A 115343-nucleotide genomic window follows, 5' to 3' on the forward strand; every position below is an offset into this window, starting at 1 on the left:
GTCCAAAATAATAATGTTGAACAAAATTAAATAAACTTCTCAACTCCCCAACTTTTTTGCTTGATCCGGAATTGGAGCCAGGGGACTACAGGCTTATGAAGTTTGAAAATGAGGAAAAGATTAAAAACCTTGAAAATGATCTGATGGAACTGGCTGGCGACCGCACAAATATACCCGAACTGATTAAAGAAATGGTCGATACATCGGTAAAGGTTGTTTCTAAATACCCCAAACAAAGCGTTACTTTTCAAAGGAAGTTTGTAAACGCTATTTATCCGCAAAAATTGGTCTTCGATGACGAGACTTATCGAACACCTAAAACAAATCCGGGAGCGGCTCTTATTAGTTTGGTTAACAAGAGGTTAGCTGAAAACAAAAATGGGAAAGAACTAGATTTTTCTAGTCTTTCCCATCAAGTGATCCCGCTGGGATTCGAACCCAGGACCACTACATTAAAAGTGTAATGCTCTACCAGCTGAGCTACGGAATCAACTTAATTGAAACGTTTAACCGTTTCCTTTAAAGTGGTGCAAATATAGGGTTCAGGAGTATTTCCTGCAAATAAAAAATTACAAAATGCGCTACTATATTGATTTATAGGCGAATTAATTTATTGGCTTCGTTTTTAGTGAGTAAAATCATAATTTTAAAAACCAAATATCATCCTTTATGCCAAAATTGTATCTGTTAATCGTGCTTTTTGTTTTTTCACTTTCCAGGTTATCTGCTCAAAAAGCCGCTATTCAGGTTAAATTCAATAAACCAGCCACTTCCTTCGAAGAAGCCTTGCCCTTAGGAAATGGTCGTTTAGGTGCTTTAGTTTATGGCCAAACGACTAAAGAAAGGATTGCATTGAACGAGATTACTTTATGGTCTGGAGGCATACAAGATGCGAATCGCGATAGCGCATATTTATATCTTAAGCCCATCCAACAGTTGTTACTGGATGGAAAAAATAAGGAAGCACAATCGCTATTGCAGAAAAACTTTGTTTCGAAAGATGATGGTTCACATTATGGGAATGCCGCCAATACCCAATATGGTTGTTACCAAACGGTAGGAGATCTATTTATTCAGTGGAAGGACACCTTAAATAAAGTTTCGGGTTATAGCCGAGCACTTGATATAGAAAAAGCAGTTGCAGAGACCAGGTTTATCAGAAATGGTGTTTTGTTTACAGAAAAGGTTTACACCGATTTTATGAGCGATGTAACGCATGTTAAGTTTTCGGCTGGTAAAGCAGGTGGTTTAAATTTCAAAATTTCCCTTTTTAGAAAAGAGCATGCCGCCATAAACTCAATAAACCATACTATTATAATGAGCGGACAGCTTCCCGCTGGAAAAGATTTGGGTATGAAATTTATTACTATGGTTAAACCCAAAATAAAAGGCGGCTCTATTAGGGTAGAGGGTAATGAACTCGTGATAGAAAATGCCACCGAATGCGATTTAATTTTAAATACGGAAACCAATTATAATCCTGTAAATGCCAGCTTAAGTTCGGTTGATCTTGTTTCGCTTTGCAAGAATAAAATTAACAAGGCTTTTGCTGAAGCAGAATATGTTTCTTTTCTAGCCCATGTCCGTAAATATCAGTCATTTTATAACAAGTGTAAACTGAGTTTTAGTAGCAAAGATTCTAACGAATCGCTAACGACAAACGAACGATTAGCCTTATATCAGGCAGGAAAAAGTGATGCGAGTTTACCTGCGCTTTACTTCAACTTTGGGAGGTATCTACTTATATCTTCTTCCAGAGCAGGTTTAATGCCTGCAAATTTACAGGGGCTTTGGGCAACTGAATACCAAACGCCCTGGAATGGAGATTATCATTTAAACATTAACCTGCAAATGAATTATTGGCCTGCAGAGGTTACCAATGTATCTGCACTTACACAGCCTTTATTTCAGTTTACTAAAAATTTAGTGCCCAGTGGAACAAAAACAGCTAAAGCTTATTATAATGCTGATGGTTGGGTGGCACATGTAATTGCGAATCCGTGGTTGTACACCTCACCAGGCGAAGGTGCAGAATGGGGTTCTACTTTAACGGGTGGCGCCTGGTTGAGTACGCATATTTGGGAGCATTATCTGTACACAAAGGATGTTAATTTCCTAAAATCGTATTATCCTGTTCTGAAAGGTGCCGCTCTTTTTTTAAAATCAGTTTTGGTTAAAGAGACGAAAAACAATTGGCTAGTGGTGTCGCCATCTAACTCTCCAGAAAACACCTATATAACAGCTGATGGTTTTAAAGGACAAACGGCAATGGGGCCAACTATGGATATGCAAATCTGTCGTTCTATATTTAATGCAACCATTAAGGCAGCGCAGATTTTAAAAACCGATGCCAGTTTAAGTCGGGAATTAGAGGCGATTGTGCCCCAGCTGGCACCAAATCAAATTGGCGCTCGGGGCGATATTAATGAATGGCTGGAAGACTGGGCAGATGCAGAACCGAAACATCGTCATGTTTCTCATTTATTTGGGTTATATCCTTATGATGAGATTACGCCCTGGGATAATCAAAAACTTTCGGAAGCAGCGAAACAAACTTTAAACCAAAGAGGAGATGATGGCACGGGTTGGAGTAAGGCCTGGAAGATTAATTTTTGGGCCAGACTTGGTGATGGAGATCATTCACTGCTGCTGTTGAAAGAGCTTTTGAGGCCTGTAACAGGTAGTAAAATGAATATGCAAAAGGGTGGTGGCACTTATCCAAATCTTTTTTGTGCGCATCCGCCTTTTCAAATTGATGGTAATTTCGGGGGAACAGCAGGTATTGCAGAAATGCTGATTCAAAGCCATGGTAAAAATAATGTAATTCGTTTTCTGCCTGCTTTGCCTGCTGATCGGGATTGGCAAAGCGGAAGTCTCAAAGGTTTTCGCGCTCGGGGAGGTTTTGAAATCGATGCAGTTTGGCAAAATGGGATTTTACAGAAATCTACAATTGTAAATAAGAAAGTTAGTGGTATTTGTATGGTATTAGTGCCTAAACATTTAAACCTGTACAATTCCAAAGGTAAAGCAGTTAAAATTGAGCGGGATGTAGATGGAACGGTTAAGTTTATGGCTCAAAAAAATGAAATTTATAGTTTAAGAAATTAATGCGCTTAATAGGTGATTCTTTTAAGCATGAAATTCGCTGTGAATTTGGTTTTTACCTTGATGAATTTCATGTATTTGTGATGAAATTGTTTTTTATGTCGGGTTTGGCTTGATAAAATGAGTAAAATTTAAATTGCGCAAACGTTTGTTTAAGGAAAACTTAAAATATTTGTTTAGTTTGGCCTTATCAACTTAAACCAAACTAATTTTTATGTCGAATACTACAGATTTGGGTCAATCCAAAGGCCCGAAGCCACTTGTTATTATCTGCGCACTCTTTTTTATCTTTGGATTTGTAACCTGGGCTAACGGAACATTAATTCCTTTTTTTAAACTTTCTTTTGGTTTATCAGACATTCAGGCTTTTCTGGTTACGTTTGCTTCTTACATGGCTTACTTTTTTCTTTCGCTTCCTTCATCCTGGATCTTAAAGAAAATTGGTTTTAAAAATGGTATTATTTTAGGTTTAATTGTACTTGGAATAGGATCATTACTTTTTATACCAGCGGCTCAAACCAGAACATTCGGCTTGTTTTTGACGGGTATTTTTGTTCAGGGAGCGGCATTAGCATTATTGCAAACCGCTTCTAATCCATATTTAACAATTATTGGCCCGATTGAAAGTGCTGCAAAACGAATTAGCATTGCAGGTATTTGTAATAAGTTTGCGGGCATAATTGTACCATTTATTATGGGTACACTTTTCCTGAAGAATGCTTCAGAAATTGAGAAAAAAATCGAAGTGGCTACAGGCCTTGCTAAAGAACAATTATTAAATGATGTTTTGGGTCGCGTGAATATGCCATACGTCGTTTTAGCTATTGTTTTTTGCTTATTTGCAATTGTTATCAAGTTTACACATTTACCCGAAGTTAATGTTGAGGAAGATGTAATTGATGAAGAAAAAGGAGTGGTGGTTAAGCATAAAAGCATTTTCCAGTTTCCACATTTGTTTTTGGGTGCTTTATGTATTTTTGTTTATGTGGCTGCAGAAGTAATGGCTGGCGATATTATTGGTGTTTACGGAAAAGCATTAGGCATAAGTGCCGATATCAGTAAATACTTCACTTCGCTAACTTTAGGCAGTATGCTGGTTGGTTATATTATCGGAATAATTACCATACCCAAATACATTTCGCAGCAGTTTGCTTTAAGAATTTGTGCCATTTTAGGTTTAATTTTTACGATTGCCGCCTACCTGACGTCAGGTTATACTTCCGTAATTTTTATTGCTTTATTGGGTTTGGCTAACTCTTTAATGTGGCCTGCAATATTTCCTTTAGGCATTAGTCATTTGGGCAAATTCACTAAAACGGGTTCGGCTATAATGGTTATGGGGATTGCGGGTGGTGCAGTTTGGCCTTTGCTGTATGCTTTTATTAAAGATCATTTGCATCTGGATTTTCAATTGGCATATTTTATTACCGTTATGCCTTGCTATCTCTTCATTCTTTATTTTGCGATTAAGGGCTACAAAGTTGGATTAAATTTAAAATAGTAAAGCCTAATATATTTATGATTAAGCCTAATCCTAATCAGATTAGGCTTTCTTATGCCATTATTTTTTTCCTACTTTTGAGCCAATTCGGATGTAATATTAAATCATCCTCTTACACATCTTACATTTTATAACGTTTATGAATAAAGCTATTTTTCTGGATCGTGATGGCGTACTTAATCACGAAATATACGATTACATTACCCGTGTTGAAGATTTCAAAATTTTAGATTATCAGATACCTGTTTTAAAGAGATTTTTTGATGAAGGTTATTTGCTAATTGTGATTACAAACCAGGGCGGAATTGCGCTAAAAAGATATACCGAACAGGAATTAGCAATTATGCATCAAATGTTAAGAAATGCTTTTGTTGCTAAAGGCGCCGATATTGCAGGTTTTTATTATTGCCCGCATCACCCAACTGTTGGTGGCGAATGTAAATGTCGTAAACCAAAATCGGGAATGTTGTTAGATGCGATTGATATGTACGAAATTGATCCTGCGTTATCTGTAATGATTGGCGATAAACCAAGAGATGTTGAGGCCGCAAATGGGGCAGGAGTGAAAGGTATTTTAATTGAACCTGATGAACAGATTAATTACGAGCAGGTTAAGGAAGTGCTTCGCAGGGAATCTTTAGTCTAGCCTTTGTGTTCTTTTGGTTCCAGTAGTTTTGATGGTGCTTCAACAAGCTCAGCATAACAGTTTACTCGTTTATTACCAGGAGAACGTTTTAATTATAAAAATAAAAAAAGTCCTAAGTTTAAAATCGATTTGATTCTTTACTTAGGACTTTTTTATGTTGAAGACAGGCTTTAGCTTTTGTCTTGAAGCTTTAAAATTATTTACCAGCAGCTTTAGCGTGATCAGCTAAGAATGTTGCTAAACCGCTATCTGTTAAAGGATGTTTTAATAAACCAACAATTGCAGCTAAAGGAGCCGTAATTACATCAGCGCCCAATTTTGCACAGTTTACAATATGCAACGGACCGCGGATAGATGCTGCTAAAATTTGAGTTTCGTAACCGTAGTTATCAAAAATTGTTCTGATATCTTCGATTAAAACTAAACCATCGCTAGAAATATCATCTAAACGACCTAAAAATGGAGAAACATAAGTAGCACCAGCTTTAGCAGCTAATAATGCTTGTCCTGCAGAGAAAATTAGGGTACAGTTGGTTTTAATTCCTTTTGATGAAAAATATTTGATTGCTTTAACGCCATCTTTAATCATCGGAACTTTAACAACAATTTTAGGATTTAATGCAGCTAATGCTTCACCTTCTTTAATGATTTCATCGAAAGTAGTAGCGATAACTTCTGCACTTACGTTATCTTCAACGATATCGCAAATCGCTTTATAATGGTTAATTACATTTTGCTCGCCAGTAATACCTTCTTTAGCCATTAAGCTAGGATTAGTGGTTACGCCATCTAAAATGCCAAGATCATGCGCTTCTTTGATTTGATCAAGATTTGCTGTGTCGATAAAAAATTTCATGGTTATAAATTCTAATATTTGAGTTTCAATAATTGAACCCTGAAGAATTTAATTCCCCCTTCAGGGGATTAAGGGAAAAGAAAAAAAAGGGCAAGCACCTTCTATCGCACCGCTACAACCTTCTACCCTTGCTATGTTCCCATCCTGGGGGAGTTCAAAGGGAGCTGGTCGTAAAAGACTTGCCCGCCACAAAGGTAGAAAAAGAAGTTGTTTTGCAAAATGCATTTTTCTCTTTTTTTAGTCATTATGGCTATATGGCTGATTAGTAATTTAATAAAATTTTAAACGGTAAAATTAGATGGTGATATAATAAGACTTAAAACAAACTGTAGTTACTTTATAAATGAATATAATATTTATATATAAATTATTTATTTTACGATTTTAATTATAAAAATAGTTTAAAATTGATATTTATTGTACAATCTTACCATTATAAATTTGATAATTATTTTATTGATAAATTACTATATTATTAATTTAAATGTTAAAGTTTACATATAAACTAAAATAATTCCAAAAATCATGTTAAGTCTGTAATTTAATAATCGTTTTTTGTATCTTAGTGTTTCCTATACACTAACAACTAACGAGCAAAGAATGGAACCAAACAGTGGATTGTACGATGCGCAATTTGAACACGATGCCTGCGGTATTGGGTTCGTTGCACATGTGAAAGGGCGAAAATCGCATCAAATCATCTCCGATGCACTTACTATTTTAGAGAATCTAGATCATAGAGGGGCATGTGGAGCAGAACCAAATACAGGCGACGGCGCTGGTATAATGATTCAGATTCCCCATGAATTTTTTTACGATGAATGCCTAAAAACTGGCTTCAGTTTACCAGAAACGAATAATTATGGCGTAGGCATGTTGTTTATGCCTAAAGATATTCGTTCGAGAGAGGAATGCAGAGAACTTATTTACCGTGCGGCCGAAAAGCTTGGATTAGAAATTTTAGGTTTCAGAAAAGTAGATGTTGATATTACAGACATCGGCAATATGGCACTCTCTGTAGAACCAGAAATTGAGCAGGTTTTTATTGCTCGTCCTTACACTGTTAATCCAGGCGCTGATTTTGAGCGTAAACTATATATTTTCAAGAATTACCTGATTAAGCTCATCGTAAATACGGTTCATGGTGGCAAAGATTTTTATATTGTTTCTCTTTCTGCACAAACCATTATATATAAAGGACAGTTAACTTCATTACAGGTTCGCACTTACTTTAACGATTTAAGAGATAAAAGGGTGGTTTCTGCCCTGGGCCTGGTTCACTCTCGTTTCGCAACCAATACATTTCCGTCATGGAGATTGGCTCAACCTTTCCGTTTTATAGCACATAATGGTGAGATTAATACTTTACAAGGAAATTTAAACTGGTTTAGAGCTGGGGTTAAGTCATTTGCCTCCGCTTATTTTACTCCAGAAGAATTGGATATGTTATTGCCTGTTATCGATGAGACCAACTCAGATTCTGGCTGTTTAGATAATGTTATCGAATTATTACTGCATGCAGGAAGAACCTTGCCTCATGTTTTAATGATGCTGGTACCAGAGGCTTGGGATGGAAATGAAGATATGGACCCAGTTAAAAGGGCTTTCTACGAATTTCATGCTACATTAATGGAGCCTTGGGATGGTCCAGCTGCAATTGCTTTTACCGATGGAAAATTAATCGGCGCTACTTTAGATCGTAATGGTCTTCGTCCGTCGCGTTATGCCATTACTTCTGATGATCGCGTAATTATGGCTTCAGAAGCTGGTGCCTTAGCTATTGACCAAAGCACAATTATTGAGAAAGGGCGTTTAACACCTGGCAAAATGTTCGTTGTAGATATGGAACAGGGGCGAATTATTAGCGACGACGAAATTAAAACTCAGGTTTGCAGCAAAAGTCCTTACGCAGATTGGATTAACCAATATCAAATTCGCTTAGAAGAATTGCCTGAGCCACGTGTAATGTTTACTGGTCTTTCAGAAGAATCTATTTTCAAGTATCAGCAAGTTTTCGGTTATAGCAGAGAGGATATTGATTTATTGCTTAAACCAATGGCAATTGAGGCTAAGGAGCCGATTGGTTCTATGGGAACTGATACACCTTTGGCTATTTTATCAAAGCGCCCACAACACCTATCTAACTATTTCAAACAGTTATTTGCTCAGGTAACCAATCCGCCTATCGATCCAATAAGGGAGAAGGTGGTAATGAGTTTAGCTAGTTTTATGGGTAGCAATGGTAACCTATTGGATGAAGACCCGAAAGAAGCACACTGTGTAGCCATTAAACACCCAATTCTTACTAATCAAGAACTGGAAAAATTAAGAAGTATTGATACTGGTGTTTTCCAGGCCAAAACTTTACAAACTTATTTCAGGGCTGATGGTAAGCCTGGCGCTATGGCAAAGGCATTGGATCGCTTATGTCGTTATGCGGTTGATGCGGTTGAAGATGGTTTTCAGGTTATCGTATTAACGGATCGAGCAATCGATTCAGAACACGCTGCAATGCCATCTCTGCTGGCAGTTTCGGCCGTTCATCATCACTTAATCCGTAAAGGCTACCGTGGTGCTGTTGGTATCGTAATCGAGGCTGGTGATATATGGGAAGTACATCACTTCGCTACTTTACTAGGGTTCGGTGTTACCGCGATTAATCCATATTTAGCTTTAGAAACTGTAAATGGTTTCCAGGAAGAATCTGGTTTATCGGCTGAGCAATTAACTAAAAACTATATTTATGCTGTAAATAGTGGTTTATTAAAAATATTCTCTAAAATGGGAATTTCAACCTTGCAATCTTATCAAGGTGCACAGATTTTCGAAATTTTAGGTTTGAACAAGCAAGTTGTAAATAACTATTTTACAGGAGCGGTTTCGCGGATTGGTGGTTTAGGTTTAGATGAAATTGCAAAAGAAACTTTAATTAAACACCATCGCAGTTTCGGACCAGCAACGCAAACTGAAAACTTATTACCAGCTGGTGGTACTTACAAGTTCCGTCGCAAGGGCGAGGCGCATTTATTTAACCCTCAAACTATACATTTATTACAAAACGCTACCCGCAAAAACGATTACAATATTTTCAAACAATATTCAAAGCTGGTTAATGAGCAAACACAACAAGCTTACACCATTCGTGGATTGTTTGAATTTAACTACAGCCGTCCGTCGGTTCCGTTGAATGAGGTAGAATCGACCGAAGCAATTTTAAAAAGATTTGCAACAGGAGCAATGTCGTTCGGGTCAATTTCTCACGAAGCACATTCAACCTTAGCTATCGCGATGAACCGTATTGGAGGAAAAAGCAATACTGGCGAGGGCGGTGAAGATGAGATGCGATATACTAAGATGGAAAACGGCGATAGTATGCGTTCGGCAATTAAGCAAGTTGCATCTGCCCGTTTCGGTGTTACCAGTTACTATTTAACCAATGCTGATGAGTTACAGATTAAAATGGCTCAAGGTGCAAAACCTGGCGAAGGTGGACAATTACCTGGGCATAAAGTGGATGACTGGATTGCAAAAGTTCGTCACTCTACACCTGGAGTTGGTTTAATTTCGCCTCCACCACACCACGATATTTATTCGATCGAAGATTTAGCACAGCTGATCTACGATTTAAAAAATGCCAATCGCGCAGCAAGAATTAACGTTAAGCTGGTTTCTAAAGCGGGTGTTGGTACAATTGCAGCTGGTGTTGCGAAAGCGCACGCCGATGTAATTTTAGTTTCGGGTTTTGATGGTGGTACAGGTGCATCGCCACTAACTTCTATTCAACATGCGGGTTTACCATGGGAACTTGGTTTAGCAGAAGCACACCAAACTTTGGTGAAAAATAAATTGCGTAACCGTATTGTTTTACAAACCGACGGTCAGTTAAAGACTGGAAGGGATATCGCAATTGCTGCATTGTTAGGTGCTGAGGAGTGGGGGGTTGCAACTGCTGCGCTAGTAACAGCAGGTTGTATTATGATGCGTAAATGTCATTTGAATACTTGTCCTGTTGGCGTTGCTACTCAAGATCCTGAATTAAGAAAATTATTTAGCGGTGATGCAGATCACGTTGTTAATTTATTCCACTTCCTGGCAGAAGAATTACGTGAAATTATGGCTGAACTTGGTTTTAGAACCATTCACGAAATGATTGGTCAGGCAGATATTTTAAAAGTGCGTGAATTACCTTTAGAAGATTGGAAATTAAAGCACCTCGATTTATCGGCAATTTTGTTTAAGGCAGAAGATAATGGCTTACCGTTATTTAACACAGAAGAACAAGATCATGGCTTAGCCAATGTTTTAGATCATCAGTTGATTGCTGCTGCGCAACCAGCCATAAATAGTAATGAACCTGTTTTCGCAAGCTTTAACGTTAAAAATACAGATCGCTCATTAGGTACTATGTTATCAAATGAGATCTCGAAAGTACATTTAGGTCCAGGTTTACCTCCCGATACCATTAACTTTAAATTTGTAGGTTCTGCAGGACAAAGTTTTGGTGCCTTCAATACCAGGGGCGTAACCTTATCTTTAGAAGGCGAAGCAAATGATTACGTTGGTAAAGGATTATCAGGTGCCCGCTTAGCCATTTACCCTTTTGCAAATTCTACGTTTATTCCCGAACAAAATATAATTATTGGTAACGTAGCGCTCTACGGCGCAACATCTGGCGAATTATTTGCCCGTGGAAAAGCTGGTGAGCGTTTCGCTGTGCGGAACTCTGGTGCTACTGCGGTAGTAGAAGGCGTTGGCGATCATGGTTGTGAATACATGACAGGTGGAGAAGTTTTAATACTTGGAGATACCGGAAGTAATTTTGCAGCTGGTATGAGCGGTGGTGTAGCCTGGATTTACGATCCTAACGCAACATTTGCCCGTAAATGCAATAAAGAAATGGTTGATTTAGATCCACTTTTAGCTCATGATGAAGAACGAATTTTAGCTTTATTAAAAAGCCATATTCGTTTAACAGACAGTAAAGTTGCAGAATTTATATTAAGTGATTGGAAAACTCAATCGAATCATTTTGTAAAAGTATTCCCTAAAGAATACAAAGCAGTTTTAGCAAAACGTAGTCAACAAGTAAAAACACACTAAGCCATGGGAAAAGTAACAGGATTTCAAGAATACGACAGAGTTGCGCCCACAAGAGAAGAGGCTAATACTCGTGTAAAACACTACGGAGAATTTTTAAACGAATTACCCGCTAAAGAATTAAACAATCAGGCAGCCCGCTGTATGGATTGCGGTGTTCCATTTTGCCAATCAGGTTGCCCATTGGGTAACGTAATTCCGGAATTTAACGATGCCGTTTATCAAGGCCAATGGGAACTTGCCGCAAATATTTTGTTAAGCACCAATAATTTCCCAGAATTTACTGGAAGAATTTGTCCTGCACCTTGCGAATCGGCTTGTGTGCTGGGAATTAATCGTCCGCCAGTTTCTATTGAGGAAATTGAAAAGCATATCATAGAAATTGCCTTTGATAAAGGTTTTATTAAAGCGAAAGCACCATTAATCAGAACTGGTAAAAAAGTAGCGGTTATTGGTTCAGGTCCAGCAGGTTTAGCGGCTGCAGCTCAGCTAAATAAAGTTGGGCATGAAGTTACTATTTTCGAACGTGATGATGCTCCAGGCGGCTTATTAAGATACGGTATTCCTGATTTTAAACTACAAAAGAATGTGATCGATCGCCGTATCGATTTAATGAAAGAAGAAGGTATTTTATTTAAGTGTAATGCAAACGTTGGAGAGAATGTAGAGATTAGTACTTTGCTACGTGATTTTAATGCAGTGGTTTTGGCTGGTGGTTCTACCATTCCACGCGATTTACCAATTTCTGGTAGAGAAGCTAAAGGCGTACATTTTGCCATGGATTTCTTAAAGCAGCAAAATAAACGAGTTGCCAATAAATATGTACTTGCAGAAAATATTATGGCAACTGGTAAAAACGTAATTGTTATTGGTGGTGGCGATACAGGTTCTGATTGTATTGGAACTTCTAACCGTCATGGCGCAAAATCGGTTACTCAATTTGAGATTATGCCGATGCCGCCTCAATTACGAAACGAAAACATGCCTTGGCCAACATATCCTATGCTTTTAAAAAATACTTCTTCGCATGAGGAAGGTGCACAAAGAGCATGGTCGGTTAATACCAAAAACTTTATAGCCGATGAGGATGGTAATTTAAAAGCGCTTAAAGTTGTTGATGTAGAATGGGAAATCGATGCCAATGGCCGACCTGTAAAATTTACAGAGGTTGCTGGAACGGAAAGAGATTTACCATGTGAATTGGTTCTTTTGGCGATGGGCTTTTTACATCCACAAAAAGAAGGTTTGATCGATAAATTAGGTGTTGAATTGGATAACCGAGGTAATGTAAAAGCATCGGAACATACTTATCAAACCAATATTGCAAAAATCTTTGCCGCAGGCGATGTTCGCCGAGGACAATCTTTAGTGGTTTGGGCTATCTCTGAAGGTAGAGAAGCTGCACGCAAGGTTGATGAATATTTGATGGGAACAACCAAATTGCCATCAAAAGATGCGATTGCTTATGTATAAGTAAAATTTATAGTTAAATAATTCAGGAAAAGGCTACAGCTCAGTGTTGTGGCCTTTTTTGGTTTTGCAGTGTTTGTTGTATATAAACCTGGTTGTAGTGGCAGCTCCCGATTTGCAAAATCGGGACTAAAACGAAAAACAGGACTGAAGATGCGATGAAAAACGGAGTGTTCCTTTTCAAATAATTGAATTAAAATAATGTTTTCTTTTTTGTTAAGTTTGATATAAATCAGGCCATATTATGAGGAAATTTTTGCAGAAACTATTAAGTGCCTGGGTTATTCGGATGTCGAACAGGTTTGGCTCCAGACCAGATAGCAAACGAATATTTGATGCATTAACCAAGCTTTATCAGAATTTGATTACATCGCCAGGTAAAAGAGGCGAGGTTTTAGAAATTAATTCGGAAAGTAAATTTATTATTTTTTCCGATCAGCATAAAGGCGCCAGGGATTTTGCCGATGACTTTTCTTTGGCAGAAAAGAACTATCTGCAAGCATTGGATAATTATAATAAATTAGGTTTTAGCTATATTAATTTAGGCGATAGTGAGGAGCTTTGGGAAAATCTTTTGGAATCGGTAATTAAACATAACAAGAAAACATTTGCGGCCGAGCAACTATTCTTAGATCGTAATGCGTTTATTAAAATATTTGGCAACCACGATTTGTATTGGGATAACGATCCTTTGTCTCAATTTAATTTGAACCGTATTTATGGCAAAGTAATCAGAATTTACGAGGGTGCTATTTTACGGTTTAAGGCAAACGAAAAGGTATTGGATATTTTTCTAACTCATGGGCACCAGGGCGATTTACAAAGCGATGGAAATTGGTTTAGTAAATGGTTTGTAAGTACGATTTGGGCACCTTTACAATCTTACTTAAAGATTAATCCAAATACACCAGCTTATGATAATCAACTTAAATCTGTTCATAATGTACTGATGTACAGTTGGGTTGCCGAACAGAAGAATATAGCCTTAATTACTGGCCATACACATCAACCTGTTTTTGCATCGCTTACACATTTGGAAAGATTATATGCGAAACTGGCTAAAGCAAATGTAGATAACAACAAGGCTGAGATAGATTTTTTAACTGCGGAACTAAGTAAACGCGTTGCCAAAGGCGATGAACAGCCTAAGTTAAACAAATACAAATCAGCTTATTTTAACTCGGGTTGTTGCTGTTATAACGATGGCGACATTACTGGAATTGAAATAGAAAATGGGTTAATCAGGTTAATCAAATGGTCGTACAAAACAAGTAACGAACCTGAAAGATATATTTTAGAAGAAATGAAATTAGAAGAATTGATGGATATTTAACCGTCTTCATTACCGAAAGACTAAGTGCCATTTGCAGACTAAGAAACTATCATAGCCTCAAACTCTTTCCTCATACCAAGTATAAAGCTTTAAAATTTAATTCGTTATCAACCCAATCAGGGTTTAATACGCTATCCGATTTTTTAGAAATTTTTCGTGAATAAAACATCTTTTGCAATTCTACTGTTTATATAGAATAAATTGAAGAATATGTTAATAGAAATAACAGGTTTACCAGATAACATTTTTGGCGTTAGGGCAACAGGCGAAGTAGATGCTAATGATTTAAAAGATGTTTTGTTACCAGGATTAAAAAGGACTGCAGATCGGTTTGGTGAAATTAGGTATTTGCTGGTTTTAGAAACTGATGTAAAAAATTTTACAGCTGGTGCCTGGGTTCAGGATGCTAAAGCAGGCTTGCAAAACTTTACTAAATGGGAAAAAATTGCAGTTGTAAGCGCTGAAAAAGGAGTAGAGTGGTTTACAGATGTTTTTACTATTGCAACTCCTGGAAGTTCGAAGGGCTTTAAACCCGAAGAAATTGAAGAGGCCAAAGCATGGTTGGCTAAAGATTAAAATTAAGCTATGAAAAATTCTAAAACTTCGGCTGAAGATAGCAAGGCTACCGCACCGAAAAGTTCGAAAGCTAAAGGTGCTGATGAAAAAGTAACATCGGCAAAAGATGCTAAAAAAGTAAATGTAGAAAAAGATAATCCCTCAAAACATAAGAAACCTTAAATGCAAATAATTGATTTTTATGAAGTTAGATGCTGATAAATTACACCTTTTCTATAATAAAATTTACGAATGGATTATTACAAAGGGTCCTTCAGTAATTTTAGGATTAATCGTTCTTTTTGTAGGTTGGTGGTTGATAAAATTGCTTGGCAGGTGGTTACAAAACGGAATGCAAAGAAAAGATGTTAATCCATCTTTGCGGCCTTTTTTAACGAGTTTGGTATTAATTACGTTGCGCATTTTGTTGGTGCTAACCGTAATGCAAATCATTGGTGTTCAGCTAACTTTTTTAACAGTACTAATTGGCGGTATTGGTGTTGCAGCTGGTTTGGCATTATCTGGTACACTACAGAACTTTGCAAGTGGCGTGCTGATCTTATTATTAAAACCATTTGTTGTTGGCGATAATATCATTGCTCAAAATCAAGAAGGAACAGTAAAATCTATTCAGATATTTTATACAATAGTTACCACATTCGATAATAGAACCGTCGTTATTCCAAACAGTAAATTATCTAACGAGGTAATTATTAACATAAGTAAGCAGGGAAGTAGAAGGTTGGATATCGAAATAAAATTTAGTTACGGAATTGATTTTGATGCAGTAGCTGAAATTTTTAACCGAACAATAGATGATTTTAAAAATTGCTTAAAATCACCTGAAAGAAGGATTGGAGTTTCTAGTTTAGAAGATAATGGTTTTAAAGTTGTTTTAAATGTTTGGCTAAAAGCGCACGGTTTTATCGACACGAAGCTTGCCTTTCAAAAAAAGCTGTTACAAAACTTAAAAGATGGTGGAATTAAATTACCAGGAATGCCCGATTAAATTAACGCTTTTTTAGGAGCGCATAAATTTTATCCATCAATTCATCAATGTTAAATGGTTTAGCCATAAAATCATCCGCTTCAACATTATCAAGCATATAATTAGTAGCGTTGTACCTTGCAGAAATCATTAAGACTGGAATGTGTTTGGTAAGGTTATTTTCTTTTAATTCTTTAAGTAATACCCTGCCATCAATATCTGGAAGCATGATATCCATTATAATTACGTCGGGTTGGAATTCGAGTACATGGTTAAGGAAATTGGAGCCTTGATTTAATCCAGAAACATTAAAAGCTTCACTTTCTAAAATAAGGGTAATAACATCTAAAATTGCATGGTTATCTTCTATAACCAAAATGTTTTTCTTTGCCAAGGTTTGGGAAGGATTTTTAAATTCGATCAAATATAAGATAAAAAATAAATCTCAAAACCATATATAGCTAATTAGAGTTATTCTAAAGAGTAGTTTTATTTGTAAAACGGAAAATTCTGATATTTTTGTAAGCCTTAATCTTTTTATGAATAAATTTTCTGTCGATTTAACCAACTGTGATAAAGAACCCATCCATATTCCTGGTAAAGTTCAATCGCATGGATTTTTAATCGCTATCGATAAAATCGATCTTACGATTACCTATATAAGTGAAAACACTTCGCTTTTTTTAAATGAAGCTGCAAAGGATTTGCTAAACAAACCAGTTTCGATACTTTCTAGTCATATCAAACAAGACCCTGCTTTAAACGTTGCAGACCTTTTAAATATTGGTATCATCAGGAAAAGTTTTGATGCAATTAGTCCGCATCCAGTAGAAATAAATGGAAATCCATTCTATTTAATCATTAACGCATCTACAAACGATTGGTTGCTGGAGTTTGAACCTGTAACCCTACAGTATGATATTCAAAGTTTAATCGGTCGCTCGGCTTCGGTAATGCTGCAAGGTAAATCCGTATCGGCGTTGCTTAAAGGTGCAGCTGTAGAAGTAAAAAAGCTTATCAATTATGATCGTATCATGATTTATAAGTTTTTGGATGACGGACACGGTGAAGTTGTAGCTGAAGAGAAAGAAGATGATCTTGAACCATTCTTTGGTTTACATTACCCTGCTTCTGATATTCCAAAGCAAGCAAGAGAACTGTATAAATTAAACCTTACCAGACTAATAGCCGATGTAAATACGGCCGATTCTCCAATTATAACCTTTAAAGAAAATGCTCCGCTTGATTTGACAAATGGTAGTTTGCGAGCTGTTTCTCCAATTCATATTCAATATTTAAAGAATATGGGTGTATATTCCAGCTTTAGTATTTCACTAATAGTTAATGGAGAATTGTGGGGTTTAATTGCCTGCCATAATTATAGTCCGAAATTTATTGATTACAAGGGAAGGGAAGGCTCTAAGTTGATTGGCGAAATTCTGTCGTCAGCATTAGAATATAGAGAGGCCGAAGAAGATTCGGAAGTGGTAGAGCAGTTTAAAGATACGGCTTCAGTACTTCAGGAACATTTGAACAGAGATAAATATTTGGTTGATGCTTTAACGAAACATGATCGAAATCTTTTAGATGTAACCAAAGGAACTGGTGTGGCCATTATTTTCGAAAATGCTTTAAAAACTATCGGAAATGTGCCTGATGAACAATCAATTTGGGAACTTGCTCATTGGTTAAAGGATCATAGCGATGAATCTATTTACCATACGCATCGTTTGTCTGAGATATTTCATCCTGCAAAAAAATACAAAGATATTGCATCTGGTATTTTGGCGTGTTCTATTAGTAAAAATCCTGAGGAAGTAATTATTTGGTTCAAACCAGAACAAATTAATACGGTAAATTGGGCTGGTAATCCTGATAAGCCTGTTGAGCCATCAGAAACTGGAATGGCAAATTTATCACCCCGCAAATCTTTCGAAATCTGGTCGCAGGTTGTAAACAATACTTCAGAAAAGTGGCTGGCTGAAGAAGTTAGTTCAGTTTTACGAATTCGCGAAATTATTATTACTTATATTAATAAAAAGGCGAATGAAATTCGATTGCTTAATGAAAAACTTCATGCTGCCTATGAAGAGTTAGATACTTTTAGTTATACGATATCGCACGATTTAAGAACACCTTTAACATCGATAAAAACCTATGCAGAGTTAATGCAGAGAAATAAAAGCATTGATGAAAATGGCAAAAACATGCTCGATAGAATTTTAAATAGCGCAGATAAAATGAATTTTCTTATCAAAGAAATTTTGAATCTGGCGAGGGTTGGGCGGTTAGAAATAATTTTTGAAACAGTTGATATGCAATTGTTGTTAAAAGATATTATTATTGAAGTTAGAGCGGCTTTTAAAGCAGACAATGCCGAACTTATTATAGGGCAATTGGTTGATATAAAAGGCGACAAAACTATGATTGCACAAGTATTTACAAATTTGATTAGTAACGCCGTTAAATACTCATCAATGGTTGAAAAACCAAAGATTGAGATAAGTTCGTATATAGATGGAGGAGAGACGATCTATGCGGTTAAAGATAACGGTATGGGAATTGATAACCGTTATTACGACAGGGTTTTTGAGCTTTTTAAGCGCATGGATAATGTTAAAGAGATTGAAGGAACAGGAGTAGGGCTTGCTATTGTAAAACGCATTGTGGAGAGACATAACGGAAGAGTTTGGTTTGAGAGTAAACTAAATTCAGGATCTACATTTTTTGTAGCTTTTAAAAACAGATAAAATGATTACACCAGATATATTTTACGTGGAAGATGATATGGATTATGCATTTTTTATGCAAAGCGCCATACAAGAGGTAAAAGACTCATTAAATTTAAGTATTGTTGAAGATGGTACAGAAGCGTTAGCAAAATTGCAGGCTTTTGCCGATAGCAAAACAAAACCTAAATTAATTTTATTGGATTTAAATCTACCTGGCTTATCTGGCTTGGATTTATTAAAGTTTATAAGAGATATTCCGTATCTTAAATCAGTTCCAGTGATCTTATTTTCAACTTCTGATAATCCTGAAGATGTAAAAGCTTCTATCGAGTTTGGTGCAAATGCCTATATGACTAAACCTAGTGGTTACGATAATCTGGTAAAATGTGTCCACTCGGTACATGATTTTTGGTTTAACCAGCACTTACGGTTAAATTAATTTTGATACTAATAAAAAGATTCGGGTTTTATAATTCGAATCTTTTCTTTTTTAATAACCTTTTAAAATTTAGATAAAACCTATTATGATTGCCAATTTATTGAGAACACAAACTGCTGGAGCACATGAGGCGCTAGAATCGTTGATGTTTGTTAACGAGATTATGAACAATTCGTTAAGCGTAGAAAACTACAAAAAGCTTTTAACTATTAATTATATCATCCACCAAAAATTAGAGAACAAATTAGCAAACATGCTTGATGCTGATTTAGCAAACAAACTAGATATGAATAGCAGATTAAAATTATCTGCTCTAGAACAAGATTTGGAATACTGGAATATTGATAGCCTGACTTTACCAGAATTAAACTTCGACTTATTTGTGCCTGATCAAAACAATGCTGAGGTTTTAGGCGCTTTATATGTACTAGAAGGGGCTACACTGGGCGGAAACGTAATTAAGAAGCATATTTTAGCTAATTCAAATTTCACTGATCATGAAGGTGGTTTAAATTATTATGGCGTATATGGCGAAGAATTAGGTTCTAAATGGAAAACTTTTGTCTCAATCCTTAATGAAAGTGTTGCTGAGGCCGATTATGAGCGTTGTGTGAATAGTGCAAATGAAACCTTCAATAATTTGATTCAATTATCAAAACAGTTGAGTTAAGTGCGCTAATTTTAAGCAATATATTTCAAAAAATACATCTATAATACAGTCAGGGCATTTTTTCGATTGTTAGAATGTGCAAAACTTCTTCTAAATTAATATTTGCTTTCTGTTGTTAATTCAAGGTAAATATGTATTATTGAAAAAATAAATTTTTTAAACCTTAAAAACATCAATTAGCGATGGAAAAATTCTCAAAAGTTAAAGCTGCTGTTGCTGCGATTGAAGCAGATGTAGAAAAATTTTATAATGCTGGCAATGCAGCTGCTGGTACACGTGTGCGTAAAGCAATGCAAGATCTTAAAGTTTTAGCACAAGAAATCCGTGCAGAAGTAACTGACAAGAAAAATACTGGCAAATAATATTTCGCGAGTAAGAAACAAAAAGGCCACGATACTTCGTGGCCTTTTTGCGTTTAAAGCTTTTTAAATCTAATAAACAGGCTTAATCTGCGGGTTTAAAAAGAAATGCTTATAAAAAGATAAGGCCCACCCTCGCGGTAGGCCACTATCCAACTAACAAAACATATTTTTAAGGATGCTATTATCCCTTTTTAACTAATTTATATTCGAATACTGGCTTACCACGCTCACCACCGTCGCTTCCAACACCCATACTTACAAATCTTAGTTTGTAATAATTACCAGCACTATCTTTAACTATATAAAAACGATCGGTTTTAATACCCGTACCTGTTGTTACTCTCCATTTACTTCCAATTGCATCTTTAGTTGTTAAGAAAGTTAAGCCAGTTAAATTAGTTTCTGCAAAAGTTGCATAGGTTAAAGTACTTGTAACTACCACTTCAGCAGCAGAAACACCAGCTAAATTGTTTACAGATATGAAATCCTGGAACCAGTATGGAGATCCTAATCCAGAATTATAAGTGCTGTAACTCCAAGAAAAATCCCATGCGGTTTTTACTGGTTCTGCTTGTACAATTTTGTTGCTTTCTAAAGAAACAAATACAAGATTATAATCTGCATTTTTAGGAACATCTAAAGTTTTAATTGTTGTTTCTCCTAATCTTGCGTATTGTAATTTATAACCTGATCCACTGCGTGTAACTTTAATTTTAAACCATTTATCTTTGTCTTTATTTCCCTCAAAGCTAATTAGGTAAACTTTATTGTCAGCATCAGTAGCTGCTACTTCAGCAAATGCAGTTTTAGTAATGTCACCATCCCAATAATCTGTTAATGCAACTGTAAGGGGATCAGTTAGATCATGGTTTAAATTTACTGCCGTACCTGGGTCAGCTAACGTAACCGTAGCAATATCTGTTTTAGAGGTGGCAACGGCTGTAGTTTGATAAGATGCATTAAGTACAACTCTAAATTTACTATCGGATGTTAAACCTATATTGAAACTTTTTCTATCTACAGATGATTGTTTGTCTGTACTTAGATCAGCATAAACAATATTTGCATAGTTAGATTCAGCTGTTTTACCACTTAAGGTTATTGTACTACCATCAGAAGGTGGCACAACAATAATGGGTTCTTCATTATCTTTTTTACAGGCTGTAAAAGTTACCGCTAAAAAAGCGATTGCAAGGATTGAGTTTAATTTATTCATGTTTTTAAATTTTTAATTTGATTGCTTATTTACTCCAGTTAAATGTTAATCCTAAAACATAAGATCTGCCATAACTATAGGGCACGCTACCACCTCCAGTACTATGTGCACCGCCGCTTGATGTTGAAGTGTTACTGAGTTGAGTAACGTTAAATAGATTTTTTATGCCAGCATTTATTGTGATGTACTTGTACAAGCTTTTGTTTAACATAAAATCGGCTAAGTTAAATGCGCCTATTTCTGCCAGTTTATACCCTGATGCTTCTGTTGTACTGGTTACATAACTTGGAACTTTACCGCTGTACTTGTAGAATAGACTAACATTTGCCCCAATTTTTGGGAGGTTATAAATTATTGTGGTTGTTAATTCAGGCGACCAAGAAAACTCTGGAATTGATAAATTCGGATTACTTTCTAACTGATCATTATATCTACCGATGTAAGATACTCCCAGTACTACATTTAAATTCTGATATATAAGCGTATTATCGAGCGTAAAGCCTGTAGTTTTAAATTTTGCAATATTGAATAAGGTCGTAACTGAGGCATCGTTGGTTGATTGTAAAAAACTTATTCTGTTTTTAAAAAGATTATAAAAACCTGCTAAAGTTGAACGAAATTGAAAATTATCGTTTTTTAAACCAGCCCAGGTTAACGAACCGTTAAAGCTGTTAGATTCTTCTGCCTTTAAATTTGGATTACCTATAATATTATGACTGGCATCTACAAAATCATAATAAAGTTCTCTTAAAGCTGGCGATCTAAAACCTCTTGCATAAGCTAGTCTAAGATCAAAACTTTCGCTCAAACTAAATTTAGTGTTTAATGATGGTATAACTGGTGGCGCATCATAAACCGAATTTTTGATAAACCTAAAACCTGGTCTGATATTTATGCCATTAGCTGGTTTAATTTCGGATGAAACAAAAAAAGCATAATCATTGATAATAGGAGAGCCGTTAATTCTTTGTCCAGCTGCAGCGTCCCTGTTAAATTCGAAACCAGGTTGTAAAGAAATTTTATCGCTGATAATGTATTGCAGTGTACTTCTAAAAATGGTAGAGTTAAATTTAGCGGTATCCTGTTTGCCTTGTTCGGTACTTAAAGCATCAACTCCTGTACTAAAGTTATGATTAACAGTTCTTGTTAAACGTTTTAAATCTGAATATCCAGCGATAGTGGTTAACTGAAGTGAAGGACTTAATTTCCACTCCGATTGTAATTGGTTAGTATATCTCTTCGTTTTAAATTGTTGCCACTCTGCGATATAGTTAAGGGTATTCATGCCACCGCGACTCTCGATTTCTTCCTGCAAAGCATCAAGTCGGTACCATATATTAAAGTTCTTATTTCTGTACCCAATTTTGGTATTTCCTAACCATTGTTCTTTAGGTTTCCATCGGTTCCCACTTTGAATATCCAAATCAACAATTTCTCTCGGTGTTGTACTCGGTTTAATGTTCCAACCTGCAAAATCGTTATGGGTAGCACCAACTAATAAACTCCAGCCGTTATTTTGCCAACTCAAATTTAAATTTTGGACATGATTTCCTTTGTTAGAAAAAGCACTATACTCTTTACCTACAGTTTCTTCTTGCACTCTTGCCGAAATATTAAGTAAAGATTTGCCAGCATTTTTAGTAATGATATTTATTACACCAGCTAAAGCATCCGAACCGTAAACAACAGACATAGGCCCTTCAACTATTTCGATCCTATCAATGGTATTAATATCAATCTGATTTAAACTTTCCCTGGTATCTGAACGATCGATCATAGGTACGCCATCTAGCAATACTTTTACGTTTCTACCTGTCATCCCCATAATCTGAACATCAGTTGTGCCCAAGGTTAAATCATTGCTAAATCTAAAACCAAGCTCTGTATTTAAAACTTGTTGCACATTAACTGCCCCTCTAAGTCTAATTCTTTCCGCACTGATCGTTCTAACATTATAAACTGAATTTTTTAGGGTTTGTGGGCTAAATTGCCCTGTAACTACAACTTCTTTTAAATCTTTCGACTTAGCGGTATCAATTCTAACTTGTTGACTGAAAGCTGTAAAGCTAGATAACGATAACAGCAATGATAAATATATCTTCATTTATTTAGACTAATTATAAATAATTGTGCAAATTTGTGCATTATCAAAGAATTTGAATAACGCGAAACGGACAATTAATAACGCTAAACGGATTATTAAGAAGTATTCTAAATAATCACTATAGCTATAATAGCATTAAAATAATTATATCTAAAAAAACTAATATAAATGGAGGTTAAACTGTCTGATTATGCATCGGGAAAACTTATTTGCCATAATGTTTATCCTAATAATTTTGATGTAGGAAATAGTTTAGAAGAGCGAAACCATCAATTAAAAAGTCCAAGTTATAGCCTTCAAATTCTGGAAAATTGGTATGAAGGCACACACATTAGTATTGTAAACATTAATGCTTCAAAACCTGGGGAAATCCTATTAGAAAATCCTAACCAGTTCGTGGCGTTCTTATTTTGTTTAGAAGGTAAGATTACTTGTAGAAACACAAATAATAATGACATAGTTAAATTATGCAAAAATGAGCAGAGCATAATTTTAAGAGGGGAGAACAATCTAGTAATCAATTTTATAGATAATACGCATTACATTTATATACAATTGACAAAAGCGCATTACAAAAAATTAACGGGTAATAATTTTGTTGATGATATTGATGCCTTTAAAACCTTGGAAATCGATGCCGAGATTAAGTTAATTTTATATGATTTAATAAATCAAAGAAACCAAAGTAGAGTAAAGAAAATATTTTTTGAGGCTCAAATATATCGGCTATTAGTGTTCTACATTAATAAAGCCGAGCAAAAAACAGCTGTATCTTTAAAAAAGGATGATATTATTAAAATTTTATATGCAAAAGAGCTGGTCGAAAAAAATATTCAATTTCCAAATTCATTGATTGAGTTATCTCGTAAATCAGGTATAAACGATAATAAGTTAAAAAAGGGCTTTAAAGAATTAACTGGAGAAACTGTTTTTGGCTATCTTAATAAAATAAGGATGGAAAAAGCTTTTTATTACTTATCAAAAGAAAAGAAAAGCGTAAACGAAGTTGCCTTTTTAGTCGGCTACAAAAACCCACAACATTTTACAATGGCATTTAAAAAACGATACAATATTTTACCTGGAAGTATTAATAAAACAAAGTTTTTTAGCGCAAACGTTTGATTTTAATTATTTTGTTTTTTATTAATAATTAAATCTGATTCTACTAATGTGTTATAAAACGCCTGATTTTCAGTATTTTGACTATTTATTAGATCGAGTAATATATTAGTAGCCTTTTGACCTTGCAGGTAAGGATATTGTTCTACAGATGCAATTGGAGTATAATCAAGATATTTCATCATTGGTAAATTAGCATAACTTACCACATCAATTTCTTCAGCAATTTTTAATTTCTTTAAATGTTTAATTAAAAAGAGCGATACATAATCATTAAAAGCTACAATTGCTGTTGGTTTTCTTTTATGATTAATTAAAAGTTCGGCAGCTTCAATTGTGCCTTCTTCAGTTAAATCACAGTTTAGAACCAGCGATGGATCGAATTTTAGCCTGTTAAAATTAATTGCCTGCATATAACCTTCTTTTCTTTCGCCACTGGCGAATAGAGTAGTAGGGCCGTTTATCATACCAATAGTTCTATGCCCTTTTTTCAGCAAAAAGTTTACTGCTTTTATTGTTGCATTTTCTAACGAACAAGCTACATAATGGGCATTTTTAAATGGTGGAATTCTATCAAAAAATACAACAGGAATATTAAAGGCTTTAAGCTTCTCGAAATGATCGAAATTAGAAGTATCCTTGCAAATAGATACCAATAAGCCATCAACACGTTGGTTTTTCATTTTATCAACCAATTGAACTTCTTTATCAAAGCTGTCATGTGATTGAGCAAAAATTACGGTATAATTTTTCTTTAAAGCCTCATCCTCAATTGCAGAAATTGCAGTAGAAAAAAAATGCTCAGATAATTCGGGAAGGATAACACCTAAAGTATAGGTTTTCCCTTTCTGAAAAAGAATGGCGGCATTGTTTGGCTCGTAATTTAAAGACTTAGCAAGTTGTTTAATCTTTTCGCGTGTAACCGCACCGATACTAGGGTGATCATGTAAACCCCTTGATACGCTTGAAGGCGAAAGGTTTAGAATTTTGGCTATTTCTTTTATGGTTGTAGGCTTCGATTGCATTTGGATTGCTAAGCTATACAAAATTTGTTTTCATTGTAATATTACAAAATAAATCAAACGTTTGCGTGATTTTTTTTAGTTCATTTTCTTTAATTAACTTTTAAATATCTATACATTCGATCGACACAACTACGTGAAACTAAATATTTCTAACCCTATTACCTTATTAATTTATGAACAGAAGACAATTTGTAAGAAATGCAGGATTAACTACAGCTGCTATTGCTGCCATTCCAGATAAAACTTTATTTGCATCGCAAGCCGATGAAAAAATTAAAGTTGTTATGATTGGTGTAGGCTTACGCGGTCAAAACCATTTGAATTTACTTTTGAAAAGAGCAGACGTAGATTTAGTTGCAATTTGTGATGTAGATGATCGCATGATACAAATGAGCAAGGCAATTATTGCAAAAAGCGGTAAGCCAATGCCAAAAATTTTTACTGGTAGTAAAGATGCCTGGAAAAAACTACTTGAATTAAAAGGAATAAAAGCGGTTGTAATTGCAACTCCATGGGAACTTCACAAGCCCATGATATTAGGTGCAATTGATGCGGGTATTAAATACGTGGCAACTGAAGTGGTTTTGGGAATAAATCTGGAAGATCATTGGGATGTTGTACATGCAGCCGAAAAAAATAATGCCCATGTTATGATGCTTGAAAATGTTTGTTATCGCAGAGATGTAATGGCTGCATTAAATATGGTTCGTCAAGGTATTTTTGGTGAAATGATTCACTTTCAAGGCGGTTATCAGCACGATTTAAGAGAAGTTAAATTTAATGATGGTGTTAATCCTTACGGACATGGAGTGGAATTTGGTGAGAAAGGATTTTCTGAAGCAAAATGGAGAACAAATCATTCTGTTTATCGTAACGGCGATTTATATCCTACACACGGAATCGGGCCAGTTGCTCAGTGTATTAATATAAATCGCGGAAACCGTTTTGTTAAATTAAATTCATTCTCTACAAAAGCTTTAGGCTTACATAAACATATCGTTGAAGAGGGTGGAGCAACACATCCTAACGCAAAGGTTAACTTTAAACTTGGAGATATTGTAACGACAACTATTGGCTGCGCAAACGGCGAAACCATTATTTTACAACACGATACAAATTCGCCACGCCCTTATTCGTTAGGGTTTAGGTTTCAGGGCACTAAAGGATTGTGGATGGATGTAAATAACGGTATTTATGTAGAAGGTGTAAGTAAACCTCATACTTGGGATAAAGCAAAAGAATGGTTAGATAAATATGATCATCCGCTTTGGAAAAAATACGGAAGTGACGCCCAAGGTGCTGGACACGGTGGAATGGACTTTTTTGTAATACATGCATTTATTGAAGCTGCAAAACGAAATGAACCAACGCCTTTAGATGTTTATGATGCTGCCGCCTGGAGTGCCATTACACCTTTGAGTGAGCAATCTATAGAAATGGGTAACGAAACTATTGATTTTCCAGATTTTACTGGCGGACAATGGATGAGCAGAAAACCTATTTTTGCATTAAACGATGATTATTAGAAATTCACAAACAAATAAATCGGTTTTATAGAATGATAAAATGAGCCTATTCAAAGTGAATAGGCTCATTTTTTTTATTTCAAAAGCTTAGTCTGATATAAATCGGTTCTTCTATCTTTCAAAACTTTAACGGTTCCATAATGGTGTAATTCATCTAAAAGATGTAAATCTACATCAACTACTAAAACCATTTCTGTATTTGGGGTTGCTTCGGCTTTTACCGCATTAGTTGGAAATGCAAAATCAGAGGGTGTAAATACAGCCGATTGAGCAAACTGAATATCCATATTATTAACCTTTGGTAAATTACCTACGCAACCAGCAATTGCTACATAACATTCGTTTTCTATAGCCCTTGCCTGAGCACAATGTCTTACTCGTGTATATCCGTTTTGTGTATCGGTTAAAAACGGAACAAACAAAATCTGCATACCTTGGTCTGCATAGATTCTACTCAATTCTGGAAATTCAACATCGTAACAAATCAAAATACCAATTTTGCCACAATCAGTATCAAATACCTGAACTTTATCGCCGCCAATCATTCCGTAATATTTTTGCTCATTCGGTGTAATGTGAATCTTTCTATACTCATCTATTTTACCCGTTCTATGGCATAAATAAGTCGCATTGTATAATTTTCCATCATCTAACAATGGCATGCTTCCAGTAATAATATTTACGTTATAACTCAAGGCATATTCATGCATCCGATCAACAATTTCCTGAGTTTTTTCAGCCAGTTTACGCATAGCTTCAATTTCTGGCAAGTGGTTATACGGCTGCAATAACGGTGTATTAAACAGCTCTGGAAACATGATAAAATCTGATTTGTAGCCACTTAATGCATCTACAAAAAATTCTACCTGTTCATAAAAAACATCCATATCAGGAAATAAACGCATTTCCCATTGTACCAGGCCCAAACGGATCGTCATTGCAGAACGAGCAGAAGCATCTACGCCCTGATAATAAATATTATTCCATTCGATGAGCGTTGCATATTCTTTCGATTCTTTGTCGCCAGGCAAATAATTTTTTAAAACTTTTCTTACGTGAAAATCATTAGAAATCTGGAAAGTCAGGGTAGGGTCGTAAATTTCCTTTGCTTTAACTTTATCAATGTATTGCCTCGGCGTTAAAGTTTCTGCAAAAGTATGGTAGCCAGGAATTCTTCCTCCAGCAATAATACTTTTTAAGTTTAAACTTTCGCAAAGCTCTTTACGGGCTTCGTATAATCTGCGACCTAAACGTAAACCGCGAAAATCGGGGTGAACAAAAATTTCAATCCCATACAGTGTATCTCCGTTAGCATCATGGGTAGTAAAAGAATAATCGCCTGTAATTAGTTTATATGTATGTCTGTCGCCGTATTCATCATATTCTACAATAATTGATAAAGAACAAGCAACAACTTTATCATCGACAGCTATACAAAGCTGACCTTCAGGAAAAATATTTAGAAGTTTAGCAATACTTGATTTTGGCCAAATCGATCCGCCCATACTGTCGTAGGCCTGCAACATCGATTCCTTTAAATCAGCATAATCTTCGAGCGTTAACTTACGTAATTCAATATTCATATTTGTTGGTTTTACATTTAATGAACAGAGAAATGAGGTTAATGTTTTTGAATCTTCAGATGATTTAGATTTTTACAATTCTTTTTGATGATTCAGCATCACTCTTTTTAGGAATGTTTTGTTTAAGTTTTAGGATGAATGAAAATGAAACCTCATACATTATTCGAGGAGGTATATTAAGGATTACAATACTTTATTAGCAATTGCAGACTTATTTGTTTCCCGCAGATTTTCTTAGATGAGGGAGCGCAGATTTAAAATGATTGTGTTTTTATCAACTAAAGAAATCCGTGAAGATCTGCGGATTTTATCATTTTAAATCTGCGTGAAAATATTAAAACAATTTACCCGTTTGACCTGGATAATTCTTTTTTAAATGTTTATAAGCAGCCTCTGTAACCTCACGTCCGCGAGAAGTACGCATAATGTAACCTTCCTGAATTAAAAATGGTTCGTAAACCTCTTCAATCGTACCTTCATCTTCACCAACGGCAGTTGCAATTGTTTTTAAACCAACTGGCCCACCTTTAAACTTATCGATAATGGTAACCAGAATTTTATTATCCATCTCATCCAAGCCATGTTCATCAACGTTTAGGGCATTTAAGGCATAACGGGCAATTTCAGTATCTATGTTTCCATCGCCTTTTATCTGAGCGAAATCTCTCGTTCTACGTAAAAGCGCATTGGCAATACGCGGTGTACCACGGCTACGTCTGGCAATTTCATAAGCACCTTCATCGCTAATTGGCGTTTTTAAAATTTCAGATGAACGAAGTACAATCGTTGTTAGAAGCTTTGCATCATAATAAGCTAAACGAGCATTAATACCAAAACGAGCACGCAAAGGCGCCGTTAAAAGGCCTGAGCGAGTTGTGGCACCAACCAAAGTAAAAGGATTTAAGGATATTTGTACCGAACGAGCATTTGGGCCAGTTTCGAGCATAATATCGATCTTAAAATCTTCCATTGCCGAGTATAAATATTCCTCTACTAAAGGTGATAAACGATGTATTTCATCAATAAATAAAATATCACCTTCATCTAAACCTGTTAATAGTCCAGCTAAATCACCAGGTTTATCTAAAACAGGACCAGAAGTTACCTTAATACCCGTAGCCATTTCATTGGCTATAATGTGCGACAAAGTTGTTTTGCCTAATCCTGGAGGGCCATGTAACAAAACATGATCTAAAGCTTCACCGCGAAGTTTTGCTGCCTGAACGAAGATTTTCAGGTTTTCCATCACTTTTTCCTGCCCAGTAAAATCTTCAAAAGCCTGCGGACGCAAAACCCTTTCAATATCTCTATCGGTAGGTGTTAAATTGCTTGCTTCTGGATCCAGATTTTCATTCATAGAGCAAATATAAAATTAAATGCTAAAAAAATTAGGATTTTTTAAATTTGTTAGCAACAACCAATTCTTTCGAACCTGGAGTATATTGATAGAAACCTTCGCCGGTTTTGATACCTTTCTTACCTGCAGCAACCATATTAACAAGCAATGGGCATGGTGCATATTTTGGGTTTCCAAAACCATCATGAAGGACTTTTAGTATCGCTAAACAAATATCCAAACCAATAAAATCAGCTAGTTGTAACGGCCCCATTGGATGAGCCATTCCTAATTTCATTACGGTATCAATTTCGTATACGCCTGCAACACCTTCAAACAAAGTATAAATTGCTTCATTTATCATTGGCATTAAAATTCGGTTGGCAACAAAACCAGGATAATCATTTACTTCAACCGGTGTTTTTTGTAGGCTTTCTGAAAGTTGCATTATGATTTTTGTTGTTGCATCGCTAGTTTGGTAACCGCGGATAACTTCAACAAGTTTCATTACAGGAACAGGATTCATAAAATGCATTCCAATTACTTTATCGCCCCGATTGGTTACCGCAGCAATTTGAGTAATCGAAATTGATGATGTATTTGATGCTAAAATAGCATCAGCTGGAGCATGGGCATCTAAATCCTTAAAAATTTTAAGTTTTAAATCAACATTTTCTGTCGCTGCCTCAACAATTAAATCAGCATTTTTTACACCTTCTTCAATTGATGTATAGGTTTTGATGTTGTTTAATGTTTCCGTTTTTTGAGTTTCGGTTAATGTGGCTTTGCTCACTTGTCTATCCAAATTTTTGGTAATCGTTTGCAAAGCCTGATCTAATGCTACCTGATTAATATCAATTAGATTTACCTCATATCCAAACTGGGCAAAAGTGTGTGCAATACCATTTCCCATTGTTCCCGAACCTATAACTGAAATTTTTTTTATCATTTTGGTTAGTTTTATTAAAAGTATTCGCTAACTATTGCTAATACTTTGTTTCAATACTGATTTAATATCAAAATTATCTTTATTTTCTTTACGAAAGGGCTTCATAATAGAAAAAAATGTTCTTTTTAAATAAAAACAGTGATTTAACATTAATTTAATTATTTATCGACACAAATATTCAGTTCATCGTTACTTAACACTTTATATTTTTCGAATCAACTTTATTAGTTCTCGAATTATTAATCATCGCATTTGTTCGTAAAGAACAGGAAATCCTCTCAAGCTTTCCAATATGATGAAAAATACTGACTAATCATTTTAGTGGTACAGTTAAGCAGGACTTTCTCCAGTTCTTCAACGGCTATGCTATGATTAGTTCTTCAAATGTATTATTAACTATTTAAACTAAAATTAAATGTAAATGAAAAGAAAACTACTAAAGTGTTTGTTGTTCTTTATGGTATTGCTGGTAACAAAAGTTTCGGCGCAGGAGAGAACTATTACTGGTGTGGTAACCTCAAAAGATGATGGTTTACCAATTCCAGGTGTGAGTGTGAAAGTTATTAATAGCAAAATTGGCGTTTCTACAGGAGCTGACGGAACTTATTCGATTAAGGTTGGCGGATCATCGGTTCTACAATTTTCATCAATTGGTTATTCAACCCAGAATATTTCTACTGGAAAATCTATTAAACTTAATGTATCGCTAGTATCAGATACAAAAGCTTTAACTGATGTTGTCGTAATTGGTTATGGTACAGCTAAACGTAAAGATGTTACAGGTTCGGTCGCGAGTATTAAAGGCGAAGACTTAGCTGGAAAACCAGTTGCCAGTTTCGATCAGGCGCTTGCTGGTAAAATTACCGGCGTACAGGTAACAAATTCGAGTGGCATACTGGGTGCGGCACCACGTATTCGTATTCGTGGTACTAACAGTATATCTTCAGGAGCTGATCCATTATATGTTGTTGATGGAATGGTTATTATTTCTGGCGGTTCTAGTAGCGTTGCATCTGTAAACCCGTTAGGAGATATTAACCCGAATGATATTCAAAGTGTTGATGTATTAAAAGACGGTGCAGCTACGGCTATTTATGGTTCAAGAGGCGCTAATGGTGTAATCATTATTACTACAAAAAGAGGTACAAAAGGAAAAACCCAGGTTAATTACAACTCCTGGTTTGCCTGGGCAAATGTTGCTAAACGTTTTGATTTGTTAGATGCACAAGAATTTGTAACCATTGCAAACGAAAAACTTTATAATTCTGGTACAACTACACCACAAGCGGTTTTAGGTTACGATGCATCAGGTAATGTAATTAATACCAACTGGCAAGATTTGGTTTTTAATAAAGATGCTTTCCAACAAAACCATAACATTTCATTTAGCGGAGCAACGGATTTATCTAACTATTATTTCTCTTTAGGATACGCCGATTTAAAAGGCACAACTGTAGGAAACAATCAAACTAAGTATCAATTTTCGGGCAAATTTGAGCAAAAAGCTTTAGATAATTATTTAACTTTTGGAGCAAGTATAACTGGCTCTTACGTTAAAAATACAGGTTTAAATTCAGGCACAAGTTCGTTATCTGGCAATATTGGTAATGCAATTAGGGCCTTACCGAATGTTGGTGCTTTTAATGCTGATGGTTCTTACAATTTAAGTTCGGATAATGCTCGTTTGGGTAGAGGCGCCAACTTAAAGGAAATTGATGATAACTATACAAATATCAAATACGTATTGGATCATAATATTTTCAGTAATCAAACATTTAGTTTGCTGGGAAATGCTTTTGTAGATGTTAAAATTATTGATGGTTTAAATCTTCGTTCGCAAGTTTCTACTCAAAATATGTTTGGAGAGGACTATAGATATTTAGATCCTTTACATGGAGATGGAGGTAGCGCAACCAAAGGGTCGGAGCTTCAACAATATATTCCTGTTTCCAGATATAGTTGGACAAATACGGCTACTTATAACAAAACGATTGGCGATCATTCATTTGGTGCAACGGTTGGTTTAGAATATCAAAAATCTAGCAGCAGGTATTTTTATGCAAGTGGTTCTCAATTGTCGAGTACATTTTTTAGCGGAGAAAATATAATTAGTAACTCGCTAACTCAATCTACTTTCGATATTGGTGGTGGAGTATCAGAAAATGCTTATAAATCGTATTTCGCGAGAGCAAATTATGCGTACAAAGATCGTTACTTAGTATCTGGAACCTATCGAATTGATGCAATTTCTTCACTTCCATTAGGGAATCAAAGTGCAAAACTTCCCGGTGCATCTATCGGATGGAGAATTTCTCAGGAGGATTTCATGAAAGGAAATTTAAAATTCATTAACGATTTAAAAATTCGTGGTGGATATGCTAAAACTGGTAATACAGATATTGGTAATTATCCGTTTGCTGGAACTTTTGGTGCAGCTACTTATGGTGTACAAAGCGGTTTAGCTTATACTCAGGTTGGTAATAGTTCATTAAAATTTGAAACAAGTGGTAAATATGATGTTGGTATTGATGCAACAATGTTTGATAGTCGCATTACGTTAACAGCTGATTACTTTAAAAACAATATCGATAATTTGATTCTTGCTGCGCCAACAGCTCCTTCGTTAGGTGTTCCTGGTAACTCTATTAATCAAAACGTCGGTAAAATGTACAATAAGGGTTATGAATTTGCGGTTAGTGCAGATATTTTTAGAGATAGTCCGTTTAAATGGAATACATCTTTTAACATCACTTTTGTTAAAAATAAAATTACGCAACTTTCTAACAACAATTCTGATATTACATATACCTATAACGTTAATAGAGTTGGCGAATCAATTGGTTCTTTATATGGATATGAATATGCTGGCGTAAATCCTGCGAATGGTAATCCACTGTATGTAAAATCGACTGGACAAATTATTCAAGGTAACATTGCTAATCAAACGTACTATGTTTATGATGCTGCTAATCCGACCGCTTTAACTACCGCTACCACTTTAGCAGCTTCAGATAAGAAGATATTAGGACAATCTAACCCAACTTATTATGGTGGATTAGTAAATACTTTCCGTTATAAAGGTTTCGATTTAAATATCAATATGGTGTTTTCTGGTGGAAACAAAGTGATGAACATTACCCGTCAGGAAAGTCTTTTAAATCAAAAATTCTTAAACAACGGTACGGAAATTTTAGAAAGATGGACCACTCCAGGACAAGTTACCAATGTGCCAAAAGTTTATTATGGAAGAGATGCCTTTACAAACTTAACATCGAGTACTTCATCTCGTTTTGTTGAGGATGGTAAATTTATCAGAGCTCAGGATCTTGTTTTAGGCTATACTTTCCCTAAATTATTTACTGATAAAATCAAGCTTAGCCGATTACGCCTTTACGCACAAGTACAAAATGCTTTTGTGATAACTCCATATTCTGGTTTAGATCCTGAATTAAATTATAGTACATCAACTAATAGCCAGGCTGGTTTGGATTACAATACCAACCCGAAAGCCAGAACATTTTTAATTGGTTTAAATGTTGGATTTTAAGAACATACTGATATGAAGAATTTTAAAATAGAAAATAAATTTATTTACGCAATCTTACTCTTAATTACATTTTCGGTAAGTTCTTGCAAAAAATACACAGAGTTAAACCCAATTAACTCCCTTTCTGAAGCTACCGCTTTCGACACGCCTGCAAACATAGAACTAGTAGCTGCTGGAGTTTATAATACAGCAGCGGTGGGTACATACAGTGGCGGTTCTGGTCGTGGTTATCCTTTTGGGGCAGCCTCAATAGAGCAAGGCGAAATGAGAGGTGAAGATATGGTGAATTTGGCAACATTTTTTCAGATCACTTACGAATCTACTTATACTTCTACAACCGCAAATAACATTAATCTTTGGAGTAATTTATATGCTTTAATAAATCAATGTAATATACTTATTGCTGGGGTAGAAGCTGCTGCAGCAAAAGGAACGATAACAACTGCTGTATCTACTCAATATTCTGCCGAAGCTCGCTTTTTAAGAGCATTAGCTCATCACGAGTTGGTTATCAATTTCTCACGTCCTTATGTTGATGGAAATGGAAGTAATGTTGGCGTGCCTTACCGTACGGTAGCAGTTAATTCAACTGATGCCGTAACGTCGCAGGTTTTAGTTCCAAGAGGAACAGTTGCAGAAGATTATACTAAAATTTTAGCTGATTTAGATTATGCCGAAACAAATCTTCCTGCAACGAGATCTACCTATGCGATTACAAGAGCTACAAAAGGGGCTGCAATTGCATTAAAAACTAGAGTTAAACTTCACATGAATGATTTCGCAGGTGTAATAACCGAAGGTGCTAAACTGGGTACTTCTGCAGCAGCAGGACCATATACAAGTGCTATTGGTAATTATGCTTTAACAACATCACCTGACGGGCCTTTTACGAGCTTTAGTAACAATACAGAATCTATTTTTTCGATAGAAAATAGTGCTGCTGCGAACGGTGGCGTAAATGGCGCATTACCAAATATGTTTGGTCCTGCTAGTTTAGGTGGTCGCGGTTTGGTTGCAACAAGTCCTAATTTGTATAATGCTGCATTTTGGGTAACTGGCGATACCAGAAGAACACTTTTACAAATTCAGCAAACTACCACAGGTGCAAAATATTTCTTCAATTATAAGTTTAGAGATTACACTAATAAAACAGATTACGCACCAATAATTCGCTATGCTGAAGTTTTATTAAATGTTGCAGAGGCTTATTCGAGAACTATTGCGCTAGATACAAGGGCCTTAAGCCTGTTAAATGCAGTAAGAAACAGGGCAGTTCCAACTGCTAGTCAATATACTATTGCTAGTTTTACAACTCAAAATGCACTTACCCAAGCCATATTAAATGAGCGTAGAATAGAATTTGCTGGTGAGGGTAGAAGATGGCCAGATATTACAAGGTTATCTCAGGATGCTAATTTCCAGGTAGCTGGGGGTGGAATTCCTGCTAAAATTTTAGTTACAGCCTTAAGTGGAACTGGTACTAATTGGGATGTTACTTTGAGACCAACAACAGTTGCAGGAAAAGCATCAATAGCTTACAGCGATTACAGGTACATTTGGCCGATTCCGACCGATGAACTTAACGCAAATCCAAACATAGCCAAAAACCCAGGTTATTAATATTGCTTATTTTACCAAATGCAAAAGTCATTCTGTTTACAGAATGACTTTTGTCGTTTAAACAATCATATAGTTTAATTTTTATCAAATTTTCAGCAAAACTAATAAGCTTTAATTAGTTGATTAACAAAATTTTAAAGTTAAATTTTGTTAAAATAACTGATGAAAATATAAGCTTTATTTTTAATCGATACATACCAATTATTCATCGATACTAGCTATAAAAATGCTCGTTTTCTTATGATATTTGATTCATCAAGAAAAACAAATAAGCTTTTCAATTGCTTATTAAATAAAGAAAATAGCCGTTAAGATTTTTAAAAATCGAAACGTTTTTATAAAGATACTTCCTAGTAAATTTAGGTTAGTTAATGATTAGTTAAAAAATAGAGATATGGCTGGATAGCGTATCTCTATTTATTTTTACAGGCTTTTTATGGTGCTAATCTGTTTTTTACCCAACTGCCTTTAACAAATTCAAAATTTATCCTATCATGCAACCTGCTTCTTCTTCCTTGCCAAAATTCGATTCGGGTGGGTTTAACAATATAACCACCCCAATGCGCTGGTTTCGCAATCTCTCTGTTTTCGTTTTTAGATTTTAATTCCTCAAATTTTTCTTCCAAAACTTGTCTATTTGCTATAACCTGACTTTGAGGAGATGCAACTGCACCAATCTGACTTGCAACTGGACGGGTTTTAAAATATTCTTCAGAAGTTTCCTTATCTAACTTTTCAACTACGCCTTCAATACGTACTTGTCTTTCTAAATCAGGCCAAAAGAAAACCAAAGCCGCGTAAGGATTTCTTTTTAGCTCTTTACCTTTTGCACTTAAGTAATTAGTAAAAAATCTAAAACCGTCTTCATCAACGCCTTTTAGCAATACAATTCGGGCATCTGGTTTGCCAGCTTTATCGGCTGTAGCCAAAGTCATAACATTTGGCTCATAAACTTCTGCTTTAACAGCTTCATCAAACCATTTCTTAAATTGAGTAATAGGGTTATTATCTACGTCAGCTTCGTCTAACGTGGCGCTTTTATAATCTTGGCGCAGGTTTTGTAGAATTTCATTTGTAACTTGCATAAACAAAAATAGGCATCTTTTATGGTGCAACAAATGATTATCATCATGCTGAACAATATAAAACCGAAAACAGGCCGTTTACTTATCTCAGAACCGTTTATGACTGATCCAAATTTTAAAAGATCAGTTGTTTTATTAACCGAACACGATGAAGAGGGTTCTGTTGGTTATATCCTAAATCAGGCAGGAAACCTGCTTTTAAAAGATGTGATACAGGATTTATGGGCAGCTGATAATCAAATTTACTTTGGTGGTCCAGTTGCTTCGGATACCCTGCATTTTATACACAGAAGCTACGAAAAGCTACAAAGTGGCGAAGAAATTGGAAATGGAATTTATTGGGGCGGCAATTTTGAAACCCTGAAAATTTTAATCAATACTAATGCTATTGAAGAAAATGAAATCAAATTCTTTATGGGTTATTCTGGATGGGATAATGGACAGCTGAAAAAAGAGATTGAGCAAAACGCATGGATGGTAAGCGATATCTCAAATCCTGATATCATTTTTGGAAATGATGATGAACAATTGTGGCGTGATGTTATTGTAAATTTAGGGCCAAAATATGCTCATGTAAGCAATTTCCCAACAGATCCAAGTTTGAATTAATTAGGTTTCCAATTAATAAATCCTAATCCATCGGGATAATAGAGAAGTAAATTGCGTTTTCAAAATTATTTTCTGCTAAAACGAGATTCGAGCCTCATAATACAAACTCCAATAATCGTCATCAGAATTTGTATCAAAACAATAAGCTTTATTTTGACCAGATTTGTTAAAATAATAATTAGGTTATAAAGTCTAAAAGCCGATGCTATCACAAATAATAATAATCCCATCTCTGAGAGCATTTTTTTAAGAATTATTATTTACTTTCTAACTCAGCTGCGCTGTCTTCAACTTTTTTTCTCAAATCATCTTTATATTCTTGCATTTTAACTGTTAAAGATTCGTCGGCTGTTGCCAAAATCTGAGCAGCCAAAAGACCTGCATTTTTAGCTGCATTTAGTGCAACAGTAGCCACAGGAATACCATTTGGCATTTGTAAGATAGATAATATACTATCCCAGCCATCGATAGAATTTGATGATTTTACTGGAACACCAATAACTGGAAGCGTAGTAATAGAAGCTACCATTCCTGGTAAATGAGCAGCGCCACCTGCACCAGCAATAATTATTTTTAAACCTCTGCTATGCGCTTCTTTAGCATAAGTAAACATACGTTCAGGAGTTCTATGAGCAGAAACTACTGTGATTTCAAAATCGATTCCAAACTCTGTTAATATATCAGCAGCATCTTGCATAACAGGCAAATCAGACTTGCTACCCATAATTATTCCTACTTTCGCATTCATTATATTTATTTTAATTTTTAAATCTTTAGTGCTTATTTAGTTAAGCGATTACTTTTAATGTTTTTTGAACGTATCTGGCTTTTTCAATAGCTTTTTCCCTATCGATATCTACTATGGTTACATGGCCCATTTTGCGAAATGGTTTAGTATATTTCTTACCATATAAATGAACGTAAACGCCATCGATGCTTAAAATCTTTTCCAGGTTTTCATATTTAGCTACACCTTCCGAACCTTTCTCACCCAATAAATTAATCATAATTGCGTTTGTAATGCTCGAAGTATCACCTAAAGGTAAGTTATAAATAGAACGTATATGTTGCTCAAATTGAGAAACATAGTTTCCTTCGATAGTTTGATGACCACTATTATGCGGCCGAGGAGCAACTTCATTAACCAGCAACTCGCCATCTTTACAAACAAACATTTCCACAGCTAAAATCCCTGTAATATTCATTGCCGAAGCAATGTTCTTTGCGATGTTTTCTGCTTTTTGTTGTAAGCTTTCTGCGTAAGTAGACGGTGAAATCAAAAACTCAACCAAATTTGCCTCAGGATTAAACTCCATTTCCACCATTGGGAAAGTTTTCATGTCACCTTTGGAATTACGTGCAACAATTACAGCAATTTCCTTATCAAAATCAACAAGTTTTTCGATAATACAAGGTGCATCAAACGCATGTTTTAAATCTTCAGTACCATTAATTTTCATTACACCTTTACCGTCGTAGCCATCTTTACGCAATTTTAAAATGTATGGAAATTGGAATGGACTATTTTCCATATCCTCTTTGGTGTTTACAATTTGAAAAGGAGATGTAGGGATGTCATTTTCTTTAAAAAACTGCTTCTGTACACCTTTATCTTGAATTAAACGAATTACTCGAGATTGAGGAAAAACCTGTTTACCTTCTTTTTCCAATTGTTCTAAGGCATCAATATTTACTTTTTCAATTTCTATGGTAATAATATCCGCTTTCTTTCCGAAATTATAAACGGTATCAAAATCGGTTATAGAACCATTTTCGAAGTAGTTTGCGATATGTTTACAAGGCGCATCTGGGTCTGGGTCTAAAACTAACGAAGTTACGTTGTAGTTAATTGCTTGTTGAATGAGCATTCTGCCCAATTGTCCTCCACCTAATATACCTAATTTTAATTCGCTGATCTGTTTTGCCATGAGGGGTTGAAAATTATGCTAATTTTGCACAAAAGTAACAATTTTAGGTTTAATGATGGATGCAGAAGCGATAATTATTGGAGCAGGTGCTTGTGGATTGATGTGTGCCGTGCAAGCTGGCTATCTTGGTAAAAAGGTTATCGTGCTCGAAAAAAACGAAAAACCTGGTGCTAAGATTTTAATTTCTGGTGGTGGTCGTTGTAATTACACCAATCAATTTGCATCAGCAGAGCAGTTTATCTCTGCGAATCCTAATTTTATAAAATCTGCTTTCAACCAATGGACCGTTGATGATACAATTAGTTTTTTCGAAACTTACGGCATACGAGGTAAAGAAAAAACTTTGGGACAATTATTTCCTGATGAGAAAAATGCTAAAGATGTAGTTGAGGTTTTTACTTCTATTTGCGAGGATTTTGGACAGGAGATTAGGACTAAAGCAGATGTTAAGGATATTGAAATTTTGCCGGATGGCTATAAAGTAACTTACGATAAGAACGGAAAGCGTATCTCAATAACCGCCGAAAAGTTGGTGATTGCAACAGGCGGTTTGCCTATTCCTAAAATGGGTGCTACCGATTTCGCTTTGCGCTTTGCTAAGAAACACAATTTAAAAATTGTAGAAACTGCTCCAGCTTTAGTTCCTTTAACAATTACTGGTAAAGATGAGGAATGGTTTGCCCAGCTTTCTGGTAATTCTATTTTTTGCGAAGTAAGTAATAACGATATTTCTTTCGAAGAAAATATTTTATTTACACACTGGGGCTTAAGCGGACCTGCAATTCTGCAAATTTCATCATTTTGGCGTAGGGGCGAGGTCATTAACCTCAATCTTTTACCCAACGAAAATGTTGTTTCATTATTAATTGAAGAACGTAAATCGAATGGTAAAACTATTTTATCAACTTTGTTGAACCGCTATTATACCAAAAAATTTACTGATGCATTGGGTAAGTTTTTGCCTTTAACTAAACCTGTAGCTTCTTTAACAAAAGCAGAAATAGATTTAATTGAGCAAACTATTCATCAATTTAAAGTTAAGCCAGCTGGCGATAAAGGTTACGATAAAGCCGAAGTAATGCGTGGTGGAATAGATACTAATGAGATTTCTTCGAAAACTTTAGAATGTAAGAAAATACCAAACTTGTTTTTTGGTGGCGAATGCCTGGATGTAACTGGTTGGCTCGGTGGATACAATTTCCAATGGGCTTGGGCAAGTGGTTTTGTAATTGCACAAAATATTTAATTGCAATCAGTTAAAAAGAATTATTTAATGTCGAAACAATAAATCAATCAAATTAACCACAAAAAATAAATATATCGATTGATCTTTAGGCATAAGCGTTTATCGATTAAACAATAAACAATCTCCCAATTTTTCAACAAAACAGCCATACAAAGTATATTCGTACTATCTTTATGGCTTTTGCAAATTAATTTCAGTTTTGGCTAAAGATACGAATAAGGAAACCCCATTAATGCAACAGTACAACGCTATTAAAGCGAAGTATCCAGGCGCATTGCTACTTTTTAGGGTAGGCGATTTTTACGAAACCTTTGGCGAAGATGCCATAAAAACATCACAAATTTTAGGCATCGTATTAACCAGGAGAGGTACTGGACCGAATGGTGGTGCTTTAGAGCTGGCAGGTTTCCCACATCATTCATTAGATAATTATCTATCCAAGTTGGTAAGGGCAGGGCAACGTGTTGCCATTTGCGACCAACTGGAAGACCCAAAAACAACGAAAACCATTGTTAAACGCGGTGTTACCGAATTAATTACGCCTGGTGTAGCTTATGGTGATAATATTGTAAACCAAAAATCTAATAACTTTTTAGCTTGCGTTTTTTTCGATAAAACACAACTGGGTGTTTCTTTTTTAGATATTTCTACAGGCGAGTTTTTAATCGCTCAGGGAAACAGCGATTATATAGATAAACTTTTACAGGGTTTTCAACCTAGTGAAGTTATTTTTCAGAAATCGAAACGCCAAACTTTTACCGAAAACTTTGGAGATCGCTTTTATACTTTCGGCTTAGATGAATGGCCTTTCACTTCTGATTATGGAAATGAAACCCTGATGAAACATTTTGATGTTACATCGTTAAAAGGTTTCGGTGTAGAGCGTTTACAAAGTGGAATTATTGCCGCTGGGGTTATTTTGCACTATTTGGGCGAAACCGAGCATCGCAATTTGCAACACATAACTTCGATTAGTCGTATTGAGGAAGACCGTTACATGTGGTTAGATAGATTTACAATTCGTAATTTAGAATTGGTGAATTCTGCTAACGATAATGCCGTTACTTTATTCGATGTTCTCGATCATACCTGTACGCCAATGGGCGCTCGTTTGTTGCAAAAGTGGATTATTATGCCACTTAAAGAATTGAAACCCATCCAAGAGCGTTTAGGAATGGTAGAGTATTTTGTTGCTAAAAGTGAATTGCAGGAAGAATTTCTAACTCACATCAAGCAAATTGGCGATTTAGAAAGATTGATTTCTAAGGTTGGCTTGCAAAAAGTTGGCCCGAGAGAATTAGTAGCTTTGAAAAGAGCACTTTATCACATTGAATCCGTTAAAAAATTAGCGGCTGATTCTAAAAACCCTTTCTTGATTAAAATTGCCGACCAGCTAAACCCTTGTTTAACAATTCGTGAGCGCATCGAAAGAGAGTTGCAACCCGAACCGCCTGCTTTGCTGATTAAAGGAAATGTGATAGCTGACGGCATTGATGAAGATTTAGATCGTTTGCGTAAAATCGCTTTTGGTGGAAAAGATTATTTAGTTCAAATTCAAAAACGCGAAGCGGAGGCAACTGGCATTCCATCATTAAAAATTGCCTTTAATAACGTTTTTGGTTACTATTTAGAGGTTACACATACGCATAAGGATAAAGTACCTGAAGGTTGGATTCGTAAGCAAACTTTAGTAAATGCAGAGCGATACATTACACCCGAACTTAAAGAATATGAAGATCAAATTTTAGGTGCTGAAGAAAAAATTCAAGCAATTGAGATTCGTTTATATAATGAATTGATGTACGAAACAGCAAGTTATATCAAACCGATTCAATTGGATTCATTTTTAATTGCACAGTTAGATTGTTTGTTGTGTTTCGCTCAACTGGCTGATAAAAACCATTACAATAAGCCTAAGGTTACCAATGATAAAGTGCTGGATATTAAAGGTGGTCGCCACCCGGTTATCGAAAAGCAGTTACCTGTTGGACAAGAATATATTACCAATGATGTTTATTTGGATACCGACTCGCAGCAAATCATTATGATTACTGGACCCAACATGGCGGGTAAATCGGCAATTTTACGTCAAACAGCTCTAATAGTTTTAATGGCACAAATGGGATCATTTGTACCTGCAAAAGATGCTGAAGTTGGTATTGTAGATAAAATTTTTACGCGTGTTGGCGCATCGGATAATATTTCTTCTGGAGAAAGTACATTCATGGTCGAAATGAATGAAACAGCTAGTATTTTGAATAATATTTCGGATGATAGTTTGATTTTATTAGATGAAATTGGGCGTGGAACAAGTACGTATGATGGTATTTCGATTGCATGGGCAATTGCAGAATTTCTGCATCAACACCCAACTGCAAGACCGAAAACTTTGTTTGCAACACACTATCACGAGTTAAATGAATTGGCGAATACAATGCCTCGAATTAAGAACTTTAATGTTTCGGTTAAGGAAATGACGAATAAGGTTATTTTCCTCAGAAAGTTAGTTCCTGGCGGAAGTGAGCATAGTTTCGGTATTCATGTGGCTAAAATGGCCGGTATGCCACCGAAATTAATCGGTCGTGCAAATGAAATTTTAAAGAAACTTGAAATTGATAGAACCGAAGGACAAAGTATAAAAGACAGTATTAAGAAAGTTCAAAACCAAGCATATCAATTACAAATGTTTGCTATTGATGATCCTGTTTTAGTAAAAATTAGAGATACCCTAAATAACTTGGATGTAAATGCGTTAACTCCTGTAGAAGCATTGCTAAAACTCGATGAAATACAAAGATTAATTAAGGATAATTAATTGATTGCCGTTAAATTTAGTTTTGTTGAGGCAACTAAAAAAAGATAAAAATTTGCCTTTGATTTCTTTGGAAACAAAAATAAAAATATGATTAAAACAAAACAGCTTAGTTCTTTTTGGTTAACGTTAATTTTTGCGCTTGTTTTAACATCTTGCGGAACTCGGAAATATACTGTTAAAAGCGATACAAAAGCTGCAAAAGCAGCTGACGCCATGTCGAATCTTCGAAGTAAACAATTATATCGCTTTATTACGGATTGGACTGGAGTTAAATATAGATTAGGTGGGTTAGACAAAAACGGAATTGATTGCTCGGGATTTGCATTTTTACTGGAGAAAGAAATTTACGGTGTTACTTTGCCAAGAATCTCGCGTGATCAAGCTAAGTTTGCTCGTAAAAAAGATATAGATAATTTAAAAGAAGGTGATTTATTGTTCTTTTCTTTTGGTGGAAATGACGTAGACCATGTCGGTATCTATTTAAACAGTGGTTTTTTTGTACATGCCAGTACAACCAGAGGAGTGATTGTTGATGATTTAAATTTACCAGCTTATCAAAGGGTCCTGGTTAAAACGGGCTCTGTTAATTAGCAATTTTCTCTACCTTGAATCTTTTTTATTTGAAAACCATGCGTACATTTTTTATAATAATCTTGTCCTTAGTTAGTTATTCTTTAAAATCTCAAGTAAAATTACTCACTCTTAACGATTTGGATAGGCGTATTGCTAAAGGAAAAGATACAACATATGTTATTAACTTTTGGGCAACCTGGTGTTCACCTTGTGTTGCAGAATTACCAAATTTTGAAAAACTAAGAGTAGAAAACTTAAATAAGCCCGTTAAAATTATTTTAATAAGCTTAGATTTTAAATCGAAATTGCAAAAAGCTGTCATTCCATTTGTGCAAAATAATAACATTAATGCAGAGGTTTTTCTGCTAAACGAACCCGATAAACAAATTTATACTCAACGAATTGATAAAAAATGGTCGGGAGCCATACCAGCAACATTATTCGTTAATAAAAAAGTAAGGCATTTTTATGAAAAAGAATTTACCGAGGATGAGTTAAGAAAGGCATTTTTGAATTTGTAAGATAAAATCGTTATTGCGAGACACGAAACAATCTCTACTGTAAAATAGATCGCTCCGTGTCTCGCAACATCGAACTATACAAAGGTCAATTGCTTAAAATTTGTAGCCGTTGCTAAAGCTTTCCAATCTTCCATATCTTTTTGTACATCAGCTATTTTAGCACCTGCAACTGCGTAAGCGTCTGGACCTAAAAATAAGTGTAATGGTGCATTTTCACTCTCAGCGGCTGCAATAATTACGTCGCATCCTTTAGCTGGATCACCAGGTTGCTGGTTGTTAATGTCTTGCTGGTGCGCAATTTGTGTGTCACGAACTTCTTTGTAAGCATCAATTGGATTTGATGGTACGGCCAATGAACCTGAAGAAAGAAACTCTGTTCTGAAATAACCTGGCTCTACAACTGTAGCTTTAATACCTAAAGATTTAACTTCTGCTGCTAACGATTCTGTAAAACCCGTTACTGCAAATTTAGTAGCACAATAGATTCCAAAACCAGGGAAATTTCCAGAAAAACCACCAATTGAAGAAATATTAAAAATATGCCCTGATTGTTGCTTTCTCATTTGAGGTAATGTTTTTCTAATCACATTAAGCGAGCCAAAAACATTTACATCAAAGTTTTCACGAGATTCTCGATCACTCAACTCTTCTAATGCGCCAATCATGCCATAGCCAGCGTTATTAACCACAACATCAAGTTGCCCAAATTTACTAATGGTTTGACTTACTGCTGCTTCAACACTATTTTCATCGATCAAATTAACTGAAAGTGGTAAGAAATTTTCATGATTACCAACAGCTTTTTCTAATTCTGAAATATTTCTTGACGTAGCTGCTACGCGATTACCATTGCTTAATAATTTTTTTACTAATGTTAGTCCCAGGCCTTTTGAAGCACCCGTTACGAACCATACTTTTTTATTTTCCATGATTTTTGTTTTTATGATTAAATTCTTTTAACCCGTACTGCACACACACTCAGTTTTTTATAGACACAGTTTATTTGCATCTATCATTCCTTTCCTTTGGAGAGATGGCTGAAAGGCGGGGTGGTTATTTTTTTAATATTTCTTTTTTTACCATCTGAGTCACGTAAGCTCGTAGTGTTTTAGGTGATGATTTCAATTATTTATCAAAGTCTGTTGAAATGGTAATGGCTTTCCAATCTTGATATTCTTTTGTTAGCGCCTGAGTTTTTGTAGTTGCTCTTGTTAAAGCATCGTTACCTAATAATAAATGAATAGGAGGGTTTGGCATACTTACCAAAGAAATCATTGCAGCTGCTGCCTTTTCAGGATCGCCTGCTTGTTCACCATCCATTTTTAAATATTTGGCGTGTACCGCCCGAACATCTTCATAATCATCAATAGGATTTTTTGCTAAAACCAAAGACTCTGGGGTTAAGAAACTGGTTCTGAAAGCACCAGGAGCTACAACCGTAACTTTAATTCCGAATGCCTTAACATCATCGGCCAAAACTTCTGATAAAGCAATTACTGCGGCTTTTGCAGCAGAATAAACCGCCCAGCCTGTTGCGCCAACAATGCCTGCAATTGATGCAATGTTTATGATATGGCCAGAACGTTGCGCTCTTAAATGCGGACTGGCTTTTCTAATTACGTTTAATGTTCCGAAAACATTAACATCAAAACTATTTCTGGTTTCTTCGTCACTTAATTCTTCAATACTACCACCAATGCCATAACCTGCATTATTTATAATAACATCAATTCGTCCAAATTGAAGAATAGTTGCATTAATGGCTTGCTCAACACTTAATTCGTCGCTTAGATTTACAGCTAACGGAAGAAATCTTTCAGAATTTGAATTAACTGCTGCTGCTAAATCATTTACATTTCTGGAAGTCGCTGCTACAGATTGACCTGCTTTTAATAATTGGTTTACTAAACTAAGTCCTAATCCTTTTGATGCACCAGTTACAAACCAAACTTTTTTAATTCCCATAATTTTATCCTTTTTGTTAAGACAAAATTACGCTGAGAATTTAGGTTAACCATTACGCCATTCAAACTGATAATTACGAAATTCAAACAATTCGATAAGCAGTAGGCGTATGGTTGGTTAATTTCTTAAAAAAGTTGTTAAAATGCGTTGGTTCTTCAAAACCTAAACAATAACCAATTTCGGATATATTCCAATCTGTATGTTTTAGCAAAGCCTTTGCCTCGCTTAATAAACGTTCGGTAATATAATGCGTTGTGGTTTTACCAGTGGTTTCTTTTATTGCCCGATTTAAATGATTTACATGGACAGAAAGCTGCGATGCATAATCTTTTGCAGAACGCATGGTAAATCTTTGCGAGGTTGTTTCGATAGGAAATTGACGTTCTAGTAATTCAGTAAACACAGAAGTTATTCTAGAATTCGCATCGGTATGTTTAAATAAAGCTTCTGATGGTTGTGTTTTTAAAGCAAAGTGGGTAATCTCGGTTACATAATTTCTTAATAAATCATATTTATAAATGTAATCGGCGTTAATTTCCTCAAACATTTTAGTGAATATCGATGAAACCACAGCATCTTGTGTTTCATCTAATACATACGCAGGCTTGCCTCCAGGCATAAACATCGGTAAGTCGCCAATATTTCCACGGATTTTTTCGGTAAAGAAAGCCTCGGTAAAAATACAGAAGAAACCTGTTACATCACTTTTTTTTCCGCTGGCCAACTCCCAGGTATAAGGTACTAACGGGTTGAAGAACATTAATGCGGTTCCATTTATTTCAATGCTTTTATCTGCATAATGGTAGATGTTATGTCCACGATTGAGTGCTATTTTATAGAAATCTCTGCGATTGTAGCTCATTTGTTTACTATCATCACGAAGACAATCTTCTAGCTTAAAAACGTTAAAATGGCCAACACCATTCTGTAAATTTTCAGGCAGAAAGCTAAATTTATTTTGATAGAAATCTTCAATTGTTTCTGTAGTACTCATAAATCAAAGTTACAAAATTCAAACGTAAACGAAAATCCGTTATAGAATGGCGAAGAAACAGTAATAGCAAAACAATAGAAGTAACATAAACCTGATTGAAATGGTAGCCCCGATTTTAAGCATTTGTCTCTGTTTTGTTATTGCTACACTTACTTGTTGCACAGGTTTTCATCGGGGCTAAAATGTAAAGCAGGGCTGAAGAAGCCGATTAGCAACAAACTTGCTTTTCTAAAAAAAAAACACTTGAATGTTGAGAAAATAGAAACACAAATTTATTTGCATGATTTCTTTAATAGCTTGCTAAAAAAAATACCCAAACATGACAATTAAAAATACCAATCGGTATATATTTGTGCTGTCAATTTATTAACCTATGACCAAAGCAGAAAAAACGAGGAATTATATTATTGAGAAAACCGCACCGATTTTTAATATGAAAGGTTATGCAGGTACGTCTTTACATGATATTACCGCGGCGACTGGCTTAACAAAAGGTAGCATTTATGGCAATTTCGCCAATAAAGATGAGGTGGCTTTGGCCGCATTCGATTATAATTTTAACAATAATGTACTGCAGATAGAGTCGTCAATGAGAGCCCAAACAACCGCTAAGGGTAAACTTTTGGTTTATGTTAGTATTTATCAAAATTTTATAACTGGAACGATTTCATTAGGTGGTTGCCCAATTTTAAATACCGCAACCGATGCAGATGATACGCACCCAGCTCTTCGGGAAAAAGCCTTGAAAGCTGTTTTATCATGGAAAAAAAGAATTATAAAGCTTGTAGAAGAGGGTATTGAAAATAAAGAAATAGCCTTGGATTCGAATGCCGAACAAATTGCATTAACTGTAATTGCTATGATTGAAGGTGGAATAATGATTTCTACATTAACCAATAAGCTCGACAATTGGGATTTAATAATGGATTCTTTAAAGAAATACGTGAATAGCTTAGGCTAAAAAATTTTAAACTAAAATATACCGATTGGTATAAAAAAAACAAATTACAAATATGAAAACTTCACAAAACACCGTATTAATTATCGGCGGAACAGCTGGTATAGGTTTAGAAATTGTTAAACAATTAACCGCGTTAAATAACCATGTTATAGTAACTGGCAGAAATAAGGAACGGCTGGATGCTGCTGTAGCTGGTTTAAAAAATGTTACCGCCATAACTTTTGATGTAAGTAAAGCCGACGAGGTGGAAAATTTGGTAGATCGAGTTGGGAAGAATTTCCCTCGTTTAAATATGGTAATTAACAATGCAGGCCGAGCTATTTTATACAATCTTGGTGATGAAAAAGCCGACGCTTTCGAAAATGCAGCCGATGAAATGCTGACCAACTATTTGTCAATCATTAGAATAAATCAAAAATTTTTACCACTGTTAAAAAGTCAGGATGAATCGGCTATTGTAAATGTTTCTTCGGTTGTGGCCTACGTTCCTGGTATTACCTTGCCAACTTACGCTGCCAGTAAAGCCGCTTTGCATTCTTACACAACATCTTTAAGATTAAGCTTAGAGCAGACTACTGTAAAGGTTTTTGAGTTGATGCCACCTTTAGTTGATACTGAATTTTCGAAAGAAATTGGTGGACATAATGGCATTAAACCATCGGTAGTGGCCCATGAGTTTGTAAAAGCATTGGCAAATAATGAATTTGAGATTCGGGTAGGCGATACAGCCAAAATTTATGAGTTGTTCCGCCAATCGCCGATTGATGCTTTAAATGTAATGAATGCGAATAGAAAAGCCTGGATAGAAACAGTTTAGCTAATCGATTGGTGCGAAAATGAAAAAGAAACTGGCTTTCGCTATTATTATGGCGATATTTACCACGGGAATAGTAACCTTTGCGGCCATTAGCGTAAATATTGGATTTACCCAAAATTTTATAAAAATATGGTTAAAATCGTGGGGCATTTCGTACATCGTTGCCATTCCATCAATATTAATAATCGCCCCTAAAGTTCAATCGTTGGTTGATTTTTTATTTAAAGAAACCGACAAAAAAATAACATAATGAAAAGAGTAGTTGTAACAGGATTAGGTGCAATAACACCGCTTGGTAACACAGTAGAAAGCTTTTGGAAGAACATTGTAGCTGGTAAAAGTGGCGTTGGCCCAATTACCAAATTCGATACTTCGAAATTTAAAACCCAGTTTGCTGCAGAAGTAAAGGATTTTAATGCAGAATCTTTTATCGATAAAAAAGAAATTAAGAAATACGATTTGTTTACGCAATATGCAATTGTTTCGACGGATGAAGCTATTGTAGATGCTGGTTTAGATTTTAGCACTTTTACCGACGATGAACTTGCAGAAGTAGGTGTAATTTGGGCAACGGGAAATGGTGGTATTTCTACTTTCGAGCAGCAATTAACAGAATTTCATAAAGGTGACGGTACGCCAAGATTTAATCCATATTTCATTCCGAAAATGATTGTAGATATAGCTGCAGGTGTGATCTCTATTCGTCATAAACTTCGTGGTCCGAATTATTGCACAGTTTCTGCTTGCGCATCTTCAAACACTGCCATCATTAGTGCTTTTGATACAATTCGCTTAGGAAAAGCAAATATTATGGTGGCTGGTGGTTCTGAGGCTGCAATTACCGAAGCATCGGTTGGTGGTTTTAATGCTGCACAGGCATTATCAAAAAGAAATGATAGTCCAGAAACTGCATCGAGACCATTTGACGAAAGTAGAGATGGTTTTGTAATGGGCGAGGGTGCTGGAGCTTTAATTTTAGAAGAATTAGAACATGCATTAAGTCGTGGTGCGCATATTTATGCCGAAATTGTTGGTGGCGGAATGGCAGGTGATGCTTATCACCTAACAGGAACACCTCCAGATGGGATTGGTGCTACTTTAGGTATGAAAAAAGCACTAAATGATGCAGGAATTTCTGCTGATAAAATTGATTATATTAATGCACATGCTACTTCTACAGGCTTAGGTGACATTAGTGAGCTTGTGGCTGTTAAAAATGTATTTGGTGATTTACCAGTAATTGTTGGTGCATCAAAATCGATGACAGGCCATTTGCTTGGCGCAGCTGGCGCAGTGGAAAGCTTGATTAGCGTTCTTTCCATTAGAGATGGAATTATTCCACCAACGATTAACACCGAAAAGCTCGATGAAAAAATCCCTGAGGGTTTAAACATCATTCTTGGTAAGCCAATTAAAAAGGAAATCAACTATGTGTTAAATAACACTTTTGGTTTTGGTGGCCACGTAGCTAGCACAATTTTCAAAAAATACGAGGCATAGGTTATTTATCCATTAACAGGTTTACCAACTCCTTTAAATCTTCAACTTCTTGTTCAAGTTTTAAAATACGATTTTCCAACTCTTCATTGGGTTGGAAAATTGTTGTTTGTGGAGTAGCTATTTCTGTTTCAATAATCTCAGCCTGTTCGCCCAATAAATGAATAAACCTGGCTTCTTTCTGTCCTGCCTTTTTTGGTAATTGCTTTACAAAAGCGGGTTCTTCATCCGATAGTTTCTGCAATTGCTCTAAAACTTCTTCAATACTTTCGAACTCATATAACCTGCCCGAGTTACTATTAATTTCACCTGGTGTTAACGGCCCACGTAAAAGTAGTAAACATAGAATAGAAAGTTCTGATGGAACCAAAGGATATACAATTCCTAGATTATGTTTGTATTTAATTACACGACTAGAACCACCTGTAGCTGTGGATATTAAACCTTTAATTTTTAACGAATTTAAAGTTAGCGTAACTGTTTCCTCATCATAATTTACAACTGGATTTCTGGAGCTTTTTTGATTACAAGCTGCAGTTAAACTGTTCAAAGTCATTGGGTAGTAGTCGGGCGTAGTTCTACTTTTCTCTATTAATGAGCCTAAAATACGTTGTTCTTCCGTTGATAAATCGGGTAATGGTTTAATATCTTCCATTTGATAAAAATAGAAATTGAACCGAGATTATGAAAACTAATTATGTAAATTTAAGATGTTGAAATGAATTAAACATGACGAACGCTAAAAGCTAATCTTATAGCTTTGAGCAAAATTTAAAATAATATGATTGCTGCAAAAGGATACGCTGTTCACAACCAAACCGATAAATTGGCACCATGGAGTTTCGAAAGAAGAAACGTTGGACCGAAAGATGTTTTAATAGAAATTTTATTCAGTGGAATTTGCCACTCAGATATCCACCAAGTACGTAGCGAATGGGGACCAGCTCGTTACCCAATGGTTCCTGGACATGAAATTGTAGGCAGGATTACTGAAGTTGGTTCAGAAGTAACCAAATTTAAAATCGGTCAACTGGCAGGTATTGGCTGTATGGTTGATAGTTGCAGAGAATGTCCAACATGTAAAGGTGGGCAACAACAGTTTTGCGAAAAAGGAGAAACTGTTTGGACTTATAACAGTGTTGAACGCGATAAAACTACACCGACGTATGGTGGCTATTCTAACAAAATAGTTTGTACAGAAGAGTTCGTAGTGAGTGTTTCGGAGAAATTACCTTTAGCTGGTGTTGCGCCGTTATTGTGTGCAGGTATTACTACTTATTCGCCAATTAAAAGATGGGGAATTAAAAAAGGCCACAAAGTTGCAGTTTTAGGTTTAGGTGGCTTAGGCCACATGGCTGTTAAATTTGCAGTTGCTTTTGGTGCAGATGTTACAGTATTAAGCACTTCGCCCTCGAAAGAACAAGATGCCAAAAAACTTGGTGCTCATCACTTCGTGATTACTAAAGACCCTGAGGAGTTAACAAAATATGCCAAGCACTTCGATTTTATTATCGATTCGGTTTCTGCACCGCACGATTATGAAATGTATTTGAAATTATTAAATGTTAATGGTGTACATATTTGTGTAGGTATACCTCCTGAACCATTGAAATTTCCAGGCTCGGCATTAATGCATGGAAACCGAGTTTTAACAGCTTCAAGTATTGGTGGGATAGAAGAAACTCAGGAAATGCTTGATTTCTGCGCTGAACACGATATTGTTTCTGATGTTGAAGTTATTAACATTAATTATGTAAACGAAGCTTACGAGCGTGTTTTGAATAGTGATGTTAAATATCGTTTCGTAATTGATATGGATACAATTTAATTAACAATCCTGGAATAAATTCACGATTATTAAATTAAAGCAAAGGGCGAATTTCTAAAAGGAATTTGCCCTTTTTCATTCAGTTTCTTTCAAATAAAGTCGTTTTAATTAATAATGAAATACACTACAGCTATCTCTGAAATTTAATTAAAGAAATATTAAATTTACAGAATGGCTAAGAAAGTTAAATCAGGTTCTGTTATTTCAAAAAAAATTTTCGTTTTGGATACATCAGTCATTTTGTATGATCATGATGCAATAAATAACTTTCAGGAGCACGATGTAGCAATTCCAATTCAGGTTTTAGAAGAGCTAGATAATTTTAAAAGTGGTAATGACACCAGGAATTTCGAAGCAAGAAGCTTTATCAGACTTATTGATCAAACTTCGAAACAGAAACTAATAAGTGATTGGGTTGCTTTAAATCGCTTAAATTCGGGCATGTTTAAGGTTGTTTTAAACGAAAGTCCGTTAAAAACAAATGCTGAAGAAATATTTGGAAAAGGCAAAACCGATCATAAAATTTTAAATGCAGCATTAAGTTTAAAAGAGCAAAATCCTAATAAAAAAGTGATTTTGGTATCAAAGGATATATGCCTACGTTTAAAAGCTAAGGCGCTTGATTTAAATGCAGAAGATTACGAAACTGGCAAGATTAAAAACGTTGATGAACTTTATGCTGGTAAAACTGAAATCACTAATTTCGATGAGGCGATTATAGATGAAGTAAAGCAGAAAACTTTTGCTAATGTTGCAGAATCAGGTCTTCCTTTAAGAAATGGAAATCATTTTTACATCCTTAAAAACAAAAGAAAAACCGCAAATGTATTTTACAACAATAGCTTAAAAACAATTTCTTCAGTTTCTACTGATGCTGTTTTCAAAATAAAACCAAAAAATACTGAACAAGCATTTGCAATTAATGCCTTGCTCGATCCTAACATTAAGCTTGTAAGCATCCAAGGAAATGCAGGTACTGGAAAAACACTTTTGGCTTTAGCGAGTGCGCTAGAACAACGAAGAGATTTCAGACAAATTTACGTAACCCGACCAATTGTTTCTTTAAGCAATAAAGATATCGGCTTTTTACCTGGCGATGCTAAGTCGAAAATCGATCCATTTATGGCCCCAATATGGGATAATTTGCGATTTATTAAAGAACAGTTCGCTGGTGATGAAAAAATGGTGGCAAAAATAGATGAGTTAATTTCTACAGAAAAAATTGCTATTGCGCCGCTAGCCTTTATAAGAGGAAGAACACTTACCAAAATATTTTTTATTATCGACGAAGCTCAAAATTTAACTCCTCACGAGGTTAAAACTATAATTTCGAGGGCTGGAGAGCAAACTAAAATTGTTTTTACAGGAGATATTTATCAAATTGATACACCTTATCTCGATTCAGAAAGCAATGGGTTATCATATTTGATAGAACATGCAAAAGATCATCCACTTTATGCCCATATTACTTTACATAAAGGTGAGCGGAGTGAGTTAGCAAATTTGGCTAATGATTTGTTGTAATTTATTATATTGCTCCAAAAAAAAGTAAAAACTAACCTCTTCTACACCAAATGTTCTCATTATTTATTTTGCTTGTAGGTATTCGTATGATGAACAAATACCTGGATAAAGACGCTGAAAAACTAGCGCTAACTCAAAATCCGAATACAGAAAATGGCATTATCGAAAACTATTTCCCCATAATTTTTCATTCGACAATCATTTTTTTAATTCTTATTTCTTTTCTTAAGCCAGGGATTTTGGGCGATGAAAAAATTAAAGTTTTAATAGCTGATGGAGTATTTCAGTTTGTAAGTACACTAATCATTTTGATTATCGGGATTATAAACCCTTTCGTATCCTTCTCAAATGAAACAAGGCAAAAATTACAGGAAAAGGCGGCAGAAACAGGTTTTGAATGGTTGAATTGGTTTTTAAAAGATAAAAACTGGCAACTTCTTAAAGCATTTGTTTGCTTTTTAATTGTTGCTTACTTCATCCACAGCGGTTATTTAGTAATTCCAGACTTAAATCAAGGTCTAGTATCTGGAATTACAGTTATGCTAATACTATTTTTTGTTTTTGGTAATATTGTTCAATTAATCAAAAATCCGTCGCTATTTAAGAAAAAAACATTATTCCGATTATCCATGCTTTACCGTTCATTTAAGCTCTCGCTTTTTATATCTATAGGCTTACTTGTTACACTGTTCCTTTTAACAGCCTTATTGAATCTGGATTTTGAGAAACTTGTTAATGTTGGAGGAATAATTTTACTTGTTTACAATGTTGTAATGGCTTTTAATGAATACAAAATATTGAAATCACACAATTAATGATATTTCCTCAATGCTCTAATCGCAATAAACAACCCAATTAATGTTAAAAATGCGCTTAAAATAAATGGTGCGCCAGGAAAATAAAACGGTGTTCCATCTTGAATAAAGTACACAAAAATATGGCTGGCTAAAAATGGACCAATAATGGCTGCCAAACTTTGTAAGCTGGTTGTTATACCTTGAATTTCACCCTGTGCATTTTTTGGAACCTGATTTGAAATAATGCTTTGCATAGCTGGGCCGCCAATCCCAGCTAAACAATATGGAATTATAAACAACATCATCATTAGTCCGTTAGCGGCAAACGCAAAACAAATAAATCCAACGATGTATAATATCAGTCCAAAATAAATGGCCTTTCTATTACCGATTTTAGGAATAATAAAACGGATTAAACCTCCCTGAACGATTGCAATCATTAAACCAACCACACCTAAAGAATAGCCGATCATAGTAGAATCCCAATTAAATTTTTCAATTACATAGTAAGACCAGTTTGATTGTACAGAATGACTAGCTACATATAATAATAAGAGTGTGGCAAGTAAACCTAAAATTGCAGGATATTTTGACGCATTTATAAAGGAACCAATTGGATTAGCTCTTTTCCAGGAAAAGTTTCTTCTATTTGCTACAGATAATGATTCTGGAAGTATAAAATATCCGTATAACCAGTTTATCAAAGCTAGTCCAGCAGATATCATAAATGGCACTCTTAATCCGAAGGTACTAAATAACCCGCCAATTACGGGTCCTAATATAAATCCTATACCAAAAGCAGCACCTACCATACCAAAATTCTGAGCTTTCTTTTCAGGTGTTGAAATATCTGCTATGTAAGCCATTGCTGTTGTAAAACTTGCTCCAGTTACTCCAGCAATGATTCTACCAATAAATAACCAGAAAATTGTCGGTGCAAAAGATAAAAATATATAATCGATACCTAGGCCAAATAATGAGAAAAGCAACACAGGTCTTCTGCCATACTGATCGCTCAAACCACCCATAATTGGAGAAAATATAAATTGCGCCAAGGCAAAAGCAACCATCAAATATCCTCCATAATCTGCAGCAACGCTAACACTGCCTCCAGTAAAATCTTGAATCAGCTTAGGCAAAACAGGAATGATAATACCAAAACCTGTAAAATCGATCAATAATGTGATCATGATAAATATCATTGCTGATTTCTTTTCTTTTGCCATATTATGTATCCTTTGATACTACAAATGTAATTAAATCAATAAATTGTTTTCAGGTTTAACCTTGCAACTTATTTACGTTATATAATAAGTGACGTAAACCACCCTAAAATAATGTAAAAAAAGTGTGGCACCTAAAAACCTTACCACAGGGCTAAAACTTTTCCACAATGCCTTATTTCGGCATATTTTTGTTAAATTCGCAAGGTTATAATAATACCTTTTTGAAACATCGTTTTTGATAACGAGAATAATAATTTATGGCAGAAGATTTAGAAAATCAACAAAACGACAAAATCATCCAAATTAATATAGAGGAGCAGATGAAATCGGCCTACATTGACTATTCAATGTCGGTAATTGTATCGAGGGCTTTGCCTGACGTACGTGATGGATTAAAACCGGTACACCGCCGTGTTTTATATGGTATGCTCGATCTTGGTGTAACAAGTAATAAACCACACAAAAAATCGGCCCGTATTGTGGGTGAGGTTTTAGGTAAATATCACCCACATGGTGATGCATCTGTGTATTTTACCATGGTTCGTATGGCTCAAGATTGGAGTTTACGTTACCCAATGGTAGATGGACAAGGAAATTTTGGTCACATTGATGGTGACTCTCCAGCTGCAATGCGTTATACCGAGGCACGTTTTTCTAAGATTGCCGAAGAAATGCTTGCCGATATCAATAAAGATACTGTAGACTTTCAGTTAAACTTTGATGATACCTTACAAGAACCGACAGTTTTACCTGCAAAAATCCCTAACCTTTTAGTAAACGGTTCTAGCGGTATTGCAGTAGGTATGGCAACCAATATGGCGCCACACAACTTAACAGAATGTATTGATGGTATTGTAAATTATATCGATAACAGAGATATTACTATCGAGGAATTGATGAAGTTTGTAAAAGCTCCAGATTTTCCTACAGGAGGTATTATTTATGGCTATACTGGCGTTAAAGAAGCTTTCGAAACAGGCCGTGGCCGTATTGTAATGCGTGCTAAAGCAGAAATTGAAACTATTAAAGATCGTGAAGTAATTATTGTTACTGAAATTCCTTACCAGGTTAATAAAGCCATGATGATTGAGCGGACTGCTGAATTGGTTGGCGAGAAAAAACTAGAAGGTATTTCGAACATTAAGGATGAATCGAATAAAGACGGTATTCGTATTGTTTACGAAATCAAACGCGATGCAAATGCTTCTATCGTATTAAATAATTTATATAAGTACACAGCGTTACAAACTTCTTTCAGTGTAAATAACATTGCATTGGTAAAAGGTCGTCCGCAAATGCTAAATCTAAAAGATTTAATTGTTCATTTTGTAGATCACCGCCATGATGTAGTTGTTCGTAGAACTAAATACGAATTAGCAGAAGCTGAAAAGCGTGCACACATTTTAGAAGGTTATTTAATTGCTTTAGATCATTTAGATGAAGTAATTAAATTAATTCGTGCTTCAGAAACTCCAGAAGAAGCTCGTGTTGGCTTGATGGAGAAATTCGGATTAAGCGATCTACAAGCTCGTGCTATACTTGATATGACATTGCGTCGTTTAACAGGACTAGAGCGTGATAAGATTAAAGAAGAGTATGCTGAATTAATGAAAACTATTGAATACTTGAAATCTATCTTAGATGATGAAGGTTTGCGTATGCAGATTATCAAAGATGAATTAGAGGAGATCAAACAGAAATTTGGCGATGAGCGCCGTACAACTATCGTTCACTCGGCTGAAGATATGAGTATGGAAGATTTCATCGACGATGAAGAAGTGGTCATCACCATCTCACACGAAGGTTACGTTAAACGTACGCCAGCAACAGAATTCAGAGCACAGGGTAGAGGCGGAAAAGGGTCAAAAGGCAGTACTTCAAGAAATGAAGATTTTATTGAGCACATGCTGGTTGCAACCAACCACAATTACATGTTATTCTTTACCGAAGCTGGAAGATGTTTCTGGTTGAGGGTTTACGAAATTCCAGAAGGATCACGTACGAGTAAAGGAAGAGCGATTCAAAACATTATCAATATTCCAAAAGACGAGAAAATTAAGGCTTACATTAAAGTGAAGAACCTTAAGGATCAAGAATATTTAGAGAACAATTTCATCATTATGTGTACTAAAAAAGGTACCATAAAGAAAACTTCTCTTGAAGCTTATTCTCGTCCGCGTGTTAACGGTATTAATGCAATTAATATCAATGAAGGCGATGTATTATTAGAAGCTTGCTTAACTAACGGGCAAAGCGAGATTGTTATGGCATTACGCTCTGGTAGGGCAATTCGCTTTAATGAAAGTACGGTTAGACCAATGGGTAGAACTGCTACCGGGGTTCGCGGTGTTCGTCTTGCTCACGATAAAGATGAAGTTGTTGGCATGATTGCTGTTAATAATCCAGAAGTTACGGTGTTGGTGGTTTCAGAAAAAGGATACGGTAAACGTACCGACATTGAAGATTACCGTGTTACAAACCGTGGCGGTAAGGGTGTAAAAACTATTAATGTTACAGAGAAAACAGGACAATTAGTTTCGATTAAAGACGTTACAGATAGCGAAGATTTAATGATTATTAACCGTTCAGGTATTGTAATCAGAATTCCAGTATCTGCTTTAAGAGTTATGGGTCGTGCAACGCAGGGTGTTCGCTTAATCTCATTAAAAGGCGATGATGAAATTGCATCGGTAACTAAAATCGACCATGAGGAAGATGAAGAAGAAACAGTAGATTTAGCTGATGTATTAGTTGTGGATGGTGAAGAATTAGAAGCCGATACAACTGCTGAAACGGAAGAAACTGAGGAGGAAGAAGGTGAATCTGATAACGAAACAGAAGACGAAAATTAATCCATATTAAATAAGAATAGAATAATAATTTTATGAAAAAAGTAGTTCTAAGTATAATTTTAGCAGGTGTAGTTAGCTTTGCGTTTGCTCAGAAAAGTGAAGTAGCCGATGCTAAAAAAGCATGGGGTATTTTCCAAATTACAGGCCAATCGGCCTCTGTTCCTCTAGCTAAAAAATTAGAGTCATTATCTGCAGGTTTAGCACATACAGATAAAGCCATCGCTGATGAAAAATCTAAAATTATGCCAGAAGCTTGGTCTTATCGTGCATTATTCGCATCTGCAGCAGCATTAGTTGATACTGCAAATGCACAAAATGCGGATGCAAATTTAAAAATTGCTCAAGATGCGGTTGCACAAGCTAAAACAGTAGATACTAAAGGTGCAGAAAAAGAAAATATCGCTTTAGCTGAAACCAACATCGCTAATGCTGTTAGAAATGCTGGTATTTCGGCTTATAATAAAAAAGATTATAAAACTGCGTATGAGAAATTCGTTGCTGCTACTGTAATTAATCCTACTGATACAGCAATGTATTTAAATGCAGGTATTGCAGCTAGAAATGTTGAAGATTATCCAGGTACAATCACACAATTCAAAAAAGTTATTGCACTTAACTCACCACAATCAAAAGAATTGTATTCTGAGTTAATTGGTATTGCTTTGAGTAAGCAAAAAGATACAGTTGCTGGTTTAGCTTTAATTAAAGAAGCTCAGGCTAAATTCCCTGAAGAGGCTGATTATATTAAAACAGAAACTCAAATTTATATTAATAAGGGTGATGTAGCTAAATCTGAGCAAATGTTAAATACTTTGGCCGCAAAAGAGCCAAACAACGCAACTTACCAGCTTTTATTAGGAAATGTTTATTTTACTCAAGCGTTAAAACTTCAGGCAGATAGAAATAAAATTGATGCTAAAAAAGTAAAAGAGTTTAATGAGGTAACAACAAAGATGAATGGTTTACTAGATAAATCTTTACCTTTCTATAAAAAAGCATTAGATATTGATGCTAAAAACGAAGGAGCATTAGAAACACTAAAAACCATCTACGCTTTTAGAAACGATACAAAAAACTATGAGGAAATTAAAAAACGTTTAGACGCACTGCCTAAACAATAATTAATTACCGAAAAAAAGGCCCTGAAATTTCGGGGCCTTTTTTTTTATGTTTATTTTTACCTCGTCATCATTACTTTATTTTATGCAAAATTGTTCACGTTTATTATTCGCCATCTTAATATCGCTATCATTTAATAGTTTCGCTCAGAAAAGCCAAATGTTAATTGCCCGCAACTCAGTTGGTAAATTGCAAGCATCTTTTGCAGGAAAAGAAGATCCTAAAAAGCAGTTAGGTATTATAACCGAGGGCCTTAAATCTATAGAATCTGCAGAGCAGGATAACAAAACCAAAAACTGGACAGAAACCTGGGCGATTAAATCGTATCTGACTTCTTATGCTGCTATTATCGAAACAGATGTTACAGCATCTTTTAAATATTTTGATAGTTCGGTTAGCGCAATTAAAAAGGCAAAAAGCTTAGACAAATATGAAGATCCATCTGGATTAATTAAAGCTTCTGAACACAATATCTTAATCAAAAAACAGGAGAGGGGTAACCTTGCTTATTTTAATAATGATTTTAAAGAAGCGCTTGATGATTTAAAAGAAGTTAGTGATAATTTCCCTGCTGATTCTACATTAGCATTAAACACTGCAATTTGTGCCCAAAATGTACAAATGTATGATGAGTCTTTAAAATATTTTAAAAGAGCTAAAGAAGATAGTATTAAAAATCCTGCTGTATTTCAAAAAATGGCGCAATTGTATATTGCTAAATTTGATAACGAAACTGCGGTTAAAACATTAGAAGATGGTTTAGCTTTAAATCCGTACAACCACAATCTAACCAATGATTATATAAATCTTTTGCTTGATACAGAGAATTATAATAAAGCTCAAAGCTTAATAGAAAATAATTTAAAAGTTGAGAAGGGAAATAAACTTTTATTTTTCTTATACGGTTATTTACAGCAAGTTGGTGGTAATAATTCTACCGCGGTTTTAGCTTATAATAAAGCATTAAGTACTGATCAAAATTACTTTGATGCATTGTACCAACTTGGTTTAGCTTATGTAAATATAGCTAACGATGCGTTAAAAAAATCAGAGGCTGATAAAAATGCTCAATATGATTCGTTAATAAACCGAGCACAATTTTCTTTACTTCGTGCAAATGAAATTAATCCGAACGATAAGCGAACTGTTCAATTGCTAATTGAAATTTACACCCGTAAAAATGCACAAGATAAAGTGCAGGAATTAAAAAGAAAACTACAAGAGTTTTAAGTAAAGTTTATCTGTAATTATAAGATAAAGTATATGTTTAAAATATACAACTTAACATAATATTAATTATAAGACTTATTCAATTTGATTCTCGAATTGTTTAAGAACTTCAATTAGTCCATCTGTTTGTGCTTATAATTCAAGTTTTAATTTAAAATTTTGAAAATAATTATCATTTTCATTTGTTATGTAGTTATGTACGATCAATTTTCTTTTGAAGATGCAGATATTTTGCAAATTGAACTGGCTAAAAAATTAAAGTTTCAGCCAATTAATAACGTTAAAACAATTGCTGGCGCCGATATTTCATTTAATAAAAATAGCACTACAATGTACGCTGGGATTGTTATTTTGAACTATCCAGAAATGAGTTTAAAAGCTTTTGCTTTAGAAACTTACGAAACATCTTTCCCATATAAAGCTGGTTATTTAGGTTTTAAAGAGGTTCCTGCGTTAATGCGAGTTTGGGATTTGATAAGTATTAAACCAGATGTTGTAGTTTTAGATGGAAATGGAATTTTACACCCAAGAAGAATGGGTGTTGCTTCACATTTTGGAGTTTTAACCAACCAAGCTACAATTGGCTGTGCAAAGAGCATTTTGTACGGAGAAAATCATGTACCAGAAAACTCAAAATATAGTTCTTCTGAAATTAACAGTCGCGGTGATTTATTAGGTTTTGCTTTACGCACAAAAATAAATTGCGCACCAGTTTATGTTTCGGCTGGCCATTTGATTACTCAAGAGCAAAGTCTTGCAATAATGAAAAAATGTATTGGAAATTATAGAATCCCAGAACCAACAAGAATGGCGCATGAAATTGTAAACGATTTCAGAACAGGCAAATTAAAGGCTGGTTTCCATTTGGTTGAACAGCCTTTAACACTATTTTAGATCCAGTTAATCCCTTTTTTAAGTAATTGTAGGGTTTTGTATTCTTCAGAATCAGTTTCGGGTTGAACGTTGTAACCCCAATTAGCCTGCGGCGGTAAACTCATTAAGATTGATTCGATTCTGCCATTGGTTTCCAAGCCGAATTTTGTGCCCGAATCGTAAACTAAGTTAAATTCTACATATCGGCTACGACGCTGATATTGCCATTCTTTTTGAATTTCTGTAAATTCTTTATCGTAATTACGTTCGATTAGTTCGGTGTAAATTGGCAAGAAAGTTTCTCCAATAGTTGCAGAAAAGTTCAAAATTTCTTCCCAAGATAAATTTGTGTTCTCAGGTTTCAATCTATCGTAAAAAATACCGCCAATGCCACGAGTTTCTTCGCGGTGTTTAATAAAGAAATAATCATCGGCATGCGCTTTAAATTTGGGGTAAAAGTCTTTACTAAATTTATCGCAAGCATTTTTTAATTGATGATGAAAGAAACGGGCATCATTTTCAAAAATATAATGTGGGGTTAAATCGATACCGCCACCAAACCAACGTGTTTCTTCGTTTAATTCAAAATAACGAATATTCATGTGTATGATTGGAATCAGCGGATGATTTGGATGAATTACAATAGAAACTCCAGTTGCAAAAAACTCATCCTCGGTTACATTGAAAGCTTTTTTTATGGTTTCGGGTAACTTACCATAAACTGCAGAAAAATTTACCCCCCCTTTTTCAATAATCGCACCGTTTTGCATTATTCGGGTACGTCCACCTCCCCCGCCGTTACGCTCCCAAAGTTCTTCTTCAAATTTCCCTTTGCCATCTGCAATTTCCAAACCTCGGCAAATTTCATCCTGTATTTGCTTATATCTTTCTGCTACTTTTTCTTTAAACATGATGATTTTTTTTAACTCCGTACAAATTTAAGGGTATTAGCATATCTATACCCATTTATGTTTATATAGTACATTTTGTTGACAGTCGAACTTGCTTACGGTTGTTAAACGCAATTTCTGACTTTATTAAACCTGATAGAAAAGGAAATACTTTTTGTTGTATACAAACTGACCTTATCGGAAACCAGTGACAAAAAGATTGTAGTGATTAGCAGGACTTTCGTAACCGATGAAAAACAGAACCTAGCTTTTCTAATTATTTTATTCTTCGAGATAATCTAAATCCTTGTTAAAACTTTCTTTTAATTGGCTTAATCCGAAAATAGCAATAGCTGTTAAAATGGCCATAACTAAATAGCCAGCAGTTATTAAGCTATATTTTTTAGCTAAAAATTCGAATAAAAAAGTTATAGGAATTAATGCCCCACGAACGAAATTTGGTGCTGTTGTTGTTACTGTTGCTCGAATATTTGTTCCAAACTGTTCTGATGCTATGGTAACAAAAGTTGCCCAATAACCTACAGAAAAACCCATAAATAAGCATATCCAAATAAATAAGCTACTATTAAGTCCGAAACTAGTTAAGTAAACCACCACGCTTACAACGGAAAGTAGGTGAAAAATGAAAACTGTTTTTTTTCGTGATTTTAGGACTTGAGATAATAAACCAGTAACCACATCGCCAATTGCGATACCGAAATAGGTATACATAATACCCGTACCTGCTTTTAAAGGCTCTGTAGCACCTAGGGCTTTACCAAATTCTGGAGCTAGTGTTACTAAAATACCAACTACAAACCATAGTGGTATACCTATTAATATACAATACAGGTATTTTAAAAAGCGTTTTTTATTGTTAAAAAGCATAAAAATGTTGCCTTTTGAAACTTCGGTTTTGGCAGCCTGTTTAAACATTCCCGATTCGAAAGTGCCCACTCTTAACAAAAGTAAAACCAAACCCATCCCGCCGCCAACAAAATACGAAGTTTGCCATGTGTATTTAGAAGCTACGGTTGCTGCCACCGCGGCTCCTAACAAACCGATTGCACCAACTATCATGGTTCCATAACCACGTTTTTCCTTATCCATGGTTTCGGCAACTAAGGTTATGCCCGCACCTAATTCTCCTGCCAAACCAATACCCGCAATAAAACGGATAATAGCATAGCTGTTAACCGAAGTAGCGAAACCATTTGCAATATTTGCCAATGAATACAATAGAATTGACCCGAAAAGAACTTTTATTCGTCCAAGTTTATCGCCCAAAATACCCCAAAGTATTCCACCAAGCAACAAACCAAACATTTGCGAATTGATAATTAAAAAACCATCGTGCTGCATGTTTTCTGGTGAAACTCCAATTTCGGTTAAACTTTGAACACGAACAACAGAGAATAAAACAAGGTCGTAAATATCAACAAAGTAGCCTAGTGCAGCCACTATAACCAGGAAAATTACATTTCGGTTGTTGCTTTTTATTTGAGAATCCATTTATTTATTTGGTTTAAATGCTGAAAGTACAAATTAGTACAAATAAATAAAAGCATTACAAACAAAAAAGGCTTCCGATTGAAATCGGAAGCCTTTTTGCTCTACATTTTAGGCATATTCTTTGTTGTGTCTGGCACTTTTGTTTTCATTGTATCGGGCGGTGTCGTCTTTTTAGTGGTATCTGCCATTGGTGTTGTTGTAGAATCCATCTTTGTACTGTCTGAAGAACCAGCCATATTTTTAGACGAATTGCATGCTGATGCGGCTATCATTAATGAGCCAGCGAAAGCAAGACTTAAGATTATTTTTTTCATAGTTTTTATTGTTATCTCTATTGTTAACAACCTCGTAGTCATTTGGTTTTATTTTTTTGATTTGAGATTACAATTTTAACAGGTTAATACGCAGACAAACAATAAATTAGTTGACTTTATTGGTGATGAATTTTAAGTTTATTTAATAATTCTGGTGAAATATTTTCGGCATAAACACCATAACCATCCACCAAAACACCTTTTAAATTGCCCAAATTTGATGAAATAGCATAAACTACTGAGCTATCCGCAGGATCAGTCATTCCTTCAAAATGGTAAACCTCTTCTATTTCAAACTCTTCAGGCATTAATTGCAAATTAATCGATTTACATTCTAATGCTTCTGAGGTTAAATTAAAATCTAAATTGTAGCCACGATTATCTAAGTCGGTAAGGGCGGCGGTTACGGTATCGTAAATATGCATGATGTAATTTACTGAAATATTACCAAAACATCATCTGCAAAACTTTAAAACATCGCAAATCTTTCTGATATTAGTAAGTATGATTATTTCTCAAAATACCCTAAAATGGGTTATGCGCTTTTACCCTCCATTGTTTTTTCAGCGCATTTGGGTTCAGAAATTCGATAATGATTTTAGAAGCTGCACGGTTAAATTAAGTAAAAGCTTTTTAAATAAAAATTACAACGGCTCTATTTTTGGAGGCACAATTTATGCAGCAACAGATCCTTTTTACGCATTATTATTCGATCAATTGATGCAAAGAAGAGGTTATAAAGTTCGAGTTTGGCTCAAAAGTGCTTCAATACAATATTTAAAACCTGGCCGTTTTAACCTATATTTTACCATTACAGTTACCAATGAAATGATTGCTGAGGCCGAACTGGCCTTGAAAACCGTTGGTAAGTTTGTTAAAGCTTATCCGATGGAAATTAAAAATAAACAGGGTGAACTTTGTGCAACAGTAATGAACGAAGTTTATATCAGAAACCTGCATCAAGGCGAAGAGCCTAGAGTTGCTTACTAACATGTAAATTATGCCGAGTATTAAGAGTTTAATTTTGCAGGGCGAAGGTGTTATGCTCGATTTTAAGAAAACAATTACAAATACCGAAAAAATTGCTAAAAGCCTGGTTGCTTTTGCCAATAATAAAGGTGGCAAATTACTAATTGGCGTTGCTGACGACGGCTCCATAAAAGGAGTGAAATCTGAAGAGGAAGAAAAATACATGATTCTTACCTCCGCTAATCAATATTGTAAACCAGTTATTGAACCTCGTTTTGAGGAAATTTATGTTGATGATAAACTTGTTTTGGTTGTAAACATTCCAGAAAGCGACACTAAACCTCATTATGCACTCGATGATCAAAAAAAATGGTGGGCATACATTCGTATAGACGATAAAAGTGTTTTGGCCAGTAAAATTATTGTTGAGGTTTTAAAACAAGACCATACGGATAAAGGTGTATTAATTTCTTATTCGGACAATGAAAAAAAACTGCTCCAATATTTGGAAACAAATGAAAAGATTACGCTAAAAGAATTTAGTAAGCTTTTACGATGCTCTTACAGAAAAGCGCAAAAGATATTGGTTAGCTTAATTTTAACCAATGTTATAAAATCGAATACAACCGAAAAAGAAGAATATTTTACTGCTGTTAAGTAGCAGCTAAATTACCTCATATCTTTTTGCCAGGTTGAAAAATATCTTTGATAGACTTGGTATTTATTTGCAATGAAAATGCTAAAATACATTTAGCATAATACTTCGCTTGTAGGGTAAAGTTCAGTATTATAATAAATTCTTCTTTATCTTATCGATAAAAATATACTCCGCCAATCTCTTTTTTGAGGTTTTAAAAACCGACCTTTGCAAGCTTATGTTTTCCAAAATTTACAAAAAATACAAACCTTATTATAAAGAAAATCTTCATTTGGCTTTGCCAATTGTTGGTTCTCAGCTTGGGCATACTCTAGTGCACATGGCCGATAGCATTATTGTTGGCCACTTTACAGATACGGTTCAACTTGCAGCTGTTTCATTAGTAAACAGTATTTTTATGCTTATTCTCGTTATTGGATTAGGTATTTCTTATGGCATTACCCCTTTAATTGCACAAGAAAATGGCCGAAATAATTACAACGAATGCGGTAAGCTCTTATCAACAAGTTTAATTATTAATATTTGTGTTGGCATTATTTTATATATTCTTGTTCATTTTGGAGTTTTATTAATAATTGATCATTTAGACCAAACTCCTGCCGTTGTTGGATATGCAAAACCATATCTAAATTTACTTTCCATTTCGATAATTCCCCTCTTAATTTTTCAAACATTTAAGCAGTTTGCCGAAGGGTTAGGTTTTACTAAACAAGCTATGTTTGTTTCTATATGGGGAAATTTGTTAAATGTAATTTTAGGAATTATTTTCGTTAAAGGCATTTTTGGCATAAAGCCGATGGGTGTTAGCGGAGTTGGTTTAAGCACCTTAATTGATCGTATTTTGATGGCAATAGTAATGTGTATTTACGTTTTGCGCTCTCAAAATTTCAAAAAATACCTTATCAATTTTAAAGCAACCTTCATTGATCAGGTTAGAGCCATAAAAATTATAAAAATTGGCGCTCCTGTTGCTATGCAATATTCTTTCGAAATTAGTGCTTTTAGCGGTGCTGCTGTATTAATTGGAACCATTGGTGCAGTTGAACAGGCGGCGCATCAAATTGCAATTAGCCTCGCTGCAATGACTTATATGATTGCCAGTGGTGTTGCATCTGCTGCTACTATTAAAACAGGCAATAATTTTGGTAAAAATAATTTTGATGATTTACGTAAGTCGGCCATTGCCAGTTACCATGTTATTTTAGGTTTTATGGCGATTACTGCAATTATTTTTATCGCTGCTAATAATTTACTGCCTTTCATTATCACTGATGATTTAGCTGTAATTAAAATCGCTGCTCAATTACTAATAATAGCAGGCTTTTTCCAATTGTTTGATGGAACACAGGTTGTCGGCCTGGGTGTCCTTCGCGGAATTGGTGATGTTAATATTCCAACTTTTATAACCTTTTTAGCTTATTGGGTAATTGGTATTCCTGTAGGTTATTTACTAGGTTTTAAACTTGGTTTGGGTGTAGATGGAATATGGTACGGCTTAACACTTGGTTTATTAAGTGCCTCTATCCTATTATTTTTACGTTTTCAGAATAAAACAAAAGCTTTGAAGGGATAAATTTTATAACAGAAACAATGCTAATTCGTAAAAATCGGAAGTTTCTGTTTAATAAATTAACAATGATTTATTTTCCCCCAACGTTTACCACAACTCCAATGGTAAAGATGGAGTTTCCAGCCGACATATATTTTCGACTCTTTAAACCAATATTTGTACTGGTTGTATATTGCAGTTGAAAAGTTTTACTAAGTGCCATACGTGTAAAGAAAACAGGCTCAAAAAATATATTATCTTCTTTAGGCTGAACAACACCATTTATAAAGAATCTATCCATTGTAATATGGCTAATTCTAAGTGCTGTACCATAATTTATTGGAAAGTCTGTACCGAAAAGGTGAAGATTGTTTTTCTTTTTGGAACTGTAGTTTACCTGTAGAAATGCCTTTCGGTAATCAACTTCTTGCACTTCACTACTGATTAAAAGATCATCTTTATAATCTCTAAACGTGATATCGCTCCAACCCTTTCCAACGCCACCATAAATTTCAATAATTCGATTGTTATCTGGTCCGAAAGTATCGAAGTAGCCGCCACCAATTTCTATTAGCTTATGACCAAAGTCTTTTGATTTTCTTTCGTTATTCATTGTTGAGCCACTAAAAAGAACACCAATATGATCGGAAACTGCGTAAGCACCATTAATGCTTGCATTACCTTTTAACGAAATATGTGCACCGCCGCTAAATTCGCCTTGTTTACTCAACATTGGAGTATTTGGGACATTTGGCATGTAAACTGAAGAACAACTCGCTAAAAAAAGCGCTAAAACTGGGATGGTATATTTTAAAGATTTAATCATAGATGCTTTATAAACAGAATTTCTAGACAAAAATTGTGCTAGAGTTTAATATTCATGAAATCCATTACTCGTTTAAACTCCTCATGAAGATTTGCCTTTAAATGAATTGGCTCGGAAGTTATAGGATGTTTAAAACTTAACTCAGAAGCGTGCAAAAGCATTGTAGTCATGTTCCATTGCTCCAAAAAGAATTTATTTTGCTTATTACAGCCATGAGTTCTATCACCAATAATTGGGTGTAAAATATGACTGAAATGTCGGCGAAGCTGATGCATCCTTCCTGTTTTTGGTGTTGCCTCAATTAACGAATATCTTGATGTTGGATGTTTTCCAAAAGCTACATCTACTTCAGCTCTCTGCAGGGTTCTAAATGCGGTAAAAGCATCTTGTAGAGTTCCATTCTCTTTTGCCAAAGGATAATCAATATCCATTGAATCAGGAGTGAAACCACGCAAAATAGCTAAATATTTTTTATCAGTTTCAGTATTCATAAATTGCTGATGCATAGCGATTTCAGATTCCTTGTCAAAAGCAAAAAGTAATATTCCACTAGTTTTTCTATCCAATCTATGCACAGGACTAACATGTTTCCCAACCTGATCGCGAAGCATTTGTAAAGCAAACTCCGTAGCATCTCTTGCTATTGATGATTGATGAACCAATAACCCATGTGGTTTATTTATGGCAATCAAATTTTCATCCTGGTAAATTATCTCCAACATATTGCCGCGAAGATAAGCATATTGTTAAGTAAACAAATCAAAAGCTAATCTGTAAGTATTACAATGCGCATCAACAATATCTTTTATGTCTGTAGAATAACCGCCTCCCATACTAACCTGAACAGGTAAGTTTTTAGCTTTGCAGGCTTCGATTACAATTTGATCCCTTTTTTTGCAAGCTGCCTTGCTAAGCGAAAGCTTTCCTAATTTATCTGTAGTGAGCACATCAACACCTGATAAATAAAATACGAAATCTGGTTGCGCTTTTTCGAAAGCTTTTTCTAAATTTTTAGTTAAAAGAGAAAGATATTCAAAATCTTCCATTCCATCACCTAGCGCTACGTCTAAGTCAGAAATCTCTTTTCTAAAAGGAAAATTTTTATCTCCATGCATTGAAAATGTAAAAACTCTTGATTCGTTTTTAAAGATTTCTGCAGTTCCATTGCCTTGGTGAACATCTAAATCTATAATTAATATACGATTAGATAATTTGTTATTTAACAAATAGTTAGCAGCAATCGCTTGATCATTTAACAAACAGAATCCTTCTCCCCAGTTACTTCCTGCGTGATGCGTTCCCCCTGCAACATTAAAGGCAATTCCATTCGTTAATGCAAATTTCACACCATCAATTGTACCTTGTGCAATCCTTAATTCGCGTTCTATTAATTGCAGATTTAACGGAAAACCAATCCTGCGCTGATCTTTTTCAGAAAGCGTTAAATCTTTAAGTTGCTTCCAATAATGTTTATCGTGTGTTAATAGAATCTCCTCTTCTTTAGCAGGCACTGGACTAAATAAATTACTTTGCTGAATGGTTCCTTCGTGCAGAAGTTGTTCAGGTATTAATTCATACTTTAACATCGGAAAACGATGTCCTTCTGGTAAAGGGTGAGCATACAAAAGATGCCAGGCAATATAAATCATCAGTTTAAAATCTCCTCGACATGCTTCTCAATATTGTCACAAATTTGAGCTACTGGCAAGTCGTTTGCATCTTCGCCAAATGGGTTTTCTATTTCTTCAGCTATAAGCTCTAAACTCGCTAATACATAGAGGATAAAGGGCACAATTAAAACCAAATAGTAACCTAAACTAAATACCCAGCCAATAGGAATTGTAAGTACATAAATAAATATGAATTTCTTTATAAATGCGCTATATGAAAAAGGAATCGGGGTATTTTTGATTCGTTCACAACCACCACAAATATCTGTAAACTGATTTACATCATTGGTTAAAACAATTAGCTGCTCCTGCGAAATCAAACCTCTTTCTAATAACTCGTAAAGGCGGGTAATCATACTGCTGGCAATTTGATTCGGAATATGTTTGCCGGCATCAACTTCAATTAAAAAACTGTTTTTTCCGAAGTATTGCTTTTCGCGAAGATGCTCTTTTAAAGCAAAAGCATATTTAGGAATACCGTATTCAAAGAAACGCAAATCATCTTCTGGTAACTTCAATGCTTTAATTTTCATTGCAAAATTGCGGCTAACATTGGTTAATCCACCTAATAACTTACGTCCATCCCACCATCTATCGTAAGAAGTATTGGTTCTAAACACCAATAACATGGAGATTACGAAACCTAGTAAGCTGTGCATCATTCCAATATTGCTTACATAATCACTTTTAGAAAGTTTAAAAACGTTGAGCTCTAAAAAGGCAACTAAAGCAGAAAAAATTGATACGCTAACCATTAAAGGCCATAACTTTCGGATGGTATCGGCCTTATGAACTTGAAAAATAAAAGTAAACCAATCTTTAGGGTTATAATTAATCATTTGCTAAGCGTTTAGTATTTTTTGGCTCACTTTTAAAAGTGCTTCCCCTGTTAAATAAATATCTTCAAAAGAATTGTAAAGCGGAACTGCACTTAAACGAATAACATCAGGTTCACGCCAATCGCCCAGTATGTAGTTTTCGAATAAGCCATCAAAAACTTCCTTGCCTTTATCTTTTGCAATTATGGATAACTGAGCGCCTCTATCTTTCGGATTTTTAGGCGTAATAATTTTATATTGCTCAAATCCTAATTCTTTATTTACTTCATTTATAATGAATTCTAAATAATTAGTTAAACTAATACTTTTATTCCTAAGCGGCTCTATAAATCCTGCTTGCTCAAAAATTTGTAGTGAAGCATGATACAAAGCCATAGGCATTACCTGTGTGCAGCTTATCTGCCAGCCATCGGCGCCAGCTTCTGGAATAAAACCTTTTTCCATTTTAAAACGCTGGTTTTCCTGATAACCCCACCATCCTGCAAAACGATTTAATTTGGTATTTGAAAAATGTTTTTCGTGAACAAAAATACCGCTAATACCGCCTGGACCAGAATTTTGATATTTATAAGAACACCAGCAAGCAAAATCTACATCCCAATCGTGGAGTTTAACGGGCACATTTCCCGCTGCATGAGCTAAATCCCAACCTACCATAGCTCCAATTTTGTGCCCAGCTTTGGTAATTGCTTCCATACCGTACCACTGACCAGTATAATAATTTATTCCTCCGAAAAGAACCAACGCTATTTCGTCGCCATTTTCTTCGATTTTAGCAACGATATCTTCAGTCCGCAATGTTTCTTCGCCTTCAATTGGAAAAACCTCGATAATCGCTTCTTTCGGATCGAAACCATGAAACCTCACTTGACTTTCTATTGCATATTGATCTGATGGAAAAGCACCACCTTCCATTATAATTTTAAACCGCTTTCCCTTTGGTTGATAAAAACTAACCATCAATAAATGTAAATTAACCGTCAAGGTATTCATTGGACAAACTTCTCTAGGAGAAGCGCCAACAATTGGAGCCATAAGCTTTTTTAATTCTTTATGATAAAACATCCAAGGCTCTTTGCCTTCAAACCATCCTTCTACTGCATGGTTAGCCCAATTATCTAATTGACGTTTTAAAACCTCACTAGAAACTTTAGGTTGTAATCCTAACGAGTTACCACATAGATATATAAATTCTTTTCCATTCTGATTTGGAAACAAAAACTGATTCCTAAAATCTTTTAATATATCTGCTTCATCCTGCGCTTTCGCGAAAGTTAAGTTGTTTTCAAAATTCATTTTTCAATATTACAAAAAAAGCAGGTATTGTTGCCAACCCTGCTTGCTTTGAAGTTATTTTTAATTAAAACTTTATTGTATCATGCTTACCTAAATCTGGGGCGTCGCCAGTAACAACTGCTTTTAACATACTAAATAGCACAACTATTTTTGACGATGAAGCATCCCAATATTCAGCCTCTTCAGGAGTAACCTTTATCAATATTAATCTCGGATCTTCAATACCAGCAGGAAACCACGCTTTAACGAAAGGCGAAAAGTAAGCTTCTTTTCTAACTCGATCATCAACCAGCTCGGCTTTACCTTTTACAGTTAAATAAGTGTTTTTAGATGGATCGCTGTAAGCCAGTAAAACATTATCGTCTTTAGAGATTTCTTTTGATTTAGGCGAATATTCATTGGTATAAAACCATACACTTCCGTCGTCTTCTATCTTTGCTGTTCCCATTGGTCTACTTCCAAATTCATCATCTGATGAAAATGTGGTAAACATACAAGTGCGAACACTTTCTGCCATTTCTTTTAAAATTGATATATTTTTCTCGTTTTTCATAACTATAGATATTTATGAAAGAACAGATACAATCAATGAAATGTTTCAAAAAGCTAAACCTTATTTGGCTTGCTTACATATTTATTACCTTTAACAAAGAACCGTAGAGGCAAAAGAGCGTGTTCCTGAGCATAAGCGACACCAACTCTTGGCGATATAGAAATTTGATCAGGATTAAAATAAATTTGATGATCCTCGATCCAAATCTCATCACCACTCAAATCTTTAGCATTAAACGTTCTATCAATCCCTAAAGCCTTTGCAGCAGACCCTGGACCAGCAGAAATTGCTGCCTTAGTGCGAGGCATACTTCGTCGTTCTTCAATTATTTCTACGCCAATTAATGGCTCAATACTTCGAACTAATACTGCATTCGGATTATCTTTGGGAGATGTTACAACGTTAAATAGATTATGTATTCCATAACATAAGTAAACGTAAGCTATCCCACCTTGAGCAAACATTGTTTCAGTCCTTGCTGTTCTCCTACTGCCAAAAGCATGCGAAGCTTTATCTTTAATTCCGAAATAGGCTTCGGTTTCAGTTATCACACCTGCAGTAATTTCGCCCTCAATCTTTGTATACAAAACCTTTCCTAGCAAATCCTTCGCAAGTGAAATCACATCTTCATTAAGGTAATAATCTGAGTTTAATTTCAAAATAATTATTTAAACTATTTATTTAATATAATTGATATAACTTGCTCTAAATAAATTTTATCCATTTTATCAAAGTGATTTAAAAATTCACTATCAACATCAAAAACACCAATAACTTTATCATTTTTAATTAGAGGCAAAACGATTTCAGATTTAGAGGCAGAAGCGCAGGCAATATGCCCTGGAAACTCATCAACATCGGGAACAATTATAGTTTCTCCTTGCAGCCAAGATGAGCCACAAACTCCTTTTCCCTTTTTAATTCGCGTACAAGCTACTGGACCTTGAAATGGCCCTAATACTAACTCATCATCCTTAACCAGATAAAAACCTACCCAAAACCAATTAAACTGCTCTTTTAGGGCAGCACAAACATTTGCTAAATTTGCTATAAAATCGGTTTCTCCATAAAGCAAACCTTCAATTTGAGGAATAAGTGATTTATATTGTTCTTCTTTCGAAGCATTTCTGGTTATAGTTAAATCTTCTGCCATTTTCTAATTTCTAATTAAAGACAAAATTAATCAGGATTTACCATATTTAACGCATTTAGACAATATATGACTAAATTTTGAACGACACTATATTCTTAAAATCATTAGTTTTGACCAAATTAATCCTAGTTAATATGATTGTAGCTTTAACCATTACCAAGTACCGCACCCTAACTATTCCATTTGCCTTTTTAGGCATGGTAGTTTTGCGCTTACCGCTTTGGTTAAACAAAAAGTGCAATTTCTGGAAACTTATGGGAAGCGGCAAAAATGCTCAGGTCGATTTAGCACCAAACTTTAAACATTGGGCCATTTTAACAACCTGGAACAACAAAACGGATTATGAGCAATTTAAAATAAATTCCTTATCGATGAAATGGTTTCGCTTTTTCGGAGCTGAAGAATTTACAATCTTACTTAAACCTTTATCCAGCCATGGCTTATGGTCAGCTAAAGAGCCTTTTAAAACTAAAAAAATTAATCAAAACCCAAATGAAAGAATCGCAGTAATTACCAGGGCAGCGATAAGATTAGGTAAAGTAAAGGAGTTTAGACAAAACATAAAGAGAGCCGCAATTAGCATGAGAAAAGCTCCTGGTTTTATTCTTTCGGCAGGGATTGGTGAAAATCCGTTTTTAGATCAGGCTACTTTTTCGGTATGGGAGAATGAAGAAAGTATGAAAAATTACGCATACAAGTCATTTGACCACTCTGACGTAATTAAGCTTACTAGAGAAAGAAAATGGTATTCAGAGGAACTGTTTGCTCGCTTCGCTATTATCGAAACACATGGAACCTTAAACAACCAGGGAATTTAAAATTCAATCAAGTAATAATTTACAAATTAAGATAATGAGAGTTATAGCAGAACTTCCACACCCAGAATGTAAGATTACCATCTTTTCAATGAATCAAAAGTATATCGCCAAATTTGAGCAAGGCACATTTGAGCAAAGTTACAAGTTAGCAGAACTTGACTTGAGTGGAGGAGGTGTTAATGATGTATTCGAAATTTTAGACGAGGATTTTATTAAAACCGTTATAGAGCGTTTTAAAAATATGCGAAATGATTTTACAGCAGCATATAAAAGACATCAATTCTAATAATAAAAATATATAATATACTGATAGTAAGGTATTTAAATACGTAAACAGAATTTAATTTTGTAAGATTTACGCCTTATGGTCTTAAGATTTAAGTATATTTCAACAAATTGATTAGAAAGATTAATATAACTAACTGACATTATGATTATTAAGCAAATAAAAAGAATATAATTTTGTAGCCTGTTTTTGCCAAACATCTAGGAGGTTTGGGAATTTACAACATCCAAATAGGATTTTACTCCTACTGTTAAACTCAACAATAGTTAAAATGCTTTCTGTAGTAAAAGCATGAAAAATGCCCTCAACTCCTTAAAGTTAAGGGCATTTTTTTATATAAAATTTATTTAGAGATTAAAGCAAATAAAGGAACTGCAGCATCTAGAAATAACTCTTGCTTTTCTAAATATTTTATGAAATCACCGTATCGTGAACCACTACCCGATACCAATTTTTAGAAAATTTTTCTACAGCATCTAAATGTGTTTTATCTTCCTGATAAGCATTGTGATCGTCAATATTAGCAAACGTTATAGTAAGCGAATAAGTAAATGAATTATCGGTAACTGGGCGAACTGGCGTATTTGCCGCCAAGCCATAGTTTAATGTTTTGATGTATTTGATTGGCTTTAAGCTTTCGAAAAAATTTGCAAATTCTGTTATTTCGGCTTTTGTTAATTGTGGCTTTAGCCAAAACATTACGAAATGCTGAATCTGGCCTTTATCAATATTCTTATCTTCAATCATGGGTCTTTTTTCTTTAAATATAGAAATGATTCTTTCAGACACAAAAAAAGCGTTCTGATTTAAAATCAGAACGCTTTTAAAATATTTATGTGAAATTAGTTTTTAGGTTGCACACGGCCAGATTTCCTGTCTTCGCCTCTACCGATTAAATAACCGCCACCAGCTCCAACTAAACCGCCAATAATTGCTCCTCTGCCTTTTTTCTTATCAATTAATGCACCGCCAACTGCGCCAGCTGCACCACCAATTACCGAACCTTTTGCAGCATCACTCCAACCTTTCTTTTTTGCAGTTGGTTGTGCACCACCATAAGCACTCGAACTACCACCAGAACTTGCATAAGAACGAGATGAATTAGCACCTGCTCTTCTTGCTGCAGCTAGTTCTGCCTGATGTTTTGCTTCTTTTTCGGCTTCAACCTTTGCAGTTGCAGCTCTGTTAAAGCTATCTAATCTTAAACTATCCTTAACAGCTTTAACTGCTAACTGTTTTTCGGCTTCTTGTTGTTTTAGTGCAGCTTCTTCTTTTGCTTTATTATTACAAGCAAACATTACTGAACTCAATGCGATTACTACAAATATCTTTTTCATAACTTAATTTTTATTTGAAATTCGTTTCAGGGTTACCTAATTACTGAAACAGGCTTCGTTCATGTGTTTTAGTTAATTTACATATAGTAAAGAAAAAATGATGCCAAAAAGTTTTAATTTGTATAATTAATTTACCAAATCAATATACCAGAAACCAAAATCGTCTGATTTTGAACCACTTTCCTTATCTGATTTTGGATTGTTGTAAGTTCTATAGACTAGCTCTCCTAACTCGAAATTGATTATTTTTTTAAATATTGGTCCTTCGAAAGCAAAAGTATGAAACTCACCATTTTCTCCGCAAGGGTCGATATTTTTGGGTAAGGAGCTAATTAAATCCTTGTCGATTACTTTTCCACAGATATATTGAAGACTTTGTTGAGCACAAACAATGATGGTTTTATAGTTCAGTTTAAGAAATTCATCAATTAACAACGTTGTATCTTTTTTCCATAGAGGAAAAATGGCTTTTAAACCCATTTCTGAAAGTTTTTCTTCACGATACTTGCGCAAATCTTCTAAAAAAATATCGCCAAAAATAGAATACGTAATGCCTTCATCTTTAAATTTTGATAGATAATTACGCATGGTATTGTCGTAGGTTTCCATATCTGGCATCTCTGGCAAGCGAATTTGACAAAGTGGAATACCAATACTTTCGGCTTGTTTAAGCAACAAGCTTTCTCTTACACCATGCATAGAAACGCGATTATATTTTTCGGTAACTGTGGTAACAAGATACTTTATTTCTATAGTTTCGTCTTGTAAGGCATAATGTAAGGCAAGTGTACTATCTTTTCCGCCGCTCCAATTAAATATACAAAGTTTCTTATCGGTCATTTGAAAGAATTTCTTTAAGATATACTACACCATTCACGGCAGTTTGTTCTATAGTTATAATATTTCTGTAACGACCGACATTGGGTATTTTAGGATCGATTATATATTTTGGAACTAATGTAGGCACAAAATCGATTAAACCTGCGGCTGGATAAACGGCAAGGGATGTACCAATAAGCACAAAAAAATCTGCCTGTTTACAAATTTTAGCGGCTACTTCTATCATTGGAACAGATTCTCCAAACCAAACAACATGCGGTCGCAACTGAGAACCTAACTCACATAGTTCGCCCATTTGTAGTTCAGAACCTTGAATTGGATAGGTTAAGTTCGAATTTCGATCAGATTGTGATTTCGTTATGATGCCATGAAGATGCGTAACTTTTGTTGAGCCTGCTCGTTCATGCAAATCATCAATATTTTGAGTAATAATTTCGACATCAAAATCATTTTCCAGTTCGGCTAAAATGGTGTGCGCCTGATTTGGCTGCGCTTTTAGTACCTGTCTCCTTCTTTCGTTGTAAAACTCCTGCACCAATTCAGGATTTCTTTCCCAGGCTTCTGGTGTTGCCACATCATAAATATTGTAGCCTTCCCAAAGTCCATCAGAATCGCGAAAAGTTTTTAGATCACTTTCTGCACTAATCCCTGCTCCTGTTAAAACAACTAATTTCATTATCGATTTAAAACTTCAATCTTCGAGTAGTTTACAAATTTACTGGCAATATGCTTGTTTGCAGTAAATATTTCCGGATGAAACATACAAGCCAAAGCTTCTATTCCATCAACCAAAGTGCCGATACTTGGCTGTGTAAACATATCAAAATCGGCAATGTAAACCTGATTATTTATAACCGCTTCCAATTCATCCCAGCCCTTTTTCGAGGTAAGTAATGGCATTTCTTCTATACTTCTGGTTACATCAAACCCGCAGGGTGCAATAACCAAAACCTGTGGATTGTATTTAACAATTTTGTCCCATTGAGTTACAATAGAATCTCCTGCTGGATTAGAAAGCATATCTACCCCACCTGCAGCTGCAATTTGAAATGGAATCCAATGTCCGCAATTGTATATTGGCTCAATCCATTCCATTAACATAATTCGCTTTAGTGGTGCTTTATTTGCTCTTAATTCATCAAGAATATAATCTGTTTTCTTTTGTAGGCTAGCCAGATAGTTCAAAGCAACTTCTTCCTTCCCCATCGCTTTTGCAATTGTTATGGCGCACTCAAAAACATCTTGTAAATTATTTGGCGATAAAGGAACAAGTATTGGTGTTTTACTGAGTTTCATTACAGCAGTTTCAGTACAAACCGTGTCGATGTTGCATACCTCGCAAATATCTTGTGTAAAAACGATATCAGGCGCAATGCTTTCCAATAATTCATCATCAACCCAATACAAACTTTTTCCCTGCGCTTTTGAGGCTGAAAATATTTTATCAATTTCTATACTTGTGTAATTCTTTCCTTCTAATATGCAACGAACAATTTTAGGTAGATCTGCGGCTTCTTTAGGGCACTCGAAAGTAACGCCATAAAGATATTCTTGCAAACCCATATCGTAAATCATTTTGGTAGCGGCTGGTAAAAAGGATACAACTTTCATAATATGTTAAAGGTAAATGGGTGATGGAATGTATGTAGCGCTGTTAACGCTCAATGTTAAAGATAAAAAAAATCCTCTTTTGAAATTAATCAAAAGAGGATTTTTATAATTCGTTTAAAGAATAATTATACTTTTTGTGTTTGTAACTTAAGTACAGGATATTTTGCTTTTAATATTTCGAATGCTCCGAAAAGAATTGCGCCATAAATTACCGTTCCTTCTAAAAATCTAACTTCGAACGGAATTGCTCTTTCCAAGCATAACCAAAAACCTGCTAAATCTTGTGTATAAGATGGGTTTCTAAACCAGATCGGGAAATCGGTTACAATCCAATGAATTAATACAATAGTTAAAGTCGAAGCTAATAAATTTGCAATAGTTATGTTTTTAAGCATTAATCTTCCAACTAAAACCATTAATGCAAATGCAAAGTAAACTACGTACCAGCCTTCATATAAAAACCCACTGCTGTATTTACTAAAAATGGTGGTCGATAAAACAAAATCGCTTAAAAATAAACTTAACAACGGAAAAGCAAATGCCTTTAAATTATCCTTAAAGTAAGCACCACCAAAAAGCGCAACCGCACCAATTGATGAGAAATTAGCAAACTTTAATTCATCTGAATTAAATGTTACCAGTAAGCGGAAGCCCGTGAGCACCAATATCATTAATAATAACAATATTGTACGTGGGTTAAATTTTAAGTGAGCCATGTTATTTCAAGTATTTAGTATAAGGCATTAAATATTAAATATTAAATTTAATGCCTTATTGCAAAGTTAATTTTTTATTAGCGGATATTAAAACTTACGCCTGTATTAAAATTGAAACCCAAGCTGTTATAACCGATAATTTCATTGTATTTTGTGTTTAATATGTTTTTAGCATCGAAAAATATTTTAACACGTTTATTAGCTAACGAATATTCTGCATAAGCACTTAATAATTTGTAAGCATTTAAAGTATCAACAGTGTATGTGCTAAAGTTACCATCAGTACGATTACCGAAATAACGATAATTGGCACTAACATATAAATCGGTAGTTGCCTGTACACCAGCAGTTATGCCGAAAGTATTTTTCGGTCTGCGGAAAAGATAATCTGCAATTGCATTATCCACGAAGTTAAATTCATTTCCTTCAACATAAGCGTAATAGCCATTTAAGTTAAATTTACCGAATTTAATTGCTGGTTCAACCTCAAAACCTTTAGTTTTTTGGCTAACTTGGTTAACATAACCTGCTGGAAAAGCATAAATAATTGCATCTTTCAAATCGCGTTTAAAACCGGCTACTCTTAAAGTGAATTTTTCATCAGCAAAGCTGAAGTTTACACCAGCTTCGTAATTTTGAGATTTTTCTGGTTTCAAATCTAAATTTGCACCGAATTGACCGAATAACATATTCAAAGTAGGCACTTTGAAAGCTGTTGAAACTGTACCAAATAACTTTACTTCTTTAATAATGTTTATGCTTGGCGTAATTGAATACGTATAGTTTTCGCCATATTGTTCGTGTTTATTGTATCTACCACCTACCTCTAAGTTAAAAACACTTAAATCATGCAAAAACAATGAACTATAAGCCGCAAATATATTTGCTTTAGGCGCTGCAGCTGCCGATGAAAGTTTCATTACTCGGTTATCAATACCCACCAATAAATCTAATTTATCATTTAGTTTTTGGTTGTAAAATACATCTACGATAGAGATTTTTCCTTGAGAAAAACTAGGAAAAGAGCTATGCGAATCGTTCGAAGTGCTTTCGTAACTGTAGTTTAATGTAACTTTTCCTGTTGCAAATTCATATTTAGCGTTTGTACCTGCAGCAACATTTTTCAGAATAGAATAATTTCCAGCATCTACAAAAGCACCACCATCAAAACTATAGTTTCCATAATAATAACGCACAAATGGATTTACTGAAAAATGCTTATCCAATTTGATTCCGAAATTTGCATTTAAGGCACCAGTTCTGAATCCATCTTTATCAAACTCTGCATTGTTTCCTACTGGATTAGCCGCTTCAGAAATGCCGTTTGTTTTATTCTGAGTGTAATTAACATTATAAGTAAACCCATCAACACCACCATTTAAACCAATAGTTCCTTTTAAAGTTTCGTAACTACCAATACTGGCAACTCCGTAAATGGTATTGCCTTTTGGTCCGCCTTTTTTAGTGATGATATTAATTACACCAGCAACTGCATCAGAACCATAAATGGTCGATTGACCGCCTCTTAAAATTTCAATATGGTCGATTTGATCGATAGATAATAAGCGTAAATCGAATGCACCACCGTTTCCTGATGGATCATTTTGTACAATTCCATCGATTAAAACAACCGCATAAGCGCTACCTGCCCCACGGAAAAATACCGATTTGTTTAAACCTGGATTGCTACTCGAACCTGCTACAATAATTCCTGCTTGCTCGCTAATTAGTTCGGGCAAAGATTTACCATGGCTACGCTCTAAAACTTCTTTACTGATAATGGTTACAACTTTACCAGTCTGAGATTGTTTCTGATCATTTTTTGTTGCAGTAATTACAACATCTTTTAGTTGTAAACTGTCTTGTGCATTAGCCGATTGACTAACTGTTAATTGAACAAGCCCCAGGCCTGCAGCAATTAAAATTCTTTTTTTGTTCATTTGATTGTGAGTTTTGCCCACAGCCAACAGATTAGGAAAGGAAATGAAAATACGAAAAACGTTAAGTACCTCAATCCTAGCTTCAATCCCCGAAAGCTATGAAATTATACGCTAAGGCAGGTCTTCTGACTTGCTCCCGTTTTTTGCTGCCTTCCCGAATCAGAATTGAAACAGTGGCTTTTTGAATGAAAAAACGTTATAGAGCTTACAGCTGCGGGACAGTTGCAGAATTACACTGCATTCCCTTTTAATTCTGGTTGTAAGGCCAGAAACCAAAAGCGCTGCAAAAGTAGACATTAAAGCTGAAACAGCAAACACTATTGCGAAAAGCTTTTTATTCTATTTTAATAAACGATTAAGAAATGATTATTTTAACTTTATTATCAAACCCGAGCTATGAAATATATCTTCCTTTTGGCATTTTCTGTAATGAGTTTATCTACTATGGCACAGCAAACAGATACTGTTTTTCTAAAAAAATTAATGCAAGCTAAACCTGAATTATTTAGCAATATCTTAAATCGTCCAGATCATAATCAGGTTCAAATACTTTATACACAGGTTAATCGCGATATGAAAAATAAACCGAGCTTTAAAAGTTACAGTTATAATTTAAATACACAACATTACTTCTATCCTGCCAGTACCGTAAAACTCGCAGCTGTAATTTTTGCATTAGAGAAAGTGAATCGCTTAAAAAGTTCAGGAATTACAGTTAAAAGTACCATGATTACCGACAGTGCTTTTAAAGGTCAAACAAAAGTATTTAAAGATACTTCTTCAAAAAATGGGCTACCATCTATAGAGCATTATATTAAGAAAATTCTTTTAACCAGTGATAACGATGCTTTTAACCGTTTGTTTGAGTTTATCGGACGGGCAGAATTGAATGAGAAATTGAAGAAAAATGGCTTAATAAACAGTAGAATATTAAATCGTTTGGCCATCGGTGATGCGGGTGAAAGTGCAAAACATACAAATCCTATTAAGTTTTACAATGGCAACAAACTTGTTTACAGTCAGCAAGCGCAATTCGATCCAAAGGAATATGATTTGGTTTTAACGAATACCGTAATGGGAAAAGGCTATTTAGATAGTGCGGATAAATTGGTCAATAAGCCTTTCAGTCTGGAGAACAAAAATGCGTTTCCCATTAACGATCAGCAAAAGTTGATGCAGAAACTTATTCTACCTGAAGCATTTCCAGCTTTAGAAAGATATAATTTAACTACTGCTGATTATAAATTGATCTATACTTATATGAGTAAATTACCTACTGAAAGTAATTTTCCAAAATACGATGAAAAAGAATTTTGGCCAACATATGCGAAAATGCTGTATTACGGACGAGAAAAGAATGTTGAATTAGATCCTAATATTAGAATATTTAATAAATATGGAGATAGCTATGGCTACATAATCGATAATTCTTACTTCATAGATTTTAAAAACGGTGTTGAATATTTTTTAACAGCTGTTATTCAAAGTAACGATGATGGAATTTTTAATGATAATAAATACGAATATGAAACTGTTTGTTACCCTTTTATGAAAAATTTAGGTAGAAGTATTTATGAAGCAGAATTGAAAAGAAAAAAAAGCAACAAAGCTAATTTGGCCAAATTTAAAATGGATTATAAATAAAAAAATTAATAAAAATTGACTTACAAAATTTTAAATATTTTGTAAATTTAATTCAAATCGTCCCCTTAAAATAGTAATAATTAATTTTTAACTTAATAATTCAGTAATGGGAAAATTTGTAATTAGTAAAAGAACAAACGGAGAATTTCAATTCAATTTAGTAGCAGGAAATGGTCAGATTATTTTATCGAGCGAAGGCTATTCTGCAAAGCCAAGTTGCGAAAACGGAATCGAATCTGTAATAAAAAACTCACAGGATGAAACAGAATTCGAAAAGAAAAAATCAAGCAACGGGAAATCTTACTTTAATTTGAAGGCTACCAACGGACAAATAATTGGCTCAAGCCAGATGTATGAAAGTGAAAGTTCGAGAGATAATGGAATAGTATCTGTTCAGAGTAACGCTCCCAATGCAACAATAGATGATCAAACACTTTAAAAACAAAAAAGTCCTGATTTGCATCAGGACTTTTTTAATATTATAATCGCCGAAGCGAAAATTTCTATTTTACTGCATCAATTACAGCTTTGAAAGCCTCAGGATGATTCATTGCTAAATCAGCTAATACTTTACGGTTTAAACCGATTTCTTTTGAAGCTAGTTTACCGATTAATTGAGAGTAAGAAATACCGTGTTGACGAGCACCTGCATTAATACGTTGGATCCATAATCCGCGGAATTCTCTTTTCTTAACCTTACGGTCACGGTATGCATATTGCAAACCTTTTTCTACTGTGTTTTTAGCAACAGTATAAACTTTACTTCTTGCTCCCCAATAGCCTTTGGCCATATTAAGGATTTTCTTTCTTCTTCTTCTCGAAGCTACTGCGTTTACCGAACGTGGCATGTTGTTGTTGTTTTTTGGCAAGCGGCGTTCCGTTTAATCGGAAACTTAAAGCCTGATACCTGGTGAATTAATAAATTACTTTCCGATACAAAGCATACGCTTAACGTTACCAGTATCTGCTGCTGTTACCATGCTAGCATTTCCTAGTGCACGTTTACGTTTAGTGCTCATCTTGGTTAAGATGTGACTTTTGTATGCGTTGTTTCTTTTGATTTTACCTGTTCCAGTAAGCGAAAAACGCTTTTTAGCACTGGAATTGGTTTTCATTTTTGGCATAACCTGTTTTTTAATTTATAAACCTATTTTTATTTTTTTGCTACTTTAGGCGCAACTGTTAGGAACATACGTTTACCTTCTAACTTAGGTAATAACTCTACTTTTCCTACATCTTCCAAAGCCTGGGCAAATTTTAATAATAAAATCTCTCCCTGCTCCTTGTAAACAATTGCTCTACCTTTAAAATGCACATAAGCTCTAACTTTTTCACCGTTCTCTAAAAAGCTTATTGCGTGTTTAAGTTTAAACTGGAAATCGTGATCGTTCGTATTAGGACCGAAACGAATCTCCTTAATAACTGTTTGCTTAGCGTTTGATTTAATCTCTTTCTGCTTTTTCTTTTGCTCGTAAACAAACTTGCTATAATCAATAATTCTACAAACTGGAGGAACAGCGTTTGGAGAAATCTCTACCAAATCCAATTCCAGTTCATCAGCAAGTGCCAAAGCTTTCGCCAAAGGATAAATCCCTGGTTCAACATTATCGCCAGCTAAACGCACTTCGGGCGATTTTATGTACTGATTAATGTTATGCTCTGCTTCTTTTTTCTTAAAAGGTGGACGTGGTCCCCTGTTAAATCCTGGTCTTCCTAATGCCAAATGTGTACTATTTTAATTTAAACTGTTATTTCTTTTCTTAATAAATTGTTGAATTCCTCCAACGTCATTTCACCTAAATCGCCTTCGCCATGTTTTCTAACCGAAACTTTTCCTTCGGCCATCTCTTTATCACCGATAATGAGCATGTAAGGGATTTTTTTAACCTCCGCGTCGCGTATTTTACGACCGATTTTCTCATCACGAAAGTCAATCAGCCCGCGAATATCGGAATTATTTAGTTCATCTAAAACTTTTTTTGCATATTCTTCATATTTTTCTGAAATAGGAAGGATTGTAAACTGCTCTGGACTTAACCATAATGGGAAGTTTCCTGCGCAATGTTCAATTAAAACAGCAATAAATCTTTCTAAAGAGCCAAATGGAGCACGGTGAATCATTACTGGTCTATGCTTTTGATTATCGCTACCAGTATATTCTAATTCGAAACGCTCTGGTAAGTTGTAATCTACCTGAATAGTTCCTAACTGCCATTTTCTACCTAAAGCATCTTTAACCATAAAATCTAGCTTCGGACCATAAAAAGCCGCTTCACCATATTCTACAACTGTATTTAATCCTTTTTCTGCTGCAGCTTCTATAATTGCATTTTCAGATAATCGCCAGTTTTCATCAGAACCAATATATTTCGACTTATTCTCTGGATCTCTTAACGAAATTTGAGCAGTAAAGTTTTCAAAACCTAAAGATTTAAATACATAAAGCACTAAATCGATAACTTTTTTAAATTCTTCTTTAACTTGTTCTGGCATGCAGAATAAGTGTGCATCATCTTGAGTAAAGCCACGTACACGAGTTAAACCATGTAATTCACCACTTTGTTCGTAACGATAAACTGTACCAAACTCTGCAAAACGAACTGGTAAATCTTTATAAGAACGTGGTTTTGTTTTATAAATCTCGCAGTGGTGCGGGCAGTTCATTGGTTTTAAGAAGAACTCCTCTCCTTCTTGTGGAGTTTTTATTGGCTGAAATGAATCTTTACCATATTTCTCCCAGTGACCAGAAGTTACGTACAAATTTTTGTGTCCAATATGTGGCGTAACTACCTGCTCATAACCAGCTTTAGCTTGTGCCTTAGTTAAAAAGTTAACCAAACGCTCACGCAAAGCAGTTCCTTTGGGTAACCATAAAGGCAAACCCATCCCTACTTTTTCAGAAAAAGCAAATAACTCCAACTCTTTTCCAAGTTTACGGTGATCGCGTTTTTTTGCTTCCTCAATCATTGCAAGATATTCGGTAAGCTCGCTAGCCTTTGGAAAAGTTACGCCATATATACGTGTTAACTGTTTTTTAGTTTCATCGCCTCTCCAATATGCGCCAGCAACATTCATCAGTTTTACTGCTTTTACAAAACCAGTATTTGGAATGTGCGGGCCACGACATAAATCGGTAAACTGACCTTGAGTATAGAAAGTAATTTTTCCGTCTTCTAATCCATCAATTAAATCAAGCTTGTACTCATCACCTTTTTCGGTAAAGTATTTAATTGCATCAGCTTTGCTTACACTCTCTCTAACAAAAGTTTCTTTTTGCTTAGCCAATTCAATCATTTTAGTTTCGATGGCTTTGAAATCATCCGAAGAAAATTCTTTCTCACCAAAATCTACATCATAGTAGAAACCAGTTTCAATTGCTGGTCCGATACCAAATTTAGTTCCTGGATAAAGTGCTTCTAAAGCCTCAGCCATTAAGTGAGCAGATGAATGCCAGAAAGTTGATTTTCCAGCTGTATCATTCCAGGTTAAAAGTTTAACAGTAGAATCTGCTTCGATTGGACGTGTTGAATCCCAAACTTCGCTATTAACTTCGGCTGCTAAAACGTTTCTTGCTAAACCCTCAGAAATTGATAATGCAATTTGATGGGCAGATGTGCCCTTTTCGTACTGACGAACTGAGCCGTCAGGTAAAGTAATATTAATCATCTACAACTATGATTTTGTTCCTTGTTCTATCTAAACTTCGGAACGGTTTAAAAAAAAGTTATTTCTTAATCACATACAAAGTGATTTTATTTTGTGCAAAGATGCTGTTTTTTCCACTGAAAAGCAAGTTTTCCTATAATAAATCATCACTAAAACAAACCCATAATTATTTTACGACTTAACTTTTAGCCACTTATTTTTTAAATAATTACGTAGAGGAATATCTAAAAACACCATAACCAGATAAGCAAAAACTACAAGCAGGATTACAGAAACTGGAATTATCAATTTCAATAAAGACATATCGGGCTTGGTGGTTGTAACATAAGTTAGAAAAATCCACAGGAAAGGATAATGCGTCATATATAATGGATATGAAATTTCTCCCGATAACTTACAAAGCTTTTCGAATGATGATGTTAAGGTTGCACCAGAGCCTAATGCTACTAATAATGGAAAATAAATTAATACGATAATCGGTTCGGTGATCCAATTGTATTCATTTGAATATGGCATCAAAAACGCTAAAAGCAATAAAATCGAAACCCCTATAAATCCTAATTTGTTTTTAATAATCCAATTGAAGCGATAAACCAACATTCCTGCCAAAAAGGAATAAAATACGCGAGCACCGCCATCCCAAAATGTAGTTCCACCCCATCCACCAGATAAATTAGTTGTTTTAGTGGCAACATAAAAAAGTAAGCCCGCCGCAATTAATGTTAAAATCAATAAATATTTCTTGCCGATTTTATAAAGCAAAAATATGTAGAAGATGTTGGCAATATACTCCCAAAACAAGGACCAGCTAGGCGCATTTAGGTTAAATAAATTAAAAAAGCGCTCTTCTACTATTGGATACGGAATAAGGAAAAGTGACGATAAAAACAATAATGCCGTTTTACCAAAGCCGTACACAGGATATAGGCTAACAAAAGGATCGAAAATAAAAGTTAATAAACCCAGTACAGACCCAATAATAACTAATGGATGTAAACGAATAAGTCTTAATTTGAAAAACTGTGTTATTCCGACATCTTTAGCTCGTGCATCGTAGGCGTACGCGATAACAAAACCAGATAAACAAAAGAAGAAATCTACTGCCAAATAGCCGTGACCAATGAAATTCTTACTATAATCAGTAATGGCTATTTCCATAAAATGAAAAATCACAACTGCTATTGCAGCTAAACCTCGTAACCCATCAAGAATTTCAAAATGTTTCTTCGTTTTAAGTAATGTATTATCGTTTTGCATTAGGTTGTTTTTAATCTGCATCAATAATAATCATTTTGTATTTGGCTTAAAAAAATCAGAAGCATTAAAGTCGAGTGTAACTGGAAATATACATTCTATTTTATGATGAAATTTTCCGCATAAAAAAAGCCTGCTCAATTAAATTGAGCAGGCTTTCCAAAAATTTATAATTTTTGAAACTAGTTAACCATAATAACTCTTTGTCCGCCACCTGGTCTGTTGTTTCCATTACCACGGAAACGTTTCATCATGTTTTCCATTTTAACTTTATATTCTGCATCAGTTATTGGAGTTGCTTTTTTCGGAGCAGTTACATCTTTTACACTTACATTTCTGTATTCGATACTTTTTGCAATTGTGCTAGTACCTCTGCCTTCTATAGCTAAAACGGCACCTTCTGTCCACATATTTGGATTTGGAGAAAAATCAAAGCCTAAATCTTTTGTATACCAAATATGAGTTTCTTCCGTAACATCTTTATCCATATCTAAAATTTTTACAGATCTGGTTGATTTTACGATAACTTCATGGCAAGTAATACCAGCAATTTGCTTAGTTGCATCGGTTTTAACTACTTCTATTTTTGGAGGAACAACTGGTTTGGGCTTAGTTGTGTCATTTGGGTTGTTTCTTCCCATTCCACCACCAAAACCAATTCCTGCGGTTGTGTTTAACTTTAAACTACTTTGCATCACGTAGCTTGTATCGCTAAGATCAAAAACTTCGACTAATTTTTTATCAGCAAATGTGTAATAATATTCTCTATTTCCACCTGCGCCACCAAAACCTCTCATCATACGACCCATACCACCACCACCGCCGCCAGCACCATTACTATCTTCTGTTTCTTCTACAGGCATATAACTTGCATTAGTTGCATTAAACAATAATTCGAAGTTAGATTTACTTGTTGAAGGCATTCTTGCAGCCATTTGCTCAGGAATTTTAACGCCACTTGCCGCCATCATTGCAGCAGGATCAATTACGGTTTCAAATTGTATTGCTCCAGAAGTTTTTTTTTGCGCACTTGCTACTGATGCGATTGATAAAACTCCTAGTAAAGCGAAAAGTATTTTTTTCATCTTATTTATATTTGATTTTTAAAGGTGATGAAGCTGTCAGGGTTTTATTTTAACATTAGTTTTGCTAAACCATAATAGCTTCATTGTTTTGTGTTTTGTTGTTTAGATGCTAAATCGCAAAAAAGGTTTAATAAAGGTATTTTAGATTTAACGTAAAGCTTGTTAAAAAGTGTTAAATAACTAGAAATCAGAGGTAATAATCTTGTTAGTATTCGGTACTTTCTAACCAGCCATTACATAAAACATCTGCAATGTGCATGGTTTTTATTGGTAGATTATTTTTATCGATATAACCTTGAAGATGTAATAAACATGATAAATCGGTTGAAATAATGTAATCAGCTTGTTGATCTAAAGCATGATTTACCTTTTGCTCGGCCATTGCCGAAGAAATTGCATCGAATTTAACTGCAAAGGTACCGCCAAAGCCACAACACATATCAGTATCTTTCATCTCAAGCATTTCTAAACCATGAACTTTCGATAAAAGCTGACGAGGTTCATCTTTAATTTTGCATTCGCGTAAAGCACTACAAGAATCATGGTAAACAGCCTTACCTTCTAATTCTGCCCCGAAATAATCTTTTTTCGCAACATTGATCAGAAAATCAGAAAGTTCCCAAATGTTAGATTGCAGGCTACGGCATTTATTATGAACGATTGTGTTAGTGAATAAATCGTTATAACCACCTTTTACCATACCTACACACGATGCTGATGGCGCAACGACATATGTATTTTCTGTAAAATCACTTAAAAATTTAGTACCAACTTCTTTTGCTTCATCCCAGTAACCAGCATTGTAAGCTGGTTGGCCACAACAAGTTTGCTTTGAGTTGTATTCTACTTTACAGCCAGATTTTTCTAATAATTTTAACGTATTAAAAGCGGTTTCGGGATATAACTGATCTACAAAACAGGGAACAAACAATTCTACTTTCATCTATTATAATTACGATTCGAGCTACAAACTTACAATTTTACAGCTTCTTTGCTTTCGATTTTTTTCAAGATTAATAAAAACACTAAACCAATTACGAAAAATGATGCAAGTGCAATTATAGATTTACGCATGTCATGCGTAATTCCCTCAATTAACGCAAAGCTGAATAATCCTAATACAATGGCTAGTTTTTCGGTCGCATCATAAAAGCTAAAAAATGATGCTGTATCAGTAGTATTTTCGGGAATATGTTTAGAATACGTAGAGCGAGATAAGGACTGGATCCCTCCCATAATTAACCCAACCACTGCAGCTAAAGCATAAAACTGAGTTGAATTGGTAATAAAATAAGCCAGTACGCAGCAAGTTATCCATACTACAACTACACCTGATAATACATTTATATTTCCAACCTTTTTAGCTAAAAGCGACATCAGCCATGCGCCTAAAATGGCAACCAGCTGAATAATTAAAATTACGGCGATTAAACTTCCAGATTCTAATTTCAGAACTTTAGCACCAAAACCAGCGGCTGCAAGCATAATCGTTTGAACGCCCATTGAGTAAGCAAAAAAGGCTATTAAATAGGTTTTCAAAAACTTCATTAGTTTCAGCTGATTCCAAACTTTAACAAATTCACCGAAACTACTTTTAATTATTCCTTTGCCTGATGAGCCTGCGCTTGGTTTATCTCTCGGCAGCACCTTAAATGGAATTTGAGCAAATGCTAACCACCAGATACCAACTAATAAAAATGATATTTGCGCAGGAAGCGCTGATTTTTCGGCAATTCCAAATAAACCTGGTTTTAAAACAAAAACGAAGCAAACTAATTGCAAAATTACACTTCCTATGTAGCCATAACCAAAACCCTGAGCACTAACTTTATCTTGTTTATCTACTGACGCTATTATAGGCAAGTAAGAATTATTAAACATTACACCGCCTACATAACCCATTGCGGCTAAAACAAAACAAATTATTCCTAACTCCAAATGTGCTAAATCGAAGAAGAACAAACCCATACATGCAATCGAACCAACATAAGTAAATAATTGCATAAAAAATTTCTTTTTGCCTTTGGCATCGGCGTAAGAAGATAGCAAGGGCAACAAAACAACCATTACTAAATAAGCTAATGCCAATGCATAATTAGATAGAACTGTATTTATAAATGTTTTGCCAAAAAAAGTAACTTCATCTCCATGCTCTTTTGTTGTAGTTATGGCAACATAATAAACTGGAAAAATTGTTGAAGTTATAACCAAATTATAGGCCGAATTTGCCCAATCGAAGAAAGCCCATGAACGGATGGTTTTCTTATTATCTTTTTCTATCATTTGAATTTTAAGGAGGTTAACTATTTCGAATGCATTAATTTTCTTAACTGTTGTAGCTGTTTAACCAATTTCTACAATTATTATGATAACCATATGGAGGTTAAAGATAATACTTCTTCCCATCAGTTTTAATTTTGCCAGCATCTAATAATTCACGAATAGCCTCGATACGTTCGTTTTCAGTGCCACTTTTTGTATTGATAACTAAATCATCTAAACTCAAAGCTTGTTGTTGAAGTAAAGAAACAATTTCAAAATCTATTTCATCATTAATTTGGCTTTCATTTTCTACTCGCTTTTCTGCTAAACAAACATCGCAGACACCGCATTTAGAAGCATTATGCTCGTCGAAATATGATAGTAACTGAATATTGCGGCACACATTTGTAGATGCATAACCAACTACAGCATTTATCTGTTTAAGCAAAATTTCTTTGCGCAATTCCAGGTATTTTACGTCTAAATCAAAATGATCCATATCTACGCGTGGCCTAACATATTGCAGTTGTGGTTGATCAGTTTGTTGGATATAGGTTAGTAATTCTATCGATTGTAATTTATTAAGCAGAGCGATAATATCTTTGTAGGATAAACCCGTTTTCTTTGCTAAATCGGCTTCATTAATTTTTACGAAACCATCGAATGCACCACCGTGAGACCGTAAAATAGTCTTGATAATGCTATCGTAAGCTTTATTTTCAATCTGGAAGCGATAAATATCTTCGTGACTGGCAATAAACATCATCCTTGAGGGAAGAAAAACACTTTCGGATAGGGTAAGATAACCGTCATGTTCTAAGAATTTTAAAGCTGAAATAGATTTTAAAACACTAATATTAAATCTTTTACAGAAATCAGCAATATCAAAAGTAAAGGTCAAACCCTCGCCTGCACCAAAAGCCAATTGAAAGTAATTCCCTAAGTAATGGTAAACTTTTCTAATTTCATCTGGCGAAGGAAAACTATCGATGTAACGCGATTCAAGGCTTAAAATATCAGATTGATTGGCCAATAAAACAGCATAACTTCGTTTTTCGTCTCGACCTGCCCTACCTGCCTCCTGATAATAGGCCTCCAAACTTTCGGGTAAATCTAAATGCACAACAGTTCGAACATCTGCTTTATCAATACCCATTCCGAAAGCATTTGTAGCTACCATAATACGGGTTTTATTAAGTTTCCAATCTTCTTGTTTTTGAAAACGAATATCGCGTTCTAAACCCGCGTGATAGAAATCGGCCTTAATTTGATTGCGATTTAAGAAATTAGAAACCTCTGCTGTTTCCCTTCTGTTGCGAACATAAACCAGTCCACTTCCTTTTACATTTCTACAAATTTCAATCAGTTTTTTATATTTATCTTCCTTATTAAAAACCACATAACTTAAATTATCTCTAGCAAAGCTTTTAACAAAAACCTGCGGATCTTTCATATCTAATTTATCAACAATATCTCTTCGAACAAATTCAGTTGCCGTTGCCGTAAGTGCTAAAACTGGTACATCTGGATGGATTTCTCTAAGCTTTGCAATTTGTTGGTAAGGCGGACGAAAATCGTAACCCCATTGCGAAATGCAATGCGCTTCATCAACAGCAATTAGGTTAACGTTCATATAAGAAATCCGCACGCGAACTAAATCAGAAAGTAATCTTTCGGGTGATAAGTAAAGAAATTTGATTTTGCCATAGATACAGTTATCCAGCAGAATATCGATTTCGCGTTTACCCATTCCTGCATAAATAGCGATAGCCTCAATTCCTCTCGATTTCAGGTTTTCTACCTGATCTTTCATCAGCGCAATTAATGGTGAAACTACGATGCAAATACCTTCATTTACAAGTGCAGGAACCTGAAAACAAACAGATTTACCACCACCAGTTGGCAAAAGCGCTAAACTATCATTTCCTTCTAAAACGGAATTAATGATATCTTGCTGTAACGGTCGAAAAGCTGGGTAACCCCAATATTTTTGTAAAATCTCTATTGCTGTCATAAATCAGGCTTACCAAAACTATAAAAAAGGTTGTTATATTACTAAATTGCGCCACAATTAATAAAAATTTAGATGAAAAAACTCTACTTTCTATCGGCGCTTTCACTCCTATTTTTCGCTTCAAATGCACAAGAAAAGAAATGGGATGTAGAAAAATACATGGGAACAACCAAAAACTTTACTTTAAATACTGATGAAGGAACGTGGATGAATCTGGATGTGAGTCCAGATGGCCAAGAGATTGTTTTCGATTTATTAGGCGATATCTATACGATGCCAATTGCTGGCGGCCAGGCCAAATTAATTAGTGGTGGTATTGCATACGATGTTCAGCCTCGCTTTAGTCCTAACGGAAAATATATTTCTTATACCAGTGATAAAAGTGGAGGCGACAACATTTGGATTATGAGTCGCGATGGTTCGAACAAAAAACAAGTTACAAAAGAAACTTTTAGATTGTTAAATAACGCAACCTGGATGCCAAACAGCGAATATGTTGTCGCTAGGAAGCATTTCACGGCAGGTCGCTCTTTAGGTGCTGGCGAAATGTGGATGTACAGTATTAATGGTGGCGATGGTGTACAATTAACTAAACGTAAAAATGATCAGCAAGATGCTGGAGAACCAAACGTTTCGCCAGATGGCAGATATCTTTATTTTAGTGAAGATGTAACTCCTGGACCCAATTTCGAATACAGTAAAGACCCAAACGGAACAATTTATGCTATTCGCCAATTAGATTTAACTACGGGAAAATTAACTACATTAATAAACGAACAAGGAGGTGCTTGTCGTCCTCAGGTATCTCCTGATGGAAATTTAATTGCTTTTGTAAAACGTGTTCGTTTAAAATCTACTTTATATGTTCAAAATATAAAAACTGGCGAAGAGTGGCCTGTTAACGAAGAGTTATCTCATGACCAACAAGAAACCTGGGCTATTTTTGGCGTTTATCCCAATTTTGCCTGGATGCCAGATAGCAAAAGCTTAGTGTTTTATGCGAAAGGAAAAATCAGAAAAACCGAGATTGGAACCCTTATTAACTCTACAATTCCGTTTCAGGCAAACACAGTTCAAACTGTTCAGCAAGCTTTACATTTCGAACAACAGGTTTTTAGCAATGATTTTTCAGCAAAAATGTTGCGTCAATTAACAACATCGCCAGATGCTAAAACAATTGTTTTTAATGCTGCAGGATATCTTTATAAGCAAGAATTGCCAAATGGTGCACCAGAAAGATTAACAAATGGTACTGATTTCGAGTTTGAACCTTCTTTTAGTCCAGATGGAAAGTTTGTAATTTATACGAGCTGGAGCGATGAACTTCGCGGAGCGATTAAAAGAACTGACTTAAAATCTGGTAAAACAATTACGCTGAGTGATGAAAAAGGATTTTATTATTCTCCTCAATATTCTACCAAAGGTGATAAAATTGTTTTTAGAAAAGGAAGTGGAAACGATGTTTTAGGTTACAACTATGGCCGTGGAACAGGAATTTTCGTTATGGCTGCAAATGGTGGAGCCAAATCTTTGGTTTCAGAAAATGGTATAAAACCATCTTTCAATAATACAGATACCCGTATTTATTTCCAAAGTTACGCAGATGGAAAAAAAGCTTTAAAAAGTATCGATTTAAATGGGGCGAACGAAAGAACGCATTTTACTTCTCAATATGCAAATCAGTTTGTGGTTAGTCCCGATAATAAATATGTAGCTTTCAGTGAACTTTTTAACGTTTACATTACTCCAATGATTAACGTTGGCGTTGCTCAGGATGCATCGGCTGGAAATAAAGCGATTCCAGTTACAAAAGTAACAACCGATGGTGGAACTTATATACAGTGGAGTAACGATAGCAAGAACTTACACTGGACATTGGGTCCGAAATACTTTACCATTGATGTTAATGGCGCCTTTAATTTTGATGGCACTACCCCAAAAACTCAGGCAACTTCAATCGATATTAATCTTAAATTAAAATCGGATGTGCCTAACGGAATCGTTGCCTTGAAAGGCGCAAGGATTATCTCGATGAAAGGCGATGAAGTTATAGAGAACGGAACCATTTTAACCGATGGAAACAAAATTACTGCAATTGGTAAAGCTGATGCCGTAACTATTCCTGCAAATGCGAAAGTAATTGATGTAAATGGCAAAACAATTATGCCTGGAATTGTAGATGTACATGCGCATTTACGCACAAGTCCTGATGGAATTTCGCCGCAAAGCGATTGGAGTTATTTGGCAAACTTAGCCTTTGGTGTAACCACTTCTCATGATCCATCGAGTAATACGGAGATGGTTTTCAGTCAGAGCGAGATGTTAAAAGCTGGTAGAATGATTGGTCCACGAGTATATTCAACAGGTTCGATTTTATACGGCGCAGATGGCGACTTTAAAGTGGTTATTAATAGTTTGGATGATGCATTAGCGCATTTAAAAAGACTAAAAGCTGTTGGTGCATTTTCTGTAAAATCTTACAATCAGCCTCGAAGAGAGCAACGTCAGCAAATTTTAGAAGCTGCACGACAGTTAAAAATGGAAGTCGTTCCTGAAGGTGGCTCAACATTTTTTCATAATATGAATATGGTTACTGATGGACATACTGGAATTGAACACAGTATTCCAGTTTTACCAGTTTATAAGGATGTAACCACACTTTGGAATAATACAGATGTTGGTTACACACCGACTTTAATTGTTGCGTATGGCGGTCAATGGGGAGAGAATTACTGGTACGATAGAACCAACGTTTGGGAAAACGAAAAGTTAATGACTTACACTCCTCGTTCAATTATCGATGCAAGAGCAAGACGTAGAACTACCTCAGAATATAGTGATTACAACCATATTGATATTGCTAAAGCAACCAAACAAATTGCCGATGGCGGTACAAAAGTAAATCTTGGTGCCCACGGACAAATTCAAGGATTGGGTGCTCATTGGGAATTGTGGATGTTTGTTCAAGGTGGTTTTTCTCCACTACAAGCCATTAGAAACGCAACCTTAAATGGTGCAAGTTATTTGGGTATGAATAAAGAAATTGGCTCTTTAGAAGTTGGCAAATTAGCTGATTTAGTAATTATGGATGCAAATCCTTTAGATGATATTCGTAACTCTGAAAAGATTAAATACGTGATGATTAACGGTCGTTTATATGATAGTGCAACTATGAATGAGATTGGCAATAGAGACAAACTTCGTGGTAAACTATGGTTCGAAAATGCCAAAGGTAATGGTTACATCGTTCCGAACGGTGAATCAGAAACCTGGACTTATACTGTTCCACATTGTGATTAATTAAGCCATTTGACCATATAAGGAATGTGAGAAAATATAAGATTTGAGATTTTATGTGTCTTATATTCCTAATCTGGTTGATAAACTTCGGACACTAAGATGCTGAAGTGAATTCAATTATAAGGAACGGCTTCGGAATATGGCGGAAAGTATAAAAATTACAAAACCAATAATCCGAATTCTCGTAAAGTATTTATTGGTTTAGAATACCAGAACAATTCAAAATTCTCCATTTCAAATTCGAAATCAGCTTTAATTTCCTGAAATGAATAAATTTTATCTCCCGAAACCTTGATTTTTTCTAAAATCGAAACCAGCCATTCGCCTTCGTTTTTGTTAGTTTGAATAGTAAAACTTTCTTTCTTATCATGGAAGGTTATCGAGGCCATTTCCCATGAATTACCTTTTTTAGTTTTCGTAAAATATTCTGCATCAGGATTACTTCCTAACCAAACAACCTTAGCTGTGGGCTTCGTATTAAAGTTATTGTCTTCATTTATTGCTTTCTCAATAAAATCAGTTGGAATTTTAGTTCTTGGAATTTTGAAGTCGAACCAATCTTGCAATTCATAATCAAAACAAATTCCATGCATAAAATTGAACAGTGATTTCTTTAACCCAAAACTAAATTTATTATGATCGATACCAGTTTTATCGATGTAATTGATATCGTTGTTCGCAAATGTTCCAATGGTTTCCGTTTCTTTAATCACTCCAAACTTTTCTGGGTACATTCCCACTGGACTATGTGCCGTCATTGCAAATTGGTGCCAGAAACCAGATTGTAAAATTCCAACTTCGAATAATTGACGAACCATTTCTAAACTATCGACAGTTTCCTGAACGGTTTGCGTTGGATAACCATACATTAAATAAGCATGAACCATAATTCCTGCCTCGGTAAAGTTTCTGGTAACTCTGGCTACTTGTTCAACGGTAACACCTTTATCAATCAGTTTCAATAACCGATCGGATGCGACTTCTAAACCTCCCGAAACTGCAATACAACCAGAAGCTTTTAATAATAAACACAGATCAGCAGTAAAACTTTTCTCAAAGCGAATATTTGTCCACCAGGTTACCGCCAGTTTTCTTCGAAGAATTTCTAGCGCAACTTCACGCATTAAAGCTGGTGGAGCAGCTTCATCTACAAAGTGAAAACCATTTTGACCTGTTTTTAATGATAATTCTTCAATGCGATCTACAATTTGTTTTGCTTGAACAGGCTCATAAACCTTAATATAATCCAATGAAATATCGCAGAAGGTACATTTGCCCCAATAACAGCCATGTGCCATTGTGAGTTTGTTCCAGCGACCATCGCTCCACATACGATGCATTGGATTAACAATTTCGATAACCGAAATATATTTGTCCAAAAGCAAGCCCGAATAATCAGGCGTGCCTACATCAGCTTGTTTGTAATCTTTGCGAAAAGAATCATTTTTATAAACAACTTCTCCATTTTCGAGCAAAAAAGTCCGTTTATACATTTGCATTTCGGCAGGAACATTTCCGCTAATATTTTGAATTAACAACTCAATTGGCAGTTCACCATCATCCAATGTAATAAAGTCGAAAAACTCGAAAACCCTTTGATCGGAAAGCGAGCGCAGTTCAGTATTTGGAAAACCACCACCCATCGAAATTTTAATTTCTGGATAATTTTGTTTAACCCATTGTGCTGAGCGAAATGCACTATACAAATTCCCTGGAAAGGGAACTGAAATTAAGAATAGTTTCGGCTGAACAGTTTCAATATATTCTTTTAGGATAGAAATTAGAATATTATCAATGTAGCTCGGCTCTTTACTCAGCGCATCATAAAGCTCATCAAATGAATTTGCACTCCTACCTAAACGCTCAGCATAACGGCTAAAACCAAAATTTTCATCAACGCATTCTACAATGAAATCAGAAATATCTTCGAGATAAAGAGTTGCTAAATGTTTTGCTTTATCTTGGGTTCCCATGGCGCCGAATGCCCAATCTAATTCTTCCAACTGCGCAAATCTAGAAGCCTGAGGAAGAAAATCATCGCCACAAATTTGTAGTGCCAAGGTTGGATTTTTCCCTTGCAAAAAATCAATTACAGAATCTATCGTTTTTAAATATTCATCTCTTAAAGCCAAAATGCGCTTAGAATTTGCACTTAAGGGTTTAGTATTTTTTGTTTGAAACATATGTGTTAAACCCTGTTTCGAAAACATCTTGAGGATTACTTCAATACCTAGATCGGCTTGTGTAGAACTGATGTTTTTGGTGTTTAAAAAGCCTTTTATATACGCCGTTGCTGGATAAGGTGTATTCAGTTGTGTAAAAGGTGGCGTAACGATAAAAAGTTGTGTCTTCAAAAGAAATATTTAAAATGCAAAAGTAAAGGAATTTTAGAAGATTAATTGTTTTTAATGCGGTTATTACACTCTAATCATTTCAAGCGAAGCCGACAAATCTTTGTAATTGGATTCCTCGTTTAAAAATCTCTCCGTTTCACCGTGCTCCAGCCGAAAAGAAGCCAGCTTAAAAACATGTTAAACTAAATCAATAATCCAAACGTTTTACAATTACATCAATACTTTTTTTACCTAAATGAAAGTTTTCAATTTCCTTTTGCTGATGCTATTTGCGCAAAGCGCTTTTGCTCAAAAAACATTCTTATTTCCAAAGGTAAAACCGCAAGGTTCATCTATCGAGCAACTTACTCCTACCAACTGGACCGTTATTGAGACTGCAAACGGCGATTTGAATGCTGATGGAGTTGATGATTTAGCCGTGATTTTCGAATCAAATAAAATCATAGATGAAACGAGAACCTACGGCGATAATAATTCGGAAATTATAAAAGAAACACAGAAACCAAGAATTTTGGCTATTTATTTTAAAGATAAAGCGACAGGAAATTTAAAATTATCTGCTCAAAACAACGATTTTATTCTGCGTTCGGAAGAGGGAGGCAAACTTGGTGACCCGTTGCAACAAATTGCAATTAAAGATCAGCAATTATTTTTAAGGTTTGCAGGCGGCAGCCAGTGGCGATGGGAATTGGGATATACCTTTAAATTTCAGGACAAGGATTGGTTTTTAACCAACGCAATAAACTTGTATTTTAACCAAAATACTGGCGATATGACGGAAAGAATTTACGATTTTAACGGTCGACAATTATTTACTACAGTTGGTAATTTGCATAGAAGGGATATTGAAAATCGAAAAACGAGCGAGGTTTTATTTTTTAGTCAGCTGCGAACTTTTAAAACCTTTAAAAAGCCTTGGGCTTGGGAAATTATGCCTAATGTTTATTTGTAGAAATAGCTAAATATAAATATATTTTCAAATGAATTTCAAATTGCTAAATTGATATAAAGCAGTTAAGGGAGAATTATCAAAAGATATTCTGTCTTGATTAAAATAAACCAGATTGAAGTGGTGATATTTTTTGGTGCAATACTTTAATATGATTATAACATAAACAAAAAATATTAAAACGAAAAGCGGGGCTACCGCAACCGAAAAATTACAGGAACTTGCTTTTCAAATTTTATTCAATTTTTATACTTTTCGCCATCAATTTTCCATATTCCATATTCCATTAAAAAGCATATCTTTGCGCAAAGATGAAGCATATACGTAATTTTTGCATTATTGCACATATTGACCACGGCAAGAGCACTTTGGCCGATAGGTTATTAGAATATACAGCGACAATTTCGCAGCGTGAAGCGCAGGCGCAATTGCTCGACAACATGGATTTGGAGCGTGAGAGAGGCATTACGATTAAAAGTCATGCCATACAAATGAACTACAAAGTTGGTGATATTGAATACAATTTCAATTTAATTGATACACCTGGACACGTAGATTTTTCTTATGAAGTTTCGCGTTCAATTGCAGCTTGCGAGGGTGCGTTGCTAATTGTTGATGCATCGCAAGGGATTCAGGCTCAGACGATTTCGAATCTATATTTAGCTTTAGAGCACGACCTTGAAATTATACCGATTTTAAATAAAATGGATTTACCTGGGGCAATGCCTGAGGAAGTAAAAGACCAGATTATTGATTTAATTGGTTGTAAGCGTGAAGATATTATTCCTGCATCGGGTAAAACTGGGATGGGTATTCCTGATATTATTCAGGCTATTGTAGACCGCGTTCCTGCACCAGTTGGTGATCCTGAAGCGCCTTTGCAAGCCTTAATTTTCGATTCAGTTTTTAACTCTTTTAGAGGTATTATTGCTTACTATAAAGTGGTTAACGGCGAAATTAAAAAAGGTGATAAAGTAAAATTCATTAATACGGGAAAAGAATATCTGGCTGATGAAGTTGGCATTTTGAAACTGGATATGTCGCCACGTAATGTGGTTAAAACTGGAGATGTTGGTTACATTATTTCTGGGATTAAAGAAGCCAGAGAAGTAAAAGTAGGTGATACGATTACAACTACTGCAAGACCATCGTTAGATTCGATTCAGGGTTTTGAAGAGGTTAAACCAATGGTTTTTGCTGGGATTTATCCAGTTGATACTGATGAGTTTGAAGAACTTCGCGAAGCCATGCACAAGTTGCAGTTAAATGATGCATCTATTGTTTTCGAACCTGAAAGTTCTGCTGCATTAGGCTTTGGTTTCCGATGCGGATTCTTGGGCATGTTGCACATGGAAATTATCCAGGAACGTTTGGAGCGTGAATTCGATATGACGGTAATTACTACCGTTCCCAACGTATCTTACATTGCTCATACAACCAAGGGAGATGAAATTTTTGTAAATAATCCATCTGATTTGCCAGACCCAAGTAAATTGGATTCGGTTGAAGAACCTTATATTAAGGCTAACATTATTACCAAAGCTGATTTTGTTGGGCCTGTAATGTCACTTTGTATTCAGAAAAGAGGAACGATTGTAAACCAATCATACTTAACATCTGATCGCGTTGAGTTGGTTTTCGAAATGCCAATGGGCGAAATTGTATTCGATTTTTACGATAAATTGAAAACCATTTCTAAGGGTTATGCATCATTCGATTATCACCAGGTTGGTTACCGCAAATCGGATTTGGTTCGTTTAGATATGTTAATTAATGATGAACCTGTTGATGCTTTATCTTCATTAATCCACCGCAGTAATGCTTACGATTTCGGAAAGAAAATTTGCGAGAAATTAAGAGAGTTAATCCCTCGTCAGCAATTCGAGATTAAAATACAAGCATCAATTGGCGCTAAAGTTATCGCCCGCGAAACGCTTAGTGCTTTACGTAAAGATGTAACAGCTAAATGTTATGGTGGCGATATTTCTCGTAAACGTAAGTTATTAGAGAAACAGAAAAAAGGTAAAAAGCGCATGCGCCAGGTTGGAAACGTAGAAATTCCACAATCGGCGTTTATGGCTGTTTTGAAATTAGATTAGATATAGAATCAAGATACAAGTATCAAGTAGCAAGATAAATTGCTCTTCTTGATACTTGATACTTACTACTCGATACTTTAAAAATGAAATTATTAGACGGTAAATACGTATCAGAAAAAGTTAAAGTTCAAATTGCAGAAGAAGCAGCTGATTTTTTGAGTACAACTGGCAGAAAACCACATTTAGTAGCTATTTTGGTTGGCAATGATGGTGGTAGCGAAACTTACGTTGCCAGTAAAATGAAAAATTGTGAAAAGGTAGGTTTTAAATCTTCGCTTCACAGGTATGATAATTCGGTTACTGAGGCTGAGCTATTGGCTAAAATTGAAGAAATTAACCAGGATGATGATGTTGATGGATTGATTGTTCAATTACCTTTACCAAAGCATATCGATCCCGAAAAAGTTACCGAAACGATAGATTATCGTAAAGATGTAGATGGCTTCCACCCTGTAAACCTCGGTAGAATGATGCGCAACTTACCTTGCTTTATTCCTGCTACACCATACGGTATTTTATTGATGCTGCAAGAATATAATATAGATACGACTGGAATGCATTGTGTTGTAGTTGGTAGAAGTAATATTGTGGGTAGCCCGATGAGTATTTTAATGGCTCGTAATGCAAATCCTGGCAACTGTACGGTAACACTTACACATTCTCGCACAAAAGACTTAAAAGAACAAATTCTTCAGGCAGATATTGTTATTGCAGCAATTGGTAAAAAGAATTTTGTAACTGCTGATATGGTTAAACCTGGTGCAATTATTATTGATGTAGGTATTAATCGTGAAACATCTACTGAAACTAAATCTGGTTTTAAACTTTATGGCGATGTAGACTTTGATAATGTAGCCCCAATTTCTTCATACATCACTCCTGTTCCAGGCGGTGTTGGTTTAATGACAATTGTTGGCTTACTTAAAAATACGTTGGCGTCAGCAAGAAAAGAAATTTATAAGTAAGAATAAAGATAAAAGCTTAAATACTAAAGATAGAAACCAGCTTAACAATGTAAAAGCAACTCAATCAGGGTTGCTTTTTTGTTAGGAATCAGAACTTGATTAGTATTTATCGTTTAAATACTACGTCATTACACTAAAATCAATATGCAAATATCAGTGTTATTTCATCTTTCGATTAAATTTTAAATACAGAACGGTTACACCATATTTTTTTAGGATATTTGCATCCTCAAAAATGAAGCAAGACATACCAGAAGACGGCACTTTACTTCCTTTAATGGAAGAATTCTATACCATACAAGGCGAAGGGTTTAACACAGGCAAAGCAGCTTATTTTATTCGCTTAGGCGGATGCGATGTAGGTTGCCACTGGTGCGACGTAAAAGAAAGCTGGGATGCAGAAATGCACCCTTTAACACCTGCAGATGTAATTGTAGAGAATGCTGATAAATTTCCTGGCAAGGCCGTGGTTATTACTGGTGGAGAACCATTAATTTATAACCTCGATTATTTAACTAATAAGCTTAAAGAAAGAGGAATTCTTACCTTTATCGAAACCTCGGGTGCTTATCCCCTTTCTGGAAACTGGGACTGGATTTGTTTATCACCTAAAAAATTCAAAGCACCGCGACCAGATATTACGCCTTTTGCGCATGAATTAAAAGTTATTGTTTTTAATAAAAGCGATTTCAAATGGGCCGAAGAATATGCCGCAATGGTATCACCAACCTGCAAATTATATTTACAGCCAGAATGGTCAAAATCAAAGGAAATTACGCCGATGATTATTGAATACGTAATGGCTAATCCGAAATGGGAAATTTCTTTACAAACGCATAAATTTTTAAATATTCCTTAAAAACAATACATTAGCTTAATAACCAATGTATTTTATGAGGTTTTGTTTATTCATTTTATTTAGCCTATTAAGTTTTGAATTGCTTGCGCAAAATTCAAGCAATAAAAAAGCTCAAAATTTCTTCGAAAGAGCAAACCCATTTATTGAAAAACAAGATTATATATCTGCTGAGCAGGTTTTGAAGAGCGCTATTGAAGCCGACCCATCTTTTCAAAATGCATTTATAACTCTAGCAGGTGTTTACAATGCCCAAAAGAAATATGCTGAAGCAAAATCTGCATATCAAAAAGCAATTCTAATTAACAAAAATATTGCTCCAGCTGTAATTTATGGATTAGCAGAAACCGAATTTGCTACTCAAGAATATGATAAGGCTAAACAACATTTTGAAGAATTTCTTGCACTCGATTCGTCTTCAGATCGAGCTAAAAAAGCAAAAAAATATCTTTTAGATTGCGATTTTGCCGCCTTTGCTATTAAAAAACCCGTAAAATATAGTCCAACCAACCTTGGTCAAGGTGTGAATACTACCGATTCAGAATATTTTCCAGCACTTACTGCTGATGGAGAAACGTTGATTTTTACTCGTCAGGTTAATGGAAATGAAGATTTTTGGACTTCGCAGTTTAAAAATAACACTTGGAATTCGGCTACGCCTTTATCAACAAAAATTAACACGACAAAATATAACGAGGGCGCCCAAACGATTTCTCCAGATGGAAAATATCTGTTTTTTACAGGGTGTAATCGCCCAGATGGATTAGGTAGATGTGATATTTATGTTTCTCATCGCGAGGGTAAAGATTGGGGTGAGCCGTACAATGTAGGTAAGCCTGTTAATTCTGAATATTGGGAATCGCAACCAGCTATTAGTCCTGATGGTAGAACTTTGTATTTTATTAGCAATCGCCCTGGTGGTTCTGGAGGTTACGATATTTGGAAAAGTACCATAACAGATGATGCAAAATGGGGTCCAGCAATAAATCTTGGTCCCGAAATTAATACACCATACGACGAGAATACTCCATTTCTACATGCCGATGGGAAAACGCTATATTTTTCATCCGATGGTTGGCCAGGATTTGGAAATAAAGATATTTATTACAGCCGAATGGATGATAATGACAAGTTTCAAAAACCAATAAATTTAGGTTACCCAATAAATTCATTTGAAAATGAAAGTGGTTTAATTGTGAGTGCCGATGGAAATCTAGGAATGTTTTCTTCCAACCTAAAAGATGGTTTTGGCGGACAGGATATTTACAGTTTTGGAATTCCTGAGATCGCCAAGCCGTTAAAAATTTCTTACGTAAAGGGAATTGTAAGAGATAAGGATAGTAAGAAAACGATTGAAAGCAATGTTCAGGTTATCGATTTAAAATCGGACAAAACTGTTTTTGATGACTATACAGACCCCGAAACTGGTCAGTTTTTAGCAGTAATGCCAATTGGAGGTAATTATTTATTTAACGTAAATGCCGAAGGTTATATGTTTTATTCAGAAAATTTTGAGTTAAAACAAGGCAATATTAATAATAAACCTTATCAAATTGAAGTTTATATAGAGCGAATAAAACAAGGTGGAAATGTTACTCTAAGAAATATTTTTTTCGATACGAATAAGTACAACTTATTGCCTGCATCAATAAGAGAACTTGATTTACTAATAGATTTCTTACACCAAAATCAAACAGTCAATATTGAAATTCAAGGTCATACCGATAATGTTGGCGATGATAAATTAAATGAAAAGTTGTCGTTCAATAGAGCAAATGCTGTGTATGAATACCTGGTTAAAAATGAAGTTGATGCAAAAAGACTTACTTTTAAAGGATTTGGAGCGAGCAAACCCATTGCAGATAATAAAACTGAAATTGGTAGAAAAAATAACCGCCGAACTTCATTCGTGATTACAAAAATTTAATATATGAATTTGCTTTTAATGAAAAGTAAGCCTGAAACTTTTTTATTTTGTTTTTGCTCGTATTCAAAAAGATTATGCAAATAATTTCAGGATTCTTTTTCAAATAGAAATCAAAATAAATTCATCGTGGTTTGGGGTGGAAATTATAAAATCTAAAACTTCTTCCCTTTCATAACCCTAATTTCAGAACCTTCTGCTAGCATAACCGAATTTGGCTTAGTATTACTTAGAAACGCAAACTCTCTTCCATAATTGATTCCAAAATCAACATCAATCGAATAATCTTTAATTGGATATGCCTCCCAACGAGGGTGTTCAACTCCATATTCAGAAGTTCTATTCGCCCCAATTTTAGTATAACCCCAGTAATGTTCAGTAATAAATTCTTCTTCGCTACCAATTAAAATTTCTTGAGCTTTTGAAGATGTAGTTACCGAAAATTTATTCCATTTTTTATTGCTCTTCCAAAGATAATCAACTTCCAACTGGTGCTCCTGCTCTATCCAAACATGATTCATTGGTAACGTTTGATAGTTTTCTTTGTAAATGGTATTTGCAACAAAAGTTATAGCAGGTAAAGGAACAATTTCCTTTATAAAGACAACTCCTCGTTTCCATTCTTCACCATCTTTATATCGAACGTAAAATCTTAGGTTAACCTCTTCAAAATTGGTATGAAACGGAATATTAAGGCCACGTAATTTTACATCAATAAACATAAAACCCACAAGGCTCACATAGTATTTACCTTGCCACTCATCCAATTCAGTATTTGGTGGAAGATATTTTAAAAGAATTTCCCGATCAACCGCATATTGGGCCAAAGCAAGTTTTCGCCATTCGGCTGTGAGAAATACTTTTGAAGTTATCAAGGTTATAAAATTGCTTGTCTGATACGGATTAACTTTGTTAATGTTTCTTCAAGCAAATCCAGGTGCAACATATTAGCACCATCCGATTTTGCATTTGCAGGGTCAGGGTGAGTTTCGATAAACAAACCATCGGCACCGACCGCAATTGCAGCCTTCGCAATAGTAGAAATCAATTCGGGTTTACCGCCCGTTACACCACTGCTTTGATTTGGTTGCTGCAAGGAGTGAGTACAATCCATTACAACAGGCACACCAAAACTTTGCATTTCTGGCAAACCGCGATAATCAACTATTAAATCCTGGTAGCCGAAAGTATTTCCTCTATCAGTAAGAATTACTTTATCATTTCCTGCCTCTTTAATTTTTTCGACAGCAAATTTCATTGAACCTGCAGATAAAAACTGACCTTTTTTAACATTAACAACCTTACCTGTTTTAGCAGCAGCAATTAATAAATCGGTTTGGCGACAAAGGAAAGCGGGAATTTGCAAAACATCTACATAAGCAGCTGCCATTGCTGCTTCATCACTTTCATGAATATCGGTTACTGTTGGTACACCAAATTCTCTACCAATTCTTTCTAAAATCCGTAAGGCTTTTTCATCACCAATTCCTGTAAAAGAACTGCCTTTACTTCTATTCGCTTTGCGATAAGAACCTTTAAAAATATATGGAATTTGAAGTTTATCAGTTATCGAAATAATTTTTTCTGCAATTCGCATGGCGATATCCTCGCCCTCAATTGCACATGGACCAGCCATTAAAAAGAAATTTCCCGATTCGGTATTTTTTATATTATCTAAATAGTTAAGCATGTAATGTGGATTTTGTGAAATGGATGATGGTAAATGGAATCAATGATATATGTTTTACTATATATTCAATCTTACATTTACCATCTTACATCAAAGCCTAGTTTCCTAGTTCTGACATAAATTTAATTCTCATTAATTGAATTTCTTCTCTTGTGTAGTCGGTTTCTCCAAGCTCATTAAGTGCTTCATCAATAGAATCACTTTCGGCGGCACGGAAATAATCAAAAACTTCGTCTTGTCGATCATCATCAATTACTTCATCTATAAAATAATTTAGATTAAGCTTAGTTCCTGAATTAACAATCGACTCAACTTCTTTCAAAATCTCTTCGTAAGTAATACCTTTTGAATCTGCAATATCTTCTAAACCAATTTGTCTATCAATATTTTGAATGATGGACACTTTCATTTGAGATTTATTTGCCTGTGTTTTAATTATTAAATCTATTGGACGCTCTATATCATTATCTTCAACATATTTTTTAATTAGTTCGATAAATGAAGATCCAAATTTCATTGCTTTACCCGATCCTACTCCAGAGATTTGTTTCAATTCTTCAGAAGTAATTGGATAATGCGTACACATTTCTTCTAAAGATGGATCTTGAAAAACAACAAAAGGTGGAACATTTTTTTGCTTGGCAATTTTCTTACGTAAATCTTTAAGCAATTGCAACAAATGCGTATCTAATGCACCAGTACCTTGTTTTACGTCATCATCATCGTCTTCAACATCAGTTTCAATAGGTTCGTTCAAAATAAATTTCAAACTATAAGGATTAACGATAAAATCTCTTCCTTGCTTGGTTAATTTTAATAAACCATAATTATCAATATCCTTGAAAAGATAATTGTTTAAAACAGCCTGACGAATAATTGATTTCCACATCAGCCCTCCATCTTGCTTACCAATTCCAAATTCGGGCACTTTACTATGTTCGTAGGCAATAGTCTGAGCAGTCTCTAATCCTAAAAAAACGTTCAATAAATGGGCATCATCAAACTTTTCTCCCGATTTTTCGATAAATTTTAAAACCGTTGACAGATGTTCTTCTGCATCGAATTGTTTTTTAGGTTTTTTGCAGTTATCGCACATGCAATTGCAACCTGTTTCATTAAAGTTTTCGCCAAAATAATGCAGAATTTGCTTCCGACGGCAAACGCCAGATTCAGCGTAATCAATTACTTCTTTTAATATTTGAGTGCCAATTTCGCGTTCCGAAACGGGCTTATCTTTCATAAATTTAGCAAGCTTATCTACATCTTTTTGAGCATAAAAAGTAATACAAACACCTTCACCTCCATCACGGCCAGCTCTACCAGTTTCCTGATAATAACCTTCCATACTTTTAGGTACATCGTGGTGAATTACAAAGCGAACATCTGGTTTATCGATACCCATACCAAAAGCAATTGTAGCCACAATTACTTCAGCATCTTCCATTAAAAATTTATCCTGTGTTTCTGCTCTAACTTTAGGTTCCAAACCTGCATGATAAGGCAAGGCGCTAATTCCATTTAAGTTTAGTGCTTCGGCAACTTCCTCTACTTTCTTACGGCTTAAACAATAAATAATGCCCGATTTACCAGGATTGGATTTAATATATTTGATGATCTCCTTGGTAATGTCCCTTTTTGGGCGGATTTCATAAAACAAATTCGGCCTGTTAAATGATGACTTAAATAAAGTAGCCTCAGACATGCCAAGGTTTTTCATTATATCTTGCTGTACTTTTGGCGTTGCTGTAGCCGTTAAAGCAATAATCGGGATGTTATCTCCTAAGCCAGCAATAACTTGCTTAATTTTGCGATATTCAGGCCTGAAATCATGCCCCCATTCTGAAATACAATGTGCCTCATCAACCGCAACAAAAGATATTTTAATCAAATTTAAAAATTCGATATTATCTTGCTTTGCCAGAGATTCTGGTGCCACATAAAGTAACTTGGTATGCCCAGCAAGTAAATCGGATTTAACTTGGGTAATTTCAGATTTGTTTAGGGATGAATTAAGAAAATGAGCAATACTATCATTTCCACCAAAAGCCCGTAATTGGTCTACTTGGTTTTTCATTAAAGCAATTAACGGAGAAATCACAATTGCTGTTCCTTCACTCATTAAAGCAGGTAATTGATAGCAAATAGACTTTCCTCCGCCCGTTGGCATAATAACAAAAGTGTTATTGCCTTCTAAAATATTTGTAATGATCGACTCCTGATCACCTTTGAAATTATCAAACCCGAAGAAATTTTGTAGGTTATCAAATAACGACTTTTTCACGTCCATTTTGTGTAATAAAATATGCGATGCTATTTTTCTATCCAAAATAACATAATTTTACAAGAAATTCAAGTATCAACCAACAATTTTTTTCTCTTTGAAAAGTAAAAAATCAATTATCCAATCAGCTGTAAGCACTTTAGAGCTCGAAGCAGCAGCAATATTAAATGTTGCGAAGAATATAAATGACGATTTCGAAAAAGTGGTATCAACCATTTTACAATGCAATGGTCGCGTAATTGTTACTGGCATTGGCAAAAGTGCAATTATAGCACAAAAAATTGTTGCAACTTTTAACTCTACAGGAACACCTGCAATTTTTATGCATGCTGCAGATGCCATTCATGGCGATTTAGGTATGATACAAATAAATGATGTGATTATATGCTTATCGAAAAGTGGTAACACACCAGAAATTAAAGTACTTATACCATTACTTAAAATTGCTGGTAATGTATTGATTGGAATGGTTGGTGAAACGAATTCATTTTTAGCACAGCAATCTAATTTAATGTTGGATACATCAGTAGAAAAAGAAGCTTGTCCGCATAACCTTGCTCCTACAACCAGTACAACAGCACAACTGGCTATGGGCGATGCCTTGGCTATTTGTTTGCTTGAGTGCAGAGAATTTAATGAGCGTGACTTTGCGAAATATCATCCTGGTGGTTCACTTGGTAAAAAGCTTTATTTAAAAGCAGGAGATTTAGCACTTGCTAATGAAAAACCATCAATTAAATTATCAGCATCTGTTAAAGAGGTACTGATTGAAATAAGTAAAAACCGTTTGGGTGCTGTTGCTGTTGTTGACAATAAGAATGAAATTTTAGGTGTAATAACAGATGGTGACATTAGGCGAATGTTGGAAAATAATACCGATATTGCACATTTAAAAGCTGAAAATATTATGGGCAAAAATCCTAAAAGTATTCAGCATGATGCGCTTGCTGTTGATGCTCTTGATATTATTAAAAAGAATAATATTACTCAACTTTTAGTTCTCAAACAAAATACATATTTTGGAATCATTCACTTACACGACCTGTTAAATGAAGGTATCGTGTAGTTTTAAATTATAAAATGAATAAAGATTTTTATGCTTTAATTATGGCTGGTGGCGTCGGAAGTCGTTTTTGGCCAGTTAGTCGTACAGAACATCCCAAGCAGTTTATTGATTTTTTCGGAGTTGGAAAAACATTAATACAAAGTACTTACGAACGATTCTTACGAATCTGCCCTCCTGAAAATATTTTTATTGTTACAAATGAAATCTATTCCGATCTCATTAAAGAACAAATCCCCGATATAACGGATAATCAGATACTAGCAGAGCCTTTATTAAGAAATACAGCACCTTGTATTGCTTACGGTTGTTTAAAAATCTCAGAACTGAATCCAAATGCTGCAATTGTTGTTGCGCCCTCAGATCATACTATTGCAGATTTAGATGGCTTTGTTACTGCTATTGAGCAATCTTTAATGGCAGCATCGAGTAACGACTGTTTAATTACATTAGGCATTAAGCCAAATCGCCCTGATACGGGTTATGGATACATCCAGCACACTGATCACGTTCTTAATACAGACCAGGAGTTTCATAAGGTTAAAACCTTTACCGAGAAGCCAAATCTAGAATTAGCTAAATCTTTTATTCAAAGTGGCGATTTCTTATGGAATGCAGGTATATTCATCTGGTCGGCAAAGGCAATTCTTAAATCGTTCCAGAAGCATTTGCCAGATATGTTCGAAATTTTTAGTTCAGGAAAAAATGAATTAAATACAAATAGGGAAAAAGCTTTCATAGGTAATGCTTATTTGCAATGCACAAATATTTCTATCGACTTTGGAATAATGGAGAAAGCCGAAAACGTGTACATACTTCCAGCAGATTTTGGTTGGTCTGACTTAGGTACGTGGGCATCGATATACGAGATGGCAGATAAAGATTATGTTGGCAATGCCGTAATACCGTCAGAGCAGGTTGTAATGTTCGATTCATCTAACTGTATGGTTAATGTACCGAAAGATAAACTTGTTATTTTAAATGGTTTACACGATTTTATTGTAGTAGAGAACAACAATATGTTAATGATTTGTCCTCGTGATGAAGAACAGAAAGTTAAAGAATTTGTAGCAGAAGTGAAATCAAGATTTGGAACTAAATTTATTTAGTTTTTACTACTTCTTGTTAATTATAAGTCCTGATTATTCTAAAATTTTATAAAATAGAATAATCAGGACTTTTATTTTACTGATGATTATAAAGTTCTTTGTCTTACTGCTTCGTACAAAATAACACCTGCTGAAACCGAAACATTAAGAGATTCTATTTTGCCAGCCATTGGGATTTTAGCTAAATGATCTGCAACGCGTAATAATTCGTTAGAAATACCTTCATCTTCTGAACCCATTACAATTGCAGTTGGCATTGTATAATCAGGAGCATAAATTAAGTCGTTCGTTTTTTCTGTACAGGCTACAATTTGTAATCCACTATCTTGAAGAAATAAACAAGTTTTATTCAAATTCGAATGTCTGCAAATCGGAATACTAAATAAGGCTCCAGCAGAAGTTTTAATTGCATCGGCATTAATTTGAGCAGCATTCTTTAGCGGAACTACGATTGCATGAACCCCTACGCAAGCAGCTGTACGAGCGATTGCTCCCATGTTTCTAACATCAGTTACACTATCTAAAACTAAAATTAATGGCACCTCTCCTTTTTCGAAAATAGCAGGAACAATATCTTCAATGTTTTGATAAGTAATTGGCGAAATCACAGCAATAACGCCTTGATGATTCTTTTGAGACATTCTATTTAATTTCTCAACTGGAACTGAATTTAAAGGAATTAAGGTTCCTGATAATAAAGCTTTTAATTCTAAAAATAAATCGCCACCCAAACCTCTTTGCACATAAATGGTTTCGATATCTCTTCCTGCCTTAATGGCTTCGATTACTGCTCTGATACCAAAAACAAATTCGTTATTCTCTTTTACGCGTTGCGGTCTTCTAAAATTATCCATGTTTAAAAATTGTTACGCAAAAGTAATTGTTTTGACGGGAAATTTGTTGCAATTAGGAAATTGATTACTCTTAGAGCGGAGAATAGGAAATTCACTGATCTTTAGTTGGAAAAAGGAAATTGATTGATCATTTAACTAAGAAAAAGAAATATTTCCACCTGCCTGTCCTATCTATCCATTTCCAGTTACCCTATTCCCCATTCCCACTTAAGCTTCCTTATCAACATTTAATTGTTTAAAAATTTTTCATTTTCACTAAATCATCAAAAATTTAAATCTGATTAGATGTCAATTTGTTAACAAACAACTAAGAACTTGTTCAAACAAAGCGGGTAAAATTTAACTACTTTTGTTGTATGAGTTTCGAAAACGAACAGGGCGGAAAAGGCAATATCACAGCAAGAAAAGCAAGGCTAACCAATACAGTAAGTTCAATGGGCAAATTACCGCCACAAGCATTAGACTTGGAAGAAGCGGTTTTAGGTGCATTAATGCTTGAAAAAGATGCTTTATCTGCTGTAATTGATATTTTAAAACCTGAAATTTTTTACCAGGAAGCGCATCAAAAGATCTTTGCAGCAATTCATATGCTGTTCGAAAAATCGAAACCTGTAGATATTTTAACAGTTACTTCTGAAATGCGCCAACAAGGTACTTTAGAAATGGCTGGCGGTGCTTACTACATTACAAATTTAACTAATCGTGTTGCTTCTGCGGCAAATATCGAGTTCCACGCTCGAATTATTTCTCAAAAATATATTCAACGAGAGCTGATTAGAATTTCGACAGATATTATTACCAATGCTTACGAAGACACTACAGATATTTTTGATTTATTAGACCATGCCGAAAAAGGCTTGTTCGATATCGCCCAAAACAATTTACGTAGAGATACGCAAAAAATGGATGATATTATTAAACAATCTTTAGCTACGCTAGAAGAATTAAGAACCAAAACTGATGGTTTAACGGGTGTTCCGACAGGATTTACTGGCTTAGATAGAATTACTGGTGGCTGGCAAAAACAAGATTTGGTAATTATTGCTGCTCGTCCTGCGATGGGAAAAACAGCTTTCGTTTTAACCTGCGCCAGAAATGCCGCTGTTGATTTCGCAAAACCTACTGTAGTTTTCTCTTTAGAAATGTCATCTGTTCAGCTGGTAAATCGTTTAATATCTGGCGAAGCCGAAATTGAACAAGAGAAAATCAGAAAAGGAAATTTACAGGAATGGGAATGGCAACAGATGCACAGCAAAATAGGCCGTTTAACTGAAGCTCCACTTCTAATTGATGATACCCCTGCTTTGAATATCTTTGAGTTTAGAGCGAAATGCAGAAGATTAAAATCACAATACGACATTCAATTGGTAATTGTCGATTATTTGCAGTTAATGCATGGTAAAGGCGAAGGAAAAGGTGGTGGTAACCGTGAGCAAGAAATTGGTAGTATTTCACGGGCCTTAAAATCTGTAGCGAAAGAACTCGACGTACCTGTTTTAGCACTATCTCAATTAAGTCGTGCTGTTGAGAGCAGACCTGGTTTACAAGGTAAAAGACCAATGTTATCCGATTTACGTGAGTCGGGTTCGATTGAGCAGGATGCGGATATGGTATTATTCCTTTATCGTCCTGAATATTATGGAATTACCGAAGATGAACAAGGAAGATCTCAAGCTGGTATTGGTGAAGTAATTATTGCTAAACACCGTAACGGTGAAACGGGTATTGTGCCACTTAGATTCATTGGTAAGTTTGTTAAATTTACCGATTTGGAAGAAGATTTTACAGCACCTACTTCTTTTGCAGCAGCAGATCCATCAGCAGGAATGTATCCTTCACAAGATTTTGAGAAGCAAAGTAATGTAATTATTCGTCCTTCAAAAATGGATGATTATAGCGACGACGATCCACCGTTTTAAATTATACAAAACAATATTTGATAAGGGAAGCATATGTGT

General features: G+C 35.0%; 98 protein-coding genes, 1 tRNA gene, 1 other RNA gene and 1 riboswitch. Of the genes, 49 read left to right on the forward strand and 51 right to left on the reverse strand.

Translation table 11 applies throughout. The features are described from left to right. Nucleotides 1–417 precede the first annotated feature (417 nt). Nucleotides 418–490 (reverse strand) — tRNA-Lys (locus tag ABD692_RS16845). 179 nt (nucleotides 491–669) lie between these two features. On the opposite strand from ABD692_RS16845, the gene ABD692_RS16850 reads away from it, so the two are divergent. From ABD692_RS16850 to ABD692_RS16860, 3 genes are all read left to right on the forward strand, one after another. After that, complete coding sequence (locus ABD692_RS16850) at nucleotides 670–3108, forward strand: glycoside hydrolase family 95 protein (protein ID WP_344768833.1); 2439 nt, start codon at nucleotides 670–672, stop codon at nucleotides 3106–3108. 211 nt (nucleotides 3109–3319) lie between these two features. Then, nucleotides 3320–4606 carry a sugar MFS transporter gene (locus tag ABD692_RS16855; RefSeq protein WP_344768835.1) on the forward strand — a complete coding sequence of 429 codons (1287 nt, stop codon included), beginning with the start codon at nucleotides 3320–3322 and terminating at the stop codon, nucleotides 4604–4606. Between the two features lie 139 nt (nucleotides 4607–4745). Further along, nucleotides 4746–5252, forward strand: a complete 507-nt coding sequence (locus ABD692_RS16860; RefSeq protein ID WP_316760147.1) for a D-glycero-alpha-D-manno-heptose-1,7-bisphosphate 7-phosphatase — start codon at nucleotides 4746–4748, stop codon at nucleotides 5250–5252. 196 nt (nucleotides 5253–5448) lie between these two features. Here the strand turns inward: ABD692_RS16860 and fsa are convergent, their stop codons facing one another. Continuing rightward, entirely contained in the window at nucleotides 5449–6108 is a 660-nt protein-coding gene (gene fsa, locus ABD692_RS16865) for a fructose-6-phosphate aldolase (protein WP_316760150.1), read from the reverse strand. A gap of 85 nt (nucleotides 6109–6193) precedes the next feature. Further along, an RNA gene (gene ffs / locus ABD692_RS16870) (signal recognition particle sRNA small type) lies at nucleotides 6194–6293 on the reverse strand. A 415-nt stretch (nucleotides 6294–6708) separates the two neighbouring features. Here ffs and gltB point away from each other — a divergent pair. The 6 genes from gltB (at nucleotide 6709) to ABD692_RS16900 (ending at nucleotide 15572) form a co-directional block, all read left to right on the forward strand. Further along, nucleotides 6709–11208, forward strand: coding sequence for a glutamate synthase large subunit (gene gltB, locus ABD692_RS16875; protein WP_316760153.1), 4500 nt, complete (start codon nucleotides 6709–6711; stop codon nucleotides 11206–11208). 3 nt (nucleotides 11209–11211) lie between these two features. Beyond that, complete coding sequence (locus tag ABD692_RS16880; RefSeq protein ID WP_316760156.1) at nucleotides 11212–12678, forward strand: glutamate synthase subunit beta; 1467 nt, start codon at nucleotides 11212–11214, stop codon at nucleotides 12676–12678. A gap of 241 nt (nucleotides 12679–12919) precedes the next feature. Beyond that, complete coding sequence (locus tag ABD692_RS16885) at nucleotides 12920–14008, forward strand: metallophosphoesterase (protein ID WP_344768842.1); 1089 nt, start codon at nucleotides 12920–12922, stop codon at nucleotides 14006–14008. 210 nt (nucleotides 14009–14218) lie between these two features. Continuing rightward, entirely contained in the window at nucleotides 14219–14584 is a 366-nt protein-coding gene (locus ABD692_RS16890; RefSeq protein ID WP_316760164.1) for a SpoIIAA family protein, read from the forward strand. 9 nt (nucleotides 14585–14593) lie between these two features. Further along, the gene (locus tag ABD692_RS16895; protein WP_316760166.1) at nucleotides 14594–14746 is read left to right on the forward strand and encodes a hypothetical protein; all 153 of its coding nucleotides are present in this window, start codon (nucleotides 14594–14596) and stop codon (nucleotides 14744–14746) included. A gap of 19 nt (nucleotides 14747–14765) precedes the next feature. After that, nucleotides 14766–15572 carry a mechanosensitive ion channel family protein gene (locus ABD692_RS16900; protein WP_344768845.1) on the forward strand — a complete coding sequence of 269 codons (807 nt, stop codon included), beginning with the start codon at nucleotides 14766–14768 and terminating at the stop codon, nucleotides 15570–15572. Nucleotide 15573: 1 nt separating this feature from the next. On the opposite strand, the gene ABD692_RS16905 is transcribed toward ABD692_RS16900, so the two are convergent. Then, nucleotides 15574–15945: a response regulator transcription factor gene (locus tag ABD692_RS16905; RefSeq protein ID WP_344768847.1), complete on the reverse strand. Its 372-nt coding sequence runs from the start codon at nucleotides 15943–15945 to the stop codon at nucleotides 15574–15576. A gap of 145 nt (nucleotides 15946–16090) precedes the next feature. Here ABD692_RS16905 and ABD692_RS16910 point away from each other — a divergent pair, with 145 nt between their 5' ends. The 4 genes from ABD692_RS16910 to ABD692_RS16925 all read left to right on the forward strand — a co-directional run bounded on the left by ABD692_RS16910 (nucleotide 16091) and on the right by ABD692_RS16925 (nucleotide 19754). Next, on the forward strand, nucleotides 16091–18301 hold the full coding sequence (locus tag ABD692_RS16910; RefSeq protein ID WP_344768849.1) for an ATP-binding protein: 2211 nt from the start codon (nucleotides 16091–16093) through the stop codon (nucleotides 18299–18301). 1 nt (nucleotide 18302) lies between these two features. Next, a complete protein-coding gene (locus ABD692_RS16915) occupies nucleotides 18303–18722 on the forward strand; it encodes a response regulator (RefSeq protein WP_316760177.1) in 420 nt (139 codons plus the stop codon). An 85-nt stretch (nucleotides 18723–18807) separates the two neighbouring features. Beyond that, entirely contained in the window at nucleotides 18808–19392 is a 585-nt protein-coding gene (locus ABD692_RS16920; RefSeq protein ID WP_316760180.1) for a biliverdin-producing heme oxygenase, read from the forward strand. A 182-nt stretch (nucleotides 19393–19574) separates the two neighbouring features. Then, nucleotides 19575–19754, forward strand: coding sequence for a histone H1 (locus tag ABD692_RS16925; RefSeq protein ID WP_116249844.1), 180 nt, complete (start codon nucleotides 19575–19577; stop codon nucleotides 19752–19754). 181 nt (nucleotides 19755–19935) lie between these two features. On the opposite strand, the gene ABD692_RS16930 is transcribed toward ABD692_RS16925, so the two are convergent. Together ABD692_RS16930 and ABD692_RS16935 are read right to left on the reverse strand one after the other, a co-directional pair. Continuing rightward, the gene (locus ABD692_RS16930) at nucleotides 19936–20970 is read right to left on the reverse strand and encodes an HmuY family protein (protein ID WP_344768856.1); all 1035 of its coding nucleotides are present in this window, start codon (nucleotides 20968–20970) and stop codon (nucleotides 19936–19938) included. 25 nt (nucleotides 20971–20995) lie between these two features. Further along, nucleotides 20996–23074, reverse strand: coding sequence for a TonB-dependent receptor plug domain-containing protein (locus ABD692_RS16935; RefSeq protein ID WP_344768858.1), 2079 nt, complete (start codon nucleotides 23072–23074; stop codon nucleotides 20996–20998). Between the two features lie 168 nt (nucleotides 23075–23242). On the opposite strand from ABD692_RS16935, the gene ABD692_RS16940 reads away from it, so the two are divergent. Then, nucleotides 23243–24196, forward strand: a complete 954-nt coding sequence (locus ABD692_RS16940; RefSeq protein ID WP_344768860.1) for a helix-turn-helix domain-containing protein — start codon at nucleotides 23243–23245, stop codon at nucleotides 24194–24196. 2 nt (nucleotides 24197–24198) lie between these two features. Here the strand turns inward: ABD692_RS16940 and ABD692_RS16945 are convergent, their stop codons facing one another. Continuing rightward, nucleotides 24199–25218 carry a LacI family DNA-binding transcriptional regulator gene (locus tag ABD692_RS16945; RefSeq protein WP_316760197.1) on the reverse strand — a complete coding sequence of 340 codons (1020 nt, stop codon included), beginning with the start codon at nucleotides 25216–25218 and terminating at the stop codon, nucleotides 24199–24201. 173 nt (nucleotides 25219–25391) lie between these two features. Here ABD692_RS16945 and ABD692_RS16950 point away from each other — a divergent pair, with 173 nt between their 5' ends. Continuing rightward, complete coding sequence (locus ABD692_RS16950) at nucleotides 25392–26744, forward strand: Gfo/Idh/MocA family protein (protein ID WP_344768863.1); 1353 nt, start codon at nucleotides 25392–25394, stop codon at nucleotides 26742–26744. A 74-nt stretch (nucleotides 26745–26818) separates the two neighbouring features. Here the strand turns inward: ABD692_RS16950 and ABD692_RS16955 are convergent, their stop codons facing one another. The 3 genes from ABD692_RS16955 to ABD692_RS16965 all read right to left on the reverse strand — a co-directional run bounded on the left by ABD692_RS16955 (nucleotide 26819) and on the right by ABD692_RS16965 (nucleotide 30612). Beyond that, nucleotides 26819–28327 (reverse strand): carbon-nitrogen hydrolase family protein, encoded by a 1509-nt coding sequence (locus tag ABD692_RS16955; RefSeq protein ID WP_316760202.1) that lies wholly within the window; start codon nucleotides 28325–28327, stop codon nucleotides 26819–26821. 334 nt (nucleotides 28328–28661) lie between these two features. Beyond that, complete coding sequence (gene ruvB, locus ABD692_RS16960; protein WP_316760205.1) at nucleotides 28662–29684, reverse strand: Holliday junction branch migration DNA helicase RuvB; 1023 nt, start codon at nucleotides 29682–29684, stop codon at nucleotides 28662–28664. A 31-nt stretch (nucleotides 29685–29715) separates the two neighbouring features. Next, nucleotides 29716–30612: a 3-hydroxybutyryl-CoA dehydrogenase gene (locus ABD692_RS16965; RefSeq protein ID WP_316760206.1), complete on the reverse strand. Its 897-nt coding sequence runs from the start codon at nucleotides 30610–30612 to the stop codon at nucleotides 29716–29718. A gap of 421 nt (nucleotides 30613–31033) precedes the next feature. On the opposite strand from ABD692_RS16965, the gene ABD692_RS16970 reads away from it, so the two are divergent. Together ABD692_RS16970 and ABD692_RS16975 are read left to right on the forward strand one after the other, a co-directional pair. Continuing rightward, entirely contained in the window at nucleotides 31034–34159 is a 3126-nt protein-coding gene (locus ABD692_RS16970; RefSeq protein ID WP_344768867.1) for a SusC/RagA family TonB-linked outer membrane protein, read from the forward strand. 12 nt (nucleotides 34160–34171) lie between these two features. Further along, a complete protein-coding gene (locus ABD692_RS16975; RefSeq protein WP_344768869.1) occupies nucleotides 34172–35779 on the forward strand; it encodes a RagB/SusD family nutrient uptake outer membrane protein in 1608 nt (535 codons plus the stop codon). Between the two features lie 434 nt (nucleotides 35780–36213). Here the strand turns inward: ABD692_RS16975 and pdxH are convergent, their stop codons facing one another. Beyond that, nucleotides 36214–36864: a pyridoxamine 5'-phosphate oxidase gene (pdxH, locus tag ABD692_RS16980; RefSeq protein WP_344768871.1), complete on the reverse strand. Its 651-nt coding sequence runs from the start codon at nucleotides 36862–36864 to the stop codon at nucleotides 36214–36216. A gap of 45 nt (nucleotides 36865–36909) precedes the next feature. On the opposite strand from pdxH, the gene ABD692_RS16985 reads away from it, so the two are divergent. Further along, entirely contained in the window at nucleotides 36910–37473 is a 564-nt protein-coding gene (locus ABD692_RS16985; RefSeq protein WP_316760214.1) for a YqgE/AlgH family protein, read from the forward strand. 256 nt (nucleotides 37474–37729) lie between these two features. Here ABD692_RS16985 and purE read toward each other — a convergent pair whose 3' ends face one another. Both purE and ABD692_RS16995 read right to left on the reverse strand, forming a co-directional pair. Then, nucleotides 37730–38221, reverse strand: coding sequence for a 5-(carboxyamino)imidazole ribonucleotide mutase (gene purE / locus ABD692_RS16990; RefSeq protein ID WP_344768874.1), 492 nt, complete (start codon nucleotides 38219–38221; stop codon nucleotides 37730–37732). A gap of 40 nt (nucleotides 38222–38261) precedes the next feature. Continuing rightward, on the reverse strand, nucleotides 38262–39401 hold the full coding sequence (locus ABD692_RS16995) for a 5-(carboxyamino)imidazole ribonucleotide synthase (RefSeq protein WP_316760220.1): 1140 nt from the start codon (nucleotides 39399–39401) through the stop codon (nucleotides 38262–38264). Between the two features lie 55 nt (nucleotides 39402–39456). On the opposite strand from ABD692_RS16995, the gene ABD692_RS17000 reads away from it, so the two are divergent. From ABD692_RS17000 to ABD692_RS17015, 4 genes are all read left to right on the forward strand, one after another. Beyond that, nucleotides 39457–40647 (forward strand): BaiN/RdsA family NAD(P)/FAD-dependent oxidoreductase, encoded by a 1191-nt coding sequence (locus ABD692_RS17000; RefSeq protein WP_316760958.1) that lies wholly within the window; start codon nucleotides 39457–39459, stop codon nucleotides 40645–40647. 199 nt (nucleotides 40648–40846) lie between these two features. Continuing rightward, nucleotides 40847–43462 carry a DNA mismatch repair protein MutS gene (mutS, locus tag ABD692_RS17005; RefSeq protein ID WP_344768877.1) on the forward strand — a complete coding sequence of 872 codons (2616 nt, stop codon included), beginning with the start codon at nucleotides 40847–40849 and terminating at the stop codon, nucleotides 43460–43462. Nucleotides 43463–43549: 87 nt separating this feature from the next. Beyond that, nucleotides 43550–44053, forward strand: a complete 504-nt coding sequence (locus ABD692_RS17010; RefSeq protein ID WP_316760224.1) for a C40 family peptidase — start codon at nucleotides 43550–43552, stop codon at nucleotides 44051–44053. 38 nt (nucleotides 44054–44091) lie between these two features. Further along, nucleotides 44092–44556 carry a TlpA disulfide reductase family protein gene (locus ABD692_RS17015; RefSeq protein WP_344768881.1) on the forward strand — a complete coding sequence of 155 codons (465 nt, stop codon included), beginning with the start codon at nucleotides 44092–44094 and terminating at the stop codon, nucleotides 44554–44556. A 74-nt stretch (nucleotides 44557–44630) separates the two neighbouring features. Here ABD692_RS17015 and ABD692_RS17020 read toward each other — a convergent pair whose 3' ends face one another. The 3 genes from ABD692_RS17020 to ABD692_RS17030 all read right to left on the reverse strand — a co-directional run bounded on the left by ABD692_RS17020 (nucleotide 44631) and on the right by ABD692_RS17030 (nucleotide 47515). Then, nucleotides 44631–45485: an SDR family NAD(P)-dependent oxidoreductase gene (locus ABD692_RS17020; protein WP_344768883.1), complete on the reverse strand. Its 855-nt coding sequence runs from the start codon at nucleotides 45483–45485 to the stop codon at nucleotides 44631–44633. Between the two features lie 196 nt (nucleotides 45486–45681). After that, on the reverse strand, nucleotides 45682–46521 hold the full coding sequence (locus ABD692_RS17025; RefSeq protein WP_344768885.1) for an SDR family NAD(P)-dependent oxidoreductase: 840 nt from the start codon (nucleotides 46519–46521) through the stop codon (nucleotides 45682–45684). Nucleotides 46522–46603: 82 nt separating this feature from the next. After that, nucleotides 46604–47515 carry a helix-turn-helix domain-containing protein gene (locus tag ABD692_RS17030; RefSeq protein WP_344768887.1) on the reverse strand — a complete coding sequence of 304 codons (912 nt, stop codon included), beginning with the start codon at nucleotides 47513–47515 and terminating at the stop codon, nucleotides 46604–46606. A gap of 373 nt (nucleotides 47516–47888) precedes the next feature. On the opposite strand from ABD692_RS17030, the gene ABD692_RS17035 reads away from it, so the two are divergent. Genes ABD692_RS17035 through fabF form a run of 4 tightly spaced genes read left to right on the forward strand, consistent with a single transcriptional unit; the run spans nucleotide 47889 to nucleotide 50793 of the window. Further along, on the forward strand, nucleotides 47889–48476 hold the full coding sequence (locus tag ABD692_RS17035) for a TetR/AcrR family transcriptional regulator (RefSeq protein WP_344768889.1): 588 nt from the start codon (nucleotides 47889–47891) through the stop codon (nucleotides 48474–48476). 52 nt (nucleotides 48477–48528) lie between these two features. Continuing rightward, a complete protein-coding gene (locus ABD692_RS17040) occupies nucleotides 48529–49293 on the forward strand; it encodes an SDR family oxidoreductase (protein ID WP_344768891.1) in 765 nt (254 codons plus the stop codon). 19 nt (nucleotides 49294–49312) lie between these two features. Beyond that, complete coding sequence (locus ABD692_RS17045) at nucleotides 49313–49543, forward strand: DUF2798 domain-containing protein (RefSeq protein WP_344768893.1); 231 nt, start codon at nucleotides 49313–49315, stop codon at nucleotides 49541–49543. Next, nucleotides 49543–50793, forward strand: a complete 1251-nt coding sequence (gene fabF, locus ABD692_RS17050) for a beta-ketoacyl-ACP synthase II (protein WP_344768895.1) — start codon at nucleotides 49543–49545, stop codon at nucleotides 50791–50793. Before ABD692_RS17045 ends, fabF begins: the two co-directional genes overlap by 1 nt. Before the next feature lies 1 nt (nucleotide 50794). Here fabF and ABD692_RS17055 read toward each other — a convergent pair whose 3' ends face one another. After that, nucleotides 50795–51445, reverse strand: a complete 651-nt coding sequence (locus ABD692_RS17055) for a YceH family protein (RefSeq protein ID WP_316760249.1) — start codon at nucleotides 51443–51445, stop codon at nucleotides 50795–50797. Between the two features lie 126 nt (nucleotides 51446–51571). On the opposite strand from ABD692_RS17055, the gene ABD692_RS17060 reads away from it, so the two are divergent. The 3 genes from ABD692_RS17060 (at nucleotide 51572) to ABD692_RS17070 (ending at nucleotide 54957) form a co-directional block, all read left to right on the forward strand. Further along, nucleotides 51572–52618, forward strand: coding sequence for an NAD(P)-dependent alcohol dehydrogenase (locus ABD692_RS17060; protein ID WP_344768898.1), 1047 nt, complete (start codon nucleotides 51572–51574; stop codon nucleotides 52616–52618). Nucleotides 52619–52789: 171 nt separating this feature from the next. Then, nucleotides 52790–54142, forward strand: a complete 1353-nt coding sequence (locus ABD692_RS17065; RefSeq protein WP_344768900.1) for a PhoH family protein — start codon at nucleotides 52790–52792, stop codon at nucleotides 54140–54142. 50 nt (nucleotides 54143–54192) lie between these two features. Beyond that, nucleotides 54193–54957 carry a hypothetical protein gene (locus tag ABD692_RS17070; RefSeq protein WP_344768902.1) on the forward strand — a complete coding sequence of 255 codons (765 nt, stop codon included), beginning with the start codon at nucleotides 54193–54195 and terminating at the stop codon, nucleotides 54955–54957. On the opposite strand, the gene ABD692_RS17075 is transcribed toward ABD692_RS17070, so the two are convergent. Beyond that, a complete protein-coding gene (locus tag ABD692_RS17075) occupies nucleotides 54954–56165 on the reverse strand; it encodes a TCR/Tet family MFS transporter (RefSeq protein WP_344768904.1) in 1212 nt (403 codons plus the stop codon). The two genes, ABD692_RS17070 and ABD692_RS17075, sit on opposite strands and share 4 nt — an antisense overlap. Before the next feature lie 257 nt (nucleotides 56166–56422). Here ABD692_RS17075 and gyrA point away from each other — a divergent pair, with 257 nt between their 5' ends. The 4 genes from gyrA to ABD692_RS17095 all read left to right on the forward strand — a co-directional run bounded on the left by gyrA (nucleotide 56423) and on the right by ABD692_RS17095 (nucleotide 62260). Next, nucleotides 56423–59017: a DNA gyrase subunit A gene (gene gyrA / locus ABD692_RS17080; RefSeq protein ID WP_316760259.1), complete on the forward strand. Its 2595-nt coding sequence runs from the start codon at nucleotides 56423–56425 to the stop codon at nucleotides 59015–59017. Nucleotides 59018–59049: 32 nt separating this feature from the next. Further along, nucleotides 59050–60138, forward strand: coding sequence for a tetratricopeptide repeat protein (locus tag ABD692_RS17085; RefSeq protein WP_316760260.1), 1089 nt, complete (start codon nucleotides 59050–59052; stop codon nucleotides 60136–60138). An 82-nt stretch (nucleotides 60139–60220) separates the two neighbouring features. Continuing rightward, complete coding sequence (locus ABD692_RS17090; protein ID WP_344768908.1) at nucleotides 60221–61366, forward strand: tetratricopeptide repeat protein; 1146 nt, start codon at nucleotides 60221–60223, stop codon at nucleotides 61364–61366. Nucleotides 61367–61525: 159 nt separating this feature from the next. Beyond that, nucleotides 61526–62260 (forward strand): endonuclease V, encoded by a 735-nt coding sequence (locus ABD692_RS17095; RefSeq protein ID WP_344768910.1) that lies wholly within the window; start codon nucleotides 61526–61528, stop codon nucleotides 62258–62260. On the opposite strand, the gene hemF is transcribed toward ABD692_RS17095, so the two are convergent. The 4 genes from hemF to ABD692_RS17115 all read right to left on the reverse strand — a co-directional run bounded on the left by hemF (nucleotide 62257) and on the right by ABD692_RS17115 (nucleotide 65380). Further along, a complete protein-coding gene (hemF, locus tag ABD692_RS17100; RefSeq protein ID WP_316760265.1) occupies nucleotides 62257–63150 on the reverse strand; it encodes an oxygen-dependent coproporphyrinogen oxidase in 894 nt (297 codons plus the stop codon). The two genes, ABD692_RS17095 and hemF, sit on opposite strands and share 4 nt — an antisense overlap. A 261-nt stretch (nucleotides 63151–63411) precedes the next feature. Next, nucleotides 63412–64641 (reverse strand): MFS transporter, encoded by a 1230-nt coding sequence (locus tag ABD692_RS17105; RefSeq protein ID WP_344768912.1) that lies wholly within the window; start codon nucleotides 64639–64641, stop codon nucleotides 63412–63414. Between the two features lie 101 nt (nucleotides 64642–64742). Beyond that, nucleotides 64743–64955 carry a coproporphyrinogen III oxidase gene (locus ABD692_RS17110; protein WP_316760267.1) on the reverse strand — a complete coding sequence of 71 codons (213 nt, stop codon included), beginning with the start codon at nucleotides 64953–64955 and terminating at the stop codon, nucleotides 64743–64745. Between the two features lie 116 nt (nucleotides 64956–65071). Continuing rightward, nucleotides 65072–65380 carry a phosphoribosylpyrophosphate synthetase gene (locus ABD692_RS17115; RefSeq protein WP_344768914.1) on the reverse strand — a complete coding sequence of 103 codons (309 nt, stop codon included), beginning with the start codon at nucleotides 65378–65380 and terminating at the stop codon, nucleotides 65072–65074. A 79-nt stretch (nucleotides 65381–65459) separates the two neighbouring features. On the opposite strand from ABD692_RS17115, the gene ABD692_RS17120 reads away from it, so the two are divergent. The 3 genes from ABD692_RS17120 to ABD692_RS17130 all read left to right on the forward strand — a co-directional run bounded on the left by ABD692_RS17120 (nucleotide 65460) and on the right by ABD692_RS17130 (nucleotide 68155). Continuing rightward, on the forward strand, nucleotides 65460–65945 hold the full coding sequence (locus ABD692_RS17120) for a DUF4442 domain-containing protein (protein WP_344768916.1): 486 nt from the start codon (nucleotides 65460–65462) through the stop codon (nucleotides 65943–65945). Nucleotides 65946–65955: 10 nt separating this feature from the next. Continuing rightward, nucleotides 65956–66585, forward strand: a complete 630-nt coding sequence (locus ABD692_RS17125) for an AlbA family DNA-binding domain-containing protein (protein WP_316760275.1) — start codon at nucleotides 65956–65958, stop codon at nucleotides 66583–66585. Between the two features lie 214 nt (nucleotides 66586–66799). Beyond that, complete coding sequence (locus tag ABD692_RS17130; RefSeq protein ID WP_344768919.1) at nucleotides 66800–68155, forward strand: MATE family efflux transporter; 1356 nt, start codon at nucleotides 66800–66802, stop codon at nucleotides 68153–68155. Between the two features lie 67 nt (nucleotides 68156–68222). Here the strand turns inward: ABD692_RS17130 and ABD692_RS17135 are convergent, their stop codons facing one another. From ABD692_RS17135 to ABD692_RS17170, 8 genes are all read right to left on the reverse strand, one after another. Then, a complete protein-coding gene (locus tag ABD692_RS17135) occupies nucleotides 68223–68957 on the reverse strand; it encodes a hypothetical protein (RefSeq protein WP_344768921.1) in 735 nt (244 codons plus the stop codon). 38 nt (nucleotides 68958–68995) lie between these two features. Next, entirely contained in the window at nucleotides 68996–69679 is a 684-nt protein-coding gene (locus ABD692_RS17140) for a pseudouridine synthase (RefSeq protein ID WP_344768923.1), read from the reverse strand. 24 nt (nucleotides 69680–69703) lie between these two features. Beyond that, nucleotides 69704–70606, reverse strand: coding sequence for a histone deacetylase family protein (locus ABD692_RS17145; RefSeq protein ID WP_344768925.1), 903 nt, complete (start codon nucleotides 70604–70606; stop codon nucleotides 69704–69706). Next, complete coding sequence (locus tag ABD692_RS17150; protein WP_344768927.1) at nucleotides 70606–71466, reverse strand: bestrophin family protein; 861 nt, start codon at nucleotides 71464–71466, stop codon at nucleotides 70606–70608. The genes ABD692_RS17145 and ABD692_RS17150 overlap by 1 nt, the downstream gene beginning before the upstream one ends. 3 nt (nucleotides 71467–71469) lie before the next feature. Beyond that, nucleotides 71470–72762, reverse strand: coding sequence for a kynureninase (kynU, locus tag ABD692_RS17155; RefSeq protein ID WP_344768929.1), 1293 nt, complete (start codon nucleotides 72760–72762; stop codon nucleotides 71470–71472). A gap of 64 nt (nucleotides 72763–72826) precedes the next feature. Beyond that, nucleotides 72827–73315: a pyridoxamine 5'-phosphate oxidase family protein gene (locus tag ABD692_RS17160; protein WP_344768931.1), complete on the reverse strand. Its 489-nt coding sequence runs from the start codon at nucleotides 73313–73315 to the stop codon at nucleotides 72827–72829. Nucleotides 73316–73368: 53 nt separating this feature from the next. Then, nucleotides 73369–73974 carry a DNA-3-methyladenine glycosylase gene (locus tag ABD692_RS17165; RefSeq protein ID WP_344768933.1) on the reverse strand — a complete coding sequence of 202 codons (606 nt, stop codon included), beginning with the start codon at nucleotides 73972–73974 and terminating at the stop codon, nucleotides 73369–73371. Nucleotides 73975–73988: 14 nt separating this feature from the next. Beyond that, nucleotides 73989–74468 (reverse strand): GAF domain-containing protein, encoded by a 480-nt coding sequence (locus ABD692_RS17170; RefSeq protein ID WP_344768935.1) that lies wholly within the window; start codon nucleotides 74466–74468, stop codon nucleotides 73989–73991. A 134-nt stretch (nucleotides 74469–74602) separates the two neighbouring features. Here ABD692_RS17170 and ABD692_RS17175 point away from each other — a divergent pair, with 134 nt between their 5' ends. Both ABD692_RS17175 and ABD692_RS17180 read left to right on the forward strand, forming a co-directional pair. Then, on the forward strand, nucleotides 74603–75286 hold the full coding sequence (locus ABD692_RS17175) for a DUF3291 domain-containing protein (protein WP_344768937.1): 684 nt from the start codon (nucleotides 74603–74605) through the stop codon (nucleotides 75284–75286). Between the two features lie 34 nt (nucleotides 75287–75320). Then, a complete protein-coding gene (locus tag ABD692_RS17180) occupies nucleotides 75321–75572 on the forward strand; it encodes a hypothetical protein (protein WP_344768939.1) in 252 nt (83 codons plus the stop codon). A gap of 411 nt (nucleotides 75573–75983) precedes the next feature. Here ABD692_RS17180 and ABD692_RS17185 read toward each other — a convergent pair whose 3' ends face one another. The 7 genes from ABD692_RS17185 to ABD692_RS17215 form a co-directional block, all read right to left on the reverse strand. Continuing rightward, nucleotides 75984–76361, reverse strand: coding sequence for a Dabb family protein (locus ABD692_RS17185; protein WP_344768941.1), 378 nt, complete (start codon nucleotides 76359–76361; stop codon nucleotides 75984–75986). A 53-nt stretch (nucleotides 76362–76414) separates the two neighbouring features. Next, complete coding sequence (locus ABD692_RS17190; protein WP_316760312.1) at nucleotides 76415–76909, reverse strand: YMGG-like glycine zipper-containing protein; 495 nt, start codon at nucleotides 76907–76909, stop codon at nucleotides 76415–76417. A 126-nt stretch (nucleotides 76910–77035) separates the two neighbouring features. Then, nucleotides 77036–77749, reverse strand: a complete 714-nt coding sequence (locus tag ABD692_RS17195; RefSeq protein WP_344768944.1) for a Dph6-related ATP pyrophosphatase — start codon at nucleotides 77747–77749, stop codon at nucleotides 77036–77038. Further along, nucleotides 77739–78425, reverse strand: coding sequence for a Sir2 family NAD-dependent protein deacetylase (locus tag ABD692_RS17200; RefSeq protein WP_344768946.1), 687 nt, complete (start codon nucleotides 78423–78425; stop codon nucleotides 77739–77741). The genes ABD692_RS17195 and ABD692_RS17200 overlap by 11 nt, the downstream gene beginning before the upstream one ends. After that, complete coding sequence (locus ABD692_RS17205; protein ID WP_344768948.1) at nucleotides 78425–79360, reverse strand: ABC transporter substrate-binding protein; 936 nt, start codon at nucleotides 79358–79360, stop codon at nucleotides 78425–78427. Before ABD692_RS17205 ends, ABD692_RS17200 begins: the two co-directional genes overlap by 1 nt. Before the next feature lie 125 nt (nucleotides 79361–79485). Continuing rightward, nucleotides 79486–80076, reverse strand: a complete 591-nt coding sequence (locus ABD692_RS17210) for a DUF6580 family putative transport protein (protein ID WP_316760321.1) — start codon at nucleotides 80074–80076, stop codon at nucleotides 79486–79488. A 77-nt stretch (nucleotides 80077–80153) separates the two neighbouring features. Beyond that, on the reverse strand, nucleotides 80154–82016 hold the full coding sequence (locus ABD692_RS17215; RefSeq protein WP_344768951.1) for a TonB-dependent receptor plug domain-containing protein: 1863 nt from the start codon (nucleotides 82014–82016) through the stop codon (nucleotides 80154–80156). A 98-nt stretch (nucleotides 82017–82114) separates the two neighbouring features. Further along, a riboswitch (cobalamin riboswitch) is annotated at nucleotides 82115–82308 on the reverse strand. A 104-nt stretch (nucleotides 82309–82412) separates the two neighbouring features. On the opposite strand from ABD692_RS17215, the gene ABD692_RS17220 reads away from it, so the two are divergent. Continuing rightward, nucleotides 82413–83660: a serine hydrolase gene (locus tag ABD692_RS17220; protein ID WP_344768953.1), complete on the forward strand. Its 1248-nt coding sequence runs from the start codon at nucleotides 82413–82415 to the stop codon at nucleotides 83658–83660. Between the two features lie 106 nt (nucleotides 83661–83766). Continuing rightward, on the forward strand, nucleotides 83767–84099 hold the full coding sequence (locus tag ABD692_RS17225) for a YegP family protein (protein ID WP_344768955.1): 333 nt from the start codon (nucleotides 83767–83769) through the stop codon (nucleotides 84097–84099). Nucleotides 84100–84163: 64 nt separating this feature from the next. Here the strand turns inward: ABD692_RS17225 and rplT are convergent, their stop codons facing one another. The 9 genes from rplT to ABD692_RS17270 all read right to left on the reverse strand — a co-directional run bounded on the left by rplT (nucleotide 84164) and on the right by ABD692_RS17270 (nucleotide 93941). Further along, nucleotides 84164–84508, reverse strand: coding sequence for a 50S ribosomal protein L20 (rplT, locus tag ABD692_RS17230; protein WP_123206121.1), 345 nt, complete (start codon nucleotides 84506–84508; stop codon nucleotides 84164–84166). Between the two features lie 75 nt (nucleotides 84509–84583). Next, nucleotides 84584–84784 carry a 50S ribosomal protein L35 gene (rpmI, locus tag ABD692_RS17235; protein ID WP_056872807.1) on the reverse strand — a complete coding sequence of 67 codons (201 nt, stop codon included), beginning with the start codon at nucleotides 84782–84784 and terminating at the stop codon, nucleotides 84584–84586. Nucleotides 84785–84813: 29 nt separating this feature from the next. Beyond that, nucleotides 84814–85383: a translation initiation factor IF-3 gene (gene infC, locus ABD692_RS17240; protein WP_055911781.1), complete on the reverse strand. Its 570-nt coding sequence runs from the start codon at nucleotides 85381–85383 to the stop codon at nucleotides 84814–84816. A 17-nt stretch (nucleotides 85384–85400) separates the two neighbouring features. After that, nucleotides 85401–87326, reverse strand: a complete 1926-nt coding sequence (gene thrS, locus ABD692_RS17245) for a threonine--tRNA ligase (RefSeq protein ID WP_344768960.1) — start codon at nucleotides 87324–87326, stop codon at nucleotides 85401–85403. A gap of 171 nt (nucleotides 87327–87497) precedes the next feature. Next, a complete protein-coding gene (locus ABD692_RS17250; RefSeq protein ID WP_344768962.1) occupies nucleotides 87498–88583 on the reverse strand; it encodes an acyltransferase family protein in 1086 nt (361 codons plus the stop codon). 179 nt (nucleotides 88584–88762) lie between these two features. After that, complete coding sequence (locus tag ABD692_RS17255) at nucleotides 88763–89665, reverse strand: hypothetical protein (protein WP_344768964.1); 903 nt, start codon at nucleotides 89663–89665, stop codon at nucleotides 88763–88765. 205 nt (nucleotides 89666–89870) lie between these two features. Further along, nucleotides 89871–90608, reverse strand: a complete 738-nt coding sequence (locus ABD692_RS17260; protein ID WP_344768966.1) for a (Fe-S)-binding protein — start codon at nucleotides 90606–90608, stop codon at nucleotides 89871–89873. Between the two features lie 29 nt (nucleotides 90609–90637). Then, nucleotides 90638–91948: an MFS transporter gene (locus ABD692_RS17265; RefSeq protein WP_344768968.1), complete on the reverse strand. Its 1311-nt coding sequence runs from the start codon at nucleotides 91946–91948 to the stop codon at nucleotides 90638–90640. 100 nt (nucleotides 91949–92048) lie between these two features. After that, the gene (locus ABD692_RS17270; RefSeq protein ID WP_344768970.1) at nucleotides 92049–93941 is read right to left on the reverse strand and encodes a RecQ family ATP-dependent DNA helicase; all 1893 of its coding nucleotides are present in this window, start codon (nucleotides 93939–93941) and stop codon (nucleotides 92049–92051) included. Nucleotides 93942–94013: 72 nt separating this feature from the next. Between ABD692_RS17270 and ABD692_RS17275 the strand changes: the two genes are divergently transcribed. Then, complete coding sequence (locus ABD692_RS17275) at nucleotides 94014–97241, forward strand: amidohydrolase family protein (RefSeq protein ID WP_344768972.1); 3228 nt, start codon at nucleotides 94014–94016, stop codon at nucleotides 97239–97241. Between the two features lie 158 nt (nucleotides 97242–97399). Here the strand turns inward: ABD692_RS17275 and ABD692_RS17280 are convergent, their stop codons facing one another. Then, the gene (locus ABD692_RS17280) at nucleotides 97400–99595 is read right to left on the reverse strand and encodes a B12-binding domain-containing radical SAM protein (RefSeq protein ID WP_344768974.1); all 2196 of its coding nucleotides are present in this window, start codon (nucleotides 99593–99595) and stop codon (nucleotides 97400–97402) included. 235 nt (nucleotides 99596–99830) lie between these two features. Here ABD692_RS17280 and ABD692_RS17285 point away from each other — a divergent pair, with 235 nt between their 5' ends. The 5 genes from ABD692_RS17285 to ABD692_RS17305 all read left to right on the forward strand — a co-directional run bounded on the left by ABD692_RS17285 (nucleotide 99831) and on the right by ABD692_RS17305 (nucleotide 106391). Beyond that, complete coding sequence (locus tag ABD692_RS17285) at nucleotides 99831–100547, forward strand: hypothetical protein (protein ID WP_344768976.1); 717 nt, start codon at nucleotides 99831–99833, stop codon at nucleotides 100545–100547. 308 nt (nucleotides 100548–100855) lie between these two features. After that, a complete protein-coding gene (gene lepA, locus ABD692_RS17290) occupies nucleotides 100856–102643 on the forward strand; it encodes a translation elongation factor 4 (protein ID WP_316760356.1) in 1788 nt (595 codons plus the stop codon). Nucleotides 102644–102726: 83 nt separating this feature from the next. Further along, on the forward strand, nucleotides 102727–103608 hold the full coding sequence (locus ABD692_RS17295; RefSeq protein ID WP_316760358.1) for a bifunctional 5,10-methylenetetrahydrofolate dehydrogenase/5,10-methenyltetrahydrofolate cyclohydrolase: 882 nt from the start codon (nucleotides 102727–102729) through the stop codon (nucleotides 103606–103608). Nucleotides 103609–103843: 235 nt separating this feature from the next. Further along, a complete protein-coding gene (locus ABD692_RS17300) occupies nucleotides 103844–104467 on the forward strand; it encodes a 7-carboxy-7-deazaguanine synthase QueE (protein ID WP_123206066.1) in 624 nt (207 codons plus the stop codon). Between the two features lie 34 nt (nucleotides 104468–104501). Further along, nucleotides 104502–106391, forward strand: a complete 1890-nt coding sequence (locus ABD692_RS17305; protein WP_344768982.1) for an OmpA family protein — start codon at nucleotides 104502–104504, stop codon at nucleotides 106389–106391. 152 nt (nucleotides 106392–106543) lie between these two features. Here the strand turns inward: ABD692_RS17305 and ABD692_RS17310 are convergent, their stop codons facing one another. The 3 genes from ABD692_RS17310 to recQ form a co-directional block, all read right to left on the reverse strand. Beyond that, entirely contained in the window at nucleotides 106544–107263 is a 720-nt protein-coding gene (locus ABD692_RS17310; RefSeq protein WP_344768984.1) for a YqjF family protein, read from the reverse strand. Between the two features lie 2 nt (nucleotides 107264–107265). Further along, nucleotides 107266–108078 (reverse strand): 3-deoxy-8-phosphooctulonate synthase, encoded by an 813-nt coding sequence (gene kdsA, locus ABD692_RS17315; RefSeq protein WP_344768986.1) that lies wholly within the window; start codon nucleotides 108076–108078, stop codon nucleotides 107266–107268. Between the two features lie 97 nt (nucleotides 108079–108175). After that, nucleotides 108176–110365 (reverse strand): DNA helicase RecQ, encoded by a 2190-nt coding sequence (recQ, locus tag ABD692_RS17320; RefSeq protein WP_316760959.1) that lies wholly within the window; start codon nucleotides 110363–110365, stop codon nucleotides 108176–108178. 91 nt (nucleotides 110366–110456) lie between these two features. Here recQ and ABD692_RS17325 point away from each other — a divergent pair, with 91 nt between their 5' ends. Both ABD692_RS17325 and ABD692_RS17330 read left to right on the forward strand, forming a co-directional pair. Continuing rightward, nucleotides 110457–111425 (forward strand): KpsF/GutQ family sugar-phosphate isomerase, encoded by a 969-nt coding sequence (locus ABD692_RS17325; RefSeq protein ID WP_316760371.1) that lies wholly within the window; start codon nucleotides 110457–110459, stop codon nucleotides 111423–111425. 14 nt (nucleotides 111426–111439) lie between these two features. Further along, nucleotides 111440–112531: a mannose-1-phosphate guanylyltransferase gene (locus ABD692_RS17330; protein WP_316760374.1), complete on the forward strand. Its 1092-nt coding sequence runs from the start codon at nucleotides 111440–111442 to the stop codon at nucleotides 112529–112531. Between the two features lie 86 nt (nucleotides 112532–112617). Here ABD692_RS17330 and rlmB read toward each other — a convergent pair whose 3' ends face one another. Beyond that, nucleotides 112618–113385, reverse strand: a complete 768-nt coding sequence (gene rlmB / locus ABD692_RS17335) for a 23S rRNA (guanosine(2251)-2'-O)-methyltransferase RlmB (RefSeq protein ID WP_316760377.1) — start codon at nucleotides 113383–113385, stop codon at nucleotides 112618–112620. Between the two features lie 356 nt (nucleotides 113386–113741). Between rlmB and dnaB the strand changes: the two genes are divergently transcribed. Beyond that, nucleotides 113742–115304: a replicative DNA helicase gene (gene dnaB / locus ABD692_RS17340; RefSeq protein ID WP_344768990.1), complete on the forward strand. Its 1563-nt coding sequence runs from the start codon at nucleotides 113742–113744 to the stop codon at nucleotides 115302–115304. Nucleotides 115305–115343 lie beyond the last annotated feature (39 nt).

It is taken from the genome of Pedobacter ginsengiterrae, from assembly GCF_039537385.1.
Taxonomy (GTDB): domain Bacteria; phylum Bacteroidota; class Bacteroidia; order Sphingobacteriales; family Sphingobacteriaceae; genus Pedobacter; species Pedobacter ginsengiterrae.

Bases quoted from the DNA above. Each gene is read 5' to 3' on its own strand.
- ABD692_RS16850 (WP_344768833.1), top strand. From the start codon at position 670: ATGCCAAAATTGTATCTGTTAATCGTGCTTTTTGTTTTTTCACTTTCC.
- ABD692_RS16890 (WP_316760164.1), top strand. From the start codon at position 14,219: ATGTTAATAGAAATAACAGGTTTACCAGATAACATTTTTGGCGTTAGG.
- ABD692_RS16860 (WP_316760147.1), top strand. From the start codon at position 4,746: ATGAATAAAGCTATTTTTCTGGATCGTGATGGCGTACTTAATCACGAA.
- ABD692_RS17250 (WP_344768962.1), bottom strand. From the start codon at position 88,583: ATGCAAAACGATAATACATTACTTAAAACGAAGAAACATTTTGAAATT.
- ABD692_RS16900 (WP_344768845.1), top strand. From the start codon at position 14,766: ATGAAGTTAGATGCTGATAAATTACACCTTTTCTATAATAAAATTTAC.
- ABD692_RS16985 (WP_316760214.1), top strand. From the start codon at position 36,910: ATGCTGAACAATATAAAACCGAAAACAGGCCGTTTACTTATCTCAGAA.
- ABD692_RS17010 (WP_316760224.1), top strand. From the start codon at position 43,550: ATGATTAAAACAAAACAGCTTAGTTCTTTTTGGTTAACGTTAATTTTT.
- ABD692_RS16920 (WP_316760180.1), top strand. From the start codon at position 18,808: ATGATTGCCAATTTATTGAGAACACAAACTGCTGGAGCACATGAGGCG.
- ABD692_RS17015 (WP_344768881.1), top strand. From the start codon at position 44,092: ATGCGTACATTTTTTATAATAATCTTGTCCTTAGTTAGTTATTCTTTA.
- ABD692_RS17085 (WP_316760260.1), top strand. From the start codon at position 59,050: ATGAAAAAAGTAGTTCTAAGTATAATTTTAGCAGGTGTAGTTAGCTTT.
- ABD692_RS17200 (WP_344768946.1), bottom strand. From the start codon at position 78,425: ATGAAATTAGTTGTTTTAACAGGAGCAGGGATTAGTGCAGAAAGTGAT.
- ABD692_RS16895 (WP_316760166.1), top strand. From the start codon at position 14,594: ATGAAAAATTCTAAAACTTCGGCTGAAGATAGCAAGGCTACCGCACCG.
- ABD692_RS16950 (WP_344768863.1), top strand. From the start codon at position 25,392: ATGAACAGAAGACAATTTGTAAGAAATGCAGGATTAACTACAGCTGCT.
- gyrA (WP_316760259.1), top strand. From the start codon at position 56,423: ATGGCAGAAGATTTAGAAAATCAACAAAACGACAAAATCATCCAAATT.
- ABD692_RS17040 (WP_344768891.1), top strand. From the start codon at position 48,529: ATGAAAACTTCACAAAACACCGTATTAATTATCGGCGGAACAGCTGGT.
- ABD692_RS17065 (WP_344768900.1), top strand. From the start codon at position 52,790: ATGGCTAAGAAAGTTAAATCAGGTTCTGTTATTTCAAAAAAAATTTTC.
- ABD692_RS17060 (WP_344768898.1), top strand. From the start codon at position 51,572: ATGATTGCTGCAAAAGGATACGCTGTTCACAACCAAACCGATAAATTG.
- ABD692_RS17220 (WP_344768953.1), top strand. From the start codon at position 82,413: ATGAAATATATCTTCCTTTTGGCATTTTCTGTAATGAGTTTATCTACT.
- ABD692_RS16910 (WP_344768849.1), top strand. From the start codon at position 16,091: ATGAATAAATTTTCTGTCGATTTAACCAACTGTGATAAAGAACCCATC.
- ABD692_RS17305 (WP_344768982.1), top strand. From the start codon at position 104,502: ATGAGGTTTTGTTTATTCATTTTATTTAGCCTATTAAGTTTTGAATTG.
- ABD692_RS17150 (WP_344768927.1), bottom strand. From the start codon at position 71,466: ATGATTAATTATAACCCTAAAGATTGGTTTACTTTTATTTTTCAAGTT.
- ABD692_RS17255 (WP_344768964.1), bottom strand. From the start codon at position 89,665: ATGAAAAAAATACTTTTCGCTTTACTAGGAGTTTTATCAATCGCATCA.
- ABD692_RS16855 (WP_344768835.1), top strand. From the start codon at position 3,320: ATGTCGAATACTACAGATTTGGGTCAATCCAAAGGCCCGAAGCCACTT.
- ABD692_RS17175 (WP_344768937.1), top strand. From the start codon at position 74,603: ATGATTGTAGCTTTAACCATTACCAAGTACCGCACCCTAACTATTCCA.
- ABD692_RS17130 (WP_344768919.1), top strand. From the start codon at position 66,800: ATGTTTTCCAAAATTTACAAAAAATACAAACCTTATTATAAAGAAAAT.
- ABD692_RS16965 (WP_316760206.1), bottom strand. From the start codon at position 30,612: ATGATAAAAAAAATTTCAGTTATAGGTTCGGGAACAATGGGAAATGGT.
- pdxH (WP_344768871.1), bottom strand. From the start codon at position 36,864: ATGCAAGTTACAAATGAAATTCTACAAAACCTGCGCCAAGATTATAAA.
- purE (WP_344768874.1), bottom strand. From the start codon at position 38,221: ATGAATGCGAAAGTAGGAATAATTATGGGTAGCAAGTCTGATTTGCCT.
- ABD692_RS17295 (WP_316760358.1), top strand. From the start codon at position 102,727: ATGAAATTATTAGACGGTAAATACGTATCAGAAAAAGTTAAAGTTCAA.
- ABD692_RS16885 (WP_344768842.1), top strand. From the start codon at position 12,920: ATGAGGAAATTTTTGCAGAAACTATTAAGTGCCTGGGTTATTCGGATG.
- ABD692_RS17020 (WP_344768883.1), bottom strand. From the start codon at position 45,485: ATGGAAAATAAAAAAGTATGGTTCGTAACGGGTGCTTCAAAAGGCCTG.
- ABD692_RS17145 (WP_344768925.1), bottom strand. From the start codon at position 70,606: ATGATTTATATTGCCTGGCATCTTTTGTATGCTCACCCTTTACCAGAA.
- ABD692_RS17070 (WP_344768902.1), top strand. From the start codon at position 54,193: ATGTTCTCATTATTTATTTTGCTTGTAGGTATTCGTATGATGAACAAA.
- ABD692_RS17140 (WP_344768923.1), bottom strand. From the start codon at position 69,679: ATGTTGGAGATAATTTACCAGGATGAAAATTTGATTGCCATAAATAAA.
- ABD692_RS16935 (WP_344768858.1), bottom strand. From the start codon at position 23,074: ATGAAGATATATTTATCATTGCTGTTATCGTTATCTAGCTTTACAGCT.
- ABD692_RS17105 (WP_344768912.1), bottom strand. From the start codon at position 64,641: ATGGATTCTCAAATAAAAAGCAACAACCGAAATGTAATTTTCCTGGTT.
- ABD692_RS17000 (WP_316760958.1), top strand. From the start codon at position 39,457: ATGGATGCAGAAGCGATAATTATTGGAGCAGGTGCTTGTGGATTGATG.
- ABD692_RS17265 (WP_344768968.1), bottom strand. From the start codon at position 91,948: ATGATAGAAAAAGATAATAAGAAAACCATCCGTTCATGGGCTTTCTTC.
- ABD692_RS16970 (WP_344768867.1), top strand. From the start codon at position 31,034: ATGAAAAGAAAACTACTAAAGTGTTTGTTGTTCTTTATGGTATTGCTG.
- ABD692_RS17195 (WP_344768944.1), bottom strand. From the start codon at position 77,749: ATGACCGATAAGAAACTTTGTATATTTAATTGGAGCGGCGGAAAAGAT.
- ABD692_RS17170 (WP_344768935.1), bottom strand. From the start codon at position 74,468: ATGGCAGAAGATTTAACTATAACCAGAAATGCTTCGAAAGAAGAACAA.
- ABD692_RS17075 (WP_344768904.1), bottom strand. From the start codon at position 56,165: ATGGCAAAAGAAAAGAAATCAGCAATGATATTTATCATGATCACATTA.
- rplT (WP_123206121.1), bottom strand. From the start codon at position 84,508: ATGCCACGTTCGGTAAACGCAGTAGCTTCGAGAAGAAGAAGAAAGAAA.
- ABD692_RS16940 (WP_344768860.1), top strand. From the start codon at position 23,243: ATGGAGGTTAAACTGTCTGATTATGCATCGGGAAAACTTATTTGCCAT.
- ABD692_RS17120 (WP_344768916.1), top strand. From the start codon at position 65,460: ATGATTATTTCTCAAAATACCCTAAAATGGGTTATGCGCTTTTACCCT.
- ABD692_RS16915 (WP_316760177.1), top strand. From the start codon at position 18,303: ATGATTACACCAGATATATTTTACGTGGAAGATGATATGGATTATGCA.
- ABD692_RS17055 (WP_316760249.1), bottom strand. From the start codon at position 51,445: ATGGAAGATATTAAACCATTACCCGATTTATCAACGGAAGAACAACGT.
- ABD692_RS17330 (WP_316760374.1), top strand. From the start codon at position 111,440: ATGAATAAAGATTTTTATGCTTTAATTATGGCTGGTGGCGTCGGAAGT.
- rlmB (WP_316760377.1), bottom strand. From the start codon at position 113,385: ATGGATAATTTTAGAAGACCGCAACGCGTAAAAGAGAATAACGAATTT.
- ABD692_RS17135 (WP_344768921.1), bottom strand. From the start codon at position 68,957: ATGATTAAATCTTTAAAATATACCATCCCAGTTTTAGCGCTTTTTTTA.
- recQ (WP_316760959.1), bottom strand. From the start codon at position 110,365: ATGGACGTGAAAAAGTCGTTATTTGATAACCTACAAAATTTCTTCGGG.
- ABD692_RS16945 (WP_316760197.1), bottom strand. From the start codon at position 25,218: ATGCAATCGAAGCCTACAACCATAAAAGAAATAGCCAAAATTCTAAAC.
- ABD692_RS16880 (WP_316760156.1), top strand. From the start codon at position 11,212: ATGGGAAAAGTAACAGGATTTCAAGAATACGACAGAGTTGCGCCCACA.
- ABD692_RS16925 (WP_116249844.1), top strand. From the start codon at position 19,575: ATGGAAAAATTCTCAAAAGTTAAAGCTGCTGTTGCTGCGATTGAAGCA.
- hemF (WP_316760265.1), bottom strand. From the start codon at position 63,150: ATGTTTAAAGAAAAAGTAGCAGAAAGATATAAGCAAATACAGGATGAA.
- ABD692_RS17160 (WP_344768931.1), bottom strand. From the start codon at position 73,315: ATGAAAAACGAGAAAAATATATCAATTTTAAAAGAAATGGCAGAAAGT.
- ABD692_RS17285 (WP_344768976.1), top strand. From the start codon at position 99,831: ATGAAAGTTTTCAATTTCCTTTTGCTGATGCTATTTGCGCAAAGCGCT.
- ABD692_RS17180 (WP_344768939.1), top strand. From the start codon at position 75,321: ATGAGAGTTATAGCAGAACTTCCACACCCAGAATGTAAGATTACCATC.
- kynU (WP_344768929.1), bottom strand. From the start codon at position 72,762: ATGAATTTTGAAAACAACTTAACTTTCGCGAAAGCGCAGGATGAAGCA.
- ABD692_RS16930 (WP_344768856.1), bottom strand. From the start codon at position 20,970: ATGAATAAATTAAACTCAATCCTTGCAATCGCTTTTTTAGCGGTAACT.
- ruvB (WP_316760205.1), bottom strand. From the start codon at position 29,684: ATGAATGAAAATCTGGATCCAGAAGCAAGCAATTTAACACCTACCGAT.
- ABD692_RS17090 (WP_344768908.1), top strand. From the start codon at position 60,221: ATGCAAAATTGTTCACGTTTATTATTCGCCATCTTAATATCGCTATCA.
- kdsA (WP_344768986.1), bottom strand. From the start codon at position 108,078: ATGCTTAACTATTTAGATAATATAAAAAATACCGAATCGGGAAATTTC.
- gltB (WP_316760153.1), top strand. From the start codon at position 6,709: ATGGAACCAAACAGTGGATTGTACGATGCGCAATTTGAACACGATGCC.
- ABD692_RS17225 (WP_344768955.1), top strand. From the start codon at position 83,767: ATGGGAAAATTTGTAATTAGTAAAAGAACAAACGGAGAATTTCAATTC.
- ABD692_RS16975 (WP_344768869.1), top strand. From the start codon at position 34,172: ATGAAGAATTTTAAAATAGAAAATAAATTTATTTACGCAATCTTACTC.
- fabF (WP_344768895.1), top strand. From the start codon at position 49,543: ATGAAAAGAGTAGTTGTAACAGGATTAGGTGCAATAACACCGCTTGGT.
- ABD692_RS17115 (WP_344768914.1), bottom strand. From the start codon at position 65,380: ATGCATATTTACGATACCGTAACCGCCGCCCTTACCGACTTAGATAAT.
- ABD692_RS17210 (WP_316760321.1), bottom strand. From the start codon at position 80,076: ATGGCTCACTTAAAATTTAACCCACGTACAATATTGTTATTATTAATG.
- ABD692_RS17035 (WP_344768889.1), top strand. From the start codon at position 47,889: ATGACCAAAGCAGAAAAAACGAGGAATTATATTATTGAGAAAACCGCA.
- ABD692_RS17025 (WP_344768885.1), bottom strand. From the start codon at position 46,521: ATGGGAATTAAAAAAGTTTGGTTTGTAACTGGTGCATCAAAAGGATTA.
- ABD692_RS17125 (WP_316760275.1), top strand. From the start codon at position 65,956: ATGCCGAGTATTAAGAGTTTAATTTTGCAGGGCGAAGGTGTTATGCTC.
- ABD692_RS17260 (WP_344768966.1), bottom strand. From the start codon at position 90,608: ATGAAAGTAGAATTGTTTGTTCCCTGTTTTGTAGATCAGTTATATCCC.
- ABD692_RS17300 (WP_123206066.1), top strand. From the start codon at position 103,844: ATGAAGCAAGACATACCAGAAGACGGCACTTTACTTCCTTTAATGGAA.
- fsa (WP_316760150.1), bottom strand. From the start codon at position 6,108: ATGAAATTTTTTATCGACACAGCAAATCTTGATCAAATCAAAGAAGCG.
- ABD692_RS17215 (WP_344768951.1), bottom strand. From the start codon at position 82,016: ATGAACAAAAAAAGAATTTTAATTGCTGCAGGCCTGGGGCTTGTTCAA.
- ABD692_RS17030 (WP_344768887.1), bottom strand. From the start codon at position 47,515: ATGAGTACTACAGAAACAATTGAAGATTTCTATCAAAATAAATTTAGC.
- ABD692_RS17205 (WP_344768948.1), bottom strand. From the start codon at position 79,360: ATGAAAGTTGTATCCTTTTTACCAGCCGCTACCAAAATGATTTACGAT.
- ABD692_RS17275 (WP_344768972.1), top strand. From the start codon at position 94,014: ATGAAAAAACTCTACTTTCTATCGGCGCTTTCACTCCTATTTTTCGCT.
- rpmI (WP_056872807.1), bottom strand. From the start codon at position 84,784: ATGCCAAAAATGAAAACCAATTCCAGTGCTAAAAAGCGTTTTTCGCTT.
- ABD692_RS16955 (WP_316760202.1), bottom strand. From the start codon at position 28,327: ATGAATATTGAATTACGTAAGTTAACGCTCGAAGATTATGCTGATTTA.
- ABD692_RS17110 (WP_316760267.1), bottom strand. From the start codon at position 64,955: ATGAAAAAAATAATCTTAAGTCTTGCTTTCGCTGGCTCATTAATGATA.
- ABD692_RS16995 (WP_316760220.1), bottom strand. From the start codon at position 39,401: ATGGCAAAACAGATCAGCGAATTAAAATTAGGTATATTAGGTGGAGGA.
- thrS (WP_344768960.1), bottom strand. From the start codon at position 87,326: ATGATTAATATTACTTTACCTGACGGCTCAGTTCGTCAGTACGAAAAG.
- ABD692_RS17190 (WP_316760312.1), bottom strand. From the start codon at position 76,909: ATGAAAAAGATATTTGTAGTAATCGCATTGAGTTCAGTAATGTTTGCT.
- ABD692_RS17045 (WP_344768893.1), top strand. From the start codon at position 49,313: ATGAAAAAGAAACTGGCTTTCGCTATTATTATGGCGATATTTACCACG.
- dnaB (WP_344768990.1), top strand. From the start codon at position 113,742: ATGAGTTTCGAAAACGAACAGGGCGGAAAAGGCAATATCACAGCAAGA.
- ABD692_RS17270 (WP_344768970.1), bottom strand. From the start codon at position 93,941: ATGACAGCAATAGAGATTTTACAAAAATATTGGGGTTACCCAGCTTTT.
- lepA (WP_316760356.1), top strand. From the start codon at position 100,856: ATGAAGCATATACGTAATTTTTGCATTATTGCACATATTGACCACGGC.